104 protein-coding genes, 7 tRNA genes, 2 rRNA genes and 3 pseudogenes (1 of these 116 running past the window's edge) are annotated in these 115,343 nt (G+C 62.3%); 74 read left to right on the forward strand and 42 right to left on the reverse strand.

What is annotated here, in order from left to right; genetic code table 11:
• The 13 genes from E6X30_RS00005 to E6X30_RS00065 form a co-directional block, all read left to right on the forward strand.
• A 23S ribosomal RNA gene (locus E6X30_RS00005) occupies positions 1-104 on the forward strand; the annotation flags it as partial.
• 85 nt (positions 105-189) lie between these two features.
• Positions 190-306, forward strand: a 5S ribosomal RNA gene (gene rrf, locus E6X30_RS00010).
• A gap of 368 nt (positions 307-674) precedes the next feature.
• Positions 675-2,234 (forward strand): hypothetical protein, encoded by a 1,560-nt coding sequence (locus E6X30_RS00015; RefSeq protein ID WP_316335477.1) that lies wholly within the window; start codon positions 675-677, stop codon positions 2,232-2,234.
• Between the two features lies 1 nt (position 2,235).
• Positions 2,236-3,249: an HAD-IIA family hydrolase gene (locus tag E6X30_RS00020; RefSeq protein WP_061212517.1), complete on the forward strand. Its 1,014-nt coding sequence runs from the start codon at positions 2,236-2,238 to the stop codon at positions 3,247-3,249.
• A gap of 11 nt (positions 3,250-3,260) precedes the next feature.
• Positions 3,261-4,121, forward strand: a complete 861-nt coding sequence (locus E6X30_RS00025) for a TlyA family RNA methyltransferase (protein WP_316335479.1) — start codon at positions 3,261-3,263, stop codon at positions 4,119-4,121.
• A gap of 37 nt (positions 4,122-4,158) precedes the next feature.
• Positions 4,159-5,127 carry an NAD kinase gene (locus E6X30_RS00030; RefSeq protein ID WP_316335700.1) on the forward strand — a complete coding sequence of 323 codons (969 nt, stop codon included), beginning with the start codon at positions 4,159-4,161 and terminating at the stop codon, positions 5,125-5,127.
• A complete protein-coding gene (recN, locus tag E6X30_RS00035) occupies positions 5,128-6,840 on the forward strand; it encodes a DNA repair protein RecN (protein ID WP_316335480.1) in 1,713 nt (570 codons plus the stop codon). It begins immediately after the preceding gene.
• Entirely contained in the window at positions 6,837-8,018 is a 1,182-nt protein-coding gene (gene steA, locus E6X30_RS00040; RefSeq protein WP_316335481.1) for a putative cytokinetic ring protein SteA, read from the forward strand. The genes recN and steA overlap by 4 nt, the downstream gene beginning before the upstream one ends.
• A complete protein-coding gene (locus tag E6X30_RS00045) occupies positions 8,015-9,094 on the forward strand; it encodes a copper transporter (protein ID WP_316335482.1) in 1,080 nt (359 codons plus the stop codon). Before steA ends, E6X30_RS00045 begins: the two co-directional genes overlap by 4 nt.
• A gap of 17 nt (positions 9,095-9,111) precedes the next feature.
• Complete coding sequence (locus tag E6X30_RS00050) at positions 9,112-9,981, forward strand: hypothetical protein (RefSeq protein ID WP_144245988.1); 870 nt, start codon at positions 9,112-9,114, stop codon at positions 9,979-9,981.
• Positions 9,978-11,648: a lipid II flippase MurJ gene (gene murJ, locus E6X30_RS00055; RefSeq protein ID WP_316335483.1), complete on the forward strand. Its 1,671-nt coding sequence runs from the start codon at positions 9,978-9,980 to the stop codon at positions 11,646-11,648. The genes E6X30_RS00050 and murJ overlap by 4 nt, the downstream gene beginning before the upstream one ends.
• 3 nt (positions 11,649-11,651) lie before the next feature.
• Positions 11,652-12,791, forward strand: coding sequence for a glycosyltransferase (locus E6X30_RS00060; RefSeq protein WP_316335484.1), 1,140 nt, complete (start codon positions 11,652-11,654; stop codon positions 12,789-12,791).
• Positions 12,788-13,387 carry an NUDIX hydrolase gene (locus E6X30_RS00065; RefSeq protein ID WP_016664392.1) on the forward strand — a complete coding sequence of 200 codons (600 nt, stop codon included), beginning with the start codon at positions 12,788-12,790 and terminating at the stop codon, positions 13,385-13,387. The genes E6X30_RS00060 and E6X30_RS00065 overlap by 4 nt, the downstream gene beginning before the upstream one ends.
• Here the strand turns inward: E6X30_RS00065 and E6X30_RS00070 are convergent.
• The 9 genes from E6X30_RS00070 to E6X30_RS00110 all read right to left on the reverse strand — a co-directional run bounded on the left by E6X30_RS00070 (position 13,384) and on the right by E6X30_RS00110 (position 23,378).
• Positions 13,384-14,634: an HRDC domain-containing protein gene (locus E6X30_RS00070; protein ID WP_016664393.1), complete on the reverse strand. Its 1,251-nt coding sequence runs from the start codon at positions 14,632-14,634 to the stop codon at positions 13,384-13,386. The genes E6X30_RS00065 and E6X30_RS00070 overlap by 4 nt on opposite strands.
• A 7-nt stretch (positions 14,635-14,641) precedes the next feature.
• Complete coding sequence (locus E6X30_RS00075; protein ID WP_040386525.1) at positions 14,642-15,250, reverse strand: DUF3000 domain-containing protein; 609 nt, start codon at positions 15,248-15,250, stop codon at positions 14,642-14,644.
• A gap of 56 nt (positions 15,251-15,306) precedes the next feature.
• Positions 15,307-15,747 (reverse strand): peptide-methionine (R)-S-oxide reductase MsrB, encoded by a 441-nt coding sequence (msrB, locus tag E6X30_RS00080; RefSeq protein ID WP_016664395.1) that lies wholly within the window; start codon positions 15,745-15,747, stop codon positions 15,307-15,309.
• On the reverse strand, positions 15,744-16,532 hold the full coding sequence (locus tag E6X30_RS00085) for a dihydrofolate reductase family protein (protein ID WP_316335490.1): 789 nt from the start codon (positions 16,530-16,532) through the stop codon (positions 15,744-15,746). The genes msrB and E6X30_RS00085 overlap by 4 nt, the downstream gene beginning before the upstream one ends.
• Positions 16,532-18,310, reverse strand: coding sequence for a malto-oligosyltrehalose trehalohydrolase (gene treZ, locus E6X30_RS00090; RefSeq protein ID WP_316335491.1), 1,779 nt, complete (start codon positions 18,308-18,310; stop codon positions 16,532-16,534). The genes E6X30_RS00085 and treZ overlap by 1 nt, the downstream gene beginning before the upstream one ends.
• Positions 18,311-18,314: 4 nt before the next feature.
• Positions 18,315-20,825, reverse strand: coding sequence for a malto-oligosyltrehalose synthase (gene treY, locus E6X30_RS00095; protein ID WP_316335492.1), 2,511 nt, complete (start codon positions 20,823-20,825; stop codon positions 18,315-18,317).
• A 35-nt stretch (positions 20,826-20,860) separates the two neighbouring features.
• Positions 20,861-23,089, reverse strand: a complete 2,229-nt coding sequence (gene glgX, locus E6X30_RS00100) for a glycogen debranching protein GlgX (protein WP_316335493.1) — start codon at positions 23,087-23,089, stop codon at positions 20,861-20,863.
• A 140-nt stretch (positions 23,090-23,229) separates the two neighbouring features.
• Positions 23,230-23,305: transfer RNA gene (locus E6X30_RS00105), tRNA-Gly, on the reverse strand.
• A gap of 1 nt (position 23,306) precedes the next feature.
• Positions 23,307-23,378 (reverse strand) — tRNA-Val (locus tag E6X30_RS00110).
• Between the two features lie 333 nt (positions 23,379-23,711).
• Between E6X30_RS00110 and E6X30_RS00115 the strand changes: the two genes are divergently transcribed.
• The 4 genes from E6X30_RS00115 (at position 23,712) to E6X30_RS00130 (ending at position 24,921) form a co-directional block, all read left to right on the forward strand.
• Positions 23,712-23,784: transfer RNA gene (locus E6X30_RS00115), tRNA-Gly, on the forward strand.
• A 22-nt stretch (positions 23,785-23,806) separates the two neighbouring features.
• A tRNA-Cys gene (locus E6X30_RS00120) sits at positions 23,807-23,877 on the forward strand.
• A 46-nt stretch (positions 23,878-23,923) separates the two neighbouring features.
• Positions 23,924-23,997, forward strand: a tRNA-Val gene (locus tag E6X30_RS00125).
• 72 nt (positions 23,998-24,069) lie between these two features.
• Complete coding sequence (locus tag E6X30_RS00130) at positions 24,070-24,921, forward strand: HAD hydrolase family protein (RefSeq protein ID WP_070435978.1); 852 nt, start codon at positions 24,070-24,072, stop codon at positions 24,919-24,921.
• Between the two features lie 2 nt (positions 24,922-24,923).
• On the opposite strand, the gene E6X30_RS00135 is transcribed toward E6X30_RS00130, so the two are convergent.
• Positions 24,924-25,916 (reverse strand): L-lactate dehydrogenase, encoded by a 993-nt coding sequence (locus E6X30_RS00135; RefSeq protein ID WP_316335496.1) that lies wholly within the window; start codon positions 25,914-25,916, stop codon positions 24,924-24,926.
• Positions 25,917-26,083: 167 nt separating this feature from the next.
• On the opposite strand from E6X30_RS00135, the gene thrS reads away from it, so the two are divergent.
• The 12 genes from thrS to E6X30_RS00195 all read left to right on the forward strand — a co-directional run bounded on the left by thrS (position 26,084) and on the right by E6X30_RS00195 (position 39,402).
• Positions 26,084-28,084, forward strand: a complete 2,001-nt coding sequence (thrS, locus tag E6X30_RS00140; RefSeq protein WP_016664402.1) for a threonine--tRNA ligase — start codon at positions 26,084-26,086, stop codon at positions 28,082-28,084.
• 5 nt (positions 28,085-28,089) lie between these two features.
• Positions 28,090-28,692: an HIT domain-containing protein gene (locus tag E6X30_RS00145; protein ID WP_316335498.1), complete on the forward strand. Its 603-nt coding sequence runs from the start codon at positions 28,090-28,092 to the stop codon at positions 28,690-28,692.
• Positions 28,689-29,966, forward strand: a complete 1,278-nt coding sequence (locus E6X30_RS00150) for a PrsW family intramembrane metalloprotease (RefSeq protein WP_316335499.1) — start codon at positions 28,689-28,691, stop codon at positions 29,964-29,966. The genes E6X30_RS00145 and E6X30_RS00150 overlap by 4 nt, the downstream gene beginning before the upstream one ends.
• Positions 29,967-29,989: 23 nt before the next feature.
• Positions 29,990-30,745, forward strand: coding sequence for a YebC/PmpR family DNA-binding transcriptional regulator (locus tag E6X30_RS00155; protein WP_016664405.1), 756 nt, complete (start codon positions 29,990-29,992; stop codon positions 30,743-30,745).
• A 20-nt stretch (positions 30,746-30,765) separates the two neighbouring features.
• The gene (gene ruvC, locus E6X30_RS00160) at positions 30,766-31,350 is read left to right on the forward strand and encodes a crossover junction endodeoxyribonuclease RuvC (protein ID WP_016664406.1); all 585 of its coding nucleotides are present in this window, start codon (positions 30,766-30,768) and stop codon (positions 31,348-31,350) included.
• 27 nt (positions 31,351-31,377) lie between these two features.
• Entirely contained in the window at positions 31,378-32,034 is a 657-nt protein-coding gene (gene ruvA, locus E6X30_RS00165; RefSeq protein WP_016664407.1) for a Holliday junction branch migration protein RuvA, read from the forward strand.
• Positions 32,031-33,140, forward strand: coding sequence for a Holliday junction branch migration DNA helicase RuvB (gene ruvB / locus E6X30_RS00170; protein WP_316335500.1), 1,110 nt, complete (start codon positions 32,031-32,033; stop codon positions 33,138-33,140). The genes ruvA and ruvB overlap by 4 nt, the downstream gene beginning before the upstream one ends.
• 67 nt (positions 33,141-33,207) lie before the next feature.
• A complete protein-coding gene (gene yajC / locus E6X30_RS00175) occupies positions 33,208-33,582 on the forward strand; it encodes a preprotein translocase subunit YajC (RefSeq protein WP_236621891.1) in 375 nt (124 codons plus the stop codon).
• A 62-nt stretch (positions 33,583-33,644) separates the two neighbouring features.
• Positions 33,645-35,516 carry a protein translocase subunit SecD gene (gene secD, locus E6X30_RS00180; protein WP_316335501.1) on the forward strand — a complete coding sequence of 624 codons (1,872 nt, stop codon included), beginning with the start codon at positions 33,645-33,647 and terminating at the stop codon, positions 35,514-35,516.
• Positions 35,516-36,505, forward strand: coding sequence for a protein translocase subunit SecF (secF, locus tag E6X30_RS00185; protein WP_016664411.1), 990 nt, complete (start codon positions 35,516-35,518; stop codon positions 36,503-36,505). The genes secD and secF overlap by 1 nt, the downstream gene beginning before the upstream one ends.
• Positions 36,502-37,050: an adenine phosphoribosyltransferase gene (locus E6X30_RS00190; protein ID WP_016664412.1), complete on the forward strand. Its 549-nt coding sequence runs from the start codon at positions 36,502-36,504 to the stop codon at positions 37,048-37,050. Before secF ends, E6X30_RS00190 begins: the two co-directional genes overlap by 4 nt.
• 81 nt (positions 37,051-37,131) lie before the next feature.
• Positions 37,132-39,402, forward strand: a complete 2,271-nt coding sequence (locus tag E6X30_RS00195) for a bifunctional (p)ppGpp synthetase/guanosine-3',5'-bis(diphosphate) 3'-pyrophosphohydrolase (protein ID WP_016664413.1) — start codon at positions 37,132-37,134, stop codon at positions 39,400-39,402.
• On the opposite strand, the gene E6X30_RS00200 is transcribed toward E6X30_RS00195, so the two are convergent.
• Positions 39,369-40,106, reverse strand: coding sequence for a hypothetical protein (locus tag E6X30_RS00200; protein ID WP_141740653.1), 738 nt, complete (start codon positions 40,104-40,106; stop codon positions 39,369-39,371). The two genes, E6X30_RS00195 and E6X30_RS00200, sit on opposite strands and share 34 nt — an antisense overlap.
• 86 nt (positions 40,107-40,192) lie before the next feature.
• On the reverse strand, positions 40,193-41,776 hold the full coding sequence (locus E6X30_RS00205) for a DUF349 domain-containing protein (RefSeq protein ID WP_070435982.1): 1,584 nt from the start codon (positions 41,774-41,776) through the stop codon (positions 40,193-40,195).
• Between the two features lie 171 nt (positions 41,777-41,947).
• On the opposite strand from E6X30_RS00205, the gene E6X30_RS00210 reads away from it, so the two are divergent.
• From E6X30_RS00210 to E6X30_RS00230, 5 genes are all read left to right on the forward strand, one after another.
• Entirely contained in the window at positions 41,948-42,679 is a 732-nt protein-coding gene (locus E6X30_RS00210) for an MBL fold metallo-hydrolase (RefSeq protein ID WP_316335502.1), read from the forward strand.
• Between the two features lie 48 nt (positions 42,680-42,727).
• Positions 42,728-44,074: a histidine--tRNA ligase gene (gene hisS / locus E6X30_RS00215; RefSeq protein WP_070435983.1), complete on the forward strand. Its 1,347-nt coding sequence runs from the start codon at positions 42,728-42,730 to the stop codon at positions 44,072-44,074.
• Between the two features lie 38 nt (positions 44,075-44,112).
• A complete protein-coding gene (locus E6X30_RS00220; RefSeq protein ID WP_070435984.1) occupies positions 44,113-44,481 on the forward strand; it encodes a co-chaperone YbbN in 369 nt (122 codons plus the stop codon).
• Between the two features lie 112 nt (positions 44,482-44,593).
• Positions 44,594-45,448 (forward strand): siderophore-interacting protein, encoded by an 855-nt coding sequence (locus E6X30_RS00225; RefSeq protein ID WP_316335503.1) that lies wholly within the window; start codon positions 44,594-44,596, stop codon positions 45,446-45,448.
• Between the two features lie 98 nt (positions 45,449-45,546).
• Positions 45,547-46,158, forward strand: coding sequence for a DNA-3-methyladenine glycosylase I (locus E6X30_RS00230; protein ID WP_316335504.1), 612 nt, complete (start codon positions 45,547-45,549; stop codon positions 46,156-46,158).
• A 12-nt stretch (positions 46,159-46,170) separates the two neighbouring features.
• Here the strand turns inward: E6X30_RS00230 and nirD are convergent, their stop codons facing one another.
• Positions 46,171-46,524, reverse strand: coding sequence for a nitrite reductase small subunit NirD (gene nirD / locus E6X30_RS00235; protein ID WP_316335505.1), 354 nt, complete (start codon positions 46,522-46,524; stop codon positions 46,171-46,173).
• Between the two features lie 227 nt (positions 46,525-46,751).
• Here nirD and nirB point away from each other — a divergent pair, with 227 nt between their 5' ends.
• Genes nirB through E6X30_RS00250 form a run of 3 tightly spaced genes read left to right on the forward strand, consistent with a single transcriptional unit; the run spans position 46,752 to position 51,395 of the window.
• On the forward strand, positions 46,752-49,460 hold the full coding sequence (nirB, locus tag E6X30_RS00240; RefSeq protein ID WP_316335506.1) for a nitrite reductase large subunit NirB: 2,709 nt from the start codon (positions 46,752-46,754) through the stop codon (positions 49,458-49,460).
• Positions 49,461-49,464: 4 nt separating this feature from the next.
• Positions 49,465-50,538: a uroporphyrinogen-III C-methyltransferase gene (cobA, locus tag E6X30_RS00245; RefSeq protein ID WP_051120647.1), complete on the forward strand. Its 1,074-nt coding sequence runs from the start codon at positions 49,465-49,467 to the stop codon at positions 50,536-50,538.
• An 11-nt stretch (positions 50,539-50,549) separates the two neighbouring features.
• Positions 50,550-51,395 carry a uroporphyrinogen-III synthase gene (locus E6X30_RS00250; RefSeq protein WP_016664424.1) on the forward strand — a complete coding sequence of 282 codons (846 nt, stop codon included), beginning with the start codon at positions 50,550-50,552 and terminating at the stop codon, positions 51,393-51,395.
• Here the strand turns inward: E6X30_RS00250 and E6X30_RS00255 are convergent.
• Genes E6X30_RS00255 through metG form a run of 3 tightly spaced genes read right to left on the reverse strand, consistent with a single transcriptional unit; the run spans position 51,376 to position 54,694 of the window.
• Complete coding sequence (locus tag E6X30_RS00255) at positions 51,376-52,098, reverse strand: sirohydrochlorin chelatase (RefSeq protein WP_016664425.1); 723 nt, start codon at positions 52,096-52,098, stop codon at positions 51,376-51,378. The two genes, E6X30_RS00250 and E6X30_RS00255, sit on opposite strands and share 20 nt — an antisense overlap.
• A 10-nt stretch (positions 52,099-52,108) precedes the next feature.
• Complete coding sequence (locus E6X30_RS00260) at positions 52,109-52,882, reverse strand: ABC transporter permease (protein ID WP_016664426.1); 774 nt, start codon at positions 52,880-52,882, stop codon at positions 52,109-52,111.
• Positions 52,883-52,897: 15 nt separating this feature from the next.
• Positions 52,898-54,694, reverse strand: a complete 1,797-nt coding sequence (gene metG / locus E6X30_RS00265; protein WP_016664427.1) for a methionine--tRNA ligase — start codon at positions 54,692-54,694, stop codon at positions 52,898-52,900.
• A 51-nt stretch (positions 54,695-54,745) separates the two neighbouring features.
• Between metG and E6X30_RS00270 the strand changes: the two genes are divergently transcribed.
• Positions 54,746-56,119, forward strand: coding sequence for a UTP--glucose-1-phosphate uridylyltransferase (locus tag E6X30_RS00270; protein WP_016664428.1), 1,374 nt, complete (start codon positions 54,746-54,748; stop codon positions 56,117-56,119).
• Between the two features lie 287 nt (positions 56,120-56,406).
• Positions 56,407-56,763, forward strand: a complete 357-nt coding sequence (locus E6X30_RS00275) for a hypothetical protein (RefSeq protein WP_016664429.1) — start codon at positions 56,407-56,409, stop codon at positions 56,761-56,763.
• Positions 56,764-58,016: 1,253 nt separating this feature from the next.
• Here the strand turns inward: E6X30_RS00275 and E6X30_RS00280 are convergent.
• A complete protein-coding gene (locus E6X30_RS00280; RefSeq protein ID WP_016664431.1) occupies positions 58,017-58,589 on the reverse strand; it encodes a TetR/AcrR family transcriptional regulator in 573 nt (190 codons plus the stop codon).
• Positions 58,590-58,606: 17 nt separating this feature from the next.
• Positions 58,607-60,106 (reverse strand): MFS transporter, encoded by a 1,500-nt coding sequence (locus tag E6X30_RS00285; protein WP_016664432.1) that lies wholly within the window; start codon positions 60,104-60,106, stop codon positions 58,607-58,609.
• Positions 60,107-60,274: 168 nt separating this feature from the next.
• Between E6X30_RS00285 and E6X30_RS00290 the strand changes: the two genes are divergently transcribed.
• Positions 60,275-60,514, forward strand: a complete 240-nt coding sequence (locus E6X30_RS00290; RefSeq protein ID WP_016664433.1) for a hypothetical protein — start codon at positions 60,275-60,277, stop codon at positions 60,512-60,514.
• Positions 60,515-60,734: 220 nt separating this feature from the next.
• On the opposite strand, the gene pdxY is transcribed toward E6X30_RS00290, so the two are convergent.
• Entirely contained in the window at positions 60,735-61,589 is an 855-nt protein-coding gene (gene pdxY, locus E6X30_RS00295) for a pyridoxal kinase PdxY (RefSeq protein ID WP_016664434.1), read from the reverse strand.
• A gap of 41 nt (positions 61,590-61,630) precedes the next feature.
• Positions 61,631-62,242, reverse strand: a complete 612-nt coding sequence (locus E6X30_RS00300) for a thymidine kinase (RefSeq protein WP_016664435.1) — start codon at positions 62,240-62,242, stop codon at positions 61,631-61,633.
• An 82-nt stretch (positions 62,243-62,324) separates the two neighbouring features.
• Between E6X30_RS00300 and E6X30_RS00305 the strand changes: the two genes are divergently transcribed.
• From E6X30_RS00305 to E6X30_RS00340, 8 genes are all read left to right on the forward strand, one after another.
• Positions 62,325-63,296, forward strand: coding sequence for a sugar phosphate isomerase/epimerase (locus E6X30_RS00305; RefSeq protein ID WP_016664436.1), 972 nt, complete (start codon positions 62,325-62,327; stop codon positions 63,294-63,296).
• 114 nt (positions 63,297-63,410) lie between these two features.
• A complete protein-coding gene (locus E6X30_RS00310; protein ID WP_316335701.1) occupies positions 63,411-64,436 on the forward strand; it encodes a 3-oxoacyl-ACP synthase III in 1,026 nt (341 codons plus the stop codon).
• On the forward strand, positions 64,430-67,093 hold the full coding sequence (locus E6X30_RS00315; protein ID WP_396334957.1) for an alpha/beta fold hydrolase: 2,664 nt from the start codon (positions 64,430-64,432) through the stop codon (positions 67,091-67,093). Before E6X30_RS00310 ends, E6X30_RS00315 begins: the two co-directional genes overlap by 7 nt.
• On the forward strand, positions 67,090-68,070 hold the full coding sequence (locus tag E6X30_RS00320; RefSeq protein ID WP_316335509.1) for an NAD-dependent epimerase/dehydratase family protein: 981 nt from the start codon (positions 67,090-67,092) through the stop codon (positions 68,068-68,070). Before E6X30_RS00315 ends, E6X30_RS00320 begins: the two co-directional genes overlap by 4 nt.
• Positions 68,063-68,731, forward strand: a complete 669-nt coding sequence (locus E6X30_RS00325) for a vitamin K epoxide reductase family protein (RefSeq protein ID WP_316335510.1) — start codon at positions 68,063-68,065, stop codon at positions 68,729-68,731. Before E6X30_RS00320 ends, E6X30_RS00325 begins: the two co-directional genes overlap by 8 nt.
• A 94-nt stretch (positions 68,732-68,825) precedes the next feature.
• Positions 68,826-69,662, forward strand: coding sequence for a helix-hairpin-helix domain-containing protein (locus tag E6X30_RS00330; RefSeq protein WP_316335511.1), 837 nt, complete (start codon positions 68,826-68,828; stop codon positions 69,660-69,662).
• A gap of 88 nt (positions 69,663-69,750) precedes the next feature.
• Positions 69,751-72,021 carry a ComEC/Rec2 family competence protein gene (locus E6X30_RS00335; protein WP_316335512.1) on the forward strand — a complete coding sequence of 757 codons (2,271 nt, stop codon included), beginning with the start codon at positions 69,751-69,753 and terminating at the stop codon, positions 72,019-72,021.
• A gap of 81 nt (positions 72,022-72,102) precedes the next feature.
• The gene (locus E6X30_RS00340) at positions 72,103-72,801 is read left to right on the forward strand and encodes a GntR family transcriptional regulator (protein WP_316335513.1); all 699 of its coding nucleotides are present in this window, start codon (positions 72,103-72,105) and stop codon (positions 72,799-72,801) included.
• 19 nt (positions 72,802-72,820) lie between these two features.
• Here the strand turns inward: E6X30_RS00340 and E6X30_RS00345 are convergent, their stop codons facing one another.
• Positions 72,821-73,624, reverse strand: coding sequence for a sulfite exporter TauE/SafE family protein (locus E6X30_RS00345; protein WP_051120649.1), 804 nt, complete (start codon positions 73,622-73,624; stop codon positions 72,821-72,823).
• 99 nt (positions 73,625-73,723) lie between these two features.
• On the opposite strand from E6X30_RS00345, the gene holA reads away from it, so the two are divergent.
• Complete coding sequence (gene holA, locus E6X30_RS00350) at positions 73,724-74,713, forward strand: DNA polymerase III subunit delta (protein ID WP_016664450.1); 990 nt, start codon at positions 73,724-73,726, stop codon at positions 74,711-74,713.
• 213 nt (positions 74,714-74,926) lie between these two features.
• On the opposite strand, the gene rpsT is transcribed toward holA, so the two are convergent.
• Positions 74,927-75,193, reverse strand: a complete 267-nt coding sequence (gene rpsT / locus E6X30_RS00355; protein WP_016664452.1) for a 30S ribosomal protein S20 — start codon at positions 75,191-75,193, stop codon at positions 74,927-74,929.
• 253 nt (positions 75,194-75,446) lie between these two features.
• Complete coding sequence (locus E6X30_RS00360) at positions 75,447-76,049, reverse strand: type II toxin-antitoxin system PemK/MazF family toxin (RefSeq protein ID WP_316335514.1); 603 nt, start codon at positions 76,047-76,049, stop codon at positions 75,447-75,449.
• 121 nt (positions 76,050-76,170) lie between these two features.
• Between E6X30_RS00360 and lepA the strand changes: the two genes are divergently transcribed.
• From lepA to hemW, 3 genes are read left to right on the forward strand one after another with little or no spacing between them, the layout of a single operon-like run.
• A complete protein-coding gene (gene lepA, locus E6X30_RS00365; RefSeq protein ID WP_259893390.1) occupies positions 76,171-78,012 on the forward strand; it encodes a translation elongation factor 4 in 1,842 nt (613 codons plus the stop codon).
• Between the two features lie 10 nt (positions 78,013-78,022).
• Positions 78,023-78,796, forward strand: a complete 774-nt coding sequence (locus E6X30_RS00370) for an MOSC domain-containing protein (protein ID WP_316335515.1) — start codon at positions 78,023-78,025, stop codon at positions 78,794-78,796.
• Positions 78,780-79,964, forward strand: a complete 1,185-nt coding sequence (gene hemW, locus E6X30_RS00375) for a radical SAM family heme chaperone HemW (protein WP_016664456.1) — start codon at positions 78,780-78,782, stop codon at positions 79,962-79,964. Before E6X30_RS00370 ends, hemW begins: the two co-directional genes overlap by 17 nt.
• Positions 79,965-80,469: 505 nt before the next feature.
• Here hemW and E6X30_RS00380 read toward each other — a convergent pair.
• Positions 80,470-81,351: a DUF3097 domain-containing protein gene (locus E6X30_RS00380; protein WP_316335516.1), complete on the reverse strand. Its 882-nt coding sequence runs from the start codon at positions 81,349-81,351 to the stop codon at positions 80,470-80,472.
• Between the two features lie 125 nt (positions 81,352-81,476).
• On the opposite strand from E6X30_RS00380, the gene hrcA reads away from it, so the two are divergent.
• The 11 genes from hrcA (at position 81,477) to E6X30_RS00435 (ending at position 92,209) form a co-directional block, all read left to right on the forward strand.
• Complete coding sequence (gene hrcA / locus E6X30_RS00385) at positions 81,477-82,505, forward strand: heat-inducible transcriptional repressor HrcA (protein WP_016664459.1); 1,029 nt, start codon at positions 81,477-81,479, stop codon at positions 82,503-82,505.
• A 33-nt stretch (positions 82,506-82,538) separates the two neighbouring features.
• A complete protein-coding gene (gene dnaJ / locus E6X30_RS00390) occupies positions 82,539-83,690 on the forward strand; it encodes a molecular chaperone DnaJ (protein WP_016664460.1) in 1,152 nt (383 codons plus the stop codon).
• Entirely contained in the window at positions 83,687-84,478 is a 792-nt protein-coding gene (locus E6X30_RS00395) for a 16S rRNA (uracil(1498)-N(3))-methyltransferase (RefSeq protein ID WP_016664461.1), read from the forward strand. Before dnaJ ends, E6X30_RS00395 begins: the two co-directional genes overlap by 4 nt.
• A gap of 162 nt (positions 84,479-84,640) precedes the next feature.
• Positions 84,641-84,991: an HIT domain-containing protein gene (locus E6X30_RS00400; protein WP_016664462.1), complete on the forward strand. Its 351-nt coding sequence runs from the start codon at positions 84,641-84,643 to the stop codon at positions 84,989-84,991.
• 2 nt (positions 84,992-84,993) lie between these two features.
• Positions 84,994-86,001, forward strand: coding sequence for a PhoH family protein (locus tag E6X30_RS00405; RefSeq protein ID WP_016664463.1), 1,008 nt, complete (start codon positions 84,994-84,996; stop codon positions 85,999-86,001).
• Positions 85,998-86,492, forward strand: coding sequence for an rRNA maturation RNase YbeY (gene ybeY / locus E6X30_RS00410; protein ID WP_016664464.1), 495 nt, complete (start codon positions 85,998-86,000; stop codon positions 86,490-86,492). The genes E6X30_RS00405 and ybeY overlap by 4 nt, the downstream gene beginning before the upstream one ends.
• Positions 86,489-87,790: a hemolysin family protein gene (locus E6X30_RS00415; protein WP_016664465.1), complete on the forward strand. Its 1,302-nt coding sequence runs from the start codon at positions 86,489-86,491 to the stop codon at positions 87,788-87,790. The genes ybeY and E6X30_RS00415 overlap by 4 nt, the downstream gene beginning before the upstream one ends.
• 10 nt (positions 87,791-87,800) lie before the next feature.
• Positions 87,801-88,739: a GTPase Era gene (gene era, locus E6X30_RS00420; RefSeq protein ID WP_052126893.1), complete on the forward strand. Its 939-nt coding sequence runs from the start codon at positions 87,801-87,803 to the stop codon at positions 88,737-88,739.
• 177 nt (positions 88,740-88,916) lie between these two features.
• The gene (gene leuA, locus E6X30_RS00425; protein ID WP_316335702.1) at positions 88,917-90,629 is read left to right on the forward strand and encodes a 2-isopropylmalate synthase; all 1,713 of its coding nucleotides are present in this window, start codon (positions 88,917-88,919) and stop codon (positions 90,627-90,629) included.
• A 12-nt stretch (positions 90,630-90,641) separates the two neighbouring features.
• On the forward strand, positions 90,642-91,412 hold the full coding sequence (gene recO, locus E6X30_RS00430; protein ID WP_016664468.1) for a DNA repair protein RecO: 771 nt from the start codon (positions 90,642-90,644) through the stop codon (positions 91,410-91,412).
• Positions 91,409-92,209: an isoprenyl transferase gene (locus tag E6X30_RS00435; protein ID WP_016664469.1), complete on the forward strand. Its 801-nt coding sequence runs from the start codon at positions 91,409-91,411 to the stop codon at positions 92,207-92,209. Before recO ends, E6X30_RS00435 begins: the two co-directional genes overlap by 4 nt.
• A 6-nt stretch (positions 92,210-92,215) precedes the next feature.
• On the opposite strand, the gene E6X30_RS00440 is transcribed toward E6X30_RS00435, so the two are convergent.
• Genes E6X30_RS00440 through E6X30_RS00460 form a run of 5 tightly spaced genes read right to left on the reverse strand, consistent with a single transcriptional unit; the run spans position 92,216 to position 96,022 of the window.
• Positions 92,216-92,779, reverse strand: coding sequence for a DedA family protein (locus E6X30_RS00440; protein WP_016664470.1), 564 nt, complete (start codon positions 92,777-92,779; stop codon positions 92,216-92,218).
• 15 nt (positions 92,780-92,794) lie between these two features.
• A complete protein-coding gene (locus E6X30_RS00445; RefSeq protein WP_016664471.1) occupies positions 92,795-93,211 on the reverse strand; it encodes a Fur family transcriptional regulator in 417 nt (138 codons plus the stop codon).
• Positions 93,208-94,077, reverse strand: coding sequence for a metal ABC transporter permease (locus tag E6X30_RS00450; protein ID WP_016664472.1), 870 nt, complete (start codon positions 94,075-94,077; stop codon positions 93,208-93,210). The genes E6X30_RS00445 and E6X30_RS00450 overlap by 4 nt, the downstream gene beginning before the upstream one ends.
• Positions 94,074-94,808 carry a metal ABC transporter ATP-binding protein gene (locus E6X30_RS00455; RefSeq protein ID WP_034373007.1) on the reverse strand — a complete coding sequence of 245 codons (735 nt, stop codon included), beginning with the start codon at positions 94,806-94,808 and terminating at the stop codon, positions 94,074-94,076. Before E6X30_RS00455 ends, E6X30_RS00450 begins: the two co-directional genes overlap by 4 nt.
• 44 nt (positions 94,809-94,852) lie before the next feature.
• Complete coding sequence (locus E6X30_RS00460) at positions 94,853-96,022, reverse strand: metal ABC transporter substrate-binding protein (protein ID WP_316335517.1); 1,170 nt, start codon at positions 96,020-96,022, stop codon at positions 94,853-94,855.
• 142 nt (positions 96,023-96,164) lie between these two features.
• Between E6X30_RS00460 and E6X30_RS00465 the strand changes: the two genes are divergently transcribed.
• The 4 genes from E6X30_RS00465 to dnaG are packed head-to-tail and all read left to right on the forward strand — an operon-like array spanning position 96,165 to position 102,063.
• Complete coding sequence (locus E6X30_RS00465) at positions 96,165-97,553, forward strand: glycine--tRNA ligase (protein WP_070436019.1); 1,389 nt, start codon at positions 96,165-96,167, stop codon at positions 97,551-97,553.
• 16 nt (positions 97,554-97,569) lie between these two features.
• Entirely contained in the window at positions 97,570-98,727 is a 1,158-nt protein-coding gene (gene dusB, locus E6X30_RS00470; protein WP_016664476.1) for a tRNA dihydrouridine synthase DusB, read from the forward strand.
• A 3-nt stretch (positions 98,728-98,730) separates the two neighbouring features.
• On the forward strand, positions 98,731-100,044 hold the full coding sequence (locus E6X30_RS00475; protein WP_034373020.1) for a deoxyguanosinetriphosphate triphosphohydrolase: 1,314 nt from the start codon (positions 98,731-98,733) through the stop codon (positions 100,042-100,044).
• Positions 100,045-100,059: 15 nt separating this feature from the next.
• Positions 100,060-102,063: a DNA primase gene (dnaG, locus tag E6X30_RS00480; protein ID WP_316335518.1), complete on the forward strand. Its 2,004-nt coding sequence runs from the start codon at positions 100,060-100,062 to the stop codon at positions 102,061-102,063.
• Between the two features lie 29 nt (positions 102,064-102,092).
• Here the strand turns inward: dnaG and E6X30_RS00485 are convergent, their stop codons facing one another.
• The 4 genes from E6X30_RS00485 to E6X30_RS00500 form a co-directional block, all read right to left on the reverse strand.
• Positions 102,093-102,584, reverse strand: coding sequence for a DUF3145 family protein (locus tag E6X30_RS00485; RefSeq protein WP_070458692.1), 492 nt, complete (start codon positions 102,582-102,584; stop codon positions 102,093-102,095).
• A gap of 85 nt (positions 102,585-102,669) precedes the next feature.
• Positions 102,670-103,155 (reverse strand): peptide deformylase, encoded by a 486-nt coding sequence (locus tag E6X30_RS00490; RefSeq protein WP_070458690.1) that lies wholly within the window; start codon positions 103,153-103,155, stop codon positions 102,670-102,672.
• A complete protein-coding gene (locus tag E6X30_RS00495; RefSeq protein ID WP_316335519.1) occupies positions 103,155-103,643 on the reverse strand; it encodes an OsmC family protein in 489 nt (162 codons plus the stop codon). The genes E6X30_RS00490 and E6X30_RS00495 overlap by 1 nt, the downstream gene beginning before the upstream one ends.
• A gap of 79 nt (positions 103,644-103,722) precedes the next feature.
• A tRNA-Asn gene (locus tag E6X30_RS00500) sits at positions 103,723-103,795 on the reverse strand.
• A gap of 151 nt (positions 103,796-103,946) precedes the next feature.
• On the opposite strand from E6X30_RS00500, the gene E6X30_RS00505 reads away from it, so the two are divergent.
• A tRNA-Ile gene (locus tag E6X30_RS00505) sits at positions 103,947-104,023 on the forward strand.
• Positions 104,024-104,071: 48 nt separating this feature from the next.
• Here the strand turns inward: E6X30_RS00505 and xerC are convergent.
• On the reverse strand, positions 104,072-105,190 hold the full coding sequence (gene xerC / locus E6X30_RS00510; protein ID WP_316335520.1) for a site-specific integrase: 1,119 nt from the start codon (positions 105,188-105,190) through the stop codon (positions 104,072-104,074).
• 285 nt (positions 105,191-105,475) lie between these two features.
• Here xerC and E6X30_RS00515 point away from each other — a divergent pair, with 285 nt between their 5' ends.
• Together E6X30_RS00515 and E6X30_RS00520 are read left to right on the forward strand one after the other, a co-directional pair.
• A complete protein-coding gene (locus E6X30_RS00515) occupies positions 105,476-105,757 on the forward strand; it encodes a hypothetical protein (protein WP_316335521.1) in 282 nt (93 codons plus the stop codon).
• Positions 105,758-105,829: 72 nt separating this feature from the next.
• A pseudogene (locus E6X30_RS00520) lies at positions 105,830-106,274 on the forward strand (transposase); the annotation flags it as partial.
• A 343-nt stretch (positions 106,275-106,617) separates the two neighbouring features.
• Here E6X30_RS00520 and E6X30_RS00525 read toward each other — a convergent pair.
• Positions 106,618-106,839: a hypothetical protein gene (locus E6X30_RS00525; protein WP_016664486.1), complete on the reverse strand. Its 222-nt coding sequence runs from the start codon at positions 106,837-106,839 to the stop codon at positions 106,618-106,620.
• Between the two features lie 14 nt (positions 106,840-106,853).
• Positions 106,854-107,144 (reverse strand): ArsR family transcriptional regulator, encoded by a 291-nt coding sequence (locus E6X30_RS00530; protein ID WP_016664487.1) that lies wholly within the window; start codon positions 107,142-107,144, stop codon positions 106,854-106,856.
• Between the two features lie 349 nt (positions 107,145-107,493).
• On the opposite strand from E6X30_RS00530, the pseudogene E6X30_RS00535 reads away from it, so the two are divergent.
• Both E6X30_RS00535 and E6X30_RS00540 read left to right on the forward strand, forming a co-directional pair.
• Positions 107,494-108,813: pseudogene (locus E6X30_RS00535) on the forward strand (ISL3 family transposase).
• Between the two features lie 17 nt (positions 108,814-108,830).
• Positions 108,831-109,665, forward strand: a pseudogene (locus E6X30_RS00540) (IS3 family transposase); the annotation flags it as partial.
• Between the two features lie 102 nt (positions 109,666-109,767).
• Here the strand turns inward: E6X30_RS00540 and E6X30_RS00545 are convergent.
• Both E6X30_RS00545 and E6X30_RS00550 read right to left on the reverse strand, forming a co-directional pair.
• Positions 109,768-110,370 carry a cadmium resistance transporter gene (locus tag E6X30_RS00545; RefSeq protein WP_316335522.1) on the reverse strand — a complete coding sequence of 201 codons (603 nt, stop codon included), beginning with the start codon at positions 110,368-110,370 and terminating at the stop codon, positions 109,768-109,770.
• The gene (locus E6X30_RS00550; RefSeq protein ID WP_316335523.1) at positions 110,367-110,726 is read right to left on the reverse strand and encodes a metalloregulator ArsR/SmtB family transcription factor; all 360 of its coding nucleotides are present in this window, start codon (positions 110,724-110,726) and stop codon (positions 110,367-110,369) included. The genes E6X30_RS00545 and E6X30_RS00550 overlap by 4 nt, the downstream gene beginning before the upstream one ends.
• Before the next feature lie 92 nt (positions 110,727-110,818).
• Between E6X30_RS00550 and E6X30_RS00555 the strand changes: the two genes are divergently transcribed.
• Together E6X30_RS00555 and E6X30_RS00560 are read left to right on the forward strand one after the other, a co-directional pair.
• On the forward strand, positions 110,819-111,145 hold the full coding sequence (locus tag E6X30_RS00555) for a hypothetical protein (protein WP_016664491.1): 327 nt from the start codon (positions 110,819-110,821) through the stop codon (positions 111,143-111,145).
• A gap of 27 nt (positions 111,146-111,172) precedes the next feature.
• On the forward strand, positions 111,173-111,364 hold the full coding sequence (locus tag E6X30_RS00560; protein ID WP_016664492.1) for a hypothetical protein: 192 nt from the start codon (positions 111,173-111,175) through the stop codon (positions 111,362-111,364).
• A gap of 906 nt (positions 111,365-112,270) precedes the next feature.
• Here E6X30_RS00560 and E6X30_RS00565 read toward each other — a convergent pair.
• The 4 genes from E6X30_RS00565 to E6X30_RS00580 all read right to left on the reverse strand — a co-directional run.
• Positions 112,271-113,509: a beta-ketoacyl synthase gene (locus E6X30_RS00565; protein ID WP_016664494.1), complete on the reverse strand. Its 1,239-nt coding sequence runs from the start codon at positions 113,507-113,509 to the stop codon at positions 112,271-112,273.
• 86 nt (positions 113,510-113,595) lie between these two features.
• Positions 113,596-113,844, reverse strand: a complete 249-nt coding sequence (locus E6X30_RS00570; protein ID WP_016664495.1) for an acyl carrier protein — start codon at positions 113,842-113,844, stop codon at positions 113,596-113,598.
• Between the two features lie 188 nt (positions 113,845-114,032).
• Positions 114,033-115,034: a beta-ketoacyl-ACP synthase III gene (locus E6X30_RS00575; RefSeq protein ID WP_016664496.1), complete on the reverse strand. Its 1,002-nt coding sequence runs from the start codon at positions 115,032-115,034 to the stop codon at positions 114,033-114,035.
• A gap of 5 nt (positions 115,035-115,039) precedes the next feature.
• A protein-coding gene (locus tag E6X30_RS00580) for an ACP S-malonyltransferase (protein WP_016664497.1) crosses the window boundary here: on the reverse strand, positions 115,040-115,343 show its end. It continues 638 nt past the right edge of the window; only the last 304 of its 942 coding nucleotides appear in the window; its start codon lies off the right edge, out of view; the stop codon is at positions 115,040-115,042.

The raw sequence follows: 115,343 nt of genomic DNA on the forward strand, positions 1-115,343 counted from the left end.
TTTGTGTGGGAGGTCCCCTGTAGATGACGGGGTTGATAGGCCAGATGTGGAAGCGCGGTAACGTGTGGAGCTGACTGGTACTAATTGGCCGATGGCTTACTTGCACTCTTCTTTGCTTCTTGTGTTCGCGTTCACTGTGTGGTTGACATTCCACACCCCCTGCTTCGTGTTGGGGGGTTGTTTGGTTGTTTCGGTGGTCATAGAGTTGGGGAAACGCCCGGTTCCATTCCGAACCCGGTAGCTAAGCCTAACTGCGCCGATGGTACTGCACTCGGGAGGGTGTGGGAGAGTAGGACGCCGCCGAACTATTCTTTTGTTGGTGTGAGCCCCGGCCGCTAGGGTCGGGGCTCCCCACATTTAACGCGGGTGTCTCCCGCATCCACAGCCCGAAATGGGACGGGGACCGGGGCTGCGCGGGTCACCGCGGTCAACAGCGCGCCAGGGCGCGTGAGAAGGGGGCCGGGTGGTCAATGGTTATCACGAAAGCATCTTTTCTTATCGACGCGCGATGTGAACTTGGCCCGAAAACCATTCCATAGTCGAGGCTACGGGGAAGTAGTCCACTAGCGTAGAGCTACGTTGTGTACCGCGATTTGTCGCGGGACCGCCAACGGAGCCTTATTCCTGCGGCCACGTTTACCTTCGTGGCTCGCCCCCCTTGGAGGAGTTGCGGATTGTCCGACAACGAGAACTTTGAACCTGACTCGCGTTCCGCGAGCGAAAGCCGCCCCCGTACTCGAGGCGAGTATGGATCGCGAAAGCCGCGCACCGAAGGTCGTCGCGGGGAGTACCGTGCGAGCAAGCGTGGTGATCGCGATTCTTGGGGAGAGCGCGGTCGTGACGGCAAGCGACGCTCATACGGTTCGGATCGACGTTCTCGTGACTCCCGTTCGGATCGCGATCGCGCTTGGAAGCCCAACCGTGATGGGCGCGATGGCGGCGACGGCAACTGGCGCGATCGTCGCGAGGGGGATAAGCCGCGCCGCGATGGTGAGCGTCGTTGGTCTAGGGACGATAAGCCGCGCCGCGATGGTGAGCGTCGCTGGTCCAGGGATGATAAGCCGCGCCGCGATGGTGAGCGTCGCCGTGGTGACGCCCAGGGCCGCGGGCAGCGCTTCGGCAAAGGGGAGCGCGGCTATCGTGACCAGCGCGATAAGCGGCGTTTCGAGCAGCGTGAGCGGATGTCAAGCGCGGAAGGGTTTGAGGCAGATCGCCAAAAACGCCTTCGCGAAGGGCGCGAACCATTCGTCCCGGCAGACATCACCGGAAACGAGCTTGCTCCCGAACTCCGCGCCACCCTCAAGGCTCTTACGAAGGAACAGATGGAGCGTGTGTCGCGCCACCTCGTTGCGTGCGCGATGCTGACCGAGAATGAACCGGAGCGGGCCCTCGAGCATGCGAAGTGGGCTGCTCGTTTCGGCGCGCGAGTCGCATCCGTTCGCGAGCTCTACGGCGCCCTGCTGTACGAGGCAGGCGATTACCGCGGCGCCATTCGGGAAATGCGCGCCGCCATGCGCATGAGCGGAAAAGTCGATCTCCTCCCGATCGTCGCCGACTGTGAGAGGGGCCTGGGGCGCCCTGAAAAAGCGTTCGATATCGCGCAGTCCGACGAGGCAGCGAAGCTCACGAATGCGGAAACGATCGAGCTCATGATGGTCGTTGCCGGTGCGTACGCCGATCTTGGAGATCTTGATACGGCCATCGCGACGCTCGAGATTCCGGCACTGCGCTCGAAGGTCGACGGCAAGTGGCAGTTCAGGCTGTGGCTGGCTTACGCCGATCTTCTCGAAGCCGCAGGGCGTGCCGATGAGGCGAAGAAGTGGGTTACGCTCGCTGCCGACGCAGACGTTAACGAGGAGACCGACGCTTACGCGCGCCTTGGCCGTGCGCCCCGTCCGAGGGAGGCGGCCGTGGAACGGACGGAGGAAGAGATCGGCGTGTTCGACGTCGAGGCTGACTTTGAGCGGGCAGAGCGCGAAGCAGCTGAACGAGAAGCGGCGAAAGCCGAGCAAGCGTCGGATCACCACGATGCGGACGACGATTTAGATACGAGCGAGGAAAGCGGTCCCTCCGAGCAGTCGCATGGCGATGTTGACGCCTCGAATACGACGAGTGAGGCCAACGCTGGCCTTGAGGCCGCGGACGAGTCCAGGGATAACCCGGATCAATCGGCTGAACCCCCGCTGCTCCCTCACGAGCCCACCGAAGAAGACCTACGATCCGACAAGGAGTGACGTGAAGCGCCCCGACCCAACGTTCCTCGACCTTTTCGATGCACTCCTGTTCGATATGGATGGGACGCTGATGAACGGTTCCACAGTGATCGAGCACGGGGTCGATGCTCTGGCTGCGGCTCGTGCGAGAGGACTCGCGATTGCCTTCGCGACGAATAACGCCTCGCGCACCCCGGACATGGTTGTCGAGCACCTTGCGTCGCTCGGCTACGAAGCCCACGCGAACGAGGTCGTGAACTCGCCGATGGTTGCGATGAGCCTCGTGAGGGCGCACGTTGAACCCGGCAGCACAATACTCGTCGTGGGCGGCCGAGGGCTCGTGGAGGAAGTCGAACGAAACGGTTACACCGTGACGCGCGAAGACCGCGATGACGTCAAGGCCGTGATTCAAGGCTTCGCGCCTACCGTTGGGTGGGCGGATCTGGCGGAGGCGGCGTACGCGATTCGTCGCGGCGCATTTTTCGTCGCGACGAATATTGATTCGACTCTTCCCACCGAGAAAGGCTTCGCGCCGGGCAACGGGTCGCTCGTGCACGCGCTCGAGTTTTCGACGGGTGTCAAGGCTGTAGCTGCGGGCAAGCCCGAGCCTGCGATGTTCAAGGTCGCGGCAGAGATCTCCAGCTCGAGCCGCCCCTTGGCAATCGGGGATCGCCTCGATACGGACCTCGAGGGCGGAAACCGCGCGAACGTTCCAACCTTCCACACGCTCACGGGGGTGTCGAGTTGGATCGATGCGGCGCATGCGCCGGCTATTCAACGTCCCGTGTTTGTGCGGCCCAACCTCTCCTTCTTGGCGAAGAGCGCCGCGCACCCTGTCATTGACGCGGAGCGAGCGCATCTCGGCTCTACCGCGGCGCACCTCGAGGGCGGTGACATCGTCGTCACGGGTGACGCGTCGAGCTGGCGCGCGGCACAGGTCGTCCTGTCGCTCGTGAACGCGCGATTCCCCGAAAGCACGTTTGAGGGCGCGATTCGCGCCGCCTCGGGTGAGCTCTTTGGGCCATTTGGCGAATAAGGGTCCGCGCTGTGCCACGCCTCGATGCCGCACTCTTTGCGCGCAATCTCGCGTCCTCACGTACGCATGCGCGTCGCATCGTTGAGGAAGGGCGCGCACACGTCAACGGTAGCGTCGCCCGCAAACCCTCGATGAACGTGGCGGAGGGCGACGTTCTCGAGGTGCTCGGGGTTCCCGAAGGCGGCGAGTTCGCCTCGCGTGCGGCCTTGAAGCTCGAGGGTACGCTTGAGCGCCTCGGTGCCCGAGCGCCTCAACTCGCGGGAGCTCGAGTTCTCGATTTGGGGGCTTCGACGGGCGGGTTTTCCGACGTCTGCCTGCGCCGGGGCGCTCGCCACGTGTGGGCTGTGGACGTCGGCCACGGGCAGCTCATTGCTCGCCTTGCAGGGCATTCGCGGCTGGCGAATCTCGAGGGGACCGACGCGCGCTGCGTGACCCGGACCATGCTCGCGGCGTATGAGCCCAGCGGAGTAGGCATTCCCGATGTCGTCGTCACCGACGTCTCCTTTATTTCTCTCACGCACATCCTTGGCGGCGCATCGCGCCTTGTCGAGCCGAATGCGAGCTTGCTCTTTATGCTGAAGCCACAGTTCGAGGTGGGAAGAGCGCGCTTGCCAAAGTCGGGTGTCGTGACCGATCCGCAGGCGTGGCGCGATGCCCTTGTGAGCGTCACCGAGTGCGCGGCAAGCGTCGGCCTCGCGCTCCAGGCTCTGCACCCGAGCCCGCTTCCCGGGCAAGACGGGAATGTCGAGTTTTTTCTTCTGTGCGAAAAATTGCCCGCCGGCGCACGCGATCCGGAAGGTGAATGTGGAATGATCGAGGAGGCCCTCGCCGAAGCCGAGGGTCTTCGTCGTGAGGCACCCGCCGGCTCATGAGCGCCGCGAGTGCTGACCGTAAGGGAGGAGGAGAGCCCTGAGGCGCTTTTTGCTGTACGTTCACTCGGGTCGAGGAGTGGCTCTCAAGGCAGCGCGTCAGGTCGCTGAGGACCTGCACGCCGCGGGCGTGAGGCCAATCGTGACCTCCGCGCAAGTGGAAGAGGTCTCCTCGCGGCCGGACGATCCGGCTGCTCTCGCGCTTCTCGACACGATCCGTGCGGGTCGACTCGAGGTCCTTGACCACGAGCAATTGCCGGCGGAAACGGAACTGTGCATTGTTCTTGGAGGCGATGGCACGATCTTGCGGGCCCTCGAGTTGATCCGACCCTTTGACATTCCCGTGCACGGTGTCAACCTTGGGCACGTGGGATTCCTTGCGGAGAGCGAGGTAGCGGAACTCGGGACAACGGTGCGCAGGCTTCTATCGCGCGATTACATTCTTGAGGTCAGAAGCGTCATCCGCACGAAAGCATATGCTGCCGATGGTTCGCTCTTGCATTCGGATTGGGCCCTCAACGAAGCGAGCCTCGAAAAGGGCGAACGCGAGCGCATGATTTACGTCGTCGTCGGCATCGACGGGCGTCCGGTTTCCGAATTCGGCTGCGATGGTGTGCTCCTGTCGAGCCCTACGGGGTCGACCGCGTACGCGTTTTCGGCGGGCGGGCCCGTCATGTGGCCCGAGGTGGACGCGATGCTGCTCATTCCGCTCGCGGCGCATGCCCTTTTCGCACGGCCCCTCGTGATGGGGCGCTCGTCGGTTGTGGAGATCGAGGTGTCGCCTGAGTCGCCGTCGGCCGCAGTGTTGACGCTCGATGGACGGCGACAGGTTGAGCTTCCGCCCGGATCTAGGCTCGAGACGCACCTGTCGAAGAGTAGCGTTCATTTCGCTCGTTTCGCGGAGACCCCATTTGCCGATCGACTCGTCGAGAAGTTCAAGCTTCCCGTTGAGGGGTGGCGCGGCGGTAATCCCGATACGCGCTACGACTCGAACGCGGGGGAGAGCTGAATGCTGCGTTCCCTGTCGATTCGCCAGATCGGAGTTATTGACGACGCGTCGATCGAGTTTGGGCCGGGTTTTACCGCGCTCACGGGCGAGACCGGCGCTGGTAAGACGATGGTCATCACGGGCCTCGGCCTCCTCATGGGGCGTCGCCTCGATTCCCGCCGCGCCGGTGTGTCAAGCACGGTGTCGGGCCGCGTAGGCCTCGCCCTGGGAACGCCCGTGCACGAACGCCTCGATGAGCTTGGTGCCGAGGTCGAGGACGGCGAAATTCTTGTCGTGCGCAGAGTGACGAAGGACGGGCGCTCGCGTGCCCACATTGGTGGCGTTCCAGTTCCCGTGGGCACGCTTGGCGAGATTGTTGGCGGGGAGATTACGATCCACGGCCAAAGCGATCAGCTTCGCTTGCGCGAGCCTGCGGCGCAGCTTGGAGCGCTCGATTCGGTGTTGGGGGCGCAGGGCCGACGGTTGCTCGCCGAGCACCGCTTACTCTTTCGGGAGTTCGCTTCGCTCGAACGCGAGCTGAAGGAGCTGTCATCGTCTCTGCGCGATCGAGAGCAGCGCGAGGCGGAGCTCACCGAAATCCTCCAGGAGATAGAGCGGGCGGGCACGTTTGAGGGCGAAGATGACGCGCTGCGCGCGGAAATCGAACGCTTGGATGATACTGCTCAGTCGCTCACTGCCCTCGAAGGCGCGCTCATGCACCTTGCGGGCGACGAAGCCTCGAGCGTCCTGACCCATGCCGATGCCGCCGCGGCATCGCTTACTCAGGCGCCCGGTGCGTCGCAGGTTCTGGACCGCATTATCGCCTTGCGCGACGAGTCGAGCGATATTGCGCGCGAGATCTCGCTTCTGCGAGACGGGTGGGAGGCCTCGCCGGGCCGTCTCGAGGAGGCACAAGAGCGTTTGCACGAGCTCACAGTGCTTGTGCGTGAGTACGGGCCTCGCCTCGGCGGGGCGGAGAACGTGAGTGAGCTTCTGCTCCACTCGCGTGAGGCCCTCGAGGCGCTGCGCGCGCTCGAGGACGGCGCGGCGCGGCTTGGCGAGCTCGACAAGCGTCGTGTAGAACTTGACGCAGAACTCGCACGAATCGCCGATGCACTGAGCGGAGAACGCCACGAGGCCGCGGCGAAGCTTGCAGCCGAAATCGAGAACGAACTTGCCGGGCTCGAGATGCCCGGGGCGTCTCTTCGTATTGACGTGACGCGGGCACCTCGAAGTGCGTGCGGCACCGACGGTGTGTCGTTCACGATGCAGCCGCACCCCGGTGCCGAATACATGCCCGTCGCGACGGGCGCATCAGGCGGCGAACTTTCTCGCGTGATGCTCGCGCTCGAGGTGGCAATCGCCTCTCTTACGGACGTTTCAGATGGCGGCACGCCCCCGGTATTCGTTTTTGACGAAATCGATGCGGGTATTGGCGGCCGCGCGGCGCGGGCGGTCGGAGAACGGCTTTCGAGGCTCGCCGAAAATGCCCAGGTCATTGTCGTGACTCACCTCCCGCAAGTGGCTTCGTGGGCGAGTTGCCACGTCAGGATCGTGAAAGAGACGCACAACGATGGCGGCGAGGACCGCACGGTTTCGAGGATTGAACCGCTCGAGGGAGAAGCGCGCGTTCGCGAACTGGCGCGCATGCTCGCGGGAGATGCAGAAAGTGACGCCGCACTTGAACACGCCGCTGAGCTTCTCGCAACGTCAACGGAGGCTCGCGGCGCGTGAAACCTGGATTTACGTTCCCTATTGCCGGTCGAGCAAAGGTGGGCAAACGGACGAAAGACCTGACCAAGCGCGTCGAGGCTGGAGACATCGTGGTGATCGACCACGAGGATCTCGACCGCGTTGCGGCCGAGGCACTCGTTGATCGCGCGCCTGCTGCAGTCCTCAACGCGTCACCGTCGATCTCGGGGCGCTACCCGAACGCGGGCCCCCAGATCCTCGTCGAGGCGGGAATACCGGTGCTCGATGTACTGGACCAGGATCTGTTCGCGAAGGTTCGCGAGGGGCGGTTCGTTGAGATCGACGAAAGCGGAGTATCTCTCAGCACGGGGGAGCGGCTCGAAGCGGAGCTTTACACGCCTGCGGTTCTCAACGACAAGCTCGACAAGGCGCGTGAGGGGCTCAGCGAGCAGCTTGAGGCGTTTGCCTCCAACACGATGGAATACATGCTTCGTGAGCGTGAGCTTCTCATCAACGGCGTTGGCACGCCGGAAGTCCGTACGCGATTCCAGGGCCGGCCCGTCCTTATTGTCGTGCGCGGCTACCACTACCGCGAGGACCTCGTGGCCCTCATGCCATTCATTCGTGAGAACCGGCCTATCATCATCGGGGTCGATGGGGGAGCAGATGCCGTGCTCGATGCCGGCTACGGGCTCGACATGATTATTGGCGACATGGACTCGGTGTCCGATCGGGCGCTTGCGAGCGGTGCCGAGATTGTCGTGCACGCCTACCGCGATGGCCGCGCTCCGGGTATGGAGCGCGTCCGTGCGCTTGGACTCGCCGACGATGCCGTGACGTTCGCGGCTTCGGGAACGAGCGAAGATATTGCGATGCTTCTTGCTGACGATCGCGGCGCCGACGTAATCGTTGCCGTCGGCACTCACGGAACGCTCGAGGAGTTCCTCGACAAGGGGCGCGCGGGTATGAGTTCGACGTTCCTCACGCGGCTCCGGGTGGGCTCGAAGCTCGTGGACGCGAAGGGCGTCTCTCGCCTCTACCGGCAGCGCATCTCGACTTTCCAGCTCGTTCTCCTCGTCGTTGCGGGGCTCCTGGCGCTCGCCGTCGCCATGGCGGTTACCGACGGTGGCCAGACGCTTATCCAGATTCTCGGTGCAAGGCTCGATGACACCTTGCGCTTTTTCACTGCTCTGTTTGTCCAGGGAGGACCGATCCCATGATCGACTTTCGCTATCACCTCGTTTCGCTCGTGGCGGTGTTCCTCGCGCTCGCGATCGGCATCGTGCTCGGTGCGGGCCCTCTTCGAGACGGCGTCGGGCATACCCTGACCGCGCAGGTCGAGCAGTTGAGGGTTGAGCGAGACGAAATGCGAGCCTCGAACGATGCTTTGAACGCTGAGAACTCTGACCTCGAAGGGTTCGTCAAAGCCGCGGGTGCGGGCCTGGTGACGGGCACCATGCACGGTGAGAAGGTCGCGACGATTGCCGATCATTCCTCGATGCATGCCGAAGTCGAGGCTACGCGCACGCTTATTGAGGCTGCCGGGGGACAAACCGGACCCCAGATCGAGCTCGGTCAGTCGCTGTGGGATCCCGCGGCGGAAGGCGAGCGGCGTTCAGCCCTGACGACAATCACCCAGACGTGGCCAGGCGTGAAGCCGAGTGGAACGTCGACCTCAGAACAGCTTGCGTCCGTCATCGCGACGATTCTTGCCCCGAGCGAGGATCTTGACGATGCAGCGCGGCTCGAGATCGCAAAGGCTCTGAGCGCAAGCGGCGTCCTCACGCTCAAAGGCGATATTGAAGCGGTGGACTCCGTTTTGGTGCTTTCGGGCGAAGAGTCGCTCTTTTCGGTCACGAGTGACTCGCCGGAGGCTGCTGCGACCCGCTCGGACAACCTTGATAAGTCGCGCCGCGCGCTCGTGACGGCATTCGACGGCGAAGGCGTCACGGTAACGGTTGGAGGTTCCTCATCCGTGCGGGGAGGCTCGGAGGGTCTTGTTTCGGCTGTGCGCACGAGTGATCTTCGTGAGCGAGTCTCGAGCATCGACATGCTGACGTATGCCTCGGGTCCGGCGACGCTTACGCTCGCGCTTGCCGGTGCCCAGGTCGAGATGCCGGGAGCATACGGATCAGCGACCGATGCCGAGGCGCTCGTGCCCGATGCGTCCGCAATCCGCGAGAAGGTCGAAGAGCTCAATGGTGATCGAAGCGAAAAGAAGCGCTCGGATGACACGGATGCGGGAGGGCAGACGAACGATGAAGAGGCCTCCTCGAGCGACGGCGGTGGACAGTGACGAGTATCCTCCGGACGGTGGGTTTCAGCGCCGCAGCGGCGACGCTTGCCTCGCGTACATGCGCTCGCGCCCTCGCCAAGTGCCCTAAGTCGCTTCGTGCACACCTCGACCGCACCAATTTCCGCGGTGAGCCCGTCACTCTCGCCGAGGGAGTTGAGGTGGCCGGCGCACTCTCGGCGGGTGCACTCGTGGGACTCGGCGTGCCGTCGAGTGGTGCCGCTGCGCTCGTCGGCGCGGTGGGGCTCGCTGATGACATCGTCGAACCGATGCTCATGCGCAATGCTGAAACCGCGCCCCCGAAGGGGCTCAAGGGGCATCTCGGGGCGCTTGCGCACGGACAGCTCACCACGGGAAACATCAAGATTCTCGGGATCGCGGTGGCGGCGAACGTGCTCGCGCGCGAGTGTGAACGTGTCCGGGGCAGGGGCGAGTCCGACGCCAGCTTCGGCGGCAGTGCTCTTGCCGTCTTCGATCGTGGCCTTGACACCGTGTTGATCGCGGCCAGCGCGAACCTCGCCAACCTTTTCGATGTGCGACCTTCGAGGGCGCTGAAGGCCACGAGCATAGGCGTCCTGATAGCCCTGTGTGGGCCGGCACGCGAGGAAGCCTCGCGCTCTCGCAAGGCCCTCGCCGCCGCGCATGCGGCCGCGACACTCCTTGCCGCTCCGCGCGACTTCGGTGCGCGGGGGATGCTCGGGGATGCGGGAGCAAACGTCCTCGGGGCGAATGCGGGCACCCTCGCCGCGCTGTCATCCTCGCGTGCCTTCCGCGCTGCGGCAGCGTCTGTGGCCGTGGGGCTCACGCTCGTGAGTGAACGAGTGAGCTTCACACGCATCATTTCCTCCTCGGAATTTCTGAGCGCGATTGACGAATGGGGGCGGTCATGAGCGCTTCGTCGCGGACTCCGTCGCTCGTTCGAGCGACGGGTCTCATCGCTGTCATCACGGTTCTCGCGCGGCTCGCAGGGTTCGCGCGATACCTCGTTTTCGGCGCGAGCGTGGGAGCGGGTGAGATTGGAACCGCCTATGCGAGTGCCAATCTTGTGCCGAGTGTCGTCTTCGAGGTTGCCGCTGGAGGGGCGCTCGCGAGCATGGTCATCCCGCTTATCGCGGGGCTTCTTGACGAGCCTTCCCGCCCGCGTGAAGGAGGCAGCCGCGTTGCCCCGCGCGGAAACGCTTCGAGCATTGTCTCAGCGCTGCTCACGTGGAGCGTTCTGCTCACGCTCATCCTCGCACTCGTGCTGTGGGCGCTTGCCCCCACACTCGCTCGAGCCATTCTTGGAACCGGTGCGCAAGCCGCCGATGCCGCAGCGATCGATCTTGGCGCTCGCCTCATGCGGGTTTTCGCCCTTCAGCTGCCGTTCTATGCGATTACGATCGTCCTTGGCGCGTACCTGCAGGCGCGACGCAAGTTTCTCTGGCCAGCGCTCGCACCGCTCATCTCGAGTCTCGTCGTCATGGCAACGTACGGCCTCTATGCCCTCACGGTCCCCGTGGGCGTGTCTGCGGGAACGCTCTCGAATCTCTCTGAAGCTGCCCTCGGGTGGGGGACAACTCTCGGGGTTGTCGCGATGGCGGTATGCGTAGTGTTTCCCGCGTTGCGATCGGGGTTTGTGTATACGCCCCAACTCGCCCTCACCAGAGGCGTGCGTGCGCGTGCCTTGGGACTTGCCGGCTCGGGTGTGGCAACCGTCGGCGCCCAGCAACTGACGACCGCCCTGATTCTTGCCCTCTCCGTTCGCGCGGGTGGAACGGGCACCCTTCCGCTGTTCCAGTACGGTCAGGCCGTGTACCTCCTGCCCTACGCGGTTCTCCTCGTCCCCGTTATGACGAGCGTGTTTCCCGAGCTTTCCGAGCTGCGGGCACTCGGTGATAGGGCAAAGTTTTCGGCGCTGACGCTTCGATCCGTCCAGGCGGTCGTGGCATTCGCAGCCGTGGGTGGGGCTGCGCTTTGGGGTGCGGGACTCCCCATCGATAAGTTTTTTGTGGCGATCGATCGCGCGGGGATCCGCGGCGTTGGCGCGGTCACGGCGGCGCTCGCCACAGGGCTGATCGCGTACGGCATCGTGATGCTGACCGCGAGGGTTCTCAATGCGGCGCTGAGGCCCGGGGAGTCTCTCGCGATCGGTGCGACCGGGTGGGGAATCGCGGGCGTGCTTATTCTCGTGACGGTCGTGACGTCCCCACCGCGATCGACGGCCACTGCCGGAGTCCTTTTTGGTCTGTGTATATCTATCGGCATGTGGATCGCGGCGATTGGCGGGCTCAACATCCTTCGCGAGCGGATCATGGTTCGCGAACACGTGCGTCCCCTTTTCACGACGGTCCTCGCCTCGGTTGTGGCGTCGGTCCTCGGCTCAATTGCGGGGCTCGCTCTCGCACAGCTCGCGAGTGACGCTTTTCGTGGAGCGTGGGGCTCGCTCGTGCTTGGCATCGGGACGGGTACGGCTGGTGCAGCGGTGTGTCTGGGCGTGCTGATGATCGCCGATCGCTCTCTTGCGGCGCCAATCGTGGAGCTCGGCGCGCGAATCGTCAAGGCGACGAAGAAGGGGTAGGGCATGCGGCGTGTGATCCTCGTGCGGCCCCGCGCGGAAGGCGGTTTGCTCGCGCACGTGCGCGATGAGGCACGCGTGCTCGCTCGGGCAGGCGTACACGTTGTGGACGCGGGGGAAGCGCCGTGCTTCGACGACGCCACCTCGCATACCGCTGGGCCCGGAGTCGAACATCGGCACCTCGCGATCGCCTCGGGGGCTTCTCCGCTTGCGGCGCTTCGCGCACGGGCAAATTTGGGCGCGATTATTCGGGATGAACATCGCCGTGCACAGGGCGATCCGCTCACGGTTCATGCCCACGGCGCGCGTGCAGGAGCACTCACTGCCCTTGCGCTCATGACCGGGTTTCGCCCCCGCATTCGGCTCGTGACGACGCTTCATAATCGGATGCCGCGTACCGGCGTTGGCGCAGTCATCGGGCGAGAATTGTTCACGCTTGCCTCACGCCGTAGCGATCGTGTACTCGCGGTCTCGCCTGATCTCGCCGATGCCGCGCGCGCGAGTGGTGCACGCGCGGTTCAAAGGGCTCTCATTCCCGCTGCGCGCCCCGCGAGTTGCGGGTCGTTGCGAGCGTTCGACGGCGATGTCCTCGAGGTTCTGTGCGTCGCGCGCCTTGCTGCTCAAAAAGACCTCGCCTGCCTGTGTGAGGCAGTGCGGCTTGTGGAAGAGCAGTATCCGGGATCTCTTCGCGTAAAGATCGCGGGCGAGGGGCCGGAACGCGCACGGCTCGAAGAGTTTATCGAGAAACATGCGCTTCCCGTGGAGCTGCTTGGGCGTGTAGAGGACACCCGCGCCCTCATGCGCGAGGCGCACGTGGTGGTCCAAACGAGCGTGTGGGAAGGGCAGCCGGTCGCGATTCAGGAAGCGATCGGTGAAGGCGCGGCGATCATCGCCACCGATGCCGGCGGGACGCGCTGGGTGACGGGCGAGCGTATTCCTCTCGTCGCGCCGGCGAATGCGCGCGAGCTGGCGGAACGGCTTATTGCCTTCGTGCCCGGACACCCGGGATCTGAGGAACGCCTCGACGAGCTTCGGGCTGCCTCCCGAGCACGCGCCGCTGAACTCCCAACCGAAGAGGACTTGATCGCTCAGCTCGAATCCGCGCTTTTCACGTTCGCCGACGACGAGGAGAACCAGCACTCATGACCACCTCCGAGAATTCGCTCGCCGACGATTTTTGCGCGCGACCCGTCGCTGAGAGTCGGACCGTGTATACGGGGCTCGTGTGGGATGTTGCGCGCGATACCGTCGATTTCGCGCCCGGTGTGAGGTTTACACGCGACTACGTCGCTCACACGGGCGCCGTCGCGATCCTCGCGCTCACGCCAGAGCGTGAAGTCGTCGTGATTCGCCAATATCGCCATCCGGCTCGCGCTCACATGTGGGAGCTGCCCGCTGGTCTACTCGATAAGGCCGGGGAAGACCCAGCCGTGGCCGCCGTTCGTGAACTCGAAGAAGAAACGGGCTACACGGCCGGCGCAGCGCACCACCTTCTCGATTACTACCCGAGCGCGGGCGGCTCGAACGAGAAAATCAGCGTGTATGTTGCGTTCGACTGCACGGAGGCGAAGGGCGTCGACTTCGAACGCGTCGACGAGGAAGCCGAAATCCTCACTCGTACGGTGCCCCTTGACGAGCTCGAGGATGCCGCGCTGTCAGGTCGCCTTCACAACAGTGCGCTGATCATCGCCACGCTCGCCTATACGGCACGCGTGCGCCGCGGCGAGGCCCCCGGCGCTTAACTGCGCGAGCGCGCGTACGAGCGCAGAGATTCGATGATCGCTGGCGTGACTTGAGCGGCTTGCCACGGGCGCGCGCCGACCGCTTCGAGCTCCTGCACGATCTGTTCGGGGCTCGCGTGTGGGATGCGATGCTCGGCCTCTGCACTGAAGTGATTCCACACCCAGTGGCGCATGTGACCGGGGGAGATGAGATTCTCGACGGGCATGTGAAGCTCTTCGGCGCGTGTGAGAAGCCCCTCGCGCACCTGTTTGTAGGCCTCGAGAACCTCGGGGTAGCGCCTAGACCACGAACGATGATTGGGGTAGGGGCCCAGGTCGCGCTTCGACGGCAAGTGAACGCGGGGCAGTTCTCGCGCTTCGCGGACGCATCGCCACCACTGCTCGCGGTGCTTGAGGTTCTTCGGTGCGGCGTTGTCGAACTCCTGGCGTCCCTTGCTCGAGGCTTTTGCCATGGCCACGAGTGCCTTGTCGCGCAGCACCATAAACGGCGCGACGTCCGAATTACGCGCGATTGCATCGCGCCTTTCCCACATCGATCGCGCGACCGCGAGTTGCAGGGGGCTTTTGAGCTGGCCGAGGCCGTGCAGGCCGCGCCACGGCTCGTCGGGAACTTCCGGGTGGGCGAACGTGGCTTCGAAGGCAAATTCCTCACGTGCCCACGACGTCTTGTGAGCGTCGTCGAGCATGCGTGTGAGCACGGTTTTGAGTTCGGCGAGGTACTCGACGTCGAGCGCGGCGTAGTCGAGCCACGATTCCGGAAGTGGGCGCTTGGACCAGTTGGCGCTCGAATGCTCCTTGGCAAGCCGAACTTCGAGCAGTTCTTCCGTGAGAGCCCCGAGACTCACCCTGGGAAGTCCGAGGAGGCGCGCAGCTACCTCGGTGTCGAAAAGTGCGACCGGTTCAAGCCCGAGCATGGCGAGTGAGGGAAGGTCCTGCCTCGAGGCGTGAAGAATCCACGGATGCGAGTTCATGATGTCCGTGAAGGTTCCAGGCAGTTGGCACGCGAGGGGATCAAGCAGCAATATCCCTGCCGCCTCCGTCTTGATCTGCACGAGGTAGGCCTTAGCGGAGTATCGGTAGCTCGAAGCGCGCTCGACGTCGATCGCTAGGTCCTCGTCGGCTTTGACACGCGCGCACCACTCGAGGATGCCCTGAACGGTCGTGACGAGGGGCGGCGTGCCACCCGCGGGCTTTTTAATGAGGGGCGCGCACTCGGGATCCGGCAACTGGTCGTGGGAATCAGTCATGAACGTTCTAGTGATCCTTCGAGGCTGAAAGATGAGGCGCCCTCGCGCGGTGGGACGGATGCAGAGGGCTCACGGAGAGTGGCTGGGGCGGAAGGCCACCTGCGGCGCAGAGGATCGCGGACCACGCGCCGAAATGGGCGCCGAGGTCGAGGGAGTCCGGGCTCCATGATGCGCGCATCTCGATGTCGACCGTCGTGGGGCGGGCGGCGAGTGAACCGTAGCTTTGGGAAACGACGCGCGTCACGGTACACCCAAGTTCGTGGGCTTCGGCCCCCGCAAGCTCAAGCGATTCGGTGACCCAGCTCCACGCCACATCGCCGAGCATGGACTCGAGCGCGAACTCGTGTTCGAGCTGGGCTTGCATCAAGGTGACGATTCGTGCGCGACCGCTCCAGTCCTCCCTGCCCTCAGGGTCGTAGAGCACGATGAACTTTCCGCTCGCGAGATCAGCGTCGTGCATGACGACATCGGCCTCGGCTGCCCACGAAAAGGGAGCGAGTCTGGAAGGAGCGGGAATCTCCTCCCACTTGACCTCGTGGCGAATGGGCGCAGCGGTGAGCGCATCGATCGCGCTCACGAATTCCTCGCGTTCCTGGGGAAAGTGATGAATGGCCACGGCCGCTAACTTATCGTTGACTTACCGCGTCGTGGCGGAGGCGCGCCGCGCCTCCATCAGTGCGCAGCCGGGTCCTCGTTTTCGCTGTGCACGAGGCAAATGGAATTGATGCAATAGCGTTCGTCGGTTGGGGTGGGGAAACCCTCGCCGGTGAAGACATGCCCGAGGTGTGATCCACATGAAGCACAGCGCACCTCGGTCCGTACCATTGCGAGGCTGCGATCCTCGATAAGTTCCACGCGGTCGCTCTCGGCTGGGGCCCAGAAAGCGGGCCACCCGCAGTGCGCGTTGAACTGTTCGCTTGCGCGGAACAACTCGGCCCCGCAGGCCCGGCACGCATACGTGCCCGCTGAGCGCACCTCTTCGTATTCACCCGTGAAGGGCCGCTCGGTTCCAGCCTCACGCAAAACGTGGTACTCATCGGGGCTGAGGCGCTTGCGCCATTCGTCGTTCGTAAGCGAGATCGGGTAGCGGCCATCGCCGAGAGGCACGTTCATGGAGTCTCCTTGGGGTGAGTGCGGACGTAGCGTTCGATCTGGGCGCCGGGACTGTGGAAGAGATCCGCGAGGCGCCACGCGAGGTGGTGTGCGCTTCCGACGCTTGCGCGCGGCGCATCGCCTCCCACGGTAATCGCCGAGCGCGTCCAGACAAGTTCATCGAACGCTTCATCCTCGGCAAACATTCCATTTACCCGCGGGCCGCCCTCGACTTGAATGCCGAGAAATCCACGCTCTGCGAGTGCGCGTACGATCTCTTGGGCGCGGCCCGCTTCGATAATGGCCTCGCTTTCAAAGCCACTGACACGGGCAACGTGAGCTCCGCGGCCAGGTGGACAGATGAGGAACGTCGGCCAGGCTTGGTCAATGTGCTCGGGAATCTCGCCGCTCGTCGTCACGATCGCGAGTGCGGGGAACTCCGCGCCGCGAGGACGTAGCGCCTCGGTGCGAAGCGCGGGCCGGCCAGAGGGACGACGGTAGTCTTCGCTGCGCACCGTATTGGCGCCGCACACGATGATGTCCGCAAGCGCCCGAAGAACAGTGAGAGTGAAAAAATCCCAGGGGCTCGAGAGCGAGGCTGACGTCCCATCGCCCCCCGCGACCGCGCCGTCAAGGCTCTGGTTCATCATCGAGCGCACGTGGACGCGGTCCGAGGGAAATGCGAGCAGGCTACCGAGGGCGCGGGCGCCCTCATCGTCGAGACGAAACTCCTCGGGCGTAACCGGGACACCGGCGCCAATGAGGCGGGTGAGCGGCGTGTTTTTATCGTGAGCGTGAGATGCCATCAAGCGTCGGACCTTTCGAATACGAGCGCTCCCGCACCGTCGAGCGTGAGCGCGCGACCATCACTTTCCCCACCGAAGGAGGCGAGCACCTGCACGCGGGAGCCCGGCTCCCATGCCACGGGTGCGTCCCCGCGCGAGGCGAGCACGCCGATGTGTCCGCGATGCATGAGGATTGCCCCCTCGCTGAGAACGTCCACCGCGATCGAGTCGAATGCGCCTTTCTGGATGTCAGAATTCTTGCGCCGCTGCGCAAGAACTGCTCGGTAAAACTCGAGCAGCGCCTCGTGTTCGCCGCTTTCGGCTTCACTCCAGTCGAGGAATGACTCCTCAAAGGTTGAGCGTGCCTGCGGATCGGGGACCGCATCGCTCCACCCCATGCGCGCAAACTCTTCCTTTCGACCTGCGCTGACGAGCGGGCCGATCCTTTCCCCGTGGTCGCTAAAGAATGCGAAGGGGGTTCGCGCGCCCCATTCCTCGCCCATGAAGAGCATCGGCGTGCTTGCGCCCAGCAGGTAGAGCGAGGCGATCGCCGCGTGCGCGCCATAACCGATTGTGTTGGTGATGCGGTCGCCCGATGCCCTGTTGCCCACCTGGTCGTGGTCCTGGATGAAGGCGACGAAGGCGTGAGCATCGTAGTGCGCACTCGCGGCTTCGACCTTCGCCCCCCAGTTCTTCTGCCTGAAGGTCGAATAGGACCCATCGTGCTCAAAGATGCGCTCGAGGGTCTTTTTCACGCCGGCCGCCGCGCCGAAATCGACGTAGTAGCCCGCGCGTTCGCCGGTGGCCCACGCATGAAGATGGTGGTGGATGTCGTCCGCCCATTGAGCGTGCATGCCGAAACCACCTTCGGCGACGGGGGTCACCATCGCGGGGTCGTTCAGGTCGGACTCCGCGATGAGGGTAAGCGGGCGAGCCACCTCTCGGCTCATATCCGCAACCGCGCTCGACAGTTCCGCGAGAATGTGCGTGGGGGAGTGATCTCGAAGGGCGTGCACCGCATCGAGTCGAAGGCCGTCGAGGTGGAAGTCGATGAGCCACTGGCGCGCGTTCTGAACAACAAACGCCCTCACCTCGGCACCTTCTTCGGCATCGAAATTGATAGCGGGCCCCCACGGGGTGGTATGCGTGTGTGTGAAGTAGGGGCCGAATTCCCCAAGGTAATTTCCGTCGGGACCGAGGTGGTTGTAAACGACGTCGACGATGACGGCAAGTCCACGCTCGTGCGCAGCGTCGATGAACCGCGCGAACGCTTCGGCCCCGCCGTAGGTCTCATGGGTGGCGAAAAGGCCGACGCCGTCATAGCCCCAACCGCGCTCGCCAGGAAACGCCGCGACAGGCATCACTTCAACGGCGTCGACGCCGAGTTCTACAAGCGCATCCAAGCGCGTGATCGCTGAGTCGAAGGTCCCCGACGCACCGGTATCTCGATCCGCCGCGAACGTTCCGATGTGAAGCTCGTAAATGACTTTCCCACGAAGATCCATGCCTGCCCACGGAGTCGTGAAGTTGAATGTGCGCGGGTCGACGACCTCGCTTAAGGCGTGGACGCCCTCGGGTTGCGCCAGTGCGCGTGGATCCGGCAGCGCGACGGAGGAGTCGTCGAGAAGAAAGCCGTAGCGATCGCCCGGGTGTGCCTCGACCCCTGGGGCATGCCACCAGCCACCCTCCCTGCGTTCCATGGTGATTTCGCGGCGCTTTCCCTCGAATCGGGGCTCGAGTGCAAGCGTGACCGTGCCGGCCTTCGGCGCCCATACCTCGAAACGCGAATAGTCTCTCATCGGCCTATCCTTCCGAGTGCTCCGGTTTTTCGCGTACAAGGAGCGCGACGGGCCATTCGCGCACGAGGGAGGCGAGCTCGACAGTGCCGCCCTCCACACGCTCCCCGGTGAGGACGTTTGTGTAGCGCCCCTCATCGACGACGATCCGTGCTTTGGTGCACCCGGGTCCCTGCGAAGCCTCCACGTGCGGCAAACGCGTGGCGATAACCACGACATTGGCGGGGCTATCCGCGCATCCACGGGCGAAAGCGATCGTATGGGAGGACGTCGTTGGCAGCGGCGTGTAGGTGGCATCCGGGCCGACGAACGACTCGCGGTGGTGCCGTCGCGTGTCAAGAGCGCGTGAGACGAGGAGGAGCTTTTCATCGGCGATGCCCTCTGGTGCAGCACCTGAAAGGAGGTCCTCGAGCCGCGCCGCGTGCGCCGCGTGGTCGACTGGGCGTCGGTTATCGGGATCGACGAGGCTCAAGTCAAGAGTCTCATTGCCTTGATACACATCGGGCACACCGGGCATCGTGAGCTGGAGGAGTTTCTGGCCGAGAATAGCAGCGCGCTGCGAATCGAACGTCAGCGAGGTCCACTCGTCGAGGATCGCCCGCACGTCGTCGTTCCCGAGAGCCCACAGGGCAAAGTCGCGGATTTCGCGCTCGTACTCATCGTTGCCATCGACCCATCCCGTATGGACCTTTGCCTCGCGCATGGCCTTCTCGAGGTACTCCGCCAGGCGTTCCTCGCTCAGCGACGCAAGCCGCGAGCCGGGTAGGTCCCACATCCCCGCAAGCGTCTGCCACACAAAATACTCAAACGGCGCATCGACGAGCGGTCCTCGCTTCTGTGCGCTCACGGCATGGAGGCGAGCCACGTGTGTGGACCATTCCGACGGATACTCGGTGAGCGCCGCAAGCCTTGCGCGTACGTCCTCGCTGCGCTTCGTATCGTGCGTAGAGAGCGTCGTCATCGATGTGGGGAAAGTCCCGAGCATCCGCTCGCAGAAGTGATGAAACTCTTCGGGATCCACGCCAATGCGGTTCGGGTCGGCACCCACCTCGTTGACTGCGAGGAGCCGGTGGTACCGGTAGAAAGCTGTGTCCTCAAGGGACTTCGCGTGAACCGGCCCGCACGTTTGAGCGAAACGCGTGACAAACTCCGCGCGCAGCGGATCGAGTGAACCGTCGGACGTGAACTGCCCCTGACCACCCGCAAATGCCGTGACGATCTCGAGAGCGGCACGATCCCCCTCGTCGTCACCGGTGGCCAAGGCTGCTCGATCTGCGGCCTCGGCAAGCACCTGGCGCTCACACGCGGGGGCCTTCTCCCCGGGGACTATATAGGCGCGGTAGCGATCCATCGCCATGAGGAGCTGGATGATCGCGTGTTCGAGCTGCCGCTCGGTCGTATCGCGCAGCATTATGTCGGCATCACAGATCCGCCGGGCGAGATCGACGAGACGTGCAATTTCGGCCCACAGCGAGGTGTCGATGACCTCCTTGGCGCTTGCGTGAGTGATCTCGTCGAAGGAACGCGAATCGTGGGTGAATGTCCGCCACGTGTGCGTGAGGGCTGCCGCGCCCGCAGGGTCGTGGAAAAGGCCCTGGACGCGCCAGAGGGCGTCGTAACCCGTCGTTCCGGCGACGGGAAAGTCCGGTGGGAGCGACTCGTTGCCTTCGAGAATCTTTTCGACCACGGTCCATGCGCCACCGGTGGCGCTCTCGAGGCGCCGCAGATACCCGCGCGGGTCGGCAAGGCCATCGGGATGATCGATCCGATACCCGTCGATCACGCCCTCCGATTGCAAGCGGAGGAGAGTCGCGTGAGTCGCGTCGAAGACTGCACGGTCTTCAACCTTGACGGCCGCGAGAGTCTGGACGTCGAAAAAGCGGCGATAGTTCAACTCGTCATTGGCGACCCTCCAATAGGCAAGGCGGTAATGCTGGGCCTCGAGAAGATCCACGATTGGCAGATTCTCGGTGCCCTCGGCGAGAGGGAACACATGATCGAAGTATCGAAGGACATGCTCGATTCGCCGCGAGCCATCAGGCTGAGGAACCTCCGCGGTCCCTCGCTCGAGCTCATCGTCGAGAATCGTCGCGCCGACCGGGCGGCCGAGGACCGGCAGGAGAATTCCGTGCTCCGCGTGAGGATCACTATCGAACCACGACGCGTAGGGGCTCGATGCCCCACCCCGCAAGAACGACCACAGCGCGTGGTTATGCCACATGGGGGTGGGGATCGCCATGTGGTTGGGGACGACGTCGACGATGAGGCCCATACCTCGCTCATGGAGAGCATCTGCGAGCCCCCGCAGATCCTCTTCGCCACCGTTATCCATGCTCACGCGGGAATGATCCACGACGTCGTAGCCATGCATGGACCCCGGCGCCGCCTGCAAGATCGGTGAAATAAACGCGTGACTCACCCCGAGTCGCTCCAGGTACGGCACGAGTCGTGTCGCATCTTGGAAGGTGAATTCAGGCGTGATCTGAAGCCTGTACGTGCTGATCGGCGCGCCGGACATGGGCCCTCCTTCGTCGTGGATGTGCTGGCGCGTCGTCAGAGCGCGGGGCCCTCGTCGGTACCTGGATCATTCGGCGCCGTGGGCGTCAAAACGGACGTGGGAGGAGACAGGGGAGTTGAGAGAGCCGTCGCGTCATCCTCTTCTCCCGGGGGCGTCATGGGGGCCCTGCCGAGCACGAGCGTCGTGTAGGCGGGGCGAATGAGGACCTCGCCCGCCCTGACGGTATCGCCGGGGCTGAGCGACGCAGAGGTTTCTGCCGTGACCGTCCACTCTTCGCCATACTCGCCCTCCGGGATCGTGAACTCCACGTCCGTCTCGGAGGCGTTGAACATGAGGAGCGCGGAATCATCGACGATGTGTTCGCCTCGCGTGTTCGGCTCGGGGATCGCACTTCCGTTAAAGAACACCGTGAGGCACTTTGCCACCGGATCGTTCCATTCCTCATCGGTCATGGGGGTGCCGTCGACTCCGAGCCACGCGACATCGGGCAGGCTCGAGGACGCTCCGTCGCGGACCTCGCCCAAGAGAAAGCGCCGGCGACGGAAAATAGGGTGCGAGCGCCGCAGCTCGATAAGCATGCGCGTGAAGTTCAGCATGTCCTGCTGGCGCGTGCTGATCTCCCAATTCATCCACGCGATCTCGTTGTCCTGGCAGTACACGTTGTTATTGCCCATTTGGGTGCGGCCGAGCTCGTCGCCGTGAAGGATCATGGGAACGCCCTGGCTGAGGAGCAGGGTGGCCATCATGTTTTTCATGCGCTGGAGGCGGAGGTCGAGAATCGCCTCGTCATCCGTGGCACCTTCCGCCCCCGAGTTCCACGAGCGGTTATTCGATTCGCCGTCGTTGCCGCCCTCGCCATTGTCCTCGTTATGTCTCTCGTTGTAGCTCACGAGATCTCGCAAGGTAAATCCGTCGTGGGCGGTAAGGAAATTGACGGAGGCGATGGGCGTGCGGCCCGTGTGCTGGTAGAGATCGCTCGAGCCAGCAAACCGATTGGCGAACTTTGCGAGCATGCCTGACTCACCGCGGTGGAAGTCGCGCATGGCATCGCGGTATTTGCCATTCCACTCCGACCACAGGGGAGGAAAGCCACCGACCTGATAGCCGCCTTCACCGAGATCCCACGGCTCCGCGATGAGCTTGACCTGCGAAATGATTGGGTCCTGCTGGATGATGTCGAAGAAGCTCGAGAGCCGATCTACCTCGTGCAGCTCGCGGGCAAGAGTCGAGGCGAGGTCGAAGCGGAAGCCATCAACGTGCATCTCGGTAATCCAGTACCGAAGCGAATCCATGATGAGCTGAAGCACGTGCGGGGTGCGCATGCGAAGGCTGTTGCCCGTGCCGGTCGTGTCGTAATAGTGCGTGAGATCGTCGTCGACGAGGCGGTAGTAATTGGCGTTGTCGATTCCGCGGAAGCACAGGGTTGGGCCTAAGTGATTGCCCTCGGCGGTGTGGTTGTAGACCACATCGAGAATGACCTCGATACCCGCCGCGTGAAGGTTCTTCACCATTTGCTTGAACTCTTGGACCTGCTGGCCGGTCTCGCCCGCATACGCGTACTCGTTATGCGGCGCGAAGAAGCCGATCGTGTTGTAGCCCCAGTAGTTGCGAAGTCCGCGATCCTGAAGGTGGCCGTCTTGGACAAACTGGTGCAACGGCAAGAACTCAACCGCCGTGACCCCGAGGGACTTGAGGTAATCGATCGCGACCGGGTGCCCCATCGCCACGTAAGTGCCCCGGATACTCTCGGGGATGTCCGGGTGCGTAGCCGTGAAGCCTTTGAGATGCGCCTCGTAAATGATCGAATCGTGGTACTCATGGGCCGGAGGGTGGTCGTTGCCCCAATCAAAGTAGGGTGAGACGACGACTGAATGCATCGTGTGATCCTTCGAGTCCAGGTTGCTCATCTGCGAAGGATCGTCGAGCTCGTAACTGAGCAGGCTCGCGTCCGTGTCGGGCATGCCCGCGATTGCGCGCGCGTACGGGTCGAGAAGGAGTTTCGAGGGATCGCAGCGGTGCCCGGCCGCCGGATCATAGGGGCCATGGACCCTGAATCCGTAGCGTTGACCCGGCTGGACGGCTGGAAGATACACGTGCCACACGAAGGCATCGACTTCCGTCATTTCTACGCGTCGCTCCGAAAAGTCGTCGCCGATGAGACAGAGTTCGACTCTCTCGGCAACTTCTGAGTAGAGGGCGAAGTTCGTGCCGCTGCCGTCGAAGGTTGCACCGAGCGGGTACGGGGAGCCTGGCCAAATCTGCACTGTCGAAGAATCCTTGCGCTGAGGCAGCCGATGGCTGCGCGAAAACACATTTGCATCGACATTGTGGCCCGATGGCCTGGCAGAAGCCCGAAGTTTCGTGGAATGAGAAAGGCCCCGTGCACGTGCACGGGGCCTTGGAGTGGAGCGGATGACGGGACTCGAACCCGCGACCCTCACCTTGGCAAGGTGATGCTCTACCAACTGAGCCACATCCGCGTGGGCGATACTGGGATCGAACCAGTGACCTCTTCCGTGTGAAGGAAGCGCGCTACCACTACGCCAATCGCCCGCATAAGAGCCGGCGGGAACTCGCCTGTTCGCTCTTTGCGACTAGACAACAATACACCACCGGCGCGCGGCCCCAAATTGTCGCGGGGTTCGTGACGGTCTTTTGTGGTGAGGCTCGCAAGTGCGGCGCTCGCTCGCGGCTCGCGCTGCGCTATGAAGCTCCTCGCGCTGCGTCATGAAGCTCTATGGCTGGAAAATCGCCCGTGAGGGGCGAGTTGGCACGCTCGCAAAGCTGCTCGAGGTGATTTGAGTCAAAAGCGGGCGGCCTACTTTGCGCGGAACGCGATCCTGACGTAATGTATCTATTCGTTGGTTCGAGAGATCAACCAAAAATGCGGATGTGGCTCAGTTGGTAGAGCATCACCTTGCCAAGGTGAGGGTCGCGGGTTCGAGTCCCGTCATCCGCTCTGGAATCTCAGGTTTCCACGTGGTGGGTTGGCCGAGAGGCGAGGCAGCGGCCTGCAAAGCCGTATACACGGGTTCGAATCCCGTACCCACCTCTCGTGTGGCCCGCAGCCACGCAAAATAGACCGCACGGTCTCATAAGGGCGATTGGCGCAGTTGGTTAGCGCGTTTCCTTGACACGGAAGAGGTCGCTGGTTCGAGTCCAGTATCGCCCACAGATAAAGACGCCCCGCGGGGCGTCTTTTTATTGTCATCTCTCGTTTCCCTTGCCGTGAGAGAGTACAAGTATGAGCGGACAGCACGCACTCTTTCTCGACTTCGACGGCACACTTGCCGACCACGGAATCGTCCCTAAGGCTCACGTCGACGCACTCGCGCGCGTGCGCGAAGCCGGTCATCTGGCGTTTCTGTGCACCGGCCGCCCGCACTCGCTCATTCCGCGCGACGTCGAAATGGCGCTCGACGGCGTCATCGGCTCGGCGGGAGCCTACGTCAAAGTGGGGGAGTCAATCCTTGAGGATTCGCGCTTCCCCGCGCACCTTGCCCGCCGAACCGTCGACACGCTCCTCGCAGCCGGCGATTTTCCCTTTGTTCTCGAGGCGCCCGAGGCGACCGTCGGAAACGCGACCGCAGAACAGTACATTCGCGAGCGCCTCGCCACGAGCTTTCGCAGCGGCACGGTCTCGCAAAAGGAAACGGGAACGCTCGGGCAGGGATCCGCGGATCTCCTCGGCGCCTTTGAGCGTCACAGTGATCTCTCGCAGGTCTCTTTTGCGAAAGTCGTCGCGTGGCGATGCCCGGTCAGCATTACCGAGATCGCACGGTCAATTGGCCCGGAGGTCCGCGACATGCCCTATTCGATTGGCGAGGATCAGGACACCTCTGGTGAACTGCAACTTTCCGCGATCGACAAGATCGACGGAGTTAAGCGCGTTCTCGAGCACACGGGGATTCCGCTCGAGCGTGCGGTCGGTTTCGGCGATGGCATGAACGATGTCGGCATGCTTCGCGGGGTGGGAGTCCCGGTGCCGGTCGAGGGGTCCGACGCCTCCCGCGCCATCAGCGACCCTGCTTATGTCATGAGTGGGCCGCGCGAAGACGGTCTTGCCGACGCGCTCGAAAAGCTGGGACTCGTGTAACTCTACTCCAGCTCGAGGCCGAGCTTCTCCTGGATGGCGGAAAGCTGACCAGCCGACGCCCTCAACAGGTGGGTTTCGTGCTCATCGAGCGGGATGTCGAGCACGCGCTCGACACCGCCACGGCCCACGACGCTTGGGACGCTCATCGCCACACTGCTGACGCCACGGTAGTCATTCAGGACCGTCGAGACCGTCAGCACGGCTTTTTCGTCATTAATGATGGCCTCGCAAATCCGAGCCGCGGAAACCCCGATCGCCAGGTTTGTTGCGCCCTTGCCCTGGATGATTTGGTACGCCGAATTTGCGACCTCGTCGCGCACCGCGTCCAATTCGGTCTCAGTGAAGGCGAGGGAACCGTCGGAATTCCTCCACTCGCGAAGCGGAATGCCGCCGATATTGGCGTTTGACCACACGGCAAACTCGCTATCGCCATGTTCACCAATAATGCGTGCGTGCACGCTGCGTGGGTTCACGCCGATCCGCTTGCTCAAGAGCCATTTGAGCCGGCTCGAATCCAGCACGGTTCCCGAGCTAAAGATGCGAGACGGATCGAGCCCCGTGGCCTGCTGGGCGGCAACCGTGAGGACATCGCACGGATTCGTGACGAGCATGAACATCGCTTCGGGCGCCTGCTCGAGAAGCTGCGGCATAAGGGAGCGAAGAATCTTGACATTGGTGCCCGCAAGATCGAGACGAGTCTGGCCGGGCTTTTGACGCGCACCAGCGGTGATCACGACGACGTCGGCGTCGGCCACGCACGAAATGTCGCTCCCGCCAAGAATCGTCGCTCCTGATCCGAACTGTGCGCCGTGAGCGAGATCGAGAACCTCAGCCTCGGCCTTAGCGGTCGCGAGGTCGTACAGGGCAATCGTCTGCGCGCTCCCGCGCAGCATCGCGGCATACGCGACGGACGAGCCCACACTGCCGGCGCCGATCACGGCAATCTTGGTGGGGCGAGTGGAGGGAGAACCAGCTGAAACAAGGGGAGAAGTCATATTTTTATGGTTCGCTCGCGCGAGGCCCTTTGGCAAGTGAGTGATCCTCTTTTCACACGATCGATTCCTTCTCGCAGGCGCAGAAACCTTGAGACCTCACTCGTTAGACTGGACGGCGGAGCCGGCAGTGTAGGTCGGTTCGCACCCGAGAACTAAAGGAGTCATCCGTGTCCCAGCTTTCCATCGTCCTCGACGGCTCACCCACCACGATCGAGCAGGGGACCACGGGAGAAACGCTGTACGAGGGTCGCCGCGAGATCGTCGCCCTGCGCATCAACGGCGAACTGAAGGACCTGTACATCGCGCCCGCCGAAGGCGACACCGTCGAGGGCGTGGACATCGCGAGTGAGGATGGCCTCAACATTCTGCGTCACTCATGCGCACACGTTCTCGCGCAGGCCGTTCAGCGTCGCGACAGCAACGCCAAGCTCGGTATCGGCCCGTTTATTACGGACGGCTTCTACTACGACTTCGACGTCGCCGAGCCCTTCACCCCCGAAGACCTCAAGGCGATCGAGAAGGACATGCAGCGCATCGTCAAGGAAGGTCAGCGTTTCCAGCGCCGCGACATCGATGACGCCGACGCGCGCGAAGAGGAAAAGGACGAGCCGTACAAGCTTGAGCTGATTGGCCTGAAATCGAATGCCGATACCGCCGCCGAAGGCGCGAGCGTCGAAGTCGGCGACGGTGGCCTCACGATGTACGACAATGTGAATAAGAAGGGCGAGGTCGTGTGGACCGACCTGTGCCGCGGGCCGCACCTGCCCTCGACGCGCCTCATCGGCAACGGCTTCTCCCTCATGCGCTCCGCAGCCGCCTACTGGCGTGGGAGTGAAAAGAACCCGATGCTCCAGCGCATCTACGGAACCGCGTGGGCGACGAAGGACGACCTGAAGGCCTACAAGTTCCGCCTCGAGGAAGCGCAAAAGCGCGATCACCGCAAGCTGGGCAGCGAGCTCGACCTGTTCAGCTTCCCCGATGAAATCGGCTCCGGCCTTGCCGTGTTCCACCCCAAGGGCGCCATGGTACGCATGGAGATGGAAAACTACTCCCGTCAGCGGCACGTTGAGGCCGGGTACGACTTCGTGTATACCCCTCACGCGACCAAAGGGCAGCTTTTCGAAACCTCCGGGCACCTCGACTGGTATCGCGACGGCATGTACCCCCCGATGCATCTCGATGAAGAACGCGATGCTGAAGGCAACGTCACCAAGCAGGGCCAGGACTACTATCTCAAGCCCATGAACTGCCCGATGCACAATCTCGTGTTCGCCGCCCGCGGGCGCTCCTACCGTGAGCTTCCCCTGCGACTGTTCGAGTTCGGCACCGTGTACCGCAACGAAAAGAGCGGCGTGATCCACGGTCTCACGCGTGCGCGGGGTTTCACCCAGGATGACGCCCACATTTACTGCACGCGCGAGCAGATGCGCGATGAGCTCACAACGCTTCTGACCTTCGTGCTCGACCTGCTCAAGGATTACGGCCTCGACGACTTCTATCTCGAACTGTCGACGAAGAACCCCGAGAAGTTCGTGGGTAGCGATGACGTGTGGGAAGAGGCGACGCGAACGCTCGAAGAAGTCGCGACCGCCTCCGGGCTCGATCTCGTTCCCGATCCGGGTGGCGCAGCGTTCTACGGCCCCAAGATTTCCGTTCAGGCGAAAGATGCGATTGGGCGCACGTGGCAGATGTCGACCATTCAGCTCGACTTCAACCTGCCCGAACGCTTCGATCTCGAATACACGGCGCCTGACGGCTCGCGCCAGCGACCCGTCATGATCCATCGCGCGCTCTTCGGCTCCATCGAGCGCTTTTTCGGTGTTCTCACCGAGCACTACGCGGGTGCCTTCCCCGTGTGGCTCGCGCCGGTGCAGGTCGTGGGGATTCCCGTAGCGGGAGAATTCGTGCCCTACCTCGAGGAGGTTGCAGCGAAGCTTCGCGCTCACGGCGTGCGCGTCGAAGTCGATGCGTCTGATGACCGCATGCAGAAGAAGATCCGCAACCACACCAAGGAAAAGGTGCCGTACATGCTGATCGCTGGCGGTGAGGATCGCGACGCCGGAGCCGTGAGCTTCCGCATGCGCGACGGAAGCCAGGACAACGGCATTCCGGTTGACGATGCAGTCGAGCGCATCCTCGAAGCGATCCGCACGAAGGCTCAAGTGTGAACCCGATGAACGGTGAGCAGGAGGCTCGAGTCGGGGAGGCCTTCGAGGACGCCCACGCATTCGCCGGCACCCCCGACTCCCTCCAGCGCCTGTGGACACCGCACCGCGTGGCATACATTCAGGGGGAGGGGAAACCCTCGAGCGCGGAGGCTACCGACGAATGCCCGTTTTGCACGGGGCCGGACAAGAGCGATGAGGACGCACTTATCGTTCACCGAGGCGACTTCGCGTTCGTGATTCTCAATCTTTTCCCCTACAACTCCGGGCACCTTCTCGTGTGCCCCTACCGTCACGTGAGCGACTACACCGACCTCACGCGCGAGGAATACCTCGAAATCGCGGAGCTCACGCGAACGGCGATGCGCGTGGTACGTGCCGTGTCCAATCCCGCGGGCTTCAACCTCGGGATGAACCAGGGAGAGGTTGCCGGGGCTGGAATCGCCGCGCACCTTCACCAGCACGTCGTACCGCGGTGGCTCGGCGATGCGAATTTCCTTCCAATCGTGGGGCGCACCAAGGCCCTCCCGTTCCTGCTCTCGCACACACGCGACATGTTTGCTGAAGCGTGGCCCGAGGCAGGGAAGAAAGGCGTAAAGGAGCACACGTGAGCACTACAGGGCAGTCGCGCGGCTACGGCTACGACGTTTACCGCGATGTCCCTGAGGACATCGCCCATGCGATGCCATCGTTCGGGGAACGTGCGAAAAAGAAGCCGCGCGGCAAGGTCGCCACGTGGATCATCTTTTTTCTCGCCTTTCTCGCCCTCGCCATCACCGCACTGCTGCTCTTCTACTTTGTGATCCTGCCGCAGGGGATTGGGACGAGCCTCGTCTCGCTCACGGCCGCCCTCGTACCGTTCGGCATTGTGCTCAGCGCCGTGTGGTGGCTTGACCGTAATACCCCTCAGCCGCGCTTCACAAAGACCTATGCCTATTTGTGGGGATCTATCGGCTCCATTGCCATGACGTATATTTTCGGCACGGCCGTCATCTTTTTGATCGCCATGCAGGCCAAGGATGCAAGCTCTCAGGAATTCCTCGCGGTGGCATTCCAGGCCCCGGTCGTCGAGGAGTCGACGAAGGCGTTTGGGCTCGTGCTGCTCCTCCTTTTCGGGCGGCGCTACATTTCTGGGACGATCGACGGCGTTATTTACGCGATGCTCATCGCTGCTGGCTTCGCCTTTACCGAAAACATCACGTATTTCGCACGGTCATTCGCGGCTGCTCAAGTCGAGGGTAACTCGACTGTTTTCTGGCAGACCTTCTTCTTACGTGGGCTTCTTTCACCGTTTGCGCACGCGAGTTTCACCTCGCTCGTCGGGCTCGGTGTCGGTATCGCGGCGGAGCGCCGGAGCCTTCCTCTCTACTTTTTCTTAGGAGCCGGCGGACTGAGTCTCGGTATGGGCCTGCATGCCCTGTGGAATGGCGGTTCGATGCTCCTCGCACTCAATGGCGTGACGAGTCTGAAAGGGCTTTTGTTCTGGTACGCGATCATCGAGGTGCCGATCTTCCTCACACTCGCGCTGCTCTTCATTTTCCTTCGCTGGCGCGAGAGGCGGATTCTGCGCTGGCGTCTTTCCGACTACGGGCGTGCCGGGTGGTTTACCCCGAGCGAGGTTGACATGCTCGTGGGCCTGCGCCGCCGTCGCCGCGCCGTGGCCTGGGCCGCAAGCTATGGAGCAGTCGCCTCGTGGACGATGAAAGAGTTCCAGCGCGTGGCGTTGCGCCTCGCCGCACAGCGGCAAGCTGCGCTTGCGGGACACACGTCCTCCAGGATCAAGGAATCCGAAGCCATGTTGCTTTCGCAACTGACTGAAACGCGACGAGTGCTGGCCGCGCTCACGTATCCGGTTGCGCCGGCGCGTACAATGGTTCAGCGATAATTTCCGAAGAATGAGGGAAACCGATGTCAGGTCACTCTAAATGGGCAACAACGAAGCATAAGAAAGCTGCGATCGATGCTAAGCGTTCGAAGCTCTTCGCGAAGCTCATCAAGAACATTGAAGTTGCGGCGCGCATTGGCGGCCCCGACCCCGCCGGTAACCCCACGCTCTACGACGCGATCCAAAAGGCTAAGAAGAGCTCCGTCCCGAACGACAACATTGATCGCGCGGTTAAGCGTGGCGGCGGGCTCGATGGCGCTGGAGTCAACTACGAGACTCTCATGTACGAAGGCTATGCCCCCGGCGGCGTCGCGCTTCTCGTCGAGTGCCTTACCGACAACAAGAACCGCGCCGTTTCGGAGGTGCGCGTGGCCTTCACGCGCAACGGTGGAAACATGGCTGACTCCGGCTCGGTGTCCTATCTCTTCAACCGCAAGGGCGTTGTGACCGTCACCAAGGCCGGCCACACGGAAGATGAGCTGCTCGAGATCGTGCTCGACGCTGGTGCCGAAGAGATCAACGACGAGGGCGAGGTTTTCGAGATCATCTCGGAGGCGTCGGACGTCGTCAGCGTCCGCACCGCACTCCAGGAAGCCGGCGTGGACTACGACAGTGCCGAGGCCTCGTTCGTGCCGACCATGCGAACTGCGGTGGATCTTGAAGGTGCCCAAAAGGTGCTGCGCCTTATCGACGCGCTCGAAGACAGCGACGACGTGCAGAACGTGTACTCAAACCTCGATATCCCCGAGGACGTTGCCGCGCAGCTCGAGGCCGAATAGTCGGCCCACACGAGGGCTGTATGCGAGTTCTGGGAATTGATCCCGGTCTCACCCGGTGCGGGTTTGGGGTCGTCGATGGCGGCCCCGCCCGATCCGTGCGCCTTGAAGCCGTTGGCGTGATCACATCGGCCCGGGACGCCGGCGTGGATGCACGCCTCCTCGAGATTTATCAGGGACTCGTGCACGTGATCGAGCAGTATGCACCGGATATCGTCGCGGTCGAGCGTGTGTTCTCGCAAAATAACGTTTCGACCGTCATGGGGACGGCGCAGGTGTCGGGTCTCGCGATTGTGCTCGCGGCCGAGAGGGGAATCCCGGTCGCGATGCACACTCCTTCCGAGGTTAAACGCGCGATCACGGGCAACGGCCGCGCCGACAAGGCGCAGATTCAAACGATGGTCCAGAAGATTTTGCATTTGGATGCGCCGCCCAAGCCCGCGGATGCGGCGGATGCGGTGGCGATCGGGATCACGCAGCTGTGGCGAGGCTCAGGTCCGGTCAAGTTAGGTTCCGACGGTGCCCGGCGAACAAGCGCCCAAGCTCAGTGGGCCGAGGCCGAGCGAAAGGCTCGACTCGCCCAGGAGAGGTCGACCTCCCGCCTGTAGTCGTACGCGTGTTCTAAAATCGGGGGCGTGATTGCTTCCCTTCGCGGCGCCGTGAGCGCCATCGCTCTCGATTCTTTCGTCCTCGATGTTGGCGGGGTGGGGTACCTGGTCAACACGTCACCACAAACGCTGTCTGCTGTGCGCACGGGGCAAGAGGTGCTCGTGCACACGGAGCTTGTGGTGCGCGAGGATTCGATGACGATCTACGGCTTCTTGACGAAAGACGAAGCCGATCTCTTCCGCACGATTCAATCGGTTTCGGGGATCGGTCCGCGAATTGCGATCGCCGTGCTTGCAGTCATGGACCCCGCAACATTCGCGCGCGCGGTCCTCAACGAGGACCTCAAAACCCTGACCTCGGTGCCTGGAATCGGAAAGAAGGGGGCTCAGCGCATGACCCTCGAGCTGAAGGACAAGGTCGCTCCCTTCGCGGCGGGCACGTCGGAGGGCGCAGCCCCCGTACCCTCGGCGCCGGAGACCAACGAAAGTTCGGTTCTCGATTCGCGCGCCGCGAAAGACGTCGTGCAGGGCCTTCAGGGCCTCGGATGGCCCGAGAAGGGAGCCAAGGAGGCCGTCGAGGCGGTGCTGCTGAGCTATGAAGAGTCCGAGCAAGGATCGAGTGCGAGCCTCGATTCGGGTGTGCTGCTGCGTCTTTCGCTCCGTCAGCTGGGTGGTCGCTCATGATTGAACATTCCGGGGTGAGCGGCGAGGGAGCTGAGACAGGCGAGACTCTCCAGCGGATCATCGGTGCGGAAGCCGGCGCCCTTGACCGCGCAGCAGAGGGTGCCCTGAGGCCCCGTGAGCTTGCCGACTTCGTGGGGCAGAAGAAGGTGCGCGAACAGCTCTCGCTTGTGCTCGATGCCGCATCGCTGCGGGGAACGCCTCCTGAGCACATGCTCCTCTCGGGGCCTCCGGGCCTCGGGAAGACAACACTCGCGATGATCATCGCGCACGAGCTGGGCTCGCCGCTCAAAATTACGTCCGGGCCAGCCGTCCAACACGCCGGTGATCTCGCCGCCATTCTCTCGTCGCTTGAAGAGGGTGAGGTGTTGTTCATCGACGAAATCCATCGCCTCGCACGCCCCGCCGAGGAAATGCTCTACATGGCTATGGAGGATTTTCGCGTCGATGTTGTGGTGGGCAAAGGGGTCGGGGCCACGGCGATCCCACTCGAACTTCCCCCATTTACGGCGGTCGGAGCGACGACGCGCGCCGGGATGCTTCCCTCGCCTCTTCGCGACCGGTTTGGATTTACGGGTCACCTGGACTACTACACGGCCGAAGAACTCGCCCTTGTCATCGCAAGGAGTGCCGCGCGGCTGGAGATAGATATCGATCCTCAAAGCGCGCACGAGATCGCCTCACGTTCGCGCGGTACGCCGCGTATCGCTAATCGACTTCTGAGGCGCGTACGCGACTACGCCCAAGTGCGCGGCGGCGGCGCGATCACGATGGATTCCACGCACGAAGCGCTCACGGTGTACGAGGTTGATCCCCGGGGCCTGGATCGGTTGGACCGAGCAGTGCTGCAAGCACTGTGCACAAAGTTTGGTGGCGGACCGGTTGGCCTTTCTACCCTCGCGATCGCAGTTGGCGAGGAAACAGAGACCGTCGAGACCGTCGTCGAACCGTTCCTCGTTCGCGAAGGTCTCCTCGGTCGCACCCCGCGAGGCCGTATCGCAACACCCGCGGCATGGGAGCACCTGGGGCTTGACGTTCCCGCCGTCGACCCCGCGCGTGGCGGAACACTCTTCGATGAGCCCGGACGTGAGGACGGTCGCTTTAACTGAGTGGGGAATAGCGGCCATACGCGGGTACAGTGGAACGGATTATGACTCCCGATGGAAGGCTCGTCTCGTGGATAACCCCATGCTTTTGATGATCATCATGCTCGTCGTGATGGCTGTACCGATGTTTCTCATGTCGCGCGGTCAGCGCAAGAGGGTGCAGCAGCATCAGGAACTTGTGAAGTCTCTTGGCGTCGGTGATGAAGTCCGTACCCACTCGGGCTTTTACGGCATGATCGTCGAAGAAGAGGGCGAGACAGTGATCCTGGAAACCGAGGATGGCTCGCAGCTCAAGTGGAACCGCAACGCGATCGCCGAGCGTGTCGACAGCTTCGGGGAAAACTCGGCCGAGCCGACCTTGAGCGATGCTCCCGTCTCCGATGCCGACCTGCGTAGTGACGCGGAGAAGAGCTCGGACTTCCTCGCTGACGACAGCAAGAACTGAATCGAAGAAGGCGACGCGCGGTACCCACGTGCGTCGCCTTCGTATGACTTAAAGGACCGTTCATGCCAGCACGACGCATAGCGCTTACGACGCTCACCGTCCTGATTCTCGTCCTCGGGGGCATCCTCGGCTTCGGCGTAGCGAACAACGGGTGGAAGGCCGTCCCGAAGCTCGCGCTCGATCTCGAAGGAGGCACTCAGGTCATCCTGCAAGCCAAGTCTCACGGCGGTGAGGCGATCACTCCCGAGCAGATGGAGCAGGCACGCCAGATCATTTCTCAGCGCGTGAACGCGATGGGCGTGGCGGAGACGGAGATCTCCGTCCAAGGCGGCACGAGTATTGTCGTGAACGTTCCCGGGAAACTCGATGAGGCTACGAGCGATGCACTGCGGCGCACCGCCACTATGAGCTTCCGTCCCGTGCTTCTGCAGGTGGCGCCCAACGCCGGTGTTTCCGATGCGGGCGGGGCAAGCGACGGGACGAGCGAGGATGCTGCGTCGCTCGGTCCCGTTGCGCAGGACGTTGCACCTGCCTCGGATGGCGGAGAAGAGGGATCCTCATCTTCTGCGAGCAAAGGCGTGAACACCTATAAAGGGGCGAAGGCCTGGAGCCAGGAATGGCTCTCAACGGTCGACCAGAAAGAGTTCGCCAAGCTCGACTGCACCGACCCCGACACGCTCAATAACCATTCGGTTACAGGCCGCGACGACGAGGCGGTCGTCGCGTGCGGAGCCGGTGGCACCTCGAAGCTGATCCTCGGTCCAGTTGTCGTCAGCGGCGAAGCGATCAAGGACGCGAGCGCCGGTGCGGATAAGAATAAAACCGGTCAGGATACGGGTTTCTATGCAGTCAATCTGACCTTCAACGATGCGGCTGGTAAGGCCTTCGGCGAAATGAGCTCGGCGCTCTACGGCGATCAGGGAGCGACTAAGCAATTCGCAATCGTGCTCGATTCCCTCGTGATCTCGGCACCGCAGGTCCAGGCCGTGACGACAACCCAATCCACGATCACGGGCAACTTCACGGCCGATCAAGCGAAGGAACTCGCGAGCCAGCTCAAGTTTGGCGCGCTCCCGCTCGAGTTCACGGTGCAGTCAGAGCAACAGATATCCGCGACGCTCGGCTCCGATCAGCTCACCTCGGGCCTCATCGCGGGTCTTATCGGCCTTGCTCTCGTCGTCATCTATGCCGCATTCCAATACCGAGTGCTCTCAATCGTGACAACCGCATCGCTTGCCATCATGGGCGTGCTCGCCTACCTCATCATCACGCTCATGTCGAACATGCCTGAGATCGGCTATCGCCTTTCGCTTGCAGGTGTCGCCGGCCTTATCGTGTCGATTGCCTTCACGGCGGATTCGTTCATTGTGTACTTCGAACGCGTACGCGACGAAATCCGCGACGGGCGCGGCATCGTGGCAGCGATCGACCACGGCTGGGACCGGGCGAAGCGGACGATCCTCGCGTCCGACGCCGTCAACGTGATCGCCGCTGTCGTGCTGTATCTCGTGAGCGCGGGCAGCGTACGCGGCTTCGCCTTCACGCTCGGTCTTACAACGGTTCTCGACCTTCTCGTGGTGTTCTTGTTTACGCACCCGCTCCTGCAGAGCCTTGGGCGCACGAACTTCTTCGGCAAAGGGCACCCAGCCTCGGGCCTCGACCCCGCACTGCTCGGGCGCGACGTTCCAGCGTATGCGGGCCGCGCGCGCTTCCGCAGCTCCGAAGAACGCGGAAAGGGGCGTAAAGCCAAGGGCGGCGATAGGGGCGCGGCTGGCGTCGGAACTGAAACCCTTGCCGAGCGCAAGGCGCGCCTCGCACGCGAAGCCGCGGAGGACTCGCATGGTGCCGACCACGACGCCACTCCTGCCGGCTCGCACGCAGCGAACACCGAAGCCTCTTCGCCTGAGGATACAACCCCGAAGGAGGACCGCTGATGTCGCGCTTTTCCACGTTCGGCAACGAACTCCACTCCGGTCAACGTTCAATCCCCATCGTTCCTCGCCGCAAATGGTGGTACTTGGGCTCTGCGCTCATCCTGGTGATCCTCGCAGCGATCACGGGGGTGCGGGGCGTGAACTGGGGTATCGAATTCACGGGTGGCAGCGAGTTCCAGATCTCGCACGTGAAGAACCCGGACCAAGCTCTCGCCCGTGATGTTGTGCGCGAACACGTGCCCTCGAACGAGCCGCGCATCTCGCAGGTGGGTGGCAATATTCTGCGCGTTCAAACGGAAGAGCTCTCCACCGATGCGACGAAGGCGCTCAGCGCAGACCTCGCGAAGGCCTACAACGTGCCTGCGGAGGATGTTTCGAGCTCATTCGTCGGGCCCAACTGGGGCGGGGACGTCACCGCGAAGGCTATCCAGGGCATCGTGATCTTCATGCTGCTCGTGACCATTGTGATGGCGCTCTATTTCCGAAACTTCAAGTCATCGGTTGCCGCGATGGCCGCGCTCACCCACGACCTTCTCTTCACAATCGTGGCGTATGGCGCGATCGGATTCGAGGTCACCCCCGCCACGGTGATCGGTTTTCTTACGGTCCTTGGCTACTCGCTCTATGACACGGTCGTCGTCTTCGACAAGGTGCGAGAGAACACTGAGGGCTTCCTCGAGCGCACTGACGCGAGCTTCGCGACCCTCGTCAACCGAGCGACGAACCAAACGCTCGTGCGTTCAATCAATACGTCGGTTGTTGCGCTCTTGCCCGTCGGCTCGATCCTGATTATCGGCGCATTTATTCTTGGAGCCGGAACGCTGAAGGATATTTCGCTCGCCTTGTTCGTGGGCATCATCGCCGGCACCTACTCATCCATCTTCCTTGCGCCGAGCTTCCTCGTGGACCTGCGTAAGGGCGAAAAATCTATCAAGGACCACACACTGCGCGTTGAGCGCACACATGAAAAGGACGTTGTCACGGCATGACCACTACGCCAGTACCCCCCGAAATTGCCGAAATCGAACGCACACACATCGGGCTCTACCAGGATTTTCCGCAGCCCGGCGTCCTCTTTCGCGATATCACCCCGCTTCTGCGTGACCCCAAAGCGATGAAAACCGTCATCAAGTACTGGGCGAGCACCGTTCCCGCCGAGGTTGATCTGGTTGTGGGAACGGAGGCACGTGGTTTCGTTTTTGGTGCCCCGCTCGCGTACGAGATGGACCGCGGTTTTGTGCCTGTGCGAAAGGCAGGCAAGCTTCCGGGGAAGCCGAACTCTCTCACCTACGACCTCGAATACGGTTCAGCAACGATCGAAATCGCGGAAAACGCCGTCCCGAAGGGGGCGCGCGTTCTCGTTCTCGACGATCTTCTGGCAACCGGCGGCACGGCCGCGGCGACTATCCAGCTCGTTGAATCGCTCGGTGCCGAGGTCGTGGCTGCCAGCTTCCTCATCGAGCTTCTCGGACTCGGTGGCCGTGAAAAGCTCGGTGACATCCCGCTGCACACCGTGTGGAGCATCCAGAACTGACTTTGAGTGCCCTGGACATGGCCACGGGCGTTTTTGGGTCTAAACTGGGATAATTCCGACTCGAGGAAGGCGGTGAGCGGCATGGATGCGGATCGTGAGGACTCCCGCCCGCGCAAAGTTTGGGGAACGAAAGACGATCCCCTTCTCCTGCCGCTCATCGACGCAATCCGTGAACTTCATCCGGAAGCCGACCTTTCCCTCGTCTATCGCGCGTATAACGTCGCCGAGTACTGGCATCGCCCCCAGTTTCGCAAGAGCGGCGAGCCGTACATTACGCACCCGATTGCGGTCGCGACGATCCTCGCGGGCATGGGTTCCCCGCCCGATGTGCTCGCGGCGGCCCTTCTTCACGACACCGTTGAGGACACCGAATACACGCTTGAAGAGCTCACGACTGATTTCGGCGAGACAATCGCCGTCATGGTTGATGGCGTCACGAAGCTCGACAAAGTGCGGTACGGCGAAGCCGCGCAGGCCGAGACCGTGCGAAAAATGATCATTGCGATGAGCCGCGACATTCGTGTTCTGCTCATCAAGCTCGCGGATCGTCTTCACAACGCTCGCACATGGAAGTTTGTGTCGAGTTCGAGCGCCGAGCGCAAGGCAAAAGAGACACTCGAGATCTATGCACCGCTCGCGCACCGCCTTGGACTTAACGCGATTAAGTGGGAGCTTGAGAATCTGAGCTTCCAGGTGCTCTATCCGAAGCTCTATGACGAAGTGGTGGCGCTCGTTGCCGAGCACGCTCCGGCGCGCGAAGAGTACCTTGCGGGCGTGATCGGCACTATCGAGGAAGACATTAAATCCGCGCACATCGAAGGCACGGTGACGGGTAGGCCGAAGCATTACTACTCGGTCTATCAAAAGATGATCGTGCGCGGGCGCTCGTTCAGCGACATCTATGACCTTGTGGGGATCCGCGTGCTCGTGGACACGGTACGCGACTGCTACGCGGTTCTCGGTATTTTGCACGCGCGTTGGAGCCCCATGCCGGGGCGTTTCAAGGATTACATCGCTCTTCCGAAATTCAACCTTTACCAGTCGCTTCATACGACGGTCATCGGACCTGGCGGCAAGCCCGTTGAAATACAGATTCGCACGTGGGATATGCACCGCCGCGCAGAGTACGGCGTTGCCGCGCACTGGAAGTACAAAGCCGCTACGGCCCGCGGCGAAAAGATCGAGGATTCCCCGCAGAGCTCTGCCGTCGGCGGGGATATGTCGTGGCTTCGCCAGCTTCTTGACTGGCAGAAGGACACGACGGATTCCGATGAATTTCTCGAGTCGCTGCGCTACGAGATGGCCTCGAATGAAGTGTACGTGTTTACGCCCAAGGGCGATGTTGTCTCACTCCCGCAGGGGGCGACTCCCGTCGATTTCGCGTACGCGGTCCACACGGAGGTCGGCCACCGCACGATGAGCGCGCGCGTGAATGGCAAGATCGTGTCGCTTAAATCGGAGCTGAACACGGGCGACGTCGTCGAGGTCTTCACGTCGAAGGCAGAGGGTGCAGGTCCCAGCCAGGATTGGCTGAATTTCGTGGCGTCGACTCGTGCACGCACGAAGATTCGACAGTGGTTCTCGAAAGAGCGACGCGAAGAGGCGCTCGAGCGAGGCCGTGACGAGCTTGCGCTTCAGCTCCGCCGGCAGAATCTGCCGTTGCGCCGCATGCTCACGCACGAGATGCTCACAAACGTCGCGGCGGACCTCAATTACGACTCGGTCGACGCGCTGTATACGGCGATCGGTGAGCACCATGTGAGCGCCGAGAATATCGTGGGTCGCCTCATTTCTGAGGTGGGCGGCGCCGAGGGCGTTCAGGACGACATGGCCGAATCTGTCGTGCCATCGCGGGTGCTCGCGAAGCCGCGCCGCGCCTCACATGCCGATCAGGGCGTCGTTGTGGATGGTCAGCGTGATTTGTGGGTGAAGCTCGCAAAGTGCTGTGCCCCCGTGCCCGGTGATGACATCGTGGGTTTTGTGACGCGTGGCAATGGCGTGAGCGTGCACCATGCAGCGTGCGCGAATGCGGAGCAGATGCGTGAGAAGCAAGCCGATCGCTTCGTGCCGGTGAGGTGGTCTGGCGCGACGAACCAGGCCTACATGGTTCATATCAAGGTCGAGGCACTTGATCGATCACGGCTTCTTACTGATCTCGCTGACGTGATCTCCGAGCTTGAGGTCAATATCCTTTCGGCCTCAGCGCACTCGCTTCCGGATCGTATCGGTGTCGTCTTCTTCTCCTTTGAGCTTGCGGATCCCTCTCATCTTCGTAACGTGCTCACGCAGGTGCGGAAGGTGTCGGGCGTATTCGATGCTTACCGCGTGACGAGCGATGGCAAGCCGATGTGATCTGCGGTCTGATGGTGCGTTTTGGCAGCGCGACCTTCGAGCGTCTTTTCGATCTCTTTAGCGAGTGCTGCGAGCTTTTTGTAGCGGGCTCGCCCCGTCCGTGGTCCCGAGTAACCGTTGCCCCGGCCTGAGCGACACGCGCGATAGGCGATGCGCGTGAGGTCGCTGCTTGTCACCCATCCCTGAGCGACGAGCCTTTCGGCATAGATGCGGGCGGTTTCGTCTGCGCCTTTGCGTGCGAGTTCAGCGAAAGCGCGGTGGGGCGCGAGCGTGGGGATTCCCGCGGGATAGGCGATGTCTCCGGTGGCGAGGGTGATTTTGCGAAGCTCGAGGTCGTCATAGCGTTGGCTGTGCCGTTCTGAGGCAACGATGAGGCGTGAAGGCGAGTAATCGCCGCCGCACCATATCCAAGCCGCTGTGTGATCCGCGATGACTGCTCCCGGGGCGGTCGCGGTAGGGGAAATCCGCTCGATGGCAACGCCGACGGCGGCTGCCCGTTCGCGCACGCCGACTGTGGGAGTGAGGGCCAGGGCGAATCCCGAGCCGAGTGAGGCGAGCGGTAGGTCTCGCGCAAGAAACGGAAGCGATGCACCGGGCTCGAGGAGGAGTGCGTGCCCCACGTCGAAAGCGAACGGCGCGCGGCCTGCTTCGCGAAGGTGAGGCGCGAGGCATGCTGTCGCGGTGGCATGTGTGGGGCGAGTCATGGCACCAGAATCACACGAAAGGCGGGAGCCCGCAGGGCACCCGCCTTTCATTGTGGAGAACTTTAGTTGTTGAGCAAGTTCAACGCCTAGCCAAGATCTTTAGCGCTACGCTCGATCACTTCGAGCCATTCGCGTCGGGCATCGAGAGCGGCCTGCGCCTTCTCGATTTTCTTTGCATCGCCCGTGGCTTTGGCCTTCTCGAGATCCTCTTCGTAGCTCGCGATGGCTGCGTGCAGCTGCGAGGAGGCGCCCTCGACGCGCGCCTTGGTGCGCGGGTCGGTCCGGCGCCACTCGTCGTCCTCAGCCTTCTGGAACGCGGCGCGAACGGCGCGGATACGGTCCTCGACGCGACGCATCGCGTTGCGGGGGACACGGCCAGCGGCGTCGTAGCGGTCCTCGATCGAGCGGAACTGCTCCTTTGCCTTGTCCAAATCGGTGATGGGCAAAAGAGCCTCAGCCTCGGCGAGGAGGGCTTCCTTCACTTTGAGGTTTTCGGACTGTTCCGCCTCGATTTTCTTGAGGTCGGCGTTGCGGCGATCAAAGAAGGAATCCTGCGCGGCTTTGAACTTTGCCCACTGGGCGTCGTCCTTCTTGCGGTTACCGCGGGGAGCAGCACGCCACTGATCCATGAGCGAGCGGAACTCTCGGGCCGTAGGGCCGAAGTCTTCAGAGTCCCGGATAGCCTCCGCCTGTTCGATGAGGCGTGCCTTGATCTTTTCCGCCTTCGCGTGCTGTTCATCGAGCTCACTGAAGTGCGCCCGGCGCTTGCGGTCAAATTCGCTTCGGGCGGCTGAGAGGCGCTTCCACAGCTTGTCCTCGACTTCCCGTTCGAGCGACACCTCGTTCTTTTGCATCTCTTTCCAATTCGGCACCATCGAGCGCATCGTCTCGGCGGCCTTCTTCCAGGAGATGCGGTGGGAGTCGGTGGCGACGAGCTCCTCGATTCCTTCGACGAACGCGGTGCGCTTCTTAGTCGACTCCTCGCGGGCAGCGAGGCGTGCCTTCTCAAGCTCGCCGATGAGCTCCTTCGCCTTCTCTCGAAGTTCGTGGGCGCGTTCGCGCAGCGCGGGGATGTCGCCGACGACCTTCGGCTCCTTCATGTTCTTACGCATCTGCTCGAGGATGCGGTTGAGGTCTGCCTGGGTGAGCCCGGGAACCTGGAGCTTCTGCTCGACCACGTCGAGGAAGGCGCTCAGATCGAGGTAGGCGTGGGCGAAGGGGGTGAGAGCCTTCTCGCGCTCGGTGCCTTTTTCAACGGTGCCGATTTCGCGGATCTGGGTGCCGTCCTTCACCGTGACGGTGCCTTCGTCGGTCACATCGCCGAACGTGAGGGCTTCGGTGACCTTGGCGTCGTCGTAGCTTGTTGCAGTGGGAACGATAGGAACGAGCGGGGTGCGCGGCGCCTTACCTTTAAGCTGTGCGGGGGAGCCGGGCTTAGGGGCGCTGGGCTTTGGTGCTCCCGGCTTTGGGGCACTGGGCTTAGGTGCCGACGTCTCGGCTGTTTCGTCCGACGCCTCCGCCGCTTTTGGCGCTTCTGCTTCGGTGGCCTGCGCGCTTGCCTCTGCTGAGTCAGGGGCGTGCGTGGCCTGAGGGGATTGAGGGGCCTCAGGCGTTGCAGGGGCCTCAGGCGCGGCGGGGTTCTCGGGGGTGTTCTGGTCGTTCTCGTTCACGAGCTTCTCCTAGGATTCGAGGGCACCGGGGTGCCTCGGACAGGGGACGGGGCATATTGCCTCGCACCAACGGCGGCGCATTAGCCACGGCATTACCTAAAACTGTATCGCGGATAACACTGCGAACGGAATTCGATGCCGCGGCATGGGAAACGCGGCACGATGGTAGGCATGACTGATGTGCGCGCCACCCTCGATTTTGTGCTGTCCCCCTATTTGAGTGCCACGTGCTCGATCCTGAATGACGGAACCGACGCTCTCGTCGTGGACCCCGGGCTCGAGGTCCACGAGGAAGTTACGAACGTGCTTGGGGAGCAGGGCCTCAACCTGCGAGCGATCCTCGTGTCTCACGGGCACCTCGACCACGTTGCCGACGCCGCCCTCCTAGCCTCGCAGTTCAACGTGCCGGTGTACGTGGGTGCTCGCGACGAGTACAGGCTTGAGGACCCTATGGGCCAGCTACCGTCGGCGTTTACCAACCAGATCCGGCCCCGCTGGGACGCGCGCGGCTGGTCTAAGCCCGCGGACGTGCGGCCCCTTGGAGACGGCGATGTTCTCGATGCGGGGAACCTGCGCCTCGTCGCACACGCGTACCCCGGACACACAGAAGGCTCGACACTCTATTTCTTCGACGGTCCCGTGCACATCAATCCGCTCGTCGGTGTGACGCCGCGTGCCCTCACCGCGCCCGCCCTGGCCTTCACCGGAGACGTGCTGTTCAAGGGAACGATCGGCCGCACCGATCTGCCGGGCGGCAACCCTGAGGAGATGAAAGCTTCGCTTACGAAGCTTCGAGGGGGCGCTCTTGGCCATGCTGAGGCAGTGATTGTGCCGGGTCACGGCCCCTTGAGCGTCTTCCGGGACGAACTCGCGGATAATGGATACCTGCGCACCGCCTTCTGAGGCTGAATCAGCGTAGAAGACACCACAACTTGTCAAGGAGAATAGCCCATGGCGAAAGTGACGCCGCTTTCCGGATTTCCCGAATGGCTCCCTGCCGAGCGCCGCATCGAGCAGCACGTGATGGACACGTTCCGGGATGTCGCAGAGCTGCACGGCTTCTCCAATATCGAGACCCGTGCGGTTGAGCCGCTCGACCAACTTCTGCGCAAAGGGGAGACCAGCAAAGAGGTCTACCTGATCTCGCGCCTTCAAGCCGACGATGAGGATCGCGATAAGGAGGGCCAGAAGCTCGGCCTTCACTTCGACCTCACCGTCCCGCTTGCGCGGTATGTTCTCGAGCATCAAAACGATCTCGCGTTCCCCTTCCGCCGTTACCAGATTCAAAAGGTATGGCGCGGCGAACGCCCCCAGGACGGTCGTTTCCGCGAGTTTTATCAAGCGGATATAGACATCATTGGGCAAGATACGCTGCCCTCTCACATGGATGCCGACGTCGCGATCGTGATGGCCGAGGTGCTCGGAAAACTCCCGATTCCTGGCTTCACGATCTCGGTGAACAATCGCAAGCTTTCGCAGGGCGTCTTCGAGGCACTGGGGCTCACCGACATCGAAGGTGTCCTCAGGCAGCTCGACAAGCTCGCCAAGGTTGGCGAAGCGGAGGTGCGCACACTCCTTATCGAGCACGCGGGAGCGAGCGAAGAGCAGGCCGACGGCTGCCTCGCCTTCGCGCGGATCAAGGCGACCCATGAGGACCTTGCCGAGAAAGTCAACGCACTTGGCGTCTCGAGCGAGGCGATTACGCACGCACTCGAGGAGCTGAGCTTCGTGATCCGCACCGTCAACGCCTCGGTGCCGGGTGCTTGCATCGCCGATCTCTCGATCGCGCGAGGTCTCGACTACTACACGGGAACGGTGTTCGAAACCTTCGTAGAGGGCCACGAGGACCTTGGTTCGATCTGCTCGGGCGGCCGGTACGACACGCTCGCAACCGACAACCGCCACTCCTACCCGGGCGTTGGTCTGTCGATTGGTCTTTCTCGTCTTGTCTCGCGGCTCGTGACGCGGTCGCTCGCGACCTCCACGAGGGCGGTGCCGACCGTCGCACTCGTCGCGGTAGCGGACGAGGAGCACCGTGAGGCGAGCGTCGACGTCGCCCGTGTGCTGCGTTCGCGAGGTATTTCTGCCGAAGTCGCACCGAGTGCCGCGAAGTTCGGCAAGCAGATCAAGTACGCGGATCGCCGCGGTATTCCCTTCGTGTTCTTCCCCTCCGAGGATGGCAGGGGAGAAGTCAAAGACATTCGCAGCGGCGAACAGACCCCAGCCGACGCGCATACGTGGCAGCCACCAAAAGACGACATGACCGCGCGTGTGGTGGCGACCACCTCGACCAAATAACCTGAAATAAGAACGCCTTTGAGGGAGTTAGAAACGACATGGCAACCGTAGAAATGACCAAGGAAAACCACGACGAACTCGTCAAGGACGGGATCGTCTTCATCGACTTCTGGGCAGAGTGGTGCGGTCCGTGCCAGCGCTTCGCCCCGATTTTCGAGAAGGCCTCGGAGGAGAACCCCGACGTGACCTTCGCGAAGGTTGACACGGAGGACCAAACCGAACTGCAAATGCAGTACGGCGCAACGTCGATCCCCACCATCGTGGCGTACCGCGATGGCATCCCCGTGTTCGGCCAGCCCGGCGCCCTTCGCCAGGCTGACCTCGACTCGCTTATCTCGCAAGTGCGCGGCCTCAACATGGACGAGGTCCGCAAGGCCTACGAAGAGCAGCAGGCAAAACAGGGCTAGTAAGCACTTGCTCTCCGCAAGAGGGAAGAAGCTCGCCAGGAACGGCGAGCCTCTTCCCTTTTTTGAAAGTGCGAGGTTTTGAAAATGGGGAGCTGTCGGTATAGTGCTGCGCATGATATCGGACAGCGCCGCAGCCCCTCCCCGTGGCAAAACCAAGCGCCAGCAGGCCGTGCTCACAGTTCAGGACAAGACGCAGGTGAGTAAGAACCTCGTGAGGCTCTGCCTTGGCGGCTCTGACTACGTAAAGCTCAACCGCAATTCGTGTACGGACGCATACGTCAAGCTCCTTTTGCCACAGCCGGGAAGCGGTCTAGCAGCACCCTTCGACATGGATCGGCTGCGAGACGAGGCCCCCGAACTCCTGCCCGCACGCCGCACGTATACGGTCCGCCGCTGGGATGATGCGAATGAACGGCTCTGGATTGACGTTGTCGTGCACAACGCTCCGGGTCAGCACGGCCTTGCATCCGACTGGGCCACACGTGCGCACGAAGGTGACCAAATCGCGGTCATGGGGGCCGGTGGTGGCTATTCGCCGCACCCAGAAGCCGATCTCCACGTCCTCGTGGGGGATCACGCAACAGTCCCGGCGATCGCCGCCGCGCTGGAGGTAATGCCGTCGAGCGCACGGGGCCACGCCGTCATTCACGTCGAGGACGAAGCCGATATTCTCTCTCTTTCTCACCCGGAGGGCTTTTCGCTCGAATGGGTTGTTGGAGCGCGCGAGGGGCTGCTCGTGGCTGTCGAAACGCTCGATATTCCACACGGCATCATCGACAAGCGCGGTGTCCATGTCTTTTGCCACGCCGAACGCGGCCTCACGAAGCAGTTGCGTGCCCATCTCGTGCGCGAAAGAGGAATTGCGCGCGAAGACATTTCGATCTCGGCGTATTGGGCGCTCGGCCGAGTGGAAGATCGATTCCAGGCAGAAAAGCGCGAAGCGATCGGTCGCATTGACCCCGATTGAGGGCGGTCTTGCTACGGCTCGTGCTCCACACCTTGGTGTTTTCCAAGTCCTTGCACTGCCGAGAACATGCTGCGAAGAGCAGTCGCTAGTCTCGAAGCATGAACAGTACTCTCACCACGCTGCCAAGCTGGGCACGCACAAGCGAGCTTATGGAGCACTACTACCTCACCGAGTGGGGAGTTCCCGTCACCGATGAACAGGGCGTATTCGAACGCCTGAGCCTCGAAGTATTCCAATGCGGTTTGTCGTGGAAAACGATTCTGACGAAGCGCGATGCTTTCCGCGAGGTCTTCCACCAATTCGCGGTCGATCGTGTCGCAGCTATGGGGGAGAGCGACATCGAACGGCTCATGGAGGATGAGCGGATCATCCGCAACCGTCGGAAAAATGAGGCGGTCATCGGCAACGCTCGTGCCGCGCAAGCGCTGCGCGATGACGGCACCGATCTTGCGCGGCTCCTGTGGAGCTATGTCCCAGAAAAGACCTACGCGCCCCGAACTCAGGAGGAGATTCCCACGCGCGATGAGACCTCGGCGCGTATGTCCGCTGATCTCAAGGCGCACGGGTTTTCATTTGTGGGGCCCACGACCTGCTTCGCCCTCATGGAGGCGATCGGCATCGTCGACACGCACCTCGTCACCTCACCGCGGCGCGGCAGCTCGGGCATATTCGATTCCGACGGTCGCCGCATGGCCGGCGAGGCCGGCTAAGAACGCGTGCGCTCAGGCCGGATTTTTAGAATCGAGATCGACTTCGATCACGCCATCGCTCACGCGTGAGGCGTACACGGGCAGGGTGTAGGCGTCGTTGGCGTAGCACTTGCCGGTTTCGAGATCGTAGACCTCTTTGTAAATGGGGCTCGCGAGTGTCGCACGGCGCGCGCCTTCGACGTCGCGGTCGCCAACGATGCCGCGCGACATGACGCCCTGCTGGGTACGCGGATCCACGTTTGAGACGACGTAAATCTTGCCGTCCCAGGCCTTCACTACGGCAACCTGCTCGGTGCCGAAAAGTGCCGCTTCAGGCAGATCCTGGTTGATGTCGTTCTCCTTGCAGATGCTCTGCCAGTTGCTCATGGGTGTCCTCGCTTGTCGGCTCAAGTGGCGGGCAATGTCGATGACGGGGGAATGCGGCCAGTACGGTATCTGGCCTGCGACTTCGCGGACCAAAGTCCCATGCGGGACTCCTGTGGGGTGACGCAAAAATCCCTCGTTCTTGCAACTCCACTGTACTCGAAAACGACGGCAGATTTTGTGTAGGGTGAGACCACGTCTACACCCCTAGCCTTGATGTAGGAGCTGCCGTGAGCACTGCCGACGTTGCCCCCAACTCTGAAACCGCTGGCGAGGAAACTCTCGTCAAGCACGTCGTTGTCGTTGGTGGCGGACCTGCCGCCCAACGCTTCGCGGAAACGATGCAGGCGCGCGATAAAGCAGGCGCCTACAAGATCACAGTCATCTCGGAAGAGAAGGTTGAGCCTTACGATCGCGTCAATCTCGCGAAGCGTTGGGATAAGAGCTACGACCTGACACTTGGCGATCGCTCGCTGTGGGAAGACCCGCACATTGACCTGCGCCTCGGCGATCGCGTGAACTCGATCGATACCGAATCGAAGCTCGTGCGCACCTCCTCCGGCACTGTGTACGGTTACGACGAGCTAGTACTGGCGACCGGATCTAACGCTTTTACGCCTCCCATCAATGGCTGGGACACGAAGGGCGTGTTCGTATACCGCACCGTTGACGACGTCGACGGCATGAGCGCGACGGTTGAGGCGCTCAAGGACGATGAAAAGCGCACGGGTAAGGCCATTGTTCTCGGCGGCGGTCTCCTCGGCCTCGAAGCCGCCGGTGGCCTCGCGAGCGAGGGCTACGAAGTTCACCTCGTCGAGCTCGCCGGATGGCTCATGCCGGCTCAGCTTGACGAAGGCGGTGGCAACCTCCTCAACCGCCTTATCGAGCAGCGCGGCATTGTGCTCCATACGGGTGTGAGTCTCGAGCAAGTTCTACCGCGCATTGAGTACCGCAAGGGCAATACCGCGGACGAAGAGGCCATTAACGCTGCTGCCTCAAACGTTCGTGGCGTCAAACTTTCCGATGGGACCGAGCTTGACGCCGATCTCGTGTGCCTCGCTGTTGGCATCCGCCCTCGCGACGAACTCGGTAAGGTCAACGGCTTCGAGATGGGCCCGCGCGGCGGCATCATGGTCGGTCAGGATTGCCGCACCTCGGTCGAACACGTGTGGGCGATTGGTGAATGCGCCGCGATGGAAGGCCGCACGATCGGTCTCGTTGCCCCCGCCAATACGATGGCCGAGGTCGTCGCCGATCAGCTCCTTGGTGGCGAGAAGCTCTTCGGCGAAATTGACGGCTCGACCAAGCTCAAGCTTTCTGGCATCGATGTCGCGAGCTTCGGCGATGCGAAGGGCGCCGAGAAAGACTCGCTCGACGTGGTCTACGCCGATCCCACCCGCGGCATTTATCAGCGCCTCGTCATGAGTCCTGACGCGGCCGTCCTCCGCGGCGGCATCCTCGTGGGCGACGCTTCTAACTACTCGACGCTTCGCGCCTACATCGGTCGTGAACTTCCGGGAGATCCGGCGGCGTATCTTGCAGCCGGCGGCGGCGAAGTTCCCGATTCCGGCGACATGCCCGACGACGTCATCGTCTGCTCGTGCAACAACATTTCCGCGGGCACCATCAAGGCAGCGATTAACGGTGAGGGTGACTTCGCCGAAGCGTGCCACGACATTCCGTCGATCAAGGCCGCAACGACGGCCGGAACTCAATGTGGCTCGTGTGTGCCGCTTTTGACCAAGATCCTTGGAAACGAGCTCGCGAAGTCCGGCATTGCCATGTCGCGCGGCCTCTGCGAGCACTTCTCGATGCCTCGCGCCGAGCTCTTCCAGATCGTTAAGGAACACGACCTCAAGAGCTTCCCCGAAGTCATTGGCCGCTACGGCAAGGGCAATGGCTGTGACGTGTGTAAGCCCGTCGTCGCGTCGATCCTCGCGTCGCTCCGCGATGATTACATCCTCGGCAAAGGGCTCCAGGAGCTTCAGGACACGAACGACCGCTTCATCGCGAACATGCAGAAGGACGGCACCTACTCGGTGATCCCGCGCATGCCTGGCGGTGAGGTGAACCCCGAAGCTCTCGTTGTCCTCGCTGAGGTTGCACGAGACTTCAACCTGTACACGAAGATCACAGGCGCGCAGCGCATCGGTCTGTTCGGTGCCCGCCTTGAGCAGCTTCCGAATATCTGGACGCGCCTCGTGGAGGCCGGGTTTGAATCGGGCCAGGCCTATGGCAAGAGCCTTCGCGCGGTCAAGAGCTGCGTGGGTACGGATTGGTGCCGCTTCGGCCAGCAGGACTCGGTTGGCATGGCCGTGCTCCTCGAGAACCGCTACAAGGGCCTGCGTTCGCCGCACAAGTTCAAGCTCGGTGTGTCGGGCTGCGCGCGCGAATGTGCGGAGGCGCGCGGCAAGGACATCGGCGTGATCGCGACAGATAAGGGTTGGAACCTTTACGTTGGCGGCAACGGTGGCTTCACGCCGCGCCACGCCGACGAGTTTGCGCACGATTTGAGTGACGAAGAGCTCGTAAAGTACGTCGACCGTTTCCTCATGTACTACATCTCGGATGCCGACAAGCTTCAGCGCACTGCCTCATGGGTTGAGGCTCGGGGCATCGACCACGTTAAGGAAGCCGTGCTTGAGGATTCACTCGGCATGGGCGAGCAGTGGGAGCACGAGATGCAGAAGTTCGTGGACAACCACAAGGACGAATGGGTCGAGGCCGTGAAGGATCCCCAGAAGTTTTCGCGCTTCCGGTCCTTCATCAACGCCCCCGACACGCCAGATCCGCTATTCGCGCGCGTGCCGATGCGCGATCAGAACCGCCCGGCCACGCTCGAGGAGCGCGAACAGGTGCTCATCTCCGGTCCAGTGATCTCCTTCCGCGATGCGCACGGCCAAGAGGTTCCCGCCGAGCAGGTCCTCGAACGCCAGTAGCTTCGTGAAGGCTTCTGACCTCTCTGTTGCACACCAGTGGCGGGGCCGCGTCGTTGATCTGACGGATCACCGCGGTCCCGCCGGTTGGCGTGCTGCGCAGGCGCTTGCCCGCGAAGGCGCCATTGTTTACCTCGGTGATGCGGCCCAGCACGAGCGCGCGTGCAGTTTCGATCAACAGGCGCGGGAACTCGGGCACGAGGCGCTCGTGCTTCAGTGGGCGAGCGAGCCACGTGGGCAGATTCGTTCCGACGCTTGCCCGCCTCACGCCGAGAAAGTGACGCTTTCCGAAGACCAGGAACCGTCGGACAATCGCGCCCACACGCCCGGCGCTGTCACCCTCGTGGGTGGAGGGCCGGGGGAGCCGGACCTCCTGACCGTAGCCGCGCTCAAGGCGACCCTGCGCGCCGACGTCATTCTTCTCGATCGTCTGGGCGTGGCGCTCAATGTCATGGATCTCGCGCCTGGCGCACTCGTTCTCGACGTTGGTAAGGCCCCGGGACGCCACAAAATGTCGCAAGAGCGCATAAACGACACAATGCTCGCCTTTGCGCGCGAAGGGGCGAGGGTGGTGCGGCTCAAGGGTGGCGATGTGTTCATTTTTGGGCGCGGGGGAGAAGAATGGCGGTTTCTCGCCGCTCACGGCATCCGCGTCGACATCGTCCCTGGAATCACGAGTGCGCTCAGCGTTCCCGCCCATGCGGGCGTCTCGGCAACCTATCGCAATGTAACGCGCGCGGTCACGATCATCTCGGGCCACCAGCCGTTTAACAATGCCGAGCTTTCGGCCCTCGTCGCGCTTGGCGGGACGATCGTGATTCTCATGGGAGTGGCAACCTTCCCCTCAACCGTTGCGGGCTTGCGAGCGGCTGGTCTGCCGGAGTCCACTGGCGTCGCGCTCTTAGAGCAGGGTTACACCGCCCACGAGCGCCATACGTTTACAACGCTCGGCGCTGCGATCGAGGATGCCCGTTCGCGCAACGTGACGAACCCGGCGATAATCGTGATCGGTGACGTCGTCAACGTCCGGGAAACCTCGGCAGAACTCGCCGAAACAACCCCGCTCGCCGCTACCGAATAAGAGGAGTTCCCATGAGCATCCCTAACCCGACCGCCGCAGCCGAACCAACTGAGCGTCCTCTTGCCGGTCTGCGCGTGGCCGTGACCGCTACACGACGTGCCGACGACCAAATCGCTGCTCTCGAGCGCGCCGGAGCCGAAGCATTCCACGCTCCCACGATGCGCATCGTTCCAGTCGAAGACGACACGGCACTGATCGAAGAAACCCATGCTCTTCTTGAGGCAGCCCCGCCGACGTTCTTCGTGACGACCGGGCAGGGCATCAATTCATGGCTCGACATCCTTGAGGATCCTCTCAAGCAGCAGGTCCTCGACTACCTCTCCACGACACAGATCATTTGCCGCGGATCTAAAGGCCGTGGCACCGTTCGCAAGTGGGGGCTTCCCGACGCTCCGAGCAGCGAGAAGGAAACGAGCACGTCGATGGTCGAGCTCGCGCTCGAACTCGGTATCGCCGATGGGCCAGTGGGGCTTCAGCGCCACGGATACGTCCCAGACAAGGCTCTCGCGCCGCTCGGCGACCGTGAACTCTACGTTGTGGCACCGTATCGGTGGGAACTCGCCGAGGACCTCGCACCGGTCCACACTCTCGTGAACGCGATCATCGCACGAGAGGTCGATGCGGTGACGTTCACCGCGGCGCCAGCCGTAGTCGCGCTCTTCCAAGTCGCGGAGGAGATGGGGGCTCGCACACAGCTTCTCGAAGCTCTCGACAGCGATGTGTGCCCGGTTGCCGTCGGACACGTGACCGCCGAGCCGCTTGAGGACGAGGGGCTGCGCCCGCTTTACCCCGAGCGCGAAAGGCTCGGCGCAATGGTCAAGCTCATGGGAGAGAAGCTCAGGTCTCGCGAGCGCTGAGTCGAGAAAGCGCGCTTTCGTAGCGCGCAGCCACGATCGGAGCGAGGGCGTCGCCGAGATGATCGAGGACCACCCAGCCCGCGTCCCGGGCGCGCTCGCGCGCCCTATCGAGCAGCAAGCCGGGGGCGGCAAATAGTGGCAGCACAGTTCCTGGGCCTTTGGCGTTTTCGAGGCGATCGTTGAGGCGCGGCTCGCACGTGGCAAAACGTACGTGGACGCTCCGTCTCGTGGATGCGGCGAGGTCATCGCCGAGCGCTTGAACCGCTTCGTTTGCACCCGGGCGCGACGAGCCAACCGCGAGGAGGATGATCTCGCCGCGTGGATTCTCACCCTCGCCCTGGTCGAGCCGAGTTGCGAGGACGTCCACCATCTCTGCGCCCGTGCCGAGCACCTCGGCCTGCACGAGTTCGATCCCGTGGGCGGCTTTCGCCTCGCGCAGCTCGCTCGGTGCGTCCTCAGTCGCGTGATAGGCCTCGGTGAATAGAAGCGGCACCGCGACAGCGGAGGAATACCCGTGTTCAGCGAGCATTTTCGCAACCTCGGTAATTGAAGGCGAGGCAAAATCCTCTAGATAGGCAGCGTGAGCCTCGACGCCGAGGCGGGCTCCCGCAGCGAAAACGAGGGACTCGGTCACGGCTGCGGCATCGGGGTTGCGGCTTCCGTGGGCGATACCTATCAATGCGGGGGCGGTCGATAACGTCATGCCAAAAACCCTACCCGACGTGCGCTTCCTTGATATTATCGGCGCGCCCCGGCCGGCCGGCGGCAACGGGATCGGATCCCCACATTATGAGTGCTGCCGCGATCGTGCCGGTTGCCATGATGCCCGCGAGCACGAGCAGCTGGAACCGGCCAGCTTCAAGCGGGGAAGCACCCGCGAACACGGCCCCCACGAACGCCCCTGGCATGGTCACAATTCCCGTGACACGGGTTTGATCCACATTCGGGATGAGGGCTTCGCTCATGGCCTTGGACGCGATATCGCGCACCGCCCGGCGATTCGTTGCACCGAGACCGAGCCACCCCTCGATCTCACCCCAATGCTGCGCGACGTCCTGGCTGAGCCTACGGCCTGAGAGGGTCACGACGCTCATGGCATTACCCGTAATAATGCCGCCGAAGGCAAGGAGGTTTTGTCCCGTGAAGGACAGTGCCCCCGTGAGGAAGACGGTAAGAACAGACACCGCTACAGCCGTGCTCATCGAGATCGCGACGAGCACAACGGTGCGTGCATCACCGCCAAGTCGCCTCGACGAGGTCCAGATGCCAAAGCCGAGCATGACGAGCAGCGCGAGAAAGACGTACGCAACGTTCGTGATCGCGAGGCTAAGGACGCTTGCGAGGATCGCAAGCTGCAAAAGTGCCCGCACGAGGGCCACGGCAGGATCCGCCCACTTGGGAATGCTCCACGCACGCCGGAGCGCGAGCGTCAAAGTGAGGCACAGAGCGAGAGCGAAAGCAGTCGCGAGAAGAACAGATGTGCTCACGCCCAGCTCCCGAACCTACTGTTTATCGACACCGAGGCGCTCGAGTTCCTCTTCGATGATGCTCGGATCGAGCTTGCGGAAGATCGGCTTCGGTTTCGCGACAGGCGCCCCGACCGTGACCGGGCGATGGCCCCACGCAGGAACGTTCGTGTAGTCGCCCGTAATAATCGGGTATGAGCCGTCGGCGTCGAGATCGTCGACCTCTTCGATGCGCGGCATCGGCGCAACCTCAAGAGTGCCGCCCAGCACCTTCTCCACCTCGTTCGCAGAGAACGGCAAGAACGGCGCAAGCATGGTGTTGAGGTCGGTGACGACCTGCGCGAGCACGTGAAGGATCGTGAGCAGGCGGGGCCGTTCCTCCTCCGCTTTGAGCTTGAACGGCTCGGTCGCCGAGACATAAGCGTTTGCCTCACCCACGAGGTGCATAATCTCGCTAATCGCGGCACGCTGGCGGTGGGTACGAATGAGGTTTCCGACGGTGTCAAAGCCCTCGGTGACCTTCGCGAGAAGGGCGTTATCGGCATCCGTGAATTCACCGGCGGCGGGAATCTCACCGACGTTTTTCGCGATCATCGCGGCCGTTCGGTTCACAAGATTGCCCCATCCGGCAACGAGCTCGTTATTCGTGCGTGACACGAACTCGCTCCACGTGAAGTCGGCATCCTGGTTCTCAGGGCCCGCCGCGGAAATGAAGTAGCGCAGTGCATCGGCCTGGTAGCGTTCGAGAACATCGCGCACATAAATAACGACGCCCTTGGAACTCGAGAATTTCTTCCCCTCCATCGTGAGGAACTCCGAGCTCACAACCTCCGTCGGAAGATTAAGCGTGCCAAGCCTGCCGGGCTCACCGCCCTTGCTGCCGCCCCCGTTGTGGGCGATCAACTCGGCCGGCCAGATCTGTGAGTGGAAGACGATGTTGTCCTTGCCCATGAAGTAGTAGGAAAGAGCCTCCGGATCGTTCCACCACTTGCGCCAGGCCTCGGGGTCACCCGAGCGGCGTGCCCACTCAATTGACGCCGAAAGATAGCCAATCACCGCATCGAACCACACGTACAGGCGCTTCGTGGGCTGATCCTCCCACCCCGGAACTGGAATGCCCCAGTCGATATCGCGGGTCATCGCGCGCGGCTTGATGTCCTTGAGGATGTTCTGGCTAAAGCGGATGACGTTCGGGCGCCACAGCCCCGTCGCCTCGCGCTCGTCAAGCCACGCTCCGAGTGCGTCGGCGAGTGCGGGAAGGTCTAGGAAATAGTGCGTTGTTTCGATGAACTTCGGGGTTTCGCCATTGATACGGGAGACCGGGTCGATGAGATCGGTCGGGTCGAGCTGGTTGCCGCACGCATCGCACTGATCGCCGCGAGCACCCGGCGTTTTACACAGAGGGCACGTGCCCTCGATGTAGCGGTCGGGGAGAGTGCGGCCGGTCGAGGGGGAAATTGCGCCGCGGGTGACCTGCTCAATCATGTAGCCGTTGTCCCGCACAGTCGTGAACATTTCCTGCACGATCGCGTAGTGGTTGCCCGAGGTCGTGCGAGTAAAAAGGTCGTAGGAAAGACCCAAATTGACGAGGTCCTCGACGATCACGCGGTTGTTGCGGTCCGCGAGTTCCCGCGCCGTGATGCCCTCCTGATCAGCGGCCACGAGAATTGGCGTGCCGTGTTCGTCGGTTCCCGAGACCATGAGCACGTCGTGCCCGGCCATTCGCATGTAGCGCGAGAACACATCGGAAGGGACACCGAATCCGGCAACGTGGCCGATGTGGCGGGGTCCATTTGCATAGGGCCAGGCAACAGCAGAAAGCACAGTACTCATAGGGCTCCAATTCTACGACTTTTTATGAGGGAAGCGCCTTATCCTGGGGGCATGAGTTACGACAACGACACGAATGCCACCGGACTCACCCTCGCTCAGCAGAAAATGCGCGAGGCGGGCGTGGCGGAAGCTGCCATTAACGTCTTCAGCGACTTTTACCACCAGCTCGAGCAGGGCGTGACCGGTTCGATCCCGGAAGAGACGATCTCGCCACTGACCGAGGTGGATCGACTCGCCGATGTCGAGGTTGATCCCGAGGTTGCGAAGGATGCTTTCTCGAAGCTCGTTGTCATCAACCTCAATGGTGGGCTTGGCACCTCGATGGGCATGGATCGCGCGAAGTCGCTCCTCCCTGTTCGCGATAGCAAGAGCTTCCTCGAGATCATCGTCGAACAGGTGCTCGCCGCTCGAAAGAAGACTGGCGCCCGCCTCCCGCTGCTGTTTATGAACTCGTTCCGCACGCGCGAGGACACTCTCGAGGTGCTCGCTAAATATCCCGACCTTCAGGTGGGGGATTTGCCGCTCGACTTCCTTCAGAATAAGGAACCGAAGCTTCGCCGCGACGATCTCACGCCCGTCGAATTCCCCGAGAACCCGGAGCTGGAATGGTGCCCGCCGGGCCACGGCGATATTTACACGGCCCTTCTCACCTCGGGCGTGCTTGATGCCCTGCTCGAACAGGGGTTCCGCTACGCTTCAATTTCGAATTCAGACAACCTCGGCACCGTTCCCTCGCCCGAGATTGCCGGCTGGTTTGCCGCTTCCGGCGCCCCTTACGCTGCTGAATTGTGCCGCCGCACAGCAGCGGACCGCAAGGGAGGCCACCTCGCTATCCGTAAGTCCGACTCTCGCCTTATCCTGCGCGACACCGCCCAAACCCCGGCGGAGCAGATGGACTACTTCACCGACGAGCACCGCCACCCGTTCTTCCACACGAACAACCTGTGGTTTGATCTCGTGAAGCTCAAGGAGATCCTCACCGAGCGTGAGGGCGTCATGGGCCTGCCACTCATCCGCAACGAAAAGACTGTTGATCCTTCCGATAAGTCGAGCACTCCCGTCTACCAGATTGAATCGGCGATGGGAGCGGCCATCGAGGTGTTCGAGGGAGCCACCGCGATTGTCGTTGACCGCTCGCGCTTCCTGCCCGTGAAAACAACGAGCGACCTGCTGCTCGTGCGCTCCGATGTCTACGAGCTCACCGAGGATTACGCTCTTGAGAAGGTCATCGAGAAGGCCCCGCTCGTCAAGCTCGCCGACAGCCCCTACAAGCTCGTGGGTGACTTCGAGAAGCGTTTCCCGGGTGGTGCGCCGAGCCTTAAAGACGCGTCTTCGCTCACCGTTGAGGGGGATTGGACGTTCAATGAGGGCGTCCGGATTGAAGGTGACGTGACCCTCGGAGCTGAGGGCGGAATCCTCCCCTAGTTCCCCTCCTCGAATTGCATAGGGGTTGCGGGGGTTTGGCGCGGTGCATGTGGCCCGCCCAGGCCCCCGTTTCCATGCTGCGCAGCCGCCCAGTCGTCATTGACGCGCCTGGCCGAGGCGAGGCGCCGCTAAGTCGAGCGGATGCCGGCTCGCCAAACTCTCTTCGCCTATGAAGAGCTTCCACAATTTCCAAACACCCGTTGCGCAGCCTTTAGCGTTCTGGTTGGCTATGTGACATGGGCCTCGCTCGGGGGAGTGGGGCCGCGTCGAGCTGGATGGGGGAGTGTATGCGGAGCGGGCGGGCACAGGTTCTTGGTGCGTTGAGTGTCGCGGTTGTGGTGGCGGCTGGGTTCGTGGGCTGTGGTGGTGAGTCTGCGGGTGGTCCGACGCCTGCCGCGCAGTCATCCAGTTCTCCTCTGAGCAGTGATGATGGCGGTTCCGATTCGGGTGGTGGCAGTGATGGCGGTGGTGAAGCGTCCGGCCGCACGCCGAATCTTCCGCCGGAAAACGCGGCGCTTGAGGCTCCTGATTTCAAGGACTACACGGGCATAAAGTACGAAACCGATCAGGGCGCCCAGGAGACAGCTAGGTACTTTGTTGATGGATGTATTACGGGTATGCCACGGGCGATACGGAACCGCTAGGGAACGTGGTTGATTCCCGTCAGTGCGAAAATTGCCAACGTGTTATTGACGGCATAGATCGGTGGCGGAAGAAGTCTAAACATATTTCGCCCGCCGAGATCTCTGAAGATGATATTTGGGTCGTTGAGACTAACGACGACTTCACTCAAGTGGAATATTGATACACCGTCAACGATGTGGTGGTGACAGAGCCGGGCCTAAGTAGTGAAACGGTTAAAAGTGAAAGAAAAGCATCAGCATTTCGCCTCCGTTACCTGAACGGATCTTGGAAGATCCAAGAGGGTGTTTGGAAAGGGGCGGACGATGTCTCGCGGTAAAATTTTCGGCTTGTTGATTGGTGCGGCAATCGCCATTTCAAGTTGGTCGGCACCGGTCTTAGGTGAAGAGAACTCAGATATTGATTTTGATGGAGTCGCTGAAACTGGATCTTTGACAATCGAGGGTAGAAAACCTGGAGGCCCCATTAATGGCGGGTCAAATGGGCGGGCGCCGGATAAACCTTCGGGCAAGCGTGATGCGGTGACGGATGGCCCGCGGCGGGTGTGGGTGTCGGCGAGTGATCGGGATTTGGGTTGTCGTAGTGGTGGGCCTGATGTGTTTCGGTTGCTTGCTGTGACGTCGTTTTGTCGCACTGCGCGGGCAGCGTGTCCGGTAGCGTTTCCGGGGGCGTCAGTTGTGGTGGGACATGAGGTAGAGGTATCGACGGGGGCGCCGATTTTGGGGACGGAGCGTGTGTCGGGGTGTTCGTCGCCGTCTTCGAGCTCGGGTGGCGGTGGTTCTGTGATGCCGGTGGTGTCGCAGGAGGATTTTCGGTCGCTTGGTGTGGAGCCGCTTGTGGCGCATTTGGGGCCGCCGGGAGAGTGGATTCCGATTGGGTTGGACATGGTGGTGTGGGCGGAGTCTCGGGTGCAGACTTTTGAGGTGGAGATGCTTGGTCGGGCTGTGAGTGTGCGGGCGACGCCGGTGAAATATATCTGGGATTTTGGTGATGGGACGGTGTTGACGACTTTGTTTCCCGGTAGGCCGTTTCCGAGTAAGGATGTGTCGATGGGGTATACCCAGTGCGACAGATGTGTCGCAAAAATGGCGAGACCGAGCCTATTGGCAACAGCAAACTACTGCGCCGTAACTGTCCCGCTGGGGTGCCCCTGTATGGCACTGACTCGACGAGGCCGCGAACGAGCAGCCTCTTGAGAAGGCGAAAGGCAGCGGCAGCGAACCTGGATCGGTTCAGATCTACGAGATGGATGCGCTCATCGGTTCGCCGCGTTGCTCGAGGTTCCGGCTGCGTCCGCAACGGAGTGGGCGAGGTGCTCTGCCAGCGCGGCGCGCAGTTCGGGCGGAAGGGGGGCGGCTCCGACGGATTCGCTAAGCCAGAGTCCGTCGGCGGCAAGGTACACGACCATCTTCTGCAGCGCCCGAGGGTCAGTCGGGTCAATCTCGGCAGGGTCGGGTATCCATCGGGAGATGACCCTTCTCCACGGCTTGTTGAGCTCGCTGTCGGTGCTCGCCTCGAGCATGAGCAGCAGCTCGGGGCCAGTGGCGCTGCGAGCGCTCACGCGGGCGTAGGCGGTGACGCGCTCGTCCTGCGTTGCCTCGTCTGGGTCCTTGCCCAGGACGTTGATCATCTCGTGGTCCCAGCGCTCGGCAAGATGCTCGTGCAGCGCGAGCACCAGGGCGTCCTTCGAGGGGAAGTGGTAGAGCAGCCCACCTTTGGTGAGTCCGGAGGCGGCGGCCACCGATTCGTACGTGACGGCCGTGACGCCGTCGGTTTCGACAACGTGGAGGGCGGCTTGGAGGATGGAGTCTCGTTTGCTGGTCCGCATGAGCGGTCCTTTCGTGGTCAGTGCTCGGAGTGCAGCTGTGACTGCGTGCCAGGCAGGTACCGACGCAGCAGCACTCCCGTGATGACAGCGGCCGCTGCCAGGACGCCGGCAACGACTAGCATCACGACGAGGCACGCGGAGTCGAAGGCCGTGGAGGCCGCCTGAATGATGGCGGCGTCTCCCTGCGCCGCCTCCAGTGCCTCGGCGATACCGTCACCAGCCGCCGCCGGTGCACCGTTGGGGAGGACAACACTGGCGGTATAGATGGCCGTGAGCAGGCTTCCGAGCACGGACACGGCGATGAGGCTGCCGAACTCGTAGGAGACCTCTTCGAGGGAAGCGGCCATGCCTGCACGGCGCACCGGCACGTTCCCGATGATGGCGGTGGAGGCGACCGACATGGCAGCTCCGAGACCGGCACCCGTCACCAGAAGGCCGAGAACCAGCACGCCGAAGGATGATTGGAACCCGACTACCGTCACCACGACGCCGCCGGTGGCGACGGCGAGACCACCGGTGATCAGCGCGAGCAGCCCGACACGGTGCAAGAAGGCACCACCCAGGAGCGCTGTCGGCAACGAGCCCACGGCAATCACGGCAACCAAAAGCCCAGCCTCCAGCGGACTGAAGCCGACGACCTGCTGGAACCGTTGCGTGGTGACAAGCTGGATGCCACCGATGGCGAACATCGCGAACGCCGCGGCGAGCACGCCAGCACTGAACGCCGGGTTGAGGAAGATGGAGAACTCCAGCAGCGGATTCTCCAGGCGCCGCTGACGGCGCACGAAGAGCCAGAACCCGATGGCAGCAACGAGCAGCGCAACAACAATGGTCGCGACAGACGGGGGCGCGTGGCCGATCTCCTTGATGGCCACCACCGTTCCGACGAGCCCGATCATCACCAGTATCGAAGACACGGCATCCCAGCGCTTCGAAGGATCCAGGTCATTGGCCGGGCGGATCAACCAGGTAGCAACCAGCGCCAGCGCCACTACGGGCACGTTCACCAGGAACACCGAGCCCCACCAGAAGAACTCGAGCAGCGTGCCGCCGAGAATCGGACCGAGAGCGGACCCGACGACCGACAGGCTGCCCCAGATCGCGATCGCAAAATTCCGCTCGCGCTCGACCGTGAAGTACGTGCGGATCAGTGCCAGGGTTGCCGGCATCATCGCTGCCGCACCGACAGCGAGCACAGCGCGTGCACCGATCAGCACCTCGGGCGACGGCGCCAACGCTGCGAGCAGGGACGCCAACCCGAAGATCACCAGGCCGACGACGAACATCCGCGTGTGGCCGATGCGATCACCGAGGGTCCCGCTACCGAGCAGCAGGCCCGCCATCACCAGGGGGTAGGCGTTGATGATCCACAGGCTCTGGGTGCTTGATGCCTGAAGGTCCTCGGTCAGTGTCGGCAATGCCGTGTACAGGATCGAGTTGTCGAGGGTGATCAGTAGGAGCCCCGCTCCGACAGTCACCAGCAGCGACCAGCGTCGCCGTTTCGTCATCGTGGACATGCGCGTCTCCCTAATCGTGAACAACGTAACTGTACCTGATGGATAGTATAGTTATGTCTACTGCGAGAGAGGTCCGCGTCACTCCCTGTTCACGGCGCCTAAGGCCAGTGACTACGAGCGTGGCGCTCATTTGGGTATGCGTTTGAGGGGTGGTATGAGGTGTCGTTGGTGACGGTTTTTAGTGGGGAGTTTTCGGTTGGTGGGGGTGCGTGGCAGCCGATTGATGGCACTGTGCAGGTGAGGTCTGAACCGAAGTGGATGTATTCGGATCTTCGGCAGGCGCGTCTTGTGGGGGATGAAGAGCCAACGGAGTATCTCGGTATTCCCCAGCGGGGTAAGGAAACGCTGGGGCCGTTGAACCCGGACGCGGAGAAGAAAACGTTAACGAAACCGCGCAAGAAGAACTAAAAATTAGCCTCCCGTGGGGCAAGGCAAGGGTCGGGAAAAATCAGGCGGCACCGTTTCGGAAATGCTCTCGCCGTTTTTCTCCACCCTCATGACGCGGCGTATGTCGCGCAAGTGCGCTGGAATCAAAGCTTCAGGACCCTATAGAGTCAAAGCCGAAACGACCTAGGATCCAATATCCCCTAAACCCTGTGGATTCAAACCCCCACAACCCCTATGGAATTCAGTGAGGGAGGGGGTGGGCCTTGAATTTCGTGTCGGGATTGACGAACGCGTCCTGGCTTTCGACGATCAAGAGCTCACGTGCATTCACTTTGAGGGTGCGGTCGATGAGCTCGAACACCGACGCGGCAGTTTTCTCGAGCGCCTCAACGGGGCCGGCGCCGCCAAGCAAGTGTGCCGTGAAAAGAGCCGTCGTCACATCGCCGCTGCCGTGAACCTTGCGCTTCAGGCGCGGTGTCGAAATAAGGTGAGCGCCGGAAGAATCGGCCACGAGAAGTTCGAGGGTGCCGGGCGTGGTTTTATCGGTGAGTACGCTCGTGACAAGAACGGTGTCGGGGCCCTCGGCGCGCAGTTGTTCGACAGCAGTGAGGGTGCCCTCGAGAGTGGACACATCGGTGTCCGTGAGCACGCCCAGCTCGAAGTGATTCGGAGTCAGCACCTCCGCGGCCGGAACAACCTTGTTCGCCATGAGCGGCGGGATATCGGAATCCACGTAGAAACCTTCGCCCGCATTGCCCATCACTGGGTCGGCGATATACACGGCGCGTGGATTGTGCTTCTTGACGCGCTCAACGGCATCGAGGATGACGTCAGTGACGGCAGCGGAGCCCTGATAACCGCTGAGAACAGCGTCGGCTTCGCCGAGGATGCCGAGCTCTTCGATGCCGAGAACGACCTCGTGTACGTCCTTCGCGTCGATCACGGGGCCACGGAATGTGGGGTGGCCAGTGTGATTGGAGAAGAGAACTGTATTTACGGGCCACACTTCGTGGCCGAGACGCTGGAGCGGGAACACCGCCGCGGAGTTGCCCGCGTGGCCGTAGGCCACGGCAGATTGGATCGACAGAATTTTCATGCGTCACTCCTTGACGGCTTGGGAACGGGAAACATCGGTGTTTAGAAGAGAGCGGGGCCGAGCGCTTGAGCTTTCTCATCGAGGTAGCACGTGCCACACAGCGACTCGTAGGTCACGCGGCCCGCGCCATCGATCGCTACTTGGTCGCCTTCGAACACGAACGCGCCGTTCACGCTTCGACAATTGAACTCGGCTTGCGACCCACAGCGGCACATCGTGGGGAGTTTCTCGAAGTTGTCGGCAAGCTCGAACAGGCGCGACGAGCCGGGAAATTGACAGGCGAGAAAGTCGGTGCGAAGCCCGTAGCAGATGACGGAGATCTGGTCGTTCTTGGCGACGAGGAACAGCTGGTCGATTTGATCGCGGTCCAGGAATTGGCTCTCATCGACGAGAACGACATGAAAGTTTCGCTCAGGGCGAGCAGCGATGAACGCTTTGATTTCTTCGCGAAGGTCGTGCCCGGACTCAATGAGAACATCGACCCGTCGCTTCGCGCCTCCGCGCGCGAGCACCCAGTCTTCGCCCTTCGTATCGACAGCGGGCTTGACGGTAATGGTGCCGAGGCCGCGTTCCTCGTAGTTGTAGGCCGTCTTGATAAGGGTGTCGGATTTTCCCGAGTTCATCGCGCCGTATTTGAAGTGGAGCTTAGCCATCGGTTCCTCCTGAGCATCCCTTCGGCGCGCGTGAATATATCCTCCACAACCTTAGTGCACCTGGCCTTGCTAGCGTGAAGGCGTGACGACAAGCGACAAAAGTGGCAACGGCCGAAAGGTCTTCACCCGTAAGAACCAGGCGAGAAAAAACTCGAGAGCGTGGCGTGAGAGGAGCCGAGCAGGCGTCGGACCCAGCGCTTCTCACTCCAATGATGGGGCGGGCCGAACTGAAACAAGCGAAGCCGCACACCCGAGAACCTGCGCTGGTCGCACGATTCCCATTGGGCTTTCCACTTCGTCGCTGTTCCCGCTCGGCCTCGAAGACACATTCAAGGCGGCACGGGAAACGGGCTATGACGGCGTCGAGGTCATGTGTTCGCTCGATCCGGCTACCCGTGACGCCATGCGCCTTGAGACCCTCACGCGTGTGTACGACCTGCCGATTTTGTCGCTTCACGCACCGACTCTCTTCTTTTTGCAGTTCGCAGGTGGTCTCGACCCCAAAAAGAAGCTTGAGGACACGATGCGCCTCGCGGTGGATCTTGGGGTTCCGACGGTTGTCGCCCACCCGCCGTTCCGATGGCAGGGGCGTTACGCCAAGAACTTCGTGGAGATCGTTGCCGAGCTCGAAGAGCGCTACGGGATCGCGCTTGCCGTCGAGAATATGTATCCGTGGCGCCTCGGGGTGCGCGAGGCCCTTCCGTATTACCCGGATCATGACCCGACCGATGAGGATTACGCCCACCTGACGATCGACCTCTCTCATGCGTCAACCGCGGGTGATGATGCCCTCGCGATGATCGAACGTGTCGGGGATCGGCTCAGCCACCTCCACCTCACCGACGGTTCAGGCCACACGCTGCGCGATGAACACCTCGTGCCGGGCGAGGGGGATCAGCCGGTTGCCGAGATTCTGCAGAGGCTCGCGCGTCGTGGATGGGGCGGGTCTGTCATCGTGGAGATCGCGACGGGCACGAGCCGGAACTTCGACGCGAAGCTCGCCCCTATCGAACGTTCGCTCGTCGTTGCGCGCCGAGAACTCAGTCACGTTTGAGCGCCAAAGCCCTTTGAACTGGTCACTTTTTCACCAAATCTCCAGTGCTTCGGTGGACAATAATGGGGCGCTTTGAGAGGCGCGAACCGAGACCGAAAGCGAATAGTAGTAGTGATTCCCAACACCGCGTTTGACCATAAAAACGCCGCCATTCTCTCCGTTTCCGCCGTGGAAGCTCAGGTTCCCGTCACTTCTGACTCGATCGACGAGATGCTTTCACCGGCCCGCAAGCGACTTCGCTTGCCGAAGGGCACGCTTCAACGCGTGGCCGGTGTGTACGAGCGGCGATGGTGGAAAGACCCGGAAAACGGTTGGAAACAGGGTGCCGTGATTGCCGCTGAGCGTGCGATGGCGAGCGCGGGCATTACGCGCGAGGACGTCGGGGTCCTCATCAACGCTTCCGTTTCGCGTCAGCATCTCGAGCCGGCGATGAGTGCCCATATTCACGCGGCGCTCGGTATGCCCGCCTCGTGCATGAACTTTGACATCACGAACGCGTGCCTCGGCTTTGTGAATGCGATGACCCTCGCCGCCGGCCTTATTGATGCCGGTCAAATCGACTACGCACTCATCGTGGGCGCGGAGGATGTCGAGGAAGTTCAGCGGCGCACCATTGCGCGCTTGAACGACAAGAACTCGACGCGCCAGGATTTCAATAACCAGTTTGCGTCGCTCACGCTCGGTTCGGGCGCTGCTGCGGCCGTTGTGGGGCGCTTCGATAAACACCCGGATGGCCACCGGATCGTGCACACGCAAACGCGTGCGGGCACCGAGCACCACGAGCTCTGCATCGGCAACATGGACGATATGCGTACCGATACGGCCGGTCTCCTTGAAAACGGCCTCGAGCTCGTGACGCAAACGTGGCGCGCCGCCGAGGAAAGCGGTCGCAATTATTCGAATAAGCAGTGGTACATCACCCATCAGGTGTCGATGGTGTACACGCGTGCCTTCGCGAAGGCTATGGGAATCAACCCCGAGATCATTCCGGTGACCTTCCCCGAACTTGGCAACATTGCCGCGGAGGCCGTTCCGCTCACTCTTGCCCTCAACCAGGATCGCTTTGGGAAGGGCGATGAACTTTTGCTCCTCGGGGTCGGCTCGGGATTGAACACGGCGATGATGGAGGTCCAGTGGTGAGCGCGAAGACCTTCCAGGACGTGCAGGACGTTCCCGATCTTCCCGGGGTTGAGCCTGAACTGCACCACACGCTCAACGTGCGGGACTCGTTCGGCGATATGCGCCGCTGGCACTACCTCGATAACGACCGTCAGCTTGCCGAGCGAGGCATTGAGCCCCGGGGCACGCTTCTGTGCGTCCACGGCAACCCCACCTACTCCTTCCTTTATCGCAGCCTGTTCAACGAGGAGATGCTCGAAGCGGGTTGGCGTGTCGTTGCCGTTGACCAGCTCGAGATGGGCTACTCGGAACGCACGGGACGAGAGCGACGCTTGCAGGATCGCATTACCGATCTTTCGTTGTTCACGGATGCACTCGGCCTTTCCGGCAACGTCGTGACGGTGGGGCACGATTGGGGCGGCATTGTGTCGATCGGCTGGGCCCTCGACAACCGTCACGACGTGATCGGCATGGTGCTCACGAACACCGCTATTCATCAGGAACTTGGCGAGTCGCTCCCGGCTTCACTTCAACTCGCAACGGCCCCCGGTTTTCTGCCGTTCTCGACGTCGCGCACGGATGCGTTCCTTCGCACGACCGTGAATCTCTCTAAGCCGCCGCTGCCGCGCGAGGTGCGGGAGGGCTACTACGCGCCGTATCGGTCGAGAGCGCGCCGTCGGGGCATCGAAACCTTCGTCGCCGATATTCCGGCGAGCGCGGAGCACCCCTCTCGCGCGACCCTTGAGCGCCTTGCGGAGGGCCTCAAGGGCATGGACGTTCCCACCCTCATGGTGTGGGGGCCGCGCGATGTTGTCTTTTCGGACCGATACCTTCGCGATCTTCTTGAACGTGTCCCGCATGCCGATGTGCATCGTTTCGAAGGCGCATCGCATCTCGTGTGGGACGACGCGCCCGTCGCCCCGCTCGTGCGGCGCTGGCTTGAGGAACGGCTCATCAACGGCGCCGATCACCGTGAGCGTTCGGTCTCGAGCTTTGCCGAACAGCCCGAGTACCGACGTCTCGGCTCGCTCATTACTGAGCGCGCAAACGATCCGACGACGGCGTATGAACCCGCTGTCGTCGAGATGCTCGCCGAGGGCCCGCGCACGATTACGTGGAGCCTTCTTGAAAAGCGAGTATCGCAGCTTGCGAGTGGCATGCGCGCGCATGGCATCAAGGCCGGTGATCGTGTGAGCGTTCTCGTGACGCCAGGCGCCGACCTCACGGCGGTGCTGTATGCGTGCCTCCGGATCGGCGCGATTGCCGTCGTCGCCGATGCAGGCCTGGGGGTTAAGGGCCTCACGCGCGCAATTGTGGGCGCCCACATCGACTACGTCGTGGGTATCCCTACGGCTCTTGCGGGAGCCCGCGCACTCGGTTGGCCGGGTGAACGTATTTCCGTGCGCACACTGCCCACGATCGATCGCGCTGTGTTTGGTGTAAGCACGTCGATCGATGAGCTCATGCGCGAGGGCGAGCAGATTCACGCTCTTGGTGGCGGCGATGAATGGTCCGACATCGATCCCGATGCGGATGCGCTCGTACTGTTTACATCGGGGTCGACCGGCCCCGCGAAGGGGGCCGTGTACACGCATCGGCAGGCGAGCGCGATGTTCGCGGCGGTGGGGGACACCCTTCAGCTGCGTCCTGAACGCGGGCTCGTTGCCGGATTCGCGCCGTTTGCACTGCTGGGCCCGGCCCTCGGTGCGCCGAGCATTGTGCCCGAGATGGACGTGACGCGCCCCGGCGAGCTCACCGCGAGCGCCCTCGCCGATGCCGTCGATGAGCTCGGTTCGCCGGCAGTCTTCACTGCTCCGGCTGCGCTCCAAAACATTATCGACACGGCTGGCACGCTCGATGAGCGCCAGCGCGAGGCACTTTCGCGAGTGCCGAGCTTCTTTAGCGCGGGGGCACCAATTCCCGCGCCGCTTCTTCGCGCGCTACGCGATGTGCTCCCGAACGCGCACTCGTATTCGCCCTACGGCATGACCGAGTGCCTTGCGGTCGCGGCGATCGACCTCGAGGGAATTGAAGCCGCTGGTGAGGGAAGCGGCGTGTGCGTGGGTGCGCCCGTCCCGCGTGTGGAGCTCGCAATCGCGCCGCTTCAGTCCGATGGCCGCGCAGCCTCCACGGTCACCACTAAGCCCGGTGTTGTCGGCGAGATTATGGTCCGTGCCGCGCACGTTCGCGACCGCTACCTCATGCTGTGGGATACGACGCGAGAGTCGATGCGCTGCGAGGGCTATCACGCGACGGGAGATGTCGGTCAGCTCGATGCCGAGGGCCGCCTGTGGGTTGAGGGGCGCCTTGCACACGTGGTCACGACTGCGGCGGGCCCCGTGACGCCCGTGCAGATCGAGAAGGCGGCGGAGAGCCTCGATTTCGTGCGCCGCGCGGGTGTGTGCGGTGTCGGCCCTGCGGGAACTCAGCAGGTCGTTGTCGTGTATGAGGATCCGGCGACGTTCCGCCCCGGGAAGGGGGAGACGCCGAAGCCTGCGACTCCGGAGCGCCAGGCGGCGATCCGCGAGGCGGTTGAGGCAGCTACCGGCATCGCTGTGACCGCGGCGTTCGAGACGACGACCCTTCCCACTGATATCCGGCATAACTCGAAAATCGAACGAGCTCGCCTGGGCGCGTGGGCCGCGCGCGAGCTGGCCGGTGAAAGGAGTGCGCTGTGAAGGTTCTCGTGACCGGTGCGAGCGGCATGCTCGGCGGCGAGGTCGCAAAGCGGCTTCGCGATGCGGGCCATGAGGTGAGTGCGTTCCAGCGCCGCCCCGCGGGGATTGAAGGCATCACCGACGTGTGCGGCTCGCTGACTGAGGCGGACCAGGTGCGCCGTGCCGTTGACGGCAACGACGCGGTCGTTCATCTCGCGGCGAAGGTTTCCATTTCGGGTCCGGAGGAGGAATACCGCGCCATCAACATCGAGGGCACTCGCAACGTGGTGAATGCGCTTCGCGCTCAGGGCGGCGGGAAGCTCGTCAACACGTCCTCGCCGTCTGTCGCCCACTTTGGCGAGGCTATCGTCGGGCTCGACGCGACCGCCCCTGAGCCTACGCGCGCCCGCGGGCCCTACGCCCGCACGAAGGCCGCCGCTGAGCTCGTGGCGATGGAGGCAGACGGCAACGATGGCATTCTCGTCACGACTTTGCGCCCGCATATCGTGTGGGGCCCCGGTGACACCCAGCTCGTGGAACGCATCGTCGAGCGTGGCCGCAAGGGGACGATGCCCCTTCTCGACCGCGGCATGGCGCTCATTGACACCACCTACATTGATAACGCCGCCGAGGCATTCGTCGCGGCACTCGATCGCATCGAGGACGTGCACGGAGAGAGCTTTGTGATTACGAATGGCGAGCCGCGCACGGTTCGCGACTTCGTGGTGGGGTTGTGCGATGCGGCCGGTGTCTCGCGCCCGCGAATCACGGTTCCCGGCCCGCTCGCACGCGCTGCGGGTCGCGTGATCGAGAAGGCGTGGGAGTTGCGGCCCGGCTACGATGAGCCGCCCATGACCGAGTTTCTCGCGGAGCAGCTGTCGACAGCGCATTGGTTTGATCAGCGACGTACGTGCGAGCGTTTGCAGTGGACGCCGCGCGTAAGTATGGACGAAGGCTTCGCGAAGCTCAAAGCGTATTACGATAAGGCTCGTGACTGAAGATTTAACGACTTCTCCTTACGGCGAGAAGGATATTGCGGCCATTGATGCTCAGATTCGCGCTGAACAAGACGCGAAGCCTCGAGCTTCTCAGCGCACCGTTGGGTTCGTGCTGCTCATCGGGTCTGTCCTCGGGATCGTCGCGTCATTCGCGCTTATGCAAGATAAGCTCGCGATCCTGACGGACGCGAATGCGTCACTGGCCTGCGATATCAACCCATTCATCTCGTGCGGCACGTTTATCCAAACGTGGCAGGCCCAGACGTTCGGTTTTCCGAACATGTACCTCGGGTTCATGGGATTCTCGATCATGGGTGTTGTCGGCGCACTGCACCTTTCGGGACTTGCGCTTCCGCGCTGGTTCCAGTGGGCGACGTTCGGAGGGCTCGCCTTTGCGTTCGCCTTCATTCTGTGGCTCTCGAGCAATGCCCTTTTTGCGATTCACGCCCTGTGCCCGTGGTGCCTCCTAGTGTGGGCGGTTGTGCCACCCATGTTTTGGTCCTTCGTGACCTTCCTCGTGGAGGAGGGCATTATCGAGGCGCGCGGGCTCGTGCGCACCGTGCTGCGTTCGTGGATCGCGCTTTCTCTCGCGTGGTACGCCGTGGTGATTGTGGCGGCTTTCTTTGTGTTCCTGCCCGAATGGCAGGCGATGTTCTTCTAGGCCCCGTCGCGCTCTAGGCTCCACAAGCCCCGGTTGTCCCCAGTGGATCGCCGGGGCTTTTTCGTGGGCGCTCCTCGTTCCTAGCGTGGAGGCTATGAACAGTTCGACGGGGCGCGAGAGGCGACACCGCGCAGATGCACGAACGAGTGTGAACACACGCTCGTGGGACGATCTTGAGGAATGGTCACGCGAAGGATCCGGCGGGCAGCGGGGTCCTCGATGGTCAGCACTCAAGGACCCGCGCGTCATACTCGGGATCCTTACCGCGGGGGCGCTCGTGCTCGGCGGGGCTCACATGGCTACGTCGATGACGCCGAGTGACGACAGGGTCGCAGTCAACGCGCAGCCTCTCGAGGAGGCACCGGAAGTAACGACGGCGATCGCCGAGGGGTCGGCGCCGGAAGCATCCTCACCCGCCTCTACTGCTCCGGCGCCCGGGTCTTCGAACGCTCCCGCTGCCGGTAAGCAGACGGTGGTGGTTCACGTCGTGGGGGCAGTGAGGCAACCGAAGCTCGTCGAACTTCCGTCAGATGCGCGCGTCGGCGATGCTCTCGAGGCTGCGGGCGGACCAACCGAGGACGCCGATCTTCGCCGAATTAACCTCGCACGCGTCGTGAGCGATGGTGAACAGGTATATGTGCCTCGCGAGGGGGAAGAGATCCCCGAGGAAATCGCGAACCCTATGACAGAGGCCGAGTCTGCTCCCTCGGCCCCAGGAGCGGAGGCCGGTGGGGACGGCGCTCTCGTCAACATCAACACAGCTTCCGAAAGCGAGCTCGACGAGCTTCCCGGTGTGGGCCCCGCAATTGCCGCAAGAATCGTTGAGCATCGCACAACCAACGGCCCATTTTCGAATATCGAGCAGCTCCAGGACGTCAAGGGGATCGGTCCTGCCATCTTCGAGAAGCTTCGTGAGCGCATCAGTATCTGAGGGCGTGAACGGGTGTGGTGTGAGGCCCGTGAGGGGGCTGAGCCTCATCCCACACGCCGCTGTGCTCTGGCCGGCAACCATTGCGAGCGTGTCTCTCGGACCTGTCGTGCTTCTCGCCGTCGTGATCCCCGCGCTTCTCCTGGCCCTAGTGCGAGAGAAGCGCCTGCGGGCACATGCACTGCTTGCTGTTCTTCTCGGTGCAGCAGTCGCAGGGCCGGTTGCCCGCGTGTACAACGATCACTTGAGTCTCGATGAGGCTCTTCGCGAAAGAAACGTTGTGAGCGAGGTCGTGGTGACGCTTCGCGAGTCACCGTCACAGCCCGCGCGAGGTGCCGCGTGGGATACGACGGTTGCACGTGCATCGAGCCAGCCCGAACTCTCGAAGATCACGGTCGGTGCAGGAGACAAAGCGATTTCGAGGCAGACGCGAATCGTGCTCACCTGGTCGAAACACACGCGTGGGGGCGATCCTTTCTCGCTTGAACGTGGGGACATGCTTCGGGCGCGGGGGTATGCCGATAAGGATGGCTCCACGCTCTTTCTTGAGATTGCCGAATGGGAGCAGGAGCCGCCACGACCTGCTGAGGATGAGGGGGTGATGGCCGCCGTAGGGCGTGTCCTTGACTCCTGGCGAGAAGAGCGAAAAGAGGTTGTACGGCTAGCCTCCTCGTTTTTGCCTGCCAATGAAGCATCGCTCGTCGTGGGCATGACCCTCGGAGACGCGGCGGGCCTTGCCAGAGAGGTGAAGGACGATATGGCGACCTCCGGGCTCACGCATCTCGTTGCTGCCTCGGGTGCAAATATTGCTTTGACCTATGCTTTTGTCACGCTGCCACTGATTGCCGTGGGCGTGCGCCGCAAAGCGCGCGTCTTAGCGGGGGCTGCGGGGATCGCCGTGTACGTGGCTGCGGTGGGCCCGGAGCCCAGCTTGCTGCGAGCCGCACTCATGGCCGTTCCTCTCATGATTGGACGCTATGCGGGTTTCCGCACGCCGCCTCTCAACGCGCTTGCACTCACCGTTCTCGCCTGGTGCCTCATGGATCCGGCGCTCGTGGGAGAGGTGGGCTTCGTGCTCAGCGTGGGCGCGACGGCGGCTATTCTCGCGCTCTCGGTTCCGCTTGCTGAGGTTATCCGGCAGGTCAGTCGCGAGAGAATTTCTCGCAATCTCGCGCTTGTGGTTTCCGTTCCGACGGTTGCCCAGGCAGCATGCACGCCGGTCCTGCTCCTGCTTGCTCCCGAAACGTCAGTGTGGGCTGTGCCGGCGAACATTGCCGCGGAACTCGTCGTGGCGCCCGCAACCGTGAGCGGTTTTGTCGGCATTATTGTCGCGCATGTGTGGGCGCCGCTCGGCGTACCATTCTTCGCCGTCGCAGGGGCAGGAGCGCACGTTCTCGTGCTCATTGCGCACGTGAGTGCCGCGCTTCCGGGAGCGCACATCGCGTTGCCCGCCGGCGCGGGAGGTGCACTGGCCACGGCAGGGGTACTCATCGTCGTAGGGCTCACGCTGTGGTTGCGTGCACGCCGCGAGGTGCGCTGGGCGCTCGTATTCCTCACAGTGATTGCCCTTTTCGGAGGAGTCTCCACGCTGATCCCCGGGGACGTCGAAGACTGGGATGTCGTGATGTGCGATGTGGGGCAGGGCGATGCAATGCTCGTGCGCGCCGGGGGAAAAACAGTACTCATCGATACGGGACCAGACCCGAACATGCTCGCCCGATGTTTGGACCGTGCGGGAGTCGGGGCGATCGACCTCCTCGTCGTGACCCACCCTCACGCTGATCACGACGGCGGAATACCGGCGTTGACGGGGGAGCGTACGCCGCGGCAGGCGTGGGTGTGCCCGCTGGATACCTCGACGAAAGCAAAGCTCCCTCGGACTGAGGTGGACACCGTGCTCGCGCCTCGTACGGAAACCGTTGGGTCGCTGTCCCTCGAAGTTCTGTGGCCGCGTTCAGCCGAGGAAGCGAGAGCCCTCGGGGCAGGCGAGGGCGGGGGAGAGGAATCGGCACTCAATGATTGTTCGATTTCGATGCTCGTGAAAACGCCCACGTGGAGTGCTCTGACGCTAGGAGACCTAGAGCCTGATGCGCAAGCCGTGCTAGCGAAATCTGGTGCTGTCGAGGCGGTCGAGCTCGTCAAAGTCGCGCACCACGGCTCGCGTCGCCAAGAGCCGGCGCTCTACGATGCGGCGCACGCTTCGATTGCCGTCGTTGGCGTTGGTGAGAACTCGTTCGGACACCCGCACCCTAAGACGCTCGCGATGTTTGAGCGACAAGGGGCAGTGCTCAGGCGTACCGACGAGGAGGGGATGCTGGTGTTGACGAGAACGGACGCGGGCTGGACGGTGCGCACGAAGTGACGCTCAACAGGCCGATGTAGCATGGCCTGTGCTCATGCCTATGTAGCGGGATTCCGCTGCTGATCTTCGAAGGAGTTCTGCGTGTCTGATGCCGCGGCGAAGACCGTGACCGCCACCCTGCGCAAGCGAATTATCGCTGCCCAGTACGCGGCCGACACTCCGCTTCGTGAAGTTGCCTTGGCGAAGGAGTTTGAGCTGTCGCGCGTCCCCGTGCGTGAGGCATTGCGCATCCTCACGGCGGAGGGCTTCGTTGATACGCGGGCAAACGTCGGATCCCGCGTGGCCCACCCGCCCTTTGACGATGCGCGCGAGCTGTTTGACCTCCGCATCACCCTCGAAACCTCACTCGTGCGGGACGCAGCCGCGCGATTTGCCGAGTTTTCCGCTCCCGGGGCTGCCCACGTCGAGCGTTCGCGCCGTCTGTGCATGGAAATTGAGGAAGCCCTCGCGCAAGGCGACGAGGCGTTTGCGAATCGAGACGGTGCTGGAATCGCGGAGGCGAATCTCCGCGTGCACCAGGGACTTGCGGATCTAGCCATGCGTCCCGTGCTGAGCCACATTCTCCAGCAGATCGGCGGGCGCGTGGAGTGGCTTCATAGCGCGCATCGTGGCTTCACGGTTACGCGCGACACGTCTGCCTGGGATCAGCACAAAGTGATTTACGACCTCGTGCGCGCGGGGGATGCGCACAGCGCGCACGAGCGGATGCGTGCCCACCTGGAGGCATCGCGCGACGCCTTCGTCGCGAGCCTCTCGAGTTTGGCCGACGAGGATCGGTAACGAGCGCCCTCACGTTTTTCTATACGAACTGTCGCACGAGTGCGACGAGTGCGACGACGACGATGGTCGCGCGCAATACCGAGTTCGGTAGCCGCTTCGCAACGTGCGAGCCAACATAGCCACCGATCATCCCGCCCGCGGCGAGAATGACGACGCCAACCCACCACACGTGCGCGTCGAAAAACACAAACGCCACGAGGTAGACAATTGCGGCCGTCGCATTGACGTAGAGCTGCATGAGGTTCTTGACCGGGTTGACGTCTTTCATGCTGCGGGACGTGGCGATGCCGAGGATCCCCATGTAGAGAACGCCCTGTGCAGCGGTGAAATATCCGCCATAGACGGCGGCCGCCCCCATGGGCGCGACGAGCCACGGACTTTCGTATGCCTCGCCGACGGGGCCCGTTTGCGTGCCAGGATCGGCCTCGCGCCGTTTATTGAGCCACGCCGTCAGGTAGGGCTGACCGATGACGAGGGCGAGCGCAACGATGATGAGAATGGGCACGACGATGTCGAGAGCGCTCGAGGGGGAGAGGAGGAGCAGTATCGAGCCGGCGCTCGCGCACACGATCGTGGTGAGAGAAAGGGGAGCGAGGTGGCGCTTCTCTGCCGCGATTTCTTTGCGGAAGCCAAGGACGGAGGCGATTGTCGCGAAGGACATTCCGATCGTGTTGGTGCGCACAGCCACGCCGGGCGGGACGCCGAGTGCGAGGAGCACGGGGAGGGTGAGGAGAGAACCGGATCCGACGGCTGCATTGACGATGCCCGCGAGTATGCCCATGACGAACAGCAGCAGCGCGCTCAAACCCAACACGGGTTCCACCTCCAGTTTGTTGTATACATTTAGATGTCATGAGCCACCGTAGCCGCTGACCTCGCGTCAAGCGCAAAGCGTTCGCGATGTGGTCGATAGACTTTCTCCATGGCCGAAGTCCAGTGGCACAGTATCGAACCCGCGCCCGTTGTGCTTATCGCGGGCAAGGAAGCGCTCCTCGCCCAGCGCGCGCTCGAACGCATCGTCCGGCTCAGTCGCGAACGCCACGCCGATCTTGAGATCCACCGTTTCACCTCAACCGAAATTACCAAGAGCGACGTCCTTCAATACACGGCCCCCTCGCTTTTCGGCGAGCCACGCCTCGTCATCATCGATGAGGTGACACGCGGCGCGGAGCCTCTCATCAACGCTCTTATGGAATACGTGCAGAGTCCCGAGCAGGACGTCACGCTCGTGCTCATCAATCGCGGTGATCAGCGCGCCAAGAAACTCCTCGACGCCGTGAAGAAATCGGGCGCTCCGTGGGTGAACGCGGCAGAGATCAAAACCGCGAAAGCGAAGATGACCTTCGCGATGAGCGAGTTTTCACGCGCGCGGCGCCGCGTCAACTCAGATGCGGTTAAAGCCCTCGTCGATGCCTTTGGGGCGGACCTCATGGAACTAGCGGCCGTGAGCACCCAACTCATGCGCGACACCGAACCCGAGCCGGGGCAGCAGGCCGGCCCCATCACGCTCAGGCACGTCGAGGCCCTTACGGCAGGTCGCGCGGAGACAACGGGATTTGCGATCGCCGACGCCTGCCTCGCCGGCAAAGAACGCGAAGCGCTCGTGCTGCTTCGCCAAGCCGAACTCTCGGGGCTGTCTCCCGTTGCTATCGTCGCGACGATTGTGCGCAAGGCCAGACAGGTGGCGCAGGCAGCGATTCCCGGTGCGACGGCAAAGAGCACAGGCATGCAGGACTGGATGTTCCGCAACAACGCTCAGCTCGCCCGCCACTACTCGGAGCGAGCGCTCGCCTCGGTGTTCGAATCCCTCGCTGCCGCGGATGCCGCGGTTAAGGGGAATGATCGTGACCCAATGTGGGCGCTTCAACGCCTTATCGTTGAGATTTCGCGCGCGAGGAGGGGGCGGGCATGAATCGTTTCGACTGGAGAACCGCTCTGTGGGTGGCGGGTGGTGCGCTTCTCACGCTTCTTCTCGTGCTGTCGTTCGCGAAGGACCTCGTCGCGCAGGTGCTGATCATCTTCGGCTAGGAAGGTCGACGCACGGGTCGATCCATTGCCAACAAGGCAACGAAAAAGGCCCCGCCGAAGCGGGGCCTTCCGTCACACTAAAACGTGAGAACTATGCTCACTTCTCGAGCGTCGCTACAAGCTTTGCGAGACCCGACTTGCGGTTTGCAGCCTGGTTCTTGTGGATGACGCCCTTCGACACAGCCTTGTCGAGCTTGCGCGAAGCCTCACGAAGAGCCTTGGTCGATGCTTCCGCATCGCCGGCAGCGACCGCGGTGCGAACCTTGCGCACGTAGGTCTTGAGCTCGCTGCGGTACGCCTTGTTGCGTGCCTGAGCCTTCGCGTTGGTCTTGTTGCGCTTGATCTGGGACTTGATGTTTGCCACGAGGTGCCTTTTCTAGATGTTGAGGTGAAACGCCGCTCATGAGAGGTGCTCGCGCTCGACGGGGACGGGCGGTGGGGTGTCGCCTGGAGACGTCAAACGTTCGCATCACGAACGGAAAAACTCACGCCGGCGCATACAGCACTCTGCCCCAGAGACACGAAAGGGACGAAAGTGCGCCGCACACAGCGCAGTATGTTCACACATACAGCCGTCAACTTTACCAGCGCTAAGCGTGAAAGCCCAGAGTTAAAACTCACCAGCCATGCGAGTCACGTGTGGCATTAGCCACCCGCTCAAAGCGTGCTTTGTCCAGTTTGCCGCCCTCTCGTCGCACCTTCGCCGCTTCGAGTCTAATGAGCCGATCGACCCGCACCTCGGAGGGGCGATGCCGCGAATCCCACGACCCGGTGCCGATATCGACCCAACGATTGCCGTGCTCATCGGTGTGATCGCCTTTGCCGCGATCGCGCGAGGTGAGCATGAGCGCCACGATTACGCCGCCGCCTTCGTCGGCGATCACGAGAACGGGGCGGTCTTTACCTTGTGAGCGGTCCTCCTCGAACGGGACCCACGCCCACACGATTTCGCCCGGATCCGGATTGCCATCAGCGGCGGGGGCGTACGTGAGGTTCAGGGGAGCGTCGCCCGCACGGTCGGGGAGAGCGGTTCCGGTGTCGCTCGCGCGAGCATCGGTGTGCGAATCTGGCCCGACGCTTGCCCGGCCACCGTCGGAACCCTTCATTTTTCCTTCGAGCGAGCGCACTCCCTCCCGCGCAAGGCGACGGGCGGCGCGTTGCACCTGACGGTTGCGGGCAAGGGAGCCCGCGATGGACCGGAGGGAGGAGAAAAGGCTCATGATGTGACCGTATCAACCCGTGCGCGGGCCCGCGTGAACGAGCCAAAACTGTCCGTGCATGGGACAATGGAATCATCTGTGCCCGTCGAAAGGATTCCCGTTGACTAGCGCCCCCGCGAACATGCGCGAGATTGAGCCAGCCGCGACCTCTATGGAGAGGATCCGTAACTTCTGCATCATTGCGCATATCGATCACGGAAAATCGACCCTCGCTGACAGGATGCTCCAGCTCACCGGGGTCGTCGACGAACGTGCGATGCGGGCCCAATACCTCGACCGCATGGATATCGAACGCGAGCGCGGTATCACCGTGAAAAGTCAGGCCGTGCGCATGCCGTGGGTTGTGGACGGCGAGGCGTACGCACTCAACATGATCGATACGCCGGGTCACGTGGACTTCACCTACGAGGTTTCGCGCTCGCTTGCGGCCTGCGAGGGCGCGATTCTGCTCGTCGACGCCGCGCAGGGTATCGAGGCGCAGACCCTCGCGAACCTGTACCTTGCGCTCGACAACGACCTCGAGATCATTCCGGTGCTCAACAAGATCGACCTGCCCGCCGCTGATCCCGAAAAGTACTCCGCGGAAATCGCGCAGCTCGTGGGTTGCGAGCCTGAAGACGTGCTCAAGGTTTCGGGCAAGACCGGCGAGGGCGTGGAGGCACTTCTCGATCACGTCGTGCGCACGATCCCGAAGCCTCATGGGCAGATTGATGCGCCCTCGCGTGCGATGATTTTCGATTCCGTGTACGACACGTACCGCGGTGTTGTGACGTACGTGCGTGTCGTCGACGGGCAGCTCGACCCGCGCGAAAAGATCCAGATGATGTCGACGGGCGCGACTCACGAGCTTCTCGAGATCGGCGTGATCTCTCCCGAACCGAAGCCCACCAAGGGCCTCGGGCCCGGCGAAGTCGGGTACCTCATCACGGGTGTGAAGGACGTGCGCCAGTCGAAGGTCGGTGACACGGTAACCGCGGCGCTCCGAGGTGCCGAAGAAGCCCTTCCCGGATACTCCGAGCCCAAACCAATGGTGTTCTCCGGCCTCTTCCCGATCGACGGCTCCGACTACCCCGCGCTGCGCGACGCGCTCGATAAGCTCAAACTCAACGACGCCGCGCTCAACTACGAGCCCGAAACCTCGACCGCGCTTGGTTTCGGCTTCCGCGTGGGGTTCCTCGGGCTGCTCCACCTCGAAATCGTGCGCGAGAGGCTCGAGCGTGAATTCAGCCTTGACTTGATTTCCACCGCCCCGAGTGTGATCTACCACGTGACGATGGAGGACGGCACCGAAGTCCAGGTACTCAACCCTTCCGATTTCCCCGAGGGCAAGGTCCACGAAATCCGCGAACCCGTCGCGAAATCCACGATCCTCGTGCCCAAGGAATTCGTGGGCACCGTCATGGAACTGTGCCAGTCCAAGCGCGGCACGATGAAGGGCATGGACTACCTGAGCGAAGACCGCGTTGAGCTCCGCTACATTCTTCCCCTCGCCGAGATCGTGTTCGACTTCTTTGATCAGCTCAAGAGCCGTACGAAGGGCTACGCCTCGCTCGACTACGACGTTCAGGGCGAGGAAGCGGCCGACCTGGTCAAGGTTGACATGCTTCTCCAGGGCGAAACCGTGGACGCGTTCAGTGCGATCGTGCACCGCGACAAGGCCTACCACTACGGCGTGGAAATGGCTGGCAAGCTCAAGAACCTCATTCCGCGCCAGCAGTTCGAGGTGCCGATCCAGGCGGCGATCGGCTCGCGCATCATTGCGCGCGAAAACATTCGCGCGATCCGCAAGGACGTGCTTTCCAAGTGCTACGGGGGCGACATCTCCCGTAAGCGCAAGCTTCTCGAGAAGCAGAAAGAAGGTAAGAAGCGCATGAAGTCGATCGGCTCGGTCGACGTGCCGCAAGAGGCCTTCATCGCGGCGCTGCGCTCGGACGGCGGATCGTCGGACGGCAAAAACAAGTAAGGGGACGAACATGAACGTCGAACCACTTTCGGTCGCTATCGCTCAAGGCCCCGCGCGCGTGATTGCGACGTGCACGGTGGAATCACTCTTCCACGTCGAGGAAACGGGCATCCGCTCGGGGATCAACAAGGTCCCGCGCGCGGAGGGCATCAAGCTCCTTACGCACGGCGTGCTTGGCGATGTGCAGGGCGATACCGAACACCACGGCGGTCTTTTCAAGGCCGTGTACGCTTTCGCGCGCGAAACCCGCGACGAACTTGCGCGCCGGGAAGGTTTGAGCGGCTTGCCCGACGGTGCCTTCGGCGAAAATCTCGTCACGGAGGGCATTGATACTGACGAGGTTGTCATTGGCTCGCGCTGGCGGATTGGCGGTGCCGAGCTTCAGGCGAGCGTGCCGCGCCAGCCCTGCAAAACTTTCGCCGTGTGGATGGGGCGCTTCGCCGATCAGGCTGGGATCGAGCCCCGAGGAGCATGGGGCCGCCGCTTCAACGCCTACGGCAAGTCGGGCGCGTACTTCCGCGTTGTGCGGGAAGGCGTTGTGCGCCCGGGTGACGAAATCGAAGTGCTTTCGGTTCCCGAGCACGGCGTAAGCATAGGCGAGATCTTCCGCGGTCTCTCGAGCGAGATCGATCCAACGAGCGCCAAGGCACTCTTGAGCTGGGCCCGCGACACGGAAACGCCCGTGTACACCTCGATGGCAAGGGGGTGCCTCGCGGCGCTTGAAGGCGCCGGTACCGCCTTTGAATTCCCCGCCTCGCTCATCACCGATGGCCGCGGGAACTAACGCCGAGCGCCGAGGGCTCTCGGTCTACATTCACGTGCCGTTTTGCGCGGTGCGCTGCGGCTACTGCGACTTCAACACCTACACGGCGAGGGAGCTTGGTGGGGGAGGATCGCAAGCCGAATATCCTGCCAATGCGATGCGCGAAATGGAGCTCACACTCGCAGACGATCAAGCGTCGGACTTCACGTACGACCGCGTGGTCACCGTGTTCTTCGGAGGCGGGACCCCCACGCTTCTGCCTGCAGATGACCAGGCGCGCATGCTCGCCCACCTCGACTCGCTTATCCCTCTCGCCCCGGGCGCCGAGGTGACGACCGAGGCGAACCCCGACTCCGTTACGCGAGACTCCCTGATGCGACTTGCCGAGGCTGGGTTTACACGCGTGAGTTTCGGCATGCAATCGGCGGTGCCGCGTGTGCTCGCGATCCTCGACCGCACCCACAACCCAGAGTCCGTCCCGCGGGCCGTCGCGTGGGCCCGGGAGGCAGGCCTGCAGGTGAGCCTCGACATGATCTATGGAACGCCGGGGGAAAGCCTCGCGGATGTCGAGACCACGATCGACGCGATCACCGAGATGCAGCCGGACCACGTGAGCGCATACTCGCTCATCGTCGAGGGCAACACCAAAATGGCCCGCCAGCTGCGCCGCGGCGAACTCAGCGAGCCCGATCCGGACTTCATGGCCGATGCCTACGAGCTCATCGCCTACCGCACGCGAGCCGCGGGCTTCGAGTGGTACGAGGTCTCGAACTTCGCGCACGGCGAGGAGTTTCAGTGCCGCCATAACCTCGCCTACTGGCGGGGCCGCGACTGGTGGGGGATCGGCCCCGGCGCGCATCGACACCGCGACGGCTACCGCTCGTGGAACCTCAAGCACCCCTCGCGCTACGCGGCGGCTCTTGCGCAGAACCGGCTTCCCGTGGATGGCTCCGAGCAGGTCTCTGATGAGGATCGCGCGCTCGAACGCCTCATGCTCGAGATGCGCCTTCGCGAAGGATTTTCCGCGGCGAGTAATCCGCTCACCTCGAGCGATGAGGCACGCGAGGTGCTCGAGCGGCACGTGGCAGCGGGGCGGTTGGATGCGAGTGCGTGGGATAGCGGGATCGTGAGGCTTTCCGACGCCGGCCGGCTCATCGCCGATGCCATCACGCGCGATGTTTTGCCTTGAGAGCGCTTTTGAAGCGGCTGAGACTCGGGTGATCCCTACGGTTCATGTTGATCACTTTCGTTGTCCGCTTTCTTATTCCGGGCGACGAATTGTTGAAGAACGGTAAAAATTAGAAAGCCGAGAAGCAGGATCGCCACGATCATCACGACAACAACGAAAATGACCATAAACCACGCGGACCTAAAAATCATGAGATTCCTACGCTTTCGAAAGTCGCGGATGGCCTGATCTTACACCTGTCTGAACCCATCGCGTGCTTTGAATCACGTTTAGTGCAGATGAGGGCCCGGAGAGGCGGCCGGGCAGTCGTGACGTCCGTCAGAGCGGTGCGCGATGTCTCGGTTGCGGCATACGGCGGGACCTTGAATGAATACAGAGCACCGCATGGTTTTTGGCAGAAGCGGGGACTCGTCCGCTTAGTCGACGCTTCCGATGGCCCTTAAGCCCCGGCGAGGTAAGCGTCGGATTTGGCCTCGTGCCCAAACCCCCACACACCCTATGCAATTCAGTGAGTGGCGGTGACGAAGTCGATCAGTTCCTCGATACGCCCGCTGAGCGTTGGTTCGACATCGGCGTACGAGCGCACACGAGAGAGGATCTTCTGCCAGCCCTCGGCGATATCGGCTTGGGACTCGGCGGGGAGGCCGAGCGCCCTAAGTGATCCCACCTTGATGTCGGTTCCCTTGGGGATGTGGGGCCATTTCTCAAGCCCCACTCGTGCGGGCTTCACGGCTTGCCACACGTCCACGTACGGGTGGCCAAGGATGAGCACGTTGCCCGCAACGCCCTTCTCCCGCATGACGGCCTCGGCGATCCGCGTCTCTTTCGATCCGGGAACGAGGTGGTCCACGAGGATTCCGAGCTTGCGGCCCGGCGCGGGGTTAAATGCCCGCACGCGCTCGAGGAGATTATCGGCGCCATCGAGCATCTCGACGGCGACACCCTCGATGCGCAGGTCGTGCCCCCACACCTTCTCCACGAGTTCCGCATCGTGCTTGCCTTCAACCCAAATCCGGGAGCCGCGCGCGACGCGGGCACGGGCCCCTTCGACATAGGTTGAGCCCGACGCGCTTCGTTTAGGGGCTGACGTTTGCCGAGCAGCCGTCGGACCGCCGCTCGTTGGCGGGGTCAAGCGAACGGGCTTTCCATCGATTAGAAAACCGGGGCCGAGGCGGAACGTGCGAAGGCGCCCGTGACGATCCTCGAGTTCGACGATGTGGATACCGCCCGACTTCTCCACGCGCGTGACGGCGCCGACCCAGCCGGTTTGCACATCCTCGACGACGAGCCCGCGCTCGGCAGGGACATCCCTGCTCGCGGGGCGTTTCGGGTGAAAGGCATCCCCGGTACCGGAAAGGACGTCGTGGCCGTATCGATCGATATTCACGGCGCTTTACGCTACCAGGGGCGTGTTCGCTCACAGGGGATCGCCACACCGTGCAAGGGTCGCGCACTACGCGTAGTATTGGCACTCGAAGCCTGTGACTGCTAACGCGCGAAAGGATGAGAAGTATGGATGAGCGCAAGCTCAGCATCCTCGGCGCGATCGTGGAAGATTACGTGGCGACTCGCGAACCGGTGGGCTCGAAGTCGTTGCTCGAGCGGCACGAACTCGGCGTCAGCGCGGCGACCGTACGCAACGATATGTCCGTGCTCGAAGAAGAGGGCCTCATTATGCAGCCCCACACGTCGGCGGGTCGCATTCCCACCGACAAGGGCTATCGCGTTTTCGTCGACTACGTCGCGCAAGTCAAGCCTCTCTCGGCTCCTGAACGGCGCGCGATTCAGACGTTTTTCGACGGCGCCCACGACCTTGATGACCTTCTTTCGCGCACGGTGCGCCTGCTGTCGCGTCTCACGAATCAAGTGGCGGTCGTGCAGTACCCGGCGCTGCGACAAGCACACGTGCGCCACGTTGAGCTCGTGAAGACATCCGAGACTCTCCTGCTCGTCGTGCTCATCACAGACGCGGGGCGCGTGGATCAGCAGACGATTTCGCTCACACATCCCCAAGAGGCCGCCTATTACGAGAGGCTTCGCGAGCGCATTAATCGGGTATGCACGTCAAGGCCCGTGACCTCCGTGGGCGGGGATCTGGAGGCACTGCTCGATGCGGAATCCGAACTGACCCGCGCGGCGGCGACCGAGGTGCTCGACACGCTCGGTGAGCTGCTCGCCTCTCGCCGCGAGGATCGCATGATCGTCGGCGGAGTCTCGAACCTTGCGCGAGGCGAGCAATTCTCTCGCGAGGTCGGGCCGATGCTTGACCTGCTCGAGGAACAGCTCGTGCTCCTTCGACTCCTCGGCGAGATGCATTCGAACTTCGGCGAGGTCGATGTGTTGATCGGCGAGGAACTCAGTAGCGTTTCGGGCGATGCCCTTCAGCGAGCGGCCCTCGTGGGGAGCGCCTATACCGAAACGGCGGGCGCTGCCTCCCCCTCCTCGCGCATCGCGATCCTCGGCCCCTCGAGCATGGACTACGTGACCTCGATTTCTTCCGTGCGCGCTGTCGCGCGGTACATTTCCCGTTTCATCGGTTAAGAACTGAACCCAACTCTCAAGGAACCACACTTCGTGAACGACGACTTTTACGAGATTCTCGGCGTCTCAAAGGACGCAAGCGCGGACGAGATCAAGAAGGCCTACCGCAAGAAGGCCCGCAAGCTGCACCCCGATGTCAATCCCGATCCAGCCGCAGCCGATCAAATGAAGAAGGTCTCTCAGGCATACGAGACCCTCTCCAACCCCGAAAAGCGTCGAATGTACGACATGGGCGGTCAGAACCCATTTGGGGGCGGTGGCTTCGGTGGCTTCGGCGGGGGAGCGACGTTCGATTTCTCCGACCTCTTCGATGTGTTCGCGGGTGCGTCAGGAATGAGCGGACGCGGGCGTGGCCCGATCCCGCGCGAGCGGCGCGGCAACGACATCCTCCGACGCATGACACTCGAGCTCGATGACGTCGTCTTCGGCTCCGAAAAGGAGCTGACATTCGCGACGGCTGTGACCTGCAATCGCTGCCACGGTAACTGCTGTGAGCCCGGAACGGGAACGAAGAAGTGCACCGTCTGTAGCGGAAGCGGTCACGTGCAGCGCACGGTGAACTCTCTGCTTGGTCAGATGGTGCAACTCGCGCCGTGCTCGGCCTGCCAGGGACACGGCACGATCATCGAGAATCCTTGCAGCGAGTGCCAGGGGCACGGCCGTGTGCAGGAGGAGCGCACGATTACGCTGCGCGTTCCCGCGGGCATCGATACAGGTCGCCGCATCCAGCTTCGCGGGGAGGGCGAAGCGGGTGAGGCTGGCGGCCCCGCCGGAGACCTCTTCGTCGAGGTTCGCGTCAAGGAGCACGAGATCTTCCATCGCGAAGGCAACGATCTGCTCGCGCGCCTCACAATTTCCATGATTGCCGCGGCCCTTGGCACGAAGGCCACTCTCACGACCTTCGACGGCGAGCGCGAGGTCGAGATCAAGGCTGGAACTCAGCCCGGTGATGTCATTCGGCTCCGCGACCTCGGCGTCACTGCATTGCGCGGCGACTCTCGCGGCGACATCCTCATCGAGGTGGGCGTCGAGATCCCGAAGAAACTCTCGGGTGCCGAAAAGGATCTCCTCGCGAAGTTTGGCGAGATGCGCAACGAACCCGACCTTCGCTCAGCGGCGAAGAACGCCCAGCACAGCGACGGCGGCGTCTTCGCGAAACTCCGCGAGAAATTCCGCGATCTGTGAGCCTCAAGAACTTCCTTCTCCTCGAGGGGACTCTCGAGGGCGCCACCGCCGGAAGCTCAATCGAGATCGGCGGGGACGAAGGGCACCACGGGGCACGCGTCATGCGGCTTCGCCCGGGCGAGAGCATCCTCCTGACGGACACGCACGGTCACCAGGCGGAGGCTACCGTCACGAACGTCTCGAAGAGTAGCTTCGACATTCAGCTGTGCAGCGCGCCCACGCACGAGCCAGCGCCGGAGACGACATTTGTGCTCGTCCAAGCGCTCGCTAAGGGCGGCCGCGACGAATCGGCGATTGAAATGGCGACCGAACTTGGCGTTGACCGCATCATTCCCTGGCAAGCTGATCGCAGCGTCGTCCAATGGAAAGGTGCGAAAGAGGGTAAGGGACTTGAGAAGTGGCGTGCGCGTATCAACGCCGCAGTTAAACAGTCTCGTCGCGCACGCATCCCCGTGCTCGAGCCCGTCGTCACAAGTGACGATCTCGCTGCCCAAATCGCGCGTGCAGTTGACAGCGGATCGACGGTTCTTGCCCTGCACGAGAGTGCAACCGTAGGACTCGGGGCACACCTACGCGATCTCAATCATGCCGCGGGTACGCAAGAAGGCATTCCTCGCGACGTGTGGGTCATCGTCGGGCCCGAGGGCGGTATTAGTGACAGCGAGATCGACCGGTTTGCTCGCGCTGGTGCCACGCCGACGCTTCTGGGCACGGAGATTCTTCGGGCCTCGAGCGCGGGCCCCGCGGCTCTTGCGGCCCTGTGCGCAGTAACCGGGCGGTGGCAGTAGCCCCACCGCGATGCTAACTGCCTTCACGGCTCGCGGCCGGCGAGCGTCGGAAGCACAAGCCGCGCGGTACCCTCGACTACTAGACTGGTGGAACCAGCGCACACACGAGCCGCCACGCGCCAATTCCCGGCACCGTGCGGCGGCAGCCCTGAGGAGGAACCGATGACCACGACCGCACCAGATTGTGTCTTTTGCCAAATCGTTGCCGGCGAGATCCCGTCGACCAAGGTTTACGAGGACGCCGACGTCGTGTGCTTCAAAGACCTTGAGCCGAAAGCTTCGGTTCACGTGCTCGCCGTGCCGAAGGAACATTACGCCAACATCGTGGAGCTCTCGGCCAACAAGGACCTGCTTGCCGCGGTCGTCAAGGCAGCGGGCGCGGTCGCGAAGGAACATGCCCGAGGCGAGTTCCGTTTCCTCTTCAATACCGGTGAAAGCGCTGGCCAAAGCGTTTTCCACGTGCACGGGCACATTCTTGCCGGTAAAGCCCAATCCGAAGGAGACCTCTTCTAACCGTGCAGGAGACCACCGAAATCCTCGAACGCTACGTCGCAATCCCCGACCACTTGCGTCCCGTCGCCGTTCTCGGCGCGAATGATCAGGCACTCAATGTCATCGAGAAGATCATGCCCGACATCGACGTGTCGATGCGCGGACACCAGATCACACTGCGCGGCCCCGAAGGCTCTCTCGATCGCGCTGCCGCCATCATGAACTCTCTCATTGAGATCGCCGCAAGCGGCGAAACCGTGACGGGCGAAGCCGTCCACCGCGCCGCAGAACTCTACGGCGATGATCGGCGACGTGACCAGCACGTGTCGGCGATCCTCAGTCAATCAGTTCTCTCCGCACGAGGGCGCACGATTAGGCCGAAGACGATCGGCCAGAAAGAGTACGTGGACGCTATCGATGAGAACACGATCGTGTTCGGCATCGGCCCCGCAGGCACCGGAAAAACGTACCTCGCGGTCGCGAAAGCCGTGCGTGCACTTCTCGATAAGCAGATCAACCGGATCATCCTTACGCGCCCCGCGGTCGAAGCAGGCGAGCGCCTCGGATTTCTCCCGGGCACGCTCAACGAGAAGATCGACCCCTACTTGCGCCCGCTCTACGACGCGCTACACGACATGCTCGACCCCGAGTCCATCCCGCGGCTCATGGGGGCGGGAACGATCGAAGTTGCGCCGCTCGCATACATGCGCGGGCGTACGCTCAACGATGCCTTCATCATCCTCGACGAGGCGCAAAACACGACACCCGAGCAGATGAAGATGTTCCTGACCCGCTTGGGTTTCAACTCGACCATGGTGATCACGGGCGATGCGACCCAGGTGGATCTTCCCGGAGGCACCAGCAGCGGCCTCAAAGTCGTCGAACGCATCCTCGGTAAGGTCGACGACATTGCCTTTTGCCACTTGAGCTCCAAGGATGTCGTGCGCCACCGACTCGTCAGCGACATCGTCGACGCCTACGCGCGTTGGGATCTTTCCGAGTTCTCACCGAAGAAAAAGGGGAAGCGATGAGCATCGAAGTCAACAACGAAACGACCGCCAAGATCGATGCCCGCGAGTTCGTTGATCTCGCCCGCTACGTATTCGACGCTATGTTCTTGCACCCGGCCACCGAACTGTCGATCACGTTTGTGGACGAGAAGGCCATGAGTGAACTCCACGAGGAATGGATGGACCTCGAGGGGCCCACCGACGTCATGAGCTTCCCCATGGACGAACTTCGCGAAGGACGCGAAGGGGAGCTCGCCCCCGAAGGCCTCCTCGGGGACATCGTCATCTGCCCCACCGTCGCCGCGCAGCAAGCCCGTATTGCCGGCCACAGCTCTGAAGAAGAAATGCTTCTTCTGCTCACTCACGGCATCCTTCACCTGCTCGGCTACGACCACGTCGAGCCCGAGGAAGAGCGTGTGATGTTCACGCTCCAGCGCAAGCTCCTGTTGACGTTTCTCGCTGGCCGTGGCTCTCGCGTGGGCATCTGCGATACCGGCGGCCCCGACGCATGAGTGCCATCGCTTTTCTCGTTCCACTCGCTATCGTCGCGATCGTCCTCGCGGTGTGTTTCTCGGCTGCTGACGCCGCGCTCAGCACGCTTTCGCGCCACAGTATCGAGCGCTACTTTGAAGACGAAGAAAAGAAGCGGGACCGCATCCTCACGATGCACGACGACACCCACACGACGTTCGCAACCATCGCGCTCGGGCGCGTTCTTGCCGAAACGACCTACGCGGTTGTCATCACAGCATTCATGTTCGAACGGCTCGAGGGCCTGTGGCTACCACTCCTCCTCGCGATTACGGTGACCTTCCTCGTGTCGTTCATGGGAGCCTCCGTGTCGCCCCGCACGCTAGGCAGGCGTGCCCCAGAGAAAACGATCTCGGCTCTTTCGCCGCTTGTCCGTTTCGCCCGGGTCGTCCTCGCCCTTCCTGCGAAGGTCCTCATCCACATCTCGAACGCCTTCACGCCCGGAGGAAAGGTCGCGGGGGGACCATTCGCGACGGAGGAGGAGCTTCGCCACTTCGTGGATCGCGCGAGTGAAACGGAAGCGCTCGAAGACGACGAGCGCAACATGATCAAGGGTGTGTTTGATCTTGACGACACGATGATCCGCGAGGTCATGGTGCCCCGCACCGACATGGTGACGATCGACGCGGACGCGACCGCGAACAAGGCCATGCGCCTGTTCGTACGCTCGGGGTACAGCCGAATTCCCGTCATCGGCGAAGAGGGCGTCGACGACCTGCTCGGCATGCTGTACTTCAAGGATGTGATGCGTGCGATTCATTCGCCGTGGGATCCCGGCGGCGATCGGCCCGTCACAGAGATCATGAGGCCCGTGAAGTTCTACCCGGAGTTCCTCACTGCCGATCGCGTCATGGAAGCCATGCGTACCTCTCGCGTGCACGTTGGTATCCCCGTTGACGAATACGGTGGTGTTGCCGGCATCGTCACGATTGAGGACATCCTCGAAGAGATCGTGGGGGAGATTGCCGACGAGCACGACCGCCGCGAGCAAGAGGCCGAGAAGGTCGCCGAAGGCGAATACCGCGTTCCCGCGCGCATGACCATCGTCGAGGTCGGCGAGCTGTTCGATCTCGAGATCGAAGACGACGATGTTGACACGATCGGTGGTCTCCTCGCGAAGACCATCGGAAGGGTGCCGATCGTGGGCGCCGAGGGCACTGCCCACGGTTTACACATGGAAGCGGATCGCACGAGTGGCAGACGCAAGCAGGTCTCGGCAATTCTCGTCAGTCGCGCCCCGCGCGATACCGGTGACGAGTCGCACGAGAGCGACGATTAGGAGAGCAAAAGTGGAAACCGTGCATCGAAGTGGCTTCGTCGCTCTCGTCGGCAGGCCCAACGTCGGCAAATCGACGCTCACGAATGCGATGGTGGGGGACAAGGTCGCGATTACGAGCTCGAAACCTCAAACGACGAGGCGAGCCATTCGAGGGATCGTCAGCCGCGAACACGACCAGATCATCATCGTCGATACCCCGGGCGTTCATCGCCCCCGCACACTCCTTGGTAAGCGCCTCAACGATCTCGTGCGCGAAACCCTGGCCGAGGTTGATGTCGTGGGCTTTTGTCTTCCGGCTGACCAGAAGATCGGGCCTGGCGATCGCTTTATCGCGGAGGACCTTCGACAGTTGCGTGGCAACCGTCGGAGCCCGGCGATCGTGGCGATCGTGACGAAGGTGGATCTCGTGAGCCGCGACGAGCTCGCCGCTCACCTCATGGAGGTTGAGCGTTTTGTCAAGGCTGAAGACATCGTTCCCATCTCCGCGCTTGAGGGTGAGCAGATCGACGTGCTCATGGACGTCATTGCCTCGCATCTTCCCGAGGGCCCAGCGCTCTACCCGGATGATCAACTCACGGAGGAGAGCGTGAGCGACCGTATCGCGGAGCTCGTGCGCGAGGCTGCGCTCGAGGGTGTGCGCGATGAACTCCCGCATTCCCTCGCCGTTGTGGTCGAGGAGATCGTGGAGGAGTCGCTCGATGGTGATCCGTTCGCGGAGGTAGCGCCCGGCGAAGGCAGGCTCGTGGTGCGCGTTTCGCTCTTCGTTGAACGCGACTCCCAAAAGGGAATCGTGATCGGCAGGGGCGGTAAGCGTCTCAAGCAGGTCGGTACGCGGGCGCGTCGTGGCATCAGGGATCTCATGGGTCGCCCGGTCCATCTCGATATTCGGGTGAAGGTCGCCAAGGATTGGCAGCGGGACCCCAAGCAGCTCGGTCGCCTGGGCTTCTAGTTTTTGGATCGGCTCCGTCTCACATTTCGAGTGTCCGACGGTTGCCGCTCTCGCATTGCTTGCCCCAGGTGTAAGGTGACGGCCATGAACCGAGACGCTCGTATTGTTGCCGCAACCGAAGATCCGCGCACGCCAGTTCTCGGCCAGCATGGGGATGCGCCCCAGGTGCCCTCTGGTATGCCAGTCGAGCGGTATCTCCCGTTTCACGAGCAGATTCCCTTCACGCTTGAGCGGCGCGAGTGGCCAAACCGCGTGATTACCCGTGCGCCGCGCTGGTGTGCGGTGGATCTTCGCGATGGTAACCAGGCACTCATCGACCCCATGAACACCGAGCGGAAGCTCAGAATGTTCAACCTTCTCGTGGGGATGGGATTCAAGGAGATCGAGATCGGGTTTCCTTCGGCGTCGCAAACGGACTTTGACTTCTGCCGCACCCTTATCGAGCAGGATCTCATTCCGGATGACGTGACGATTCAGGTGCTTGTCCAGTGTCGTGAGCACCTGATTGAGCGCACGTACGAGGCGCTCCAGGGCGCTAAGCGCGCAATCGTGCATTTTTACAACTCGACATCGATCGTGCAGCGCGATGTCGTATTCCGCGCGAACGAGGACGAGGTTCTCGACATAGCCGTGCAGGGGGCGTTGCTCGCGAAGAAATACGAGGAGTCGCTCGATGGCTGCGACATCACCTACGAATACTCGCCCGAGTCATTCACCGGCACGGAGCTCGAGTACGCGGCACGCGTGTGCAACGCGGTCATCGACATCATCAAACCGACCCCCGAGAAGAAGATCATTATCAATCTTCCGGCGACGGTCGAGATGGCGACCCCAAATGTGTACGCGGATTCCGTCGAATGGATGGATCGCCATTTGCACGCACGCGAGAGCGTCGTGCTTTCGCTTCATCCCCACAATGACCGCGGCACGGGGGTGGCGGCGGCCGAGCTCGGTTACCTCGCGGGGGCGGACCGCATCGAGGGGTGTTTGTTCGGCAATGGGGAGCGAACGGGCAACGTTGATCTCGTGACGCTCGGCCTCAATCTTGCGACGCAGGGCGTTGATCCTCAACTCGATCTGTCGAATGTGCCGGAGATTCGCCGTACGGTCGAACACTGCAATCAAATCGGGGTCCATGAGCGTCATCCGTACGGCGGCGACCTTGTGTTTACCGCTTTTTCGGGTTCGCACCAGGATGCGATCAAGAAGGGCCTTGAGCGCATGGACACCGATGCGCAGCGCGCGGGTGTCGAGGTGAGCGAGGCGACGTGGCGCGTACCCTACTTGCCCGTTGATCCCAAGGACATCGGCCGCAGCTACGAGGCGGTTATCCGGGTGAATTCGCAGTCCGGCAAGGGTGGCATGGCGTACCTCCTGCGCACCGAGCACGGACTCGATCTTCCTCGCCGCCTGCAGATCGAGTTTTCGACCATCGTGCAACGCCGCACCGACACTGCCGGTGGTGAAGTGACTCCAGCCCAGCTGTGGGAGGCGTTCGTCGACGAGTACCTTCCCAACCCCGATGCGTCCAAGCGCTGGGGACGCTACGGCTTCAGGGGGCTCACCCAGCACTCTGAGGGCGAAGGGACAGACAGAATTGCTGTGCAGCTTCGCGTCGAGGATCACGAGAGCACGATCGAGGGCCTCGGTAACGGCCCGCTTGATGCATTTGTGAAGGCGCTCGCCTCGCGCGGGGTCAAGGTACGGATTCTTGACTACGCCGAGCACGCTCTGAGCGAGGGTGATGACTCGCTCGCCGCAGCGTACATCGAGGCTGAGATTGGCGAGTCAATCTATTGGGGCGTGGGTATCGACGGCTCGATTACCAGGGCCTCACTTCAGGCGCTAATTTCGGCGCTCAATCGTGCCGCACGCGCGGGGATTCTTTAGGGCCGCTCGCAGGTGGCATCGAGGCTGTACCGCGACGATGCGATCGTCCTCCGAACCCAAGACTTGGGGGAGGCCGATCGCATCGTCACGCTCTATTCGAAAAACCACGGGAAGATCCGCGCGGTCGCGAAGGGAGTGCGGAAAACGTCCTCCCGTTTTGGCGCTCGGCTCGAGCCTTTCCAGCGCGTCGACGTGCAGTGCCATCGGGGACGCTCCCTCGATACCGTTTCGCAGGTCGTGACGATCACCGCTTACGCCGAGCAGATCGCTGGCGACTACGCGCGCTACACGGCAGCGGCGGCTATGGGCGAGCTCGTGGAGAGACTCACGAACGAAGGATTCGACCCTACGAGCGCGCACTACATGATGCTCGTTGGGGCACTGCACGTGCTCGTGAATTCCGGGCGGCCGCCCGTGCTCGTCCTTGATGCCTTTTTGCTGAGGAGCATTGCGATGGCGGGTTGGCGCCCGGAGCTTCGCAACTGCGCTGTGTGCGGGGCAGAAGGGCCGCACCAGGCATTCGATGTGAGCCAAGGTGGCGTCGTGTGCCGAGAATGCCGGCGCCCCGGCGCCGTGGCAGCGCGACCGAGCGTGACCGAACATATGATCTTTTTACTCGCGGGAGACTGGGACGAGGCCCTCGCAACCGACCCTGCTGCGCAGGCAGAAGCGGGCCGTCTCATCGCGCGTATTCTTTCCTATCACCTTGAGCGGCCGCTTGCTGCCCTAGAATTGGTGGATCGATTCATCGAAAGCGCGCCGGCGCTAAAGGAGAACGCGTGAAAGCCAGCTACGTGAACCCGCCCGAACACCCCTCGGGGGAGAAGGCCCCGGTTCTCGAGGAACGCTTCATCCCGAAACACGTCGCTGTCGTCATGGACGGCAACGGACGCTGGGCTAATAAGCGGGGTTTGCCTCGCACAGAGGGGCATGCAGCGGGCGAGGCGGCTCTCCTTGACGTTGTTGCCGGGGCGATCCAGGCGAACGTGACGCACCTGAGCGCCTACGCGTTTTCGACGGAAAACTGGTCGCGCTCCCCGAGCGAAGTCCGTTTTCTCATGGGCTTTTCGCGGAGCGTCTTGCGGCGACAGCGAAACACGCTCCACTCGTGGGGAGTGCGCATCAAGTGGATCGGCCAGGCAAAACGGCTGTGGCCTAGCGTGATCAAAGAGCTGCGTGAAGCGGAAGAACTCACGAAGCACAACACGGGGCTCACGCTGTATATGTGTGTCAACTATGGCGGTCAGGCGGAGCTCACGGATGCGGTCCGTGAGATCGCGACAAAGGTCAAGAACGGCAAGCTTTCGCCGTCGCGCATCAACGAGAAGACGATTCGTGCCCACCTCTACGACCCCGACATGCCCGACGTCGATTTGTTCATTCGCACCTCGGGCGAGCAACGCACCTCGAACTTCCTCCTGTGGGAGGCCGCCTACGCCGAGATGCTCTTCGTTCCCGAGCTGTGGCCGGACGTCGATAGGCGAACCCTCTGGCGCGCCATTCTCGACTACGCCAAACGCGACCGTCGATTCGGCGGGGCGATAGACAAGGTTGCGACGTCCGAAGGGTTCGGCGAATAGGGCGCGCTAGCTGTCGCGCTCGGCTTTGCCGCTTCCCATCTCGGGGAGCAGCGGGGCACGTTCGCCCGTCACGACGCGTTCGCGCGCCAGCTCTCTCGTGGCGCGGTTTCTCTCGGCGCGTTTGCGAAGAATGTAGGCGGTCAGCAGTCCGACGGCTGCCACCGCCATCGCTGCCGCCACGTAGGGATTGCTGAGGGCCACCCTCCACCACAGGGCAAATGCGGCAAGACCTACGGTTGCGTAGATAACGGCCCACGCAAACCCGCCGATGAGGAGGGCCGGGAGGTAACGAGCAAGTGGCATGCGTGTTACTCCCGCCGCGAGGTTGGCGGCCGTTTGGAAGCCGATGGTGAGGAAGCTGAGTGCGACGATCGGCGCGCCCCATTTGTTGACTTTTTCTGCGGCGTTTTCAACTCGCGGGCTCGTGAGGATCGCGTGGAATCGGCCGCGGTCCGCGAGTGTGTAGGCGAGCCTTCCCAGGAGGTACGTGCCCCCGGCGCGGCAGTAGATCACGACCATGAGGAAAGCGATCGCGGGCAGAAGAGGAAGGGAGTTAATCCAATCGAGCATTCGAGCAGGAGACGCCTACTTCGCCGCGGACGATGCCGAGCAATCGGGGCATAGACCAAAGATTTCGAGCGTGTGCTCGATCTGGGTGAAGCCATTCTCCTCAGCGACCTTATTCGCCCACCCTTCAAGCTCGGGCGGAAGGAACTCGATGGTCTTGCCGCATGTGCGGCACACGAGGTGATGGTGGTGTGATTCCGTCGTGCACTGACGATAGATTGCTTCGCCCGAATCGGTGATGATGACGTCCACGAGACCAGCGTCGACGAGCGGCTGCATGTTCCGGTACACGGTTGCGAGCCCCACCGACTCTCCGTCGGCTCGCAAAAGATCGTGCAGCTGCTGTGCCGTCATGAAATCCTGTGCTGATTCGAGCGCGCCCAAAATCGCGGTGCGCTGTTTAGTGGTGCGGAGTGGTTTTGCCACGACAATCACGTGCCCTTCGGTTCGTGCGAGATTCTCGCGCGGCCAATACTTGCCTGCGCGAGAACTCCCAGGATATAGAACCCAATCGCAATCAGCACGATCACGCCACCAGGCGGAAGATCCACGTACACGGTCAGTAGAAGCCCGCTGACGGCACAGACGACGCCAAGAAGCATACTCACGCGCATCGTGCGCGTGAATCCGCGAACGACCTGTTGCGCAGCCGCGACCGGCACAATCATGAGAGCGGACACCATCAGGGCACCGACGATTCTCATCGCGAGGGTCACGGTGAGCGCAGCCATAATGGCGATCAACACGTTCACGGCACGTACGGGAAGACCGATCGCTCGCGCGTGCTCCTCATCGCTCGTGACGGCGAACAGAAGTGGGCGCGCGCCGACGCCGACGAGAAGAATGACGAGTGCAAGAGCGAGCGCAACCCACAGATCGGAGTGCGTGACCGTCGCGAGTGACCCGAAGAGATATGCCATGAGGCTCTGCGACGTGCCCCCAGCAAGTTGAATGATCACGACTCCGCCGGCGATGCCGCCGTAAAAGAGTATCGCGAGGGCTGTGTCGCGGCTCGTATGGCCGACTTCGCGCACATACTCGATGAGCACGGCACCTATGACACTCGCGGCAAGCGCTCCCGGGATCGCGAGCGCATCGCTACTGGAAAGCTGGAAGATCGAGCTAGCAAGCCACCCGATTGCCACACCCGTGAGCGCGACGTGGCCAAGCCCGTCGCCGAGAAGCGAAAGCCGCTTTTGCACGAGGTAGGTGCCCACGACGGGCGCTGTCAGCCCCACTAGTACCGCGATGATGAGGGGGTAGCGGACGATCGGCGAGAGAAGAAGGTCGAGGGGGCTCACGGGTGAATCTCGTTCCCTAGGCACTGGTCGATGGTCTCGTTCACGTGGTGCTTTCCGTCCTCGCTCTCGCTTGCATCCGCATGCGGATCGTCGTGGGGGAGTGGGCCGTCGTGAACAATTCGACCTTCCTCCATCACGATTGCGCGCGTAATGAGGTCGCGCAGCGGGTCGAGATCATGGAGCACGACAACGACAGTCGTCCCACGCTCGTGGAGCTTGCCGATGAGCTGAGAGATGTTCTCTTGAGTCGCGGCATCAACCCCGGTAAAGGGCTCGTCGAGGACAAGAATGCGTGGCTCCCGCACGAGAGCGCGAGCGATCATGACGCGCTGACGCTGACCACCGGACATTTCCGTGACGGCGCGGCTCGAAAGTGCACCGAGCCCCACGAATTCGAGGGCACGCTGGACCTTGTGCTTCGGTGCCCGGGTGAACAGTCGCGTGCTCGTGAGCAGGCCGCTCGCGGTCGTCTCGTACGCGCTTGCCGCAATATTTCCGCTGAACGCGGCCATTTGTGGCACGTATCCGATCGCGTCGTGCACACCCCGCGTAGTCGAGGGGCGCCCGAGGATCTGGGCGCTTCCACCCGAAAGGGGCAGCACCCCGATCATGGCCTTGAGTAGCGTCGACTTACCCGAGCCGTTCGGCCCGAGAATCGCGACTACTTCGCCCTCGTTAATGCGGGCTGTGACGTCCTTGAGGACGACGTTGCCGCCGCGTTTGAGGCTCACATGTCGAACCTTAAACGCGGCGGCGTCGTGAGTGGTGGCGCTACTCACTGCCAGGAAGCAACGAGTTTGTCGGCGTTGTCTCGCATGACCTGAGCATAATCTTTCTTCTCATCGAGCTGCGTCTCAAGATTGTCAAGTTCCTCCGCCTTCGCGCCCGTGCGGCTCGCGAGCGCCTCAGCGACGGCGGGGGTCGCCGAGGTCTCGAAGAAGACGGTCGTCAGCTTCTCCTTCTTGACGAGATCAGCGAGCTCGAGCAGACGTTCGGTCGAGGGCTCGTTTTCAGGGTCAATGCCCGCGATGCCGATTTGATGAAGGTCGTAGGTCTTTGCGAGGTAGGCGAACGCGGTGTGGCTCGTGATAAAAGCCTTCTCTCGCGTCACGGAGTCGTACTTTTCGTGGAGTTCTTCGTCGAGTTTCGTGAGCTCCTTTTCGAGCGATTCGTAGTTCTTCGCGTAGTCCTTGGCGTGATCTGCGTCGATCTCGGAGAGAGTGTCGGCGAGTACCTTTGCCGCCTTGATCATGCGGTGCGGGTCCTGCCAAAAGTGCGGGTCGATGCCGCCGTGATCGTGATGATGTTCGTGGCCACCGTGCTCGTGATCATGCTCGTCAGAGTGCTCATCGTGTTCGTGTTCGTGTTCGTGTTCGTGCTCGCCGCCGCCGTCACTCGCCTCATGCTCGTGATCGTGTTCGTGTTCGTGCTCGCCGCCGCCGTCACTCGCCTCATGCTCGTGATCGTGTTCGTGTTCATGCTCGTGAGCATGCTCATCGCCGTGTTCGTGCTCGTGCTCCTCACCGCTTGCGGGCAGAATGTCCACAAACTCGTTGAGGTTCAGAAGCTTCTTCGGCTTGTGAGCCTTGATGGCATCGTCGACGGCTGTTTGGTAGTGCTCGATCTGCACCACGAGGTCAGCATCGGCCATTTGCGCAACCTGCTGCACCGAGAGCTCGAGGCCGTGAGGGTCGATGCCCGGCTTCACCGGGTTGATGATTGAGACGTGCTTTCCGCCAATCTTCTCGGCGAGGTACTGGGTGGGGTAGCAGGTGATCATGACCGAAACATCGCCGGAACCCGAGGAGGCGTCGGACCCCTTTGCACCACCCGACGTGCCGCCACACCCGGCAAGAAGTGCCGCGAGCGAAAGCCCGCCGCCGAGCGTGAACGCGCGGCGAGAAATGGGGGAAGACATGCCTGAAAGTGAGCGTGAATCATTCATGAGAACTATTATCAATGATTGTTGTGGTGTGCGGCAAATCTTCACCTACCCGCGTGCAAGAAGGATCAACCTTTCGGCGGTTTCTGGTTAGGGTGGAACAAAGCACGCAAGTCATGCGTGCCCATCGTTCCAAGGAGATCTCGTGGCGAAGCCCCAACCGTCGAAGCTCGATAACGTCATCGCCCTCGCGAAGAAGCGCGGATTCGTGTTCCCCGCCGGCGACATTTACGGCGGCACGCGTTCGGCGTGGGACTACGGCCCCCTCGGGGTTGAGCTCAAGGAGAACATCAAACGCCAGTGGTGGCGCACGTTCGTGACTTCGCGCGCCGACATGGTGGGCCTCGACTCCTCGATCATCCTGCCTACTCGCGTATGGGAGGCCTCGGGGCACGTCAAGACCTTCACGGACCCGCTCATCGAATGCCGCAGCTGCCACAACCGCTTCCGCGAGGATCACCTCGTGGAAGAGTTCGAGGAACGCAAGGGGCGTAAAGCCGAGGGCATGAGCGAGATCCCATGCCCGAACTGTGGCACCAAGGGCGAGTACACCGAGCCCCAGCAGTTCTCGGGCCTCATGAAGACCTACCTCGGCGCAGTCGATAACGAGGAAGGCCTGCACTACCTCCGCCCCGAAACAGCGCAGGGCATTTTCGTCAACTTCCTCAACGTCGTCACCGCTGCGCGCGTGAAGCCGCCTTTCGGCATCGGCCAGGTCGGCAAGTCCTTCCGCAACGAGATCACTCCGGGCAACTTCATTTTCCGCACCCGCGAATTCGAACAGATGGAGATCGAGTTCTTCACCCAGCCCGAGCGTGCCGGCGAATTTTTCGACGAGTGGGTCGAGGCATGCGAGAAATGGTTTTTCGATCTCGGTATCAAACCCGAAAACATCCGTCGCTTTGATGTTCCGGAAGAGGAGCGTGCCCACTATTCGGATGCCACCATCGACCTCGAGTACCGCTTTGGTTTCCAGGGCAGCGAATGGGGCGAACTCATGGGCGTCGCTAACCGTACTGACTTCGACCTCGCAAGCCACACGGAAGCTTCGGGCACGAAGATGCAGTACTTCGACCAGGCAAGCGGCGAACGCTACACCCCCTACGTCATCGAGCCGTCGTTTGGCCTTACGCGTTCGATGATGGCGTTCCTTATTGACGCCTACGAAGAAGACGAGGCTCCCAACACCAAGGGCGGAGTCGATAAGCGCACCGTTCTCAAACTTGATCCGCGCATCGCGCCAGTCAAGGTCGCCGTGCTTCCGCTATCCAAGAGTGAGGACCTTCAGCCCACCGCGCACAACCTTGCCTCGGAGCTTCGCGGGCTGTGGAACATCGAGATGGACCTCTCTGGTGCGATCGGTCGACGCTACCGTCGCCAGGATGAAATTGGCACGCCTTACTGTGTCACGGTCGACTTCGACACGCTCGACGATCAGGCCGTGACCGTGCGCGATCGAGACACCATGGCGCAAGAGCGCGTAGCCCTCACCCAGATCAAGGGCTACCTCGCCGAGCGCCTTGCGGGATGCTAGGGAGCCGCTTTCGCGCATGAGCCGTTCCCTCACGATTGGTCCTCACACGAGCGACACTCCCGTGGTTCTCGCCCCGATGGCGGGCGTGACGAACATGCCGTTTCGTCTCCTGTGCCGCGAGTTCGGCGCGCTTCACTCGGAAAACGACGGTGGGTTTTTCGTCTCCGAAATGGTGACGAGCCGCGCGATCGTCGAACGCCACCCGGAAACAATGCGTCTCGTGACGATGGGGGAGCGGGAGACGCCTCGCTCGGTTCAGCTATACGGCGTTGATCCCGCGACCATCGCCGCTTCGATTCGCGTGCTGCGCGAGCTTGATCTCGTTGACCACATCGACCTCAATTTCGGTTGCCCCGTTCCTAAGGTCACCCGCAAGGGCGGCGGTGCGGTGCTTCCGTGGAAGACGGAACTGTTCACCCGTATCGTGACCGAGGCCGTGAAGGCCGCCGAGGACGTCCCCGTGACGGTCAAGACCCGGATGGGAGTCGATGACTCGCACCTCACCTATCTCGACGCGGGACGCATCGCGGAAGAGGCCGGTGCTGCGGCGATCGCGCTCCACGGGCGCACGGCCAATCAGCACTATTCGGGGCATGCTAGGTGGGACGCGATCGCGGAGTTGAAGCAAGCGGTCACGAGCATTCCGGTGCTCGGAAACGGGGATATCTGGAGCGCTGAAGACGCTTTGCGTATGGTCGAGCAGACGGGGTGTGACGGCGTGGTCGTCGGCCGAGGCTGCCAGGGGCGGCCGTGGCTCTTCGCCGATCTTGCCGCGGGATTCGCCGGCAAACCTGATCGAGTGAAACCGACACTCGGGGAGGTTGCCCAGGTGCTCATTCGCCACGCCGAGCTTCTGATCGAGTTCTTTGAGGACGAAGGCCGAGGCGTGCGTGACCTGCGCAAGCATGTCGGCTGGTACTTCAAGGGATACCCGGTGGGTGGCAAAGCACGGCACGCCCTTGCGACCATGGAATCGCTCGAGGACCTCAAGGAGAAGCTTGCTGGTCTCGACTGGGACGCACCGTACCCGGGTGAGCCGGTTGAAGGCCCCCGCGGGCGGGCAGGGCACCCGAAACGCACCCACATGCCCGACGGCTGGCTCGATTCGCGCGAGATCTCAGAAGAGCACCGCGCTCGTTTGCACGAGGCGGAACTTTCCGTCTCGGGAGGTTGAGACGTGCCACCACACATTCCTGCCCCGTACCATTCGCGCGACATTGAGCGTTTTTTCGCGGAGCCACCGAAGTCCCAGGCACGCACGCCGTTTCAACGCGATCGCGCGCGAGTGCTGCACTCGTCGGCGCTCAGGCGCCTCGGTGCAAAGACCCAGGTGCTCGGGGCTGGCTCGAACGATTTTTCCCGCACCCGACTCACTCACTCGCTAGAGGTCGCACAAGTCGGCCGCGATATCGCCCATGAACTTGGCTGCGACCCCGATATCGTGGACGCCGCGTGCCTCTCACACGACCTGGGGCACCCGCCGTTTGGGCACAACGGCGAGCGGGTGCTCAATGAACTCGCGCGTGACATCGGCGGATTTGAGGGGAACGCTCAAACACTTCGCCTGCTCGCGAGGCTCGAACCGAAGGTCCTTGGTGGCGAAAAGAGCTACGGCCTCAACCTCACGCGGGCGGCGCTCGATGCAGCGATCAAATACCCGTGGCGGCGCGGTGAAGGGCCGAATCCCAACTCGCCTAAGTTCGGGGTCTATGAGGATGATCTGCCCGTGTATGAGTGGGCGCGCGAAGGCGCGCCCGAGCACCGTAAGTGCCTCGAGGCACAGGTCATGGATATTGCTGACGATATCGCCTATTCGGTGCACGATATCGAGGACGCGATAACGGGCGGAACCATCACGCTGCGCGCACTGAAAGACCCGCAAGAGCGCGAAGCTGCGCTCTATGTTGTCCAGGACTGGTACACCCCGCATCTCGAAATTAGTGACCTTGATGTCGCCCTCACGCGGCTCGAAAACGAAACGGTGTGGCAGTGGGAGCATTCGGGCGATCCGTTCTCCGCGGCGGCATTGAAGGACATGTGCTCTCAGCTCATCGGTCGCTTCGTGGGATCGGTTGTCGAGGCGACTCGTCAGGCACACGGGCAGCACGCACTCGCACGCTTCGAAGGAAGCGTCGTGATTCCCGAGGACACCGAGCGAGAGATCTGCGTTCTCAAAGGTCTCGCGGCCGCATACGTCATGTCGAGCAGGGCTCAGCAGGGCGTGTATGCCCTCCAGGAGCAGATCCTTACGGATCTCTTTGCGCTCTTTCGTCGCACGGGAGCGGCGCACCTGGATCCCATCTTTACCGTGCTGTACGAGCGGGCGAACACGCTTCAGGAGCGCGAGCGAGTTATCGTGGATCAGATCGCGTCGCTCACCGATGTCTCCGCAGTGCGACTGCACTCCGAGTTCTTCTCTGGCGCCTACTCGGATGCATTGGCGGGCGATGTGCCACTTCCCGGGTTCGGCCCGGAAATCCCGTTTAACTGAGCGAGGAAGGTGCGCGTGAAAGGCCTCATCAAACGCGAGGACATCGTGGCTGTGCGCGAGCGCGCGAACCTCGAAGAGATCGTCTCCGAGCACGTCTCCCTCAGGAGCGCGGGCCTAGGTTCGATGAAGGGCCTGTGCCCTTTCCACGACGAAAAAACGCCCTCGTTCAACATTCGTCCCGCGATCGGCCGCTACCACTGCTTCGGCTGCGGCGAGGGCGGAGACGTGATCGAATTCGTCCAAAAAATCAACCACATGAGCTTCACCGAAGCAGTCGAATACTTGGCGTCGCGCTACGGTATCCATTTGCGATATGAAGAATCCTCTTCCCGCGCTGATCGCGATTCCGGGCCGCGCACGGATTTCGGCACCCGACAGCGTTTGCTCGCCGCGCACGAGGTCGCGGAGGCGTTCTTCCGTGAACATCTGACGAGCCCCGAGGCGGAGATCGGCCGCAGGTTCCTCGCTGAACGTGACTTTGGCCCTCGCGCCGCCGCGCACTTTGGCATCGGCTTCGCTCCTCAGGGCTGGGACAATCTCGCGAAGCATTTGCGTGGGCGCGGATTTACGGAAAAGGAACTGACACTGAGCGGGCTTGTTTCTGAGGGGCAGCGCGGCGTGTACGACCGATTCCGCGGCCGCCTCGTGTGGCCGATTCGGGATGTGACGGGCAAGACGATCGGCTTTGGAGCGCGGCGCCTTTTTGACGACGACAAGGGCCCGAAGTACCTCAACACACCCGAGACCCCCATCTACAAGAAATCGCAGGTTCTCTACGGTCTCGACCTTGCGCGCAAAAACATTTCCTCGAAACGCCAGGTGGTCGTCATGGAGGGCTACACCGACGTGATGGCAGCCCACGCAGCCGGTATTGACACCGCCGTCGCCTCGTGCGGAACCGCCTTCGGCTCCGAGCACGTTACCCTCGTGCGCCGGATTATGGGCGACACTTCTGCGCTCAGCTCGCTGAGCCTTGCCAGCGGTAGCGGAACGTTCGCGGGGGCCGGGGGAGAAGTCATCTTCACGTTCGATGGCGACGAAGCGGGGCAAAACGCGGCTCTCAAAGCATTCCGCGAAGACCAACGCTTCGTTGCCCAAACGTATGTCGCCGTCGATCCCCAGGGGATGGACCCGTGCGACATTCGCGTCAAGCGCGGTGAGGAAGCGCTCAAAGACGTCATTGCTGCCCGCATTCCCATGTTCGAGTTCGCTATTCGAGCAGCGCTGCGTTCCGTCGACCTCGACACCGCCGAAGGCCAGATCGCCGGCCTGCGAATGGCCGCCCCTGTCGTTGCACAGATCAGAGATCACGCGCTTCGCCCCGAATACGCGCGCAGGCTCTCCGGGTGGCTCGGCCTCGACGAACGAACCGTTCAACGGGCGGTTCAGGACGCCGGCAAGGCGGTATATGAGCAGCGCAGGATCGCGCAGCAAGCGTCGGAACACCCCCCGGAGAGCCCCGGCGCGGGCGGTTCCGACGCTACCCACGCACCCACCGATGCCGAACCCCTCCTGTCGCCCATCCGCCTGCGAGATATCACGCAGACGCACGACCCGATCGAGACGGCCGAAGTGCAGGCACTGTCCCTCCTGCTTCAAGCGCCCTCATGCGTCAGTATCGAGGATGTGCATGCGCTGCCCGACGAGCCATTTCGCACGGTGACCCTGCAGAGCGTGTGGGACTGCGTGATTGCGACCGGCCTCTTCGAGGAAGCGGCGCACAAGAACGTGAGCGTGCGCGCGTTTGTCGAAGCGGTCATGGAAATTGCAGGCGATTCCTTGCGCCCGCTCATCGGCGACCTTGCCTCCTACCCGCTTCCCGCGCGCGACGAGCAGCAACTGAACCGTCTGGGGCCCGCGCTCATACGCCGACTACAGCAGTTGAGCTTCACGCACGACATTTCCGAGCTGCGTCGCAAACTCGGTAGGCTCACCCCCGAGCGTGACGCCGAGGAGTACCGGGCGACCATGAATGCCCTTCAAGAGGCGCAGCAAAAACTCCGCGCCCTCAAAGACTAGAGACACGCGGAGTTTTTGAAAACGGTCCGTCAGCCGACGAGGTGAAGGCGGCGCGGTTCCTCACCGCTCGCGGCCACGCGGAATGCCTCGAGCTCGCGATCCCACGCCTCGCCAAGAGCCTTGCCGATCTCCTGTTCGATGCGCGCGGCGTCGCCGGCACCAGCGGCAATGCAAAAACGAATACGGTCTTCGGTGAGCGTGACGTTGCCCGCCGCATCGATCGCGGCGTGATGGATGCCGAGCGAGGGTGTATACATCCACCGTGCCCCCTCTTCGCCGCCTCCCGGCTCTTGCGTGACTTCGAAGCGCACGCTGTCCCAGCCACGCAGCGCAGTCGCGAGGCGTGCACCAAGGCCTTCGGGGCCGGTCCAGTTGATCGCCATGCGTAGCTGCGAGGGATCACTTTCGTGGCGATGCCACTTCACGCGTACGGGCACACCAAGAACTCCGCTGACGGCCCATTCAAGATGAGGTGCGAGGGCACGCGGCACGGAGTGGATTGTGAGGGTTCCACGAGCCATGGGCTTACCTTTCGTATCAATCGAAACGTCTTCCCCACGATTCGCGTTGATACTTGCGGTGGCCTAGCTCGGGCCTTACGACAGTCTAGAGGTTTGCGCGGATAGCCCGCAACGCCTTCTTCTTCTCGCTCTTCTCGAGGCCGTCGATATAAAGCGCACCGTCGAGGTGACCCACCTCGTGCTGGATCAAGCGCGCGACAATTCCATCGCCCTCGAGCACGATTTTGTTTCCGTCAAGGTCAATGCCCTCGCACGCCGCCTTCGCGGCGCGTTCGCGCGGAAACCACAGGTCCGGAACTGAAAGGCAGCCTTCGTCACCGCCCTGCTTTTCCTCAGACAGGTAGGTGATGACCGGATTCAGGATGTAGCCGAGCTCACCGTCGATGTTCCAGGAAAACGCGCGCAAGCTCACCCCGATTTGATTCGCGGCAAGACCGGCGCGCCCCTCCTCGTTGACGTTCTCCAGGAGATCCTCGACAAGGCCGCGAACGCCAGGGGTGATGTCCTTAATCGGATCGCACTCGGTGCGCAGAACCGGGTCGCCAACAATGCGAATGTCGCGCTTGGCCATTACTTCTCCTCCTCGTGCGATGCAGCCGCGCTAGCGGAATGTGCATCGGTAATCGTGTGGCGCACTTCGGCCCCAGGAACGACAGTGCGCTGAATCGTGCACGCCGCATCAATGACGCGATCGATGACGGCGGCGAGCTTTTCCCGCTCTCGCTCCTCAAGACCGGAGAGATCCAGCTGAATCGTCTCGTCAATCTCATGGTAGCGGTCGTCCTTTTCGTCGGACGTACCGTGCGCGTAAAGTCGCGCCGCAAAGTCCTCGCCGAGGCGCCGCGCAACCGAATGATCCATCGACAATCCCGCGCACCCAATGAGAGCGAGCTTCAAAAGCTCCCCGGGGCTGACGCGGCCTTCTTCGAGACCAATGGGGATCTCCACACCCGACTGAGTGTGACCCACGTACTGGCGAGTGGCGACTCGATCGACCCACACGCTGCCCGGTCCGAAATCCTCGGGCCGCTCAAATGACTCGGGCGAGTGAACACTCATGGGTACCTTCTTCCAGACCTCGGGGCTTAACGCTACCGCGAAAAGTGAAGGCCCCGGGTTTCCCCGGGGCCTTCTGTTGCTCCCCCAATTGGACTTGAACCAATAACCCTTCGATTAACAGTCGAATGCTCTGCCGATTGAGCTATGGGGGATCGACTCGAAATACATTAGCAGCGCCCCGGCCTATCTCGCCAATTCAGAGGCTCAATCTGGCGCAGATGTGCCAAAGGCCACGCTCATGGCGCTCGGGCCGCGTCAACTTTTCTTCCGAGGCATGAACCGGCGATAATGGAACCCATACGCGGGCCCGTAGCTCAGTCGGTTAGAGCACCGGACTCATAATCCGTCGGTCGCGGGTTCAAGCCCCGCCGGGCCTACCATATGCCTAGGTCACACCGTGTTTTTGGGCCTATTTTCGTTCTAGTTTTTCACGGACAAAGTGGCGATTTCCCGTTTATTGTCCGTTTTGGTTCTGCCTGCAACGCCTCCAAGGCGCGTTGGGGTACGCCGTGGGTGGAGTAGTGGCGCTCGGCCACTTGGATGGTGTTCCCCATGAGGGATTCACGATCCATTCGTGAAAGGCCTGACTCTTCTAACCCGCGCTCAACAATGCGGCGGAAAGTATGTGAACTCATCTCTGGGTGCCCGGCATCGGATAGTGTGCGTCTAAGTGACCGGGTGAGGGCGCGGGGGTCGGGGATGCTACCGGTTCGAGCCGTGGCGGAGACAAACTCCATTTCGGCATCTGTTGCCCCAGGCCTCATGCGCAGTGAAAGCTGCCGTTTGAGCACTTCGCACGCTTGCTGCGTGAGCGGGATAGAGCGGTAGGAGAGCTTCGACTTCAGCCGAGGCTCCCATCGACGCTCGCCATCTTCTGTATGGATCTGGCCGCGCAGGTGGATCGCTGGCGGGTCAGTTTTAAGATCGACGTCTTGCCAGCGCAGCCCGGCGATTTCTCCGATACGGCAGCCGGTTTGGAGAAGCAGCATGATGGCGTCAGAGGAGTTATTACCTTGGGCGCGCGGGTCATTCATCACCGTATCCATGAGGGGCGCGATTTCCTCATCGGTGTAGGCGCGGTCTTTATGAACCACCTGCGGGTTTTTGCTGACTGCGCCGTCGCGGGGAAGGCGTAGCCGGTCAAGTGGTGAAGGTGGCGGGGTGTCGGTTACATCGCCATCGGCGATCTCCCATAGTTTTCGCCAGATTGTCAGGACGTGCTTGCGCTCGCCCGTCAGCCCTTCGCGACCAAGGCGCAGCAGCTCGTCGGTGAGCTGGTTTCTCGTGATGTCGTCGATCTTGAGGTCGGCGAGCGGGCTATTGAGTGCGTAGGTTTTTGCTGTGTAGCGATATTTCGTTCTCGTGGCGCTGGAGCGTTCGCGCTCGAGAACACCTGCGTCGATTCCATCAAGGTAGCGCTGCGCGTACTCACCGAGGGGCTGTCGAGAAGAGCGCTCCTCGATTTCTCGCGCAAGCTTCTCTTCTGCCTCGCGCATTTTGAGCTTGATCCGGTGTTCGATCGCGCCTTTCGTAGGGCCCGAGACCATGAACCGGACATCTCTGCCGTTGCTGAGTTTTGCGCGCGCTCTAGCCCGACGCGGAAGAGAGGAAGGCTTGACCCCTTGAGCTTCGCCTCCTCCTCAATGACCCATTTCCCTTCGAGCTTCACCTGGTGCGAGATGGTTCCGATTTCTCCGGGCGCGAGGGACTGGCGTGGTATGGCTGTACTCCAGGTGGATCAAGGCGAGGTCGCTCTTAGTCTCTCACCACGAGAAGGCTTCTAGCCCTTGGCGGTACACAAAATTGCATCGGCCAGTTTGAAAGGAAGCGTCATGGGATACCGCAAAAACCGCGACAGTAACGGAAAGCGTCGCTGTCCAAGCGGCAAAGTTATCTACGGATCGCGTGGCGAGGTGCAAAAAGCGCTCGACAACGGGCGATGGGTTGGCAAGTCTGGCCTGCACAAACACCCCCAGGAAGCCTATTCCTGCAAACAGCGCAAGCGGTGGCACCTGACGAGCATGACGCCGGAGCAGTCTCAGGCGTGGCTTGAGCGCCAGCGGCGTAAGCGTGAAAGGGAAAACCGTCGGCTTGATTTAGCTTTGGAGCGCTAGAACCCCTGGAAGGCCGGAGGTTGTGAAGCGTCCTGGATTTAGTTCTTACCTCAGCTAAGGAAGGATTGAACTATGCCTAGAAGGTATTCCGTCGAGTTCAAGGAGAAGGCGGTCCATCAGATCATCGAAATGGTCCGCTTGGAGTCTTGCTCACTGCAACGCGCCTACACGGAGGTTGGTGAGCTCCTTGGAGTATCTCACCACACGTTGCGGGCTTGGTACCGTGACAGCGCTTCAGTACGTGATGACTCTGACGCTTCAGGCGGCGAGACAATGGAAGAAGAGCTCAAGCGTCTGCGCCGTGAAAACCGCGAGTTGAAACGAGCAAACGGGATTCTTAAGACTGCTTCGGTTTTTTCGCAGCGGAACTCGACCGACCCACGACCAAATGATCTCCTACATCGACACGTATAAAGATCAGTTTGGGGTCGAGGCCATCTGCCGAGTCCTTAAACAAGCAGATCGTGGATTCATTACTGGCTCTTCAGAGCTGAGTGTGGGCGCGCCGGTGGTGCGGGGTAGCTGGAGGTAGGCGTCGAGGTCCCCGATGATGAGCGGACTCTTACCTCTGCTCGCACCAAGGACCTCGACAATGCTGAACTCTACGTGCGCTACACCCTCATCTGGGAAGAGCCTCTTAAGGTCGTGGAGGTTGGAGGTCTGACGGTGGGTGGGCTTGGATGCCTCGAGCCCGGGGCGCTCGACGCGCCAAAGTCCGCGGCCGCCGGCCTGGATCGCTCACAGGTCACCGGAGCGGACGAGTGCGTAGGGCTGGGAGCGGCCAATGGACATGATGGTCTGCACGCCCTCCAGCGTCATGAAGAGGGGCGTGGCGGTCACCGGCTCTCTGGAGGGCCTGATTACTCGGGGATCTCGCTGAGTTGGGCCTCAATCCGATCCAACCGCTCGGTGATGTTGCTTAGGTGCTCCACGATGAGTTGGTTCGAACCATCGATCGCCGTCGCTGTTTCGCGTCGTGCGCTGGTGACGGTGCCTACCACCCAGACGGTAAGAACAACGAAGATCGCGAGTGGTATTGCGGCGGCGAGGATGACAACAAATACGGTAGTGGTAAGTGTCATGAAGATTCCCTTTCCTATTCTTGATTAATCAGGCGCACAATGTGGTCTGGAGTTATTTCAAGCTGAAACGGAGCGACCCAGTAGTGTTTCCTCACTCGGCTCTCTCCGAGCTGTTCCAGGCCGCTCTCGATGAGTCGAGCAGCTTCCAAGCGGTTGAGGTGCTGGTAGAGCAGTGGCCGAGACATCCCGAGTCGGCGGGCCAGCTCACTGACATGGGTCGACTCCGTCTCTAGAGAGGCGATAATTCGCAACCGAGGCTCACTTCCGAGAGCACTGAGTATCTGAGCGAGCCGTGCTGCGTCCATTACCCCTCCGGATCGTAATCGAACGATGTCAGGTGTAAGTATATGCTTACAGTCAGCGGTGCGCAAGTTCTGCCGGGTCTGGCGGAGACGCTGGCTGCTCACCCGGGGTGGCCGGTCGGACTGCGGGCCGGCCTGCACCGCCGGCGAGTACGGGAGGGGTCGACCTCATGGGGTCGCCTCCTCCTTGCGCGCGACGAGCTGCGAAGTCTCCTGGGGCCTGACCCTTGTTCGACTCTTCACCGTTGCGGTGGGGAGTGAGGGGTTCGGCGGGTTGAGCGGCGGGTAGGGGTCGAGGTCCCCGAGGATCAGGAGCGACCAAGCTGCCCGATTTGTTCGCGAGGACCTCGACGTGTCTCACGCTACGGGGTGCGCCGACGCGCGCACGACCACCAATCCCTGCGCTCGCTGCGATCTTCTGTTCGGGCTCGATGGCGTTCGAGTCGAGCGGGTTGATCGCGACCCGATCACCACGCGGGTGACGGTCTCGACGCCCTGGCAGCTGGCGTGCTGCCCGGACTGCGGGGTCGTCGCGCTCAGCCGCGGCCGGCGGGTGCGGGTGCTGCGCGACGTGCCGCACGGCGACGTTCGGGTCCAGATCGTCTGGCGGTAACGACGTTGGCGCTGCGGCGAGGTCGAGTGCCCGCGGGGGACGTTCGCCGAGCAGGTCCCGACCCTGGTCGCCGCTCGCGGCGTCCTGACCCGCCGCGCGGTGTGGTGGGCAGTCGGACAGCTGCGCCGCGAGCACGCCACGATCGCTGGGCTCGCCCGCCGGTTGGGGGTCGGCTGGGCGACGCTGTGGCGCGCGGTCAAGCCCGAGCTCGAATGTCTGGCCGGTGACCCGACCAGGTTCGCCGGTGTGACGTCCCTGGGGGTCGATGAGCACATCTGGCACTACGGTGACGTGCGTGAGCGCGGCCCGAAGGAGTTGACCGGGATGGTCGACCTGCCCCGTGACCAGGCCGGACGCGTGCACGCCCGGCTCCTGGACTTGGTGCCCGGCCGCTCGAAGAAGGCCTACACCGACTGGCTGCTCAACCGCGGCGTCGACTTCCGCGCGCGGATCGAGGTCGCTGCCCTGGACCCGTTCGGTGGCTACAAGTCCGCGATCGACGCCGAGCTCGCCGACGCCACCGCCGTCCTGGACGCGTTCCACGTCGTCAAGCTCGGCACGCAGGTCGTCGACGAGGTACGCCGCCGAGTCCAGCAGGACACCACCGGGCACCGCGGCCGCAAGGGCGACCCCCTGTTCGGAATCCAGACCATCCTGCGCGCCGGCGCCGAGAACCTCACCGACCGCCAGCTCGCCCGCCTCGAGACCGCGATCTTGGCCGATCCCGCCCACGAGGAGGTCTACGTCGCCTGGCGCTGCGTCCAAGACCTCCGAGCCGCCTACCGCGCGAAGGACACGACCAAGGGCCGTCGCCGCGCCGAGAAGATCCTGGACGCGTTCCACACCTGCCCGATCCCCGAGGTCGCCCGCCTGGGACGCACCCTGCGCCGCTGGCGGCAGGCGTTCTTGGCCTACTTCGACACCGACCGCGCGAACAACGGCGGCGCCGAGGCCGTCAACGGCATCATCGAGCTGCACCGGCGCCTCGCCCGCGGCTACCGCAACCGCGACAACTACCGCCTCCGCGTGCTCCTCGTCGCCGGCGGACTGATCACCTGATCCCTATCGGAACGGCGAAGAGCCTCATTACTTCACGCGGCTACCGCAAAGCCCCTACATGCACTCCCAGTGCAAGGGCCTTAACCGATAGCCTTCTCATCCCAGAGATTCAGCGTGTGCATGCGCAGAGTTTCTCGGTTTACGGCATCCGCAAGATGTGGCACGCGATGAACCGTGAAGGCTTCCATATCGGCCGCGACAAGACCGCACGACTGATGAAGCTCGCAGGTGTTTGTGGCCGCAGGCGTGGACGAACCCCTGTGACAACGATTAGCACGAAGACACCGGATCATCGCCCAGACCTTGTACAGCGAGACTTCCGTGCACAAGCGCCAGGCAGGCTTTGGGTTGCCGACACTACCTATGTTCACACCCTGTCAGGGTTCGCCTACACCGCGCTTTGTCGTGGATGTCTACAGCCGAAAAATTGTTGGTGTTGCTACACGCTCGACGATGCGTACCGATGCGCTGCCCATGGAGGCTTTGGAGCATGCGTTAACGACTGCAGGGCGAATTCATGAAAACCAGTTAATTCACCACAGTGATCGGGGCAGCCAGTACGCGTCACTGACGTATTCCACCGCGCTAGCGGAATCCGGAATCCGTCCGAGTGTGGGAACAGTCGGCGATTCCTATGACAATGCTCTAGCCGAAACAGTCAACGGCCTCTGCAAGGCGGAACTGATTCATTCCCAAGGCCCGTGGACGTCAGTGGGGGAAGTCGAGCTGGCCACCTTGCGGTGGGTGCATTGGTGGAACACCAAGCGTCGTCACGAAGCATTGGACTACGCCACCCCACAGGAAGTAGAAACCGAGTACTATCTCACCCAGCCCATCAACACAGGGCCGTAAAAGAAGCGGAACCAAACCCAGGACGCTTCAATCGGGAGCGTACACGAGACCCTTGTTGATGAGGTTGGCACGGGCGGGGTCTTTTGGAACACTGCCGCTACGTCAGAGCCCGAAGACTCCGCCGCTGACGAGGATCACGATGCCGAGGCCGATGAGAACGATGGGAAAGAGGATGTCCTCCCAGCGTTCGAGCACTTCCGCGATCGGGGGGCGGGTGGCGACGAACTTTGCCAGGGCCACCAGGACCGCAACGAGCGCGAGGAAGACGATGCAGTAGGCGACTACTGCGAGAGGTTCCACGCTAAGGAATACAGGGGTGTAGACACCGATGTTGTCGCCGCCATTGGCAAAAGTGACGCCTGCGACTGTCCAAACGCCGACCTTCTTGCCGGCAACCTTGGCCTCGTCATCATCGTCGTCATCGTCTCCGCGCCAGGCCTGCCATGCGGCCCAGAGGCCGAGGCCCAGCGGGATGAGACCAAAGTATGGAATGACTGCCGGAGGCAGAAATGCTCCGGCACCGATGGTCACAAGGATCGCGGCACCGAGGATGCCGGCAAATCCGAGGTACTGGCCGGCCAAAATGCGGGCGGTGGTGCCGCTCTGGCGTGCCCCTCGTGCGAAGAAGAGGGCGAGCACGATGATGTCGTCGATGTTGGTAGCTGCGAACAGGCCTATCGCCTGCAAGACCGTAGTGAGGTTCATGCGCCCACCCCAGCTACGTTGCATTCGGGAAGTGCGCAGGCGGGGTCGATGCACGGGGCGTCTTCGTCTACTGCCAAGGTGGCATCGACCAATGTAGTCAGCGCCTGCGCCAAGTGTGGATCGGCGATCTCGTATCGTGTCCGACGACCCTCGGGCTCGGAGACGACGATCCCACAATCGCGCAAGCATGCCAGGTGGTTGGACACGTTCGAGCGTGTCAGGTCCAGATCTCGGGATAGTTCCGCCGGGTAAGCGGGATGGTCGAGCAGGGCCAAGATGATCCGGGATCGAGTAGGGTCGGCCAGTGCACGACCCAGGCGGTTCATTACGTCGAGGCGCGAAGCAATAGTCAGCATTCACTGAACTATACAGCGAGCACTGAATTAGTTAAGTTCCGGGTAGCGGTGCAGCTGTGTGTGCTGCTCAAGTGACAGTGGAAGGAGAAGAGATGGCAGAGATTCCGGCAAAGTTGCAAAAACAGCGTCGCCAGTTCGAGATTCAAGTTGCGCACGAGCCTGGCGTAGTTCGGGAGATCGGTTTTCAGGCCCCAAGCAATGATACGAACGGGACAAAACTCGATGGCCTCATCATCTTGAACCGGGAAGGCTCGAACAAACTTATCTACCTCATCCGCAGCCTCGATTCGATTCCCGTTTGCAGCGGGGACACCTCGGGGTTCGACGACGGTTCGCGCCGCCAAGGAGAACCTTGCCGGATGGATTGCCGAGAGGGACAACGAGGGAGACAACACTGGCGACGGTGCATACTTGGTTGAACCACGCTCGTTTCTGATGATCGGCCCATGTGCGATTTGTGCCGCGCCCAAGGCAACCGAATTGGCTCGAAGTTCCGTAGCTTTGAAAGTTTCCGCTCGAACCGCAAGTCACCGGAGGTGCTCACCTTTGACGAGCTTGTCGAGCGTTCACGGTGGAGCGTGGAGCTTGCCGAGAGGCAGGAAGAGGCGGAAGCGGAATTTCCTGACTTCCCGTTCTAAGGAGCGCTTCTGCTCATGTCAAATAATTGACTTCTGTCGTGTAACCGGAGTCGGAACCCGGTGTGACCGGGGTGTAGCCACGAACCCGGTACAACTGGTCGGGGAGTTTACTGAAAGCTCCCACCGGGGGAATAGGGGTTTCGTACGGGATCCATCGGTACTCCTCAAAACTAAAGAAATCTGCTCGCTTAAAGCATTTTGCTGCACGGGGTTATGCGCCCTCGTATTTCGGGCTCGGTCTCGGTCTCGGGTGGGTGGCGTGTGCATGGTTCGGGTTATATGCCCACTCAAGGAAAGCCGGTCATGGACGCTAAGACCCTCACGCCCGCCAAACGCCTTAGCCGCTTCGCTGTTATCGCGGCGGTGATCTTTGCAGCCCTCACACTTGTCATTACTCCGGCGCGGGCGCTTGCCCACGGTGAAGGTGTGCTCCAGATCGGCAACGAAGCGCTCACGGGCGAGGGCATGGTGGCCGTTGGTGAAAGCACGCCGGTGCTTCGAGGGTCAGATGGGTTGGTCGTCTTGGCAGATGGGACGTTTGATTCGTCCACTTCGACGACCTCAAAGTGCTATGGCAACGTGAGCAGTCAAAACAGGTTCGTGCCGGTGATCCGGTGGACATCCAATAACGCGATCGGGAAGTTCCAAACGAAGCCGCCGAGCGGGTTTTTCGAGGACACTCAAAACACGATCGACTCTGCTTTCAACATGGCCTCGATGATCCCCGCGCTCGTTGGTATACCTGCGCAAATGCGATGTATGCGATTTTGGTTGACTCACACACGGGCATATCCGTCGGTCGCGGGTTCAAGCCCCGCCGGGCCTACGCAAAGCCCTCGCATGCAGCACAAACGGGGCCCGACAACCGTTGGACTCCGTTTGTACGTGTGCGACCGAGCGCGTCGATTACGCGCTTGCGAACACGACCGACATGTCGTGGCCGCCGAAGCCGAAGGCGTTGTTGATCGCCGCGATGTCACCACTCGGGAGCTCGCGCGGCTTGCCGTTTGCGACGTCCATCGAGACGCCTTCGTCGAGATTTTCGATGTTGATCGTGGGCGGCGCCACCCGATTGTGGAGGGCGAGAATGGTGAAGATTGATTCAACAGCGCCCGCGCCGCCGAGGAGGTGGCCCGTCATCGACTTCGTCGACGTGACGACGACCTGATCGGTTTCACCCTCAAGAGCGATTGAGATGGACTCGAGTTCGTTGAGGTCGCCGAGCGGGGTCGAGGTGCCGTGCGTGTTGACGTGAACGATGTCGCGTGCGGTAAGGCCAGCGTCGGTGAGGGATTCGCGGATCGCGCGAGCTTGGCCTTCGGTGCTCGGGGCGGAAATGTGGTGGGCGTCGGAAGCCATGCCGCGCCCAGCGAGGTAGGCGTAGATATGCGCACCGCGGGCTTTGGCGTGTTCCTCAGTCTCGATGACCATGATTCCGGCGCCTTCGCCGAGCACGAAGCCGTCGCGATCACGGTCGTACGGGCGAGAGGCGGTCTCGGGCGAATCATTGCGGGTGGAGAGAGCGCGAATGTTCGCGAAGCCCGCGAGGGGAAGCGGATGCACGCAACCTTCGGTGCCGCCAACAATGGCGATATCGGCGCGGCCGCTGCGCACGAAGTCGAGGCCGTGCGCGAGTGCCTCGGCGCCAGATGCACACGCGGAAACGGGCGTGTGCGCGCCTGCCTTCGCTCCGAACTCGATCTCGATGTGAGCGGCGGCGGAGTTCGCCATGAGCATGGGGACCGTGAACGGATTCACGCGGCGCGCACCGCGTTCTTTCACGGTGTCCCACTGGTCGAGGATCGTCCACACGCCACCGATGCCGGTACCGACCACAACGCCAAGGCGCAGAGGATCGACTTCGGGGTTGCCTGCGTCCTTCCAGGCCTCACGTGCGGCAATTATCGCGTACTGGCCGTTGGGGTCGAGCTTTTTAGCTTCTGGCTTCGATAGGTAGTCGAGGGGATCGCCCGCAACCGTGCACGCGAAGTCGACGGCGAGTCCGTAGCGCTCGGCCCAATCGTTCTCGAGTGTGTGGGCGGTCGATTGTCCCGCAAGGGCGGCGTTCCAGGAGCTTTCAATGTCGACTCCAAGCGGGTTGAACGTGCCTAGGCCGGTAACAACTACGCGAGGGCTCTCGCTCATGGGTTCTCCTTGCGGGCGTGATGGAAAAGGGCGAAAAGATTAAAGTGCGCGCCCGCCGCTAACGGGCGAGCGCGCACCGGCAACAATCAGGCCTGAGCGTTCTGGATGAACTTGACGGCGTCGCCAACGGTCACGAGGTTCTTGACCTCTTCGTCGGGGATGCGCACGTCGAACTTCTCCTCAGCGTTCACGACGATGGTCATCATCGAGATCGAGTCGATGTCGAGGTCGTCGGTGAAGGACTTGTCGAGCTGAACGTCAGCGGTCTCAACACCGGTTTCCTCGTTTACGATCTCGGCGAGGCCAGCGAGGATGTCTTCTTCGGTGTGTGCCATGAGGCTCTCCTTTGTGCTTTACGAATTAAATCAGCGGCATAAGCCTACAGGCATAAACCTGAAGGTTCTGGTTCCGACGGTTGCAAGTTTGACGTGTGTCTCGCTCTGCTCGATCGCGGCTCGCCCTGCGCTCGGGCGCATGAGATCGTCCCGCGGGGTAGGTCCGGACCGGGCAAGCGAAGCACACCCTACGGCAAGACGACGATCTGGCACGCGTACGCGAGGCCGGCACCAAAACCAATCTGCACGCACACGTCACCGGACTTCGCCTGGCCCTCGTCGAGGAGACGATGCACGGCGAGCGGAACAGATGCGGCAGAAGTGTTGCCGGTATCAGCGATGTCGCGGCCGATGACGACGCTCTCGGGAAGCTTGAGCTGTTTAGCGAGCTCATCGATGATGCGCATGTTCGCCTGGTGAGGGACGAAAACGTCGATGTCGTCGACGGTGAGCCCCGCTTCATCAAGAGCTTTACGGACAATCTCGGCGGTGTGCCACACGGCCCAGCGGAACACGGTGCGGCCATCCTGCTCGAGAGTCGGAAAACCGAGCTCCGGCTGGTCGCGGTACTCGAGAAGCGAGTGCGTCATGCGGATCGTGTCCCAATGCTCGCCGTCGCTACCCCAGATAGTGGGGCCGATCTTCGGTTCGTCGCTAGCGGCAACGATCGCAGCACCCGCCCCGTCGCCAAGGAGGAACGAGATCGAGCGGTCGGTGGGGGAGATGAGATCTGAGAGCTTCTCTGCGCCCACGATGAGCACGTTCGTTGCGGCGCTCGAGCGCACGAGAGCGTCGGCTTGGCCGACCGCGTAGCAGAAGCCTGCACACGCCGCCGAAATATCGTAGGCGACTGCATCCTCAATCCCGAGCCGGGCCGCGAGAAGAGTTGCCGCAGAAGGCGTTTGATATTCAAACGAAATCGTCGAGACGATGACCGCGTCAATGGCCGAAGCGTCGAGACCCGACTTTTCGATTGCTTCTCGCGAGGCCTCTTCGGCGAGGTCGATGACGTGAATGCCTTCGCTCGCACGCTTGCGGGTCACAATGCCCGTGCGGCGGCGGATCCATTCGTCGGACGAGTCGATAGGGCCTGCGATGTCATCGTTCGTGACAACGAGGTCGCCGCGTGCGGCGCCGTAGGCGAGAATCTGTGAGCCCGCAACGGGCTTCGAGGGGCGAAGAGTGACCACCGAACCTATGCCTCCTTCGGGGTCTGGCCGGCATGCTCGCGCACGAAATCGCGCGCGGCATCGAGCTGATCGGGAGTATTGAGATCGAACCGAGCGATCGACTTTGCGTCCCGCTTGACGAGACCGGTGAGGGTGCCTGCAGGTGCAAGTTCGAGGATGCCGGTGACACCCTCGGCCTCAAACGTGCGCATGCACGCGAGCCAATCGACGGTATGGGCGACTTGCGTGACGAGCGACTCGAGGAACGCCTGACCGTCGTGGACGACGGCGCCATCGGCGTTCGAGACCACGGGAATCTGGGGGGTGCGC

This window comes from Dermabacter sp. (genome assembly GCF_032550575.1).
Classification (GTDB): Bacteria; Actinomycetota; Actinomycetes; order Actinomycetales; family Dermabacteraceae; genus Dermabacter; species Dermabacter hominis.

Excerpts from the sequence above, each read along its gene's own strand:
- recN (WP_316335480.1), top strand. The coding sequence starts at position 5,128 with ATGCTGCGTTCCCTGTCGATTCGCCAGATCGGAGTTATTGACGACGCG.
- E6X30_RS00045 (WP_316335482.1), top strand. The coding sequence starts at position 8,015 with ATGATCGACTTTCGCTATCACCTCGTTTCGCTCGTGGCGGTGTTCCTC.
- murJ (WP_316335483.1), top strand. The coding sequence starts at position 9,978 with ATGAGCGCTTCGTCGCGGACTCCGTCGCTCGTTCGAGCGACGGGTCTC.
- E6X30_RS00060 (WP_316335484.1), top strand. The coding sequence starts at position 11,652 with ATGCGGCGTGTGATCCTCGTGCGGCCCCGCGCGGAAGGCGGTTTGCTC.
- E6X30_RS00065 (WP_016664392.1), top strand. The coding sequence starts at position 12,788 with ATGACCACCTCCGAGAATTCGCTCGCCGACGATTTTTGCGCGCGACCC.
- E6X30_RS00070 (WP_016664393.1), bottom strand. The coding sequence starts at position 14,634 with ATGACTGATTCCCACGACCAGTTGCCGGATCCCGAGTGCGCGCCCCTC.
- msrB (WP_016664395.1), bottom strand. The coding sequence starts at position 15,747 with ATGAACGTGCCTCTCGGCGATGGCCGCTACCCGATCTCGCTTACGAAC.
- E6X30_RS00085 (WP_316335490.1), bottom strand. The coding sequence starts at position 16,532 with ATGGCATCTCACGCTCACGATAAAAACACGCCGCTCACCCGCCTCATT.
- treZ (WP_316335491.1), bottom strand. The coding sequence starts at position 18,310 with ATGAGAGACTATTCGCGTTTCGAGGTATGGGCGCCGAAGGCCGGCACG.
- treY (WP_316335492.1), bottom strand. The coding sequence starts at position 20,825 with ATGTCCGGCGCGCCGATCAGCACGTACAGGCTTCAGATCACGCCTGAA.
- E6X30_RS00130 (WP_070435978.1), top strand. The coding sequence starts at position 24,070 with ATGAGCGGACAGCACGCACTCTTTCTCGACTTCGACGGCACACTTGCC.
- E6X30_RS00135 (WP_316335496.1), bottom strand. The coding sequence starts at position 25,916 with ATGACTTCTCCCCTTGTTTCAGCTGGTTCTCCCTCCACTCGCCCCACC.
- E6X30_RS00145 (WP_316335498.1), top strand. The coding sequence starts at position 28,090 with ATGAACGGTGAGCAGGAGGCTCGAGTCGGGGAGGCCTTCGAGGACGCC.
- E6X30_RS00155 (WP_016664405.1), top strand. The coding sequence starts at position 29,990 with ATGTCAGGTCACTCTAAATGGGCAACAACGAAGCATAAGAAAGCTGCG.
- ruvC (WP_016664406.1), top strand. The coding sequence starts at position 30,766 with ATGCGAGTTCTGGGAATTGATCCCGGTCTCACCCGGTGCGGGTTTGGG.
- ruvB (WP_316335500.1), top strand. The coding sequence starts at position 32,031 with ATGATTGAACATTCCGGGGTGAGCGGCGAGGGAGCTGAGACAGGCGAG.
- secD (WP_316335501.1), top strand. The coding sequence starts at position 33,645 with ATGCCAGCACGACGCATAGCGCTTACGACGCTCACCGTCCTGATTCTC.
- secF (WP_016664411.1), top strand. The coding sequence starts at position 35,516 with ATGTCGCGCTTTTCCACGTTCGGCAACGAACTCCACTCCGGTCAACGT.
- E6X30_RS00190 (WP_016664412.1), top strand. The coding sequence starts at position 36,502 with ATGACCACTACGCCAGTACCCCCCGAAATTGCCGAAATCGAACGCACA.
- E6X30_RS00195 (WP_016664413.1), top strand. The coding sequence starts at position 37,132 with ATGGATGCGGATCGTGAGGACTCCCGCCCGCGCAAAGTTTGGGGAACG.
- E6X30_RS00200 (WP_141740653.1), bottom strand. The coding sequence starts at position 40,106 with ATGACTCGCCCCACACATGCCACCGCGACAGCATGCCTCGCGCCTCAC.
- E6X30_RS00210 (WP_316335502.1), top strand. The coding sequence starts at position 41,948 with ATGACTGATGTGCGCGCCACCCTCGATTTTGTGCTGTCCCCCTATTTG.
- hisS (WP_070435983.1), top strand. The coding sequence starts at position 42,728 with ATGGCGAAAGTGACGCCGCTTTCCGGATTTCCCGAATGGCTCCCTGCC.
- E6X30_RS00220 (WP_070435984.1), top strand. The coding sequence starts at position 44,113 with ATGGCAACCGTAGAAATGACCAAGGAAAACCACGACGAACTCGTCAAG.
- E6X30_RS00225 (WP_316335503.1), top strand. The coding sequence starts at position 44,594 with ATGATATCGGACAGCGCCGCAGCCCCTCCCCGTGGCAAAACCAAGCGC.
- E6X30_RS00230 (WP_316335504.1), top strand. The coding sequence starts at position 45,547 with ATGAACAGTACTCTCACCACGCTGCCAAGCTGGGCACGCACAAGCGAG.
- nirD (WP_316335505.1), bottom strand. The coding sequence starts at position 46,524 with ATGAGCAACTGGCAGAGCATCTGCAAGGAGAACGACATCAACCAGGAT.
- E6X30_RS00250 (WP_016664424.1), top strand. The coding sequence starts at position 50,550 with ATGAGCATCCCTAACCCGACCGCCGCAGCCGAACCAACTGAGCGTCCT.
- E6X30_RS00255 (WP_016664425.1), bottom strand. The coding sequence starts at position 52,098 with ATGACGTTATCGACCGCCCCCGCATTGATAGGTATCGCCCACGGAAGC.
- metG (WP_016664427.1), bottom strand. The coding sequence starts at position 54,694 with ATGAGTACTGTGCTTTCTGCTGTTGCCTGGCCCTATGCAAATGGACCC.
- E6X30_RS00270 (WP_016664428.1), top strand. The coding sequence starts at position 54,746 with ATGAGTTACGACAACGACACGAATGCCACCGGACTCACCCTCGCTCAG.
- E6X30_RS00275 (WP_016664429.1), top strand. The coding sequence starts at position 56,407 with ATGCGGAGCGGGCGGGCACAGGTTCTTGGTGCGTTGAGTGTCGCGGTT.
- E6X30_RS00280 (WP_016664431.1), bottom strand. The coding sequence starts at position 58,589 with ATGCGGACCAGCAAACGAGACTCCATCCTCCAAGCCGCCCTCCACGTT.
- E6X30_RS00285 (WP_016664432.1), bottom strand. The coding sequence starts at position 60,106 with ATGTCCACGATGACGAAACGGCGACGCTGGTCGCTGCTGGTGACTGTC.
- pdxY (WP_016664434.1), bottom strand. The coding sequence starts at position 61,589 with ATGAAAATTCTGTCGATCCAATCTGCCGTGGCCTACGGCCACGCGGGC.
- E6X30_RS00300 (WP_016664435.1), bottom strand. The coding sequence starts at position 62,242 with ATGGCTAAGCTCCACTTCAAATACGGCGCGATGAACTCGGGAAAATCC.
- E6X30_RS00330 (WP_316335511.1), top strand. The coding sequence starts at position 68,826 with ATGAACAGTTCGACGGGGCGCGAGAGGCGACACCGCGCAGATGCACGA.
- holA (WP_016664450.1), top strand. The coding sequence starts at position 73,724 with ATGGCCGAAGTCCAGTGGCACAGTATCGAACCCGCGCCCGTTGTGCTT.
- E6X30_RS00360 (WP_316335514.1), bottom strand. The coding sequence starts at position 76,049 with ATGAGCCTTTTCTCCTCCCTCCGGTCCATCGCGGGCTCCCTTGCCCGC.
- lepA (WP_259893390.1), top strand. The coding sequence starts at position 76,171 with ATGCGCGAGATTGAGCCAGCCGCGACCTCTATGGAGAGGATCCGTAAC.
- E6X30_RS00370 (WP_316335515.1), top strand. The coding sequence starts at position 78,023 with ATGAACGTCGAACCACTTTCGGTCGCTATCGCTCAAGGCCCCGCGCGC.
- hemW (WP_016664456.1), top strand. The coding sequence starts at position 78,780 with ATGGCCGCGGGAACTAACGCCGAGCGCCGAGGGCTCTCGGTCTACATT.
- hrcA (WP_016664459.1), top strand. The coding sequence starts at position 81,477 with ATGGATGAGCGCAAGCTCAGCATCCTCGGCGCGATCGTGGAAGATTAC.
- E6X30_RS00400 (WP_016664462.1), top strand. The coding sequence starts at position 84,641 with ATGACCACGACCGCACCAGATTGTGTCTTTTGCCAAATCGTTGCCGGC.
- ybeY (WP_016664464.1), top strand. The coding sequence starts at position 85,998 with ATGAGCATCGAAGTCAACAACGAAACGACCGCCAAGATCGATGCCCGC.
- E6X30_RS00415 (WP_016664465.1), top strand. The coding sequence starts at position 86,489 with ATGAGTGCCATCGCTTTTCTCGTTCCACTCGCTATCGTCGCGATCGTC.
- leuA (WP_316335702.1), top strand. The coding sequence starts at position 88,917 with ATGCCAGTCGAGCGGTATCTCCCGTTTCACGAGCAGATTCCCTTCACG.
- E6X30_RS00440 (WP_016664470.1), bottom strand. The coding sequence starts at position 92,779 with ATGCTCGATTGGATTAACTCCCTTCCTCTTCTGCCCGCGATCGCTTTC.
- E6X30_RS00460 (WP_316335517.1), bottom strand. The coding sequence starts at position 96,022 with ATGAATGATTCACGCTCACTTTCAGGCATGTCTTCCCCCATTTCTCGC.
- dusB (WP_016664476.1), top strand. The coding sequence starts at position 97,570 with ATGAGCCGTTCCCTCACGATTGGTCCTCACACGAGCGACACTCCCGTG.
- E6X30_RS00485 (WP_070458692.1), bottom strand. The coding sequence starts at position 102,584 with ATGGCTCGTGGAACCCTCACAATCCACTCCGTGCCGCGTGCCCTCGCA.
- E6X30_RS00490 (WP_070458690.1), bottom strand. The coding sequence starts at position 103,155 with ATGGCCAAGCGCGACATTCGCATTGTTGGCGACCCGGTTCTGCGCACC.
- E6X30_RS00495 (WP_316335519.1), bottom strand. The coding sequence starts at position 103,643 with ATGAGTGTTCACTCGCCCGAGTCATTTGAGCGGCCCGAGGATTTCGGA.
- xerC (WP_316335520.1), bottom strand. The coding sequence starts at position 105,190 with ATGGTCTCGGGCCCTACGAAAGGCGCGATCGAACACCGGATCAAGCTC.
- E6X30_RS00515 (WP_316335521.1), top strand. The coding sequence starts at position 105,476 with ATGGGATACCGCAAAAACCGCGACAGTAACGGAAAGCGTCGCTGTCCA.
- E6X30_RS00525 (WP_016664486.1), bottom strand. The coding sequence starts at position 106,839 with ATGACACTTACCACTACCGTATTTGTTGTCATCCTCGCCGCCGCAATA.
- E6X30_RS00530 (WP_016664487.1), bottom strand. The coding sequence starts at position 107,144 with ATGGACGCAGCACGGCTCGCTCAGATACTCAGTGCTCTCGGAAGTGAG.
- E6X30_RS00545 (WP_316335522.1), bottom strand. The coding sequence starts at position 110,370 with ATGAACCTCACTACGGTCTTGCAGGCGATAGGCCTGTTCGCAGCTACC.
- E6X30_RS00550 (WP_316335523.1), bottom strand. The coding sequence starts at position 110,726 with ATGCTGACTATTGCTTCGCGCCTCGACGTAATGAACCGCCTGGGTCGT.
- E6X30_RS00555 (WP_016664491.1), top strand. The coding sequence starts at position 110,819 with ATGGCAGAGATTCCGGCAAAGTTGCAAAAACAGCGTCGCCAGTTCGAG.
- E6X30_RS00560 (WP_016664492.1), top strand. The coding sequence starts at position 111,173 with ATGTGCGATTTGTGCCGCGCCCAAGGCAACCGAATTGGCTCGAAGTTC.
- E6X30_RS00565 (WP_016664494.1), bottom strand. The coding sequence starts at position 113,509 with ATGAGCGAGAGCCCTCGCGTAGTTGTTACCGGCCTAGGCACGTTCAAC.
- E6X30_RS00570 (WP_016664495.1), bottom strand. The coding sequence starts at position 113,844 with ATGGCACACACCGAAGAAGACATCCTCGCTGGCCTCGCCGAGATCGTA.